Source organism: Cognataquiflexum nitidum, assembly GCF_022538055.1.
GTDB classification, from domain to species: domain Bacteria; phylum Bacteroidota; class Bacteroidia; order Cytophagales; family Cyclobacteriaceae; genus Cognataquiflexum; species Cognataquiflexum nitidum.
Genome location: NZ_JAKZAM010000016.1, coordinates 1 through 112,177, shown reverse-complemented (window position 1 = coordinate 112,177; position 112,177 = coordinate 1). Strand labels below are relative to the sequence as shown.

89 protein-coding genes, 2 tRNA genes and 1 pseudogene are annotated in these 112,177 nt (G+C 39.9%); 68 read left to right on the top strand and 24 right to left on the bottom strand.

The genetic code is table 11. The features are described 5' to 3' along the window. Nucleotides 1–94: 94 nt before the first annotated feature. The gene (locus tag MMU07_RS12510; RefSeq protein WP_336246193.1) at nt 95–1,300 is read left to right on the top strand and encodes an alpha/beta fold hydrolase; all 1,206 of its coding nucleotides are present in this window, start codon (nt 95–97) and stop codon (nt 1,298–1,300) included. Between the two features lie 5 nt (nt 1,301–1,305). On the opposite strand, the gene MMU07_RS12505 is transcribed toward MMU07_RS12510, so the two are convergent. Both MMU07_RS12505 and MMU07_RS12500 read right to left on the bottom strand, forming a co-directional pair. After that, nucleotides 1,306–1,893: a hypothetical protein gene (locus MMU07_RS12505; RefSeq protein WP_241126211.1), complete on the bottom strand. Its 588-nt coding sequence runs from the start codon at nt 1,891–1,893 to the stop codon at nt 1,306–1,308. Between the two features lie 48 nt (nt 1,894–1,941). Continuing rightward, on the bottom strand, nt 1,942–2,652 hold the full coding sequence (locus tag MMU07_RS12500; protein WP_241126210.1) for a DNA alkylation repair protein: 711 nt from the start codon (nt 2,650–2,652) through the stop codon (nt 1,942–1,944). A gap of 242 nt (nt 2,653–2,894) precedes the next feature. Here MMU07_RS12500 and MMU07_RS12495 point away from each other — a divergent pair, with 242 nt between their 5' ends. Continuing rightward, on the top strand, nt 2,895–3,479 hold the full coding sequence (locus MMU07_RS12495; protein WP_241126209.1) for a response regulator: 585 nt from the start codon (nt 2,895–2,897) through the stop codon (nt 3,477–3,479). Between the two features lie 116 nt (nt 3,480–3,595). Next, nucleotides 3,596–3,898, top strand: a complete 303-nt coding sequence (locus MMU07_RS12490; protein WP_241126208.1) for a hypothetical protein — start codon at nt 3,596–3,598, stop codon at nt 3,896–3,898. 16 nt (nt 3,899–3,914) lie between these two features. Here MMU07_RS12490 and MMU07_RS12485 read toward each other — a convergent pair whose 3' ends face one another. The 5 genes from MMU07_RS12485 to MMU07_RS12465 form a co-directional block, all read right to left on the bottom strand. Beyond that, nucleotides 3,915–4,784, bottom strand: coding sequence for a nucleoside phosphorylase (locus tag MMU07_RS12485; RefSeq protein WP_241126207.1), 870 nt, complete (start codon nt 4,782–4,784; stop codon nt 3,915–3,917). Beyond that, nucleotides 4,741–5,754 carry an oxygen-dependent tRNA uridine(34) hydroxylase TrhO gene (gene trhO / locus MMU07_RS12480; protein WP_241126206.1) on the bottom strand — a complete coding sequence of 338 codons (1,014 nt, stop codon included), beginning with the start codon at nt 5,752–5,754 and terminating at the stop codon, nt 4,741–4,743. The genes MMU07_RS12485 and trhO overlap by 44 nt, the downstream gene beginning before the upstream one ends. Nucleotides 5,755–6,103: 349 nt before the next feature. Then, complete coding sequence (locus MMU07_RS12475) at nt 6,104–6,742, bottom strand: acetyltransferase (protein ID WP_241126205.1); 639 nt, start codon at nt 6,740–6,742, stop codon at nt 6,104–6,106. Nucleotides 6,743–6,793: 51 nt separating this feature from the next. Continuing rightward, entirely contained in the window at nt 6,794–8,089 is a 1,296-nt protein-coding gene (locus MMU07_RS12470; RefSeq protein ID WP_241126204.1) for a DUF2851 family protein, read from the bottom strand. Between the two features lie 99 nt (nt 8,090–8,188). After that, nucleotides 8,189–8,917, bottom strand: a complete 729-nt coding sequence (locus MMU07_RS12465; protein ID WP_241126203.1) for a lysophospholipid acyltransferase family protein — start codon at nt 8,915–8,917, stop codon at nt 8,189–8,191. A gap of 833 nt (nt 8,918–9,750) precedes the next feature. On the opposite strand from MMU07_RS12465, the gene MMU07_RS12460 reads away from it, so the two are divergent. From MMU07_RS12460 to MMU07_RS12430, 7 genes are all read left to right on the top strand, one after another. Further along, nucleotides 9,751–10,917, top strand: a complete 1,167-nt coding sequence (locus tag MMU07_RS12460; RefSeq protein WP_241126202.1) for a DUF4221 family protein — start codon at nt 9,751–9,753, stop codon at nt 10,915–10,917. A 63-nt stretch (nt 10,918–10,980) separates the two neighbouring features. Then, nucleotides 10,981–11,634 carry a hypothetical protein gene (locus MMU07_RS12455; protein ID WP_241126201.1) on the top strand — a complete coding sequence of 218 codons (654 nt, stop codon included), beginning with the start codon at nt 10,981–10,983 and terminating at the stop codon, nt 11,632–11,634. A 183-nt stretch (nt 11,635–11,817) separates the two neighbouring features. After that, nucleotides 11,818–13,608, top strand: a complete 1,791-nt coding sequence (rpsA, locus tag MMU07_RS12450; RefSeq protein WP_241126200.1) for a 30S ribosomal protein S1 — start codon at nt 11,818–11,820, stop codon at nt 13,606–13,608. Between the two features lie 234 nt (nt 13,609–13,842). After that, nucleotides 13,843–14,445, top strand: coding sequence for a hypothetical protein (locus MMU07_RS12445; protein ID WP_241126199.1), 603 nt, complete (start codon nt 13,843–13,845; stop codon nt 14,443–14,445). Between the two features lie 158 nt (nt 14,446–14,603). After that, entirely contained in the window at nt 14,604–15,788 is a 1,185-nt protein-coding gene (locus tag MMU07_RS12440; RefSeq protein ID WP_241126198.1) for a hypothetical protein, read from the top strand. Then, nucleotides 15,785–16,918 (top strand): hypothetical protein, encoded by a 1,134-nt coding sequence (locus tag MMU07_RS12435; protein ID WP_241126197.1) that lies wholly within the window; start codon nt 15,785–15,787, stop codon nt 16,916–16,918. The genes MMU07_RS12440 and MMU07_RS12435 overlap by 4 nt, the downstream gene beginning before the upstream one ends. Further along, nucleotides 16,915–18,048: a hypothetical protein gene (locus tag MMU07_RS12430; protein ID WP_241126196.1), complete on the top strand. Its 1,134-nt coding sequence runs from the start codon at nt 16,915–16,917 to the stop codon at nt 18,046–18,048. Before MMU07_RS12435 ends, MMU07_RS12430 begins: the two co-directional genes overlap by 4 nt. 72 nt (nt 18,049–18,120) lie before the next feature. On the opposite strand, the gene MMU07_RS12425 is transcribed toward MMU07_RS12430, so the two are convergent. From MMU07_RS12425 to MMU07_RS12410, 4 genes are all read right to left on the bottom strand, one after another. Next, on the bottom strand, nt 18,121–20,358 hold the full coding sequence (locus MMU07_RS12425) for a xanthine dehydrogenase family protein molybdopterin-binding subunit (RefSeq protein WP_241126195.1): 2,238 nt from the start codon (nt 20,356–20,358) through the stop codon (nt 18,121–18,123). A gap of 2 nt (nt 20,359–20,360) precedes the next feature. Further along, the gene (locus tag MMU07_RS12420; protein WP_241126194.1) at nt 20,361–20,834 is read right to left on the bottom strand and encodes a (2Fe-2S)-binding protein; all 474 of its coding nucleotides are present in this window, start codon (nt 20,832–20,834) and stop codon (nt 20,361–20,363) included. Nucleotides 20,835–21,051: 217 nt separating this feature from the next. Further along, nucleotides 21,052–21,122: transfer RNA gene (locus MMU07_RS12415), tRNA-Cys, on the bottom strand. A gap of 519 nt (nt 21,123–21,641) precedes the next feature. Continuing rightward, nucleotides 21,642–21,711, bottom strand: a tRNA-Cys gene (locus MMU07_RS12410). A gap of 366 nt (nt 21,712–22,077) precedes the next feature. Between MMU07_RS12410 and MMU07_RS12405 the strand changes: the two genes are divergently transcribed. The 18 genes from MMU07_RS12405 to MMU07_RS12320 all read left to right on the top strand — a co-directional run bounded on the left by MMU07_RS12405 (nt 22,078) and on the right by MMU07_RS12320 (nt 45,927). Further along, nucleotides 22,078–23,340 (top strand): c-type cytochrome, encoded by a 1,263-nt coding sequence (locus MMU07_RS12405; protein WP_241126193.1) that lies wholly within the window; start codon nt 22,078–22,080, stop codon nt 23,338–23,340. Between the two features lie 40 nt (nt 23,341–23,380). Further along, entirely contained in the window at nt 23,381–26,467 is a 3,087-nt protein-coding gene (locus tag MMU07_RS12400) for a TAT-variant-translocated molybdopterin oxidoreductase (protein ID WP_241126192.1), read from the top strand. Nucleotides 26,468–26,485: 18 nt separating this feature from the next. After that, nucleotides 26,486–27,850, top strand: coding sequence for an NrfD/PsrC family molybdoenzyme membrane anchor subunit (gene nrfD, locus MMU07_RS12395; protein WP_241126191.1), 1,365 nt, complete (start codon nt 26,486–26,488; stop codon nt 27,848–27,850). Between the two features lie 3 nt (nt 27,851–27,853). Beyond that, nucleotides 27,854–28,384: a DUF3341 domain-containing protein gene (locus tag MMU07_RS12390; RefSeq protein WP_241126190.1), complete on the top strand. Its 531-nt coding sequence runs from the start codon at nt 27,854–27,856 to the stop codon at nt 28,382–28,384. A 12-nt stretch (nt 28,385–28,396) separates the two neighbouring features. After that, a complete protein-coding gene (locus MMU07_RS12385) occupies nt 28,397–29,023 on the top strand; it encodes a c-type cytochrome (protein WP_241126189.1) in 627 nt (208 codons plus the stop codon). A 2-nt stretch (nt 29,024–29,025) separates the two neighbouring features. Beyond that, a complete protein-coding gene (locus tag MMU07_RS12380; protein WP_241126188.1) occupies nt 29,026–30,318 on the top strand; it encodes a quinol:cytochrome C oxidoreductase in 1,293 nt (430 codons plus the stop codon). A 21-nt stretch (nt 30,319–30,339) separates the two neighbouring features. Continuing rightward, nucleotides 30,340–31,374 (top strand): cytochrome c oxidase subunit II, encoded by a 1,035-nt coding sequence (locus tag MMU07_RS12375; protein WP_241126187.1) that lies wholly within the window; start codon nt 30,340–30,342, stop codon nt 31,372–31,374. Between the two features lie 16 nt (nt 31,375–31,390). After that, nucleotides 31,391–33,283, top strand: a complete 1,893-nt coding sequence (locus tag MMU07_RS12370; protein ID WP_241126186.1) for a cytochrome c oxidase subunit I — start codon at nt 31,391–31,393, stop codon at nt 33,281–33,283. Then, nucleotides 33,264–34,346: a COX15/CtaA family protein gene (locus MMU07_RS12365; RefSeq protein WP_241126185.1), complete on the top strand. Its 1,083-nt coding sequence runs from the start codon at nt 33,264–33,266 to the stop codon at nt 34,344–34,346. The genes MMU07_RS12370 and MMU07_RS12365 overlap by 20 nt, the downstream gene beginning before the upstream one ends. Beyond that, complete coding sequence (cyoE, locus tag MMU07_RS12360) at nt 34,343–35,245, top strand: heme o synthase (RefSeq protein ID WP_241126184.1); 903 nt, start codon at nt 34,343–34,345, stop codon at nt 35,243–35,245. The genes MMU07_RS12365 and cyoE overlap by 4 nt, the downstream gene beginning before the upstream one ends. 3 nt (nt 35,246–35,248) lie before the next feature. Then, complete coding sequence (locus tag MMU07_RS12355; protein ID WP_241126183.1) at nt 35,249–35,830, top strand: cytochrome c oxidase subunit 3; 582 nt, start codon at nt 35,249–35,251, stop codon at nt 35,828–35,830. 19 nt (nt 35,831–35,849) lie between these two features. Next, on the top strand, nt 35,850–36,626 hold the full coding sequence (locus MMU07_RS12350) for a cytochrome c oxidase subunit 3 (protein WP_241126182.1): 777 nt from the start codon (nt 35,850–35,852) through the stop codon (nt 36,624–36,626). Nucleotides 36,627–36,644: 18 nt separating this feature from the next. Then, the gene (locus MMU07_RS12345) at nt 36,645–36,974 is read left to right on the top strand and encodes a cytochrome C oxidase subunit IV family protein (protein ID WP_241126181.1); all 330 of its coding nucleotides are present in this window, start codon (nt 36,645–36,647) and stop codon (nt 36,972–36,974) included. Nucleotides 36,975–37,052: 78 nt separating this feature from the next. Then, nucleotides 37,053–37,721 (top strand): SCO family protein, encoded by a 669-nt coding sequence (locus tag MMU07_RS12340; protein WP_241126180.1) that lies wholly within the window; start codon nt 37,053–37,055, stop codon nt 37,719–37,721. Beyond that, a complete protein-coding gene (locus tag MMU07_RS12335) occupies nt 37,708–38,256 on the top strand; it encodes a DUF420 domain-containing protein (protein WP_241126179.1) in 549 nt (182 codons plus the stop codon). Before MMU07_RS12340 ends, MMU07_RS12335 begins: the two co-directional genes overlap by 14 nt. A 32-nt stretch (nt 38,257–38,288) precedes the next feature. After that, on the top strand, nt 38,289–38,552 hold the full coding sequence (locus MMU07_RS12330) for a hypothetical protein (protein WP_241126178.1): 264 nt from the start codon (nt 38,289–38,291) through the stop codon (nt 38,550–38,552). Nucleotides 38,553–38,603: 51 nt separating this feature from the next. Further along, nucleotides 38,604–42,317: an ATP-binding protein gene (locus MMU07_RS12325; protein WP_241126177.1), complete on the top strand. Its 3,714-nt coding sequence runs from the start codon at nt 38,604–38,606 to the stop codon at nt 42,315–42,317. Between the two features lie 121 nt (nt 42,318–42,438). Further along, complete coding sequence (locus MMU07_RS12320) at nt 42,439–45,927, top strand: hypothetical protein (protein WP_241126176.1); 3,489 nt, start codon at nt 42,439–42,441, stop codon at nt 45,925–45,927. A gap of 9 nt (nt 45,928–45,936) precedes the next feature. On the opposite strand, the gene MMU07_RS12315 is transcribed toward MMU07_RS12320, so the two are convergent. Beyond that, nucleotides 45,937–46,608, bottom strand: a complete 672-nt coding sequence (locus MMU07_RS12315; protein ID WP_241126175.1) for a 3-keto-disaccharide hydrolase — start codon at nt 46,606–46,608, stop codon at nt 45,937–45,939. Nucleotides 46,609–47,198: 590 nt separating this feature from the next. Here MMU07_RS12315 and MMU07_RS12310 point away from each other — a divergent pair. From MMU07_RS12310 to MMU07_RS12270, 9 genes are all read left to right on the top strand, one after another. After that, nucleotides 47,199–47,834: a hypothetical protein gene (locus MMU07_RS12310; protein ID WP_241126174.1), complete on the top strand. Its 636-nt coding sequence runs from the start codon at nt 47,199–47,201 to the stop codon at nt 47,832–47,834. 62 nt (nt 47,835–47,896) lie between these two features. Next, on the top strand, nt 47,897–50,335 hold the full coding sequence (locus MMU07_RS12305) for a heavy metal translocating P-type ATPase (RefSeq protein ID WP_241126173.1): 2,439 nt from the start codon (nt 47,897–47,899) through the stop codon (nt 50,333–50,335). 2 nt (nt 50,336–50,337) lie between these two features. Beyond that, nucleotides 50,338–50,526, top strand: coding sequence for a cbb3-type cytochrome oxidase assembly protein CcoS (gene ccoS / locus MMU07_RS12300; protein WP_113925210.1), 189 nt, complete (start codon nt 50,338–50,340; stop codon nt 50,524–50,526). A 2-nt stretch (nt 50,527–50,528) separates the two neighbouring features. Next, nucleotides 50,529–52,661 carry a cytochrome-c oxidase, cbb3-type subunit I gene (ccoN, locus tag MMU07_RS12295; protein ID WP_241126172.1) on the top strand — a complete coding sequence of 711 codons (2,133 nt, stop codon included), beginning with the start codon at nt 50,529–50,531 and terminating at the stop codon, nt 52,659–52,661. A gap of 12 nt (nt 52,662–52,673) precedes the next feature. Further along, on the top strand, nt 52,674–52,865 hold the full coding sequence (locus tag MMU07_RS12290; protein WP_113925208.1) for a cbb3-type cytochrome c oxidase subunit 3: 192 nt from the start codon (nt 52,674–52,676) through the stop codon (nt 52,863–52,865). Next, entirely contained in the window at nt 52,852–53,796 is a 945-nt protein-coding gene (locus MMU07_RS12285) for a cbb3-type cytochrome c oxidase N-terminal domain-containing protein (RefSeq protein WP_241126171.1), read from the top strand. Before MMU07_RS12290 ends, MMU07_RS12285 begins: the two co-directional genes overlap by 14 nt. A gap of 85 nt (nt 53,797–53,881) precedes the next feature. Beyond that, nucleotides 53,882–55,303 carry a cytochrome c oxidase accessory protein CcoG gene (gene ccoG, locus MMU07_RS12280; RefSeq protein WP_241126170.1) on the top strand — a complete coding sequence of 474 codons (1,422 nt, stop codon included), beginning with the start codon at nt 53,882–53,884 and terminating at the stop codon, nt 55,301–55,303. 139 nt (nt 55,304–55,442) lie between these two features. Further along, the gene (locus MMU07_RS12275; protein WP_241126169.1) at nt 55,443–55,868 is read left to right on the top strand and encodes a FixH family protein; all 426 of its coding nucleotides are present in this window, start codon (nt 55,443–55,445) and stop codon (nt 55,866–55,868) included. Beyond that, nucleotides 55,869–56,573, top strand: coding sequence for a sulfite exporter TauE/SafE family protein (locus MMU07_RS12270; protein WP_241126168.1), 705 nt, complete (start codon nt 55,869–55,871; stop codon nt 56,571–56,573). It begins immediately after the preceding gene. Nucleotides 56,574–56,741: 168 nt separating this feature from the next. Here MMU07_RS12270 and MMU07_RS12265 read toward each other — a convergent pair whose 3' ends face one another. Next, a complete protein-coding gene (locus MMU07_RS12265; RefSeq protein WP_241126167.1) occupies nt 56,742–58,235 on the bottom strand; it encodes a trypsin-like peptidase domain-containing protein in 1,494 nt (497 codons plus the stop codon). A gap of 179 nt (nt 58,236–58,414) precedes the next feature. Then, nucleotides 58,415–58,843, bottom strand: a complete 429-nt coding sequence (locus MMU07_RS12260) for an Hsp20/alpha crystallin family protein (protein ID WP_241126166.1) — start codon at nt 58,841–58,843, stop codon at nt 58,415–58,417. A gap of 252 nt (nt 58,844–59,095) precedes the next feature. Here MMU07_RS12260 and MMU07_RS12255 point away from each other — a divergent pair, with 252 nt between their 5' ends. Beyond that, nucleotides 59,096–61,603 carry a mechanosensitive ion channel family protein gene (locus MMU07_RS12255; protein ID WP_241126165.1) on the top strand — a complete coding sequence of 836 codons (2,508 nt, stop codon included), beginning with the start codon at nt 59,096–59,098 and terminating at the stop codon, nt 61,601–61,603. 9 nt (nt 61,604–61,612) lie between these two features. Here the strand turns inward: MMU07_RS12255 and rlmB are convergent, their stop codons facing one another. Further along, entirely contained in the window at nt 61,613–62,389 is a 777-nt protein-coding gene (gene rlmB, locus MMU07_RS12250; protein WP_241126164.1) for a 23S rRNA (guanosine(2251)-2'-O)-methyltransferase RlmB, read from the bottom strand. Then, on the bottom strand, nt 62,362–63,612 hold the full coding sequence (locus tag MMU07_RS12245; RefSeq protein ID WP_241126163.1) for a GWxTD domain-containing protein: 1,251 nt from the start codon (nt 63,610–63,612) through the stop codon (nt 62,362–62,364). Before MMU07_RS12245 ends, rlmB begins: the two co-directional genes overlap by 28 nt. A gap of 49 nt (nt 63,613–63,661) precedes the next feature. On the opposite strand from MMU07_RS12245, the gene MMU07_RS12240 reads away from it, so the two are divergent. From MMU07_RS12240 to MMU07_RS12230, 3 genes are all read left to right on the top strand, one after another. Further along, nucleotides 63,662–64,438 (top strand): class I SAM-dependent methyltransferase, encoded by a 777-nt coding sequence (locus MMU07_RS12240; RefSeq protein ID WP_241126162.1) that lies wholly within the window; start codon nt 63,662–63,664, stop codon nt 64,436–64,438. Between the two features lie 97 nt (nt 64,439–64,535). Continuing rightward, a complete protein-coding gene (locus tag MMU07_RS12235; RefSeq protein WP_241126161.1) occupies nt 64,536–65,267 on the top strand; it encodes a hypothetical protein in 732 nt (243 codons plus the stop codon). A gap of 205 nt (nt 65,268–65,472) precedes the next feature. Beyond that, nucleotides 65,473–65,763 (top strand): hypothetical protein, encoded by a 291-nt coding sequence (locus tag MMU07_RS12230; RefSeq protein WP_241126160.1) that lies wholly within the window; start codon nt 65,473–65,475, stop codon nt 65,761–65,763. A gap of 2,199 nt (nt 65,764–67,962) precedes the next feature. Here MMU07_RS12230 and MMU07_RS12225 read toward each other — a convergent pair. Beyond that, complete coding sequence (locus tag MMU07_RS12225; RefSeq protein WP_241126159.1) at nt 67,963–70,950, bottom strand: glycosyltransferase family 117 protein; 2,988 nt, start codon at nt 70,948–70,950, stop codon at nt 67,963–67,965. A gap of 306 nt (nt 70,951–71,256) precedes the next feature. Here MMU07_RS12225 and trxA point away from each other — a divergent pair, with 306 nt between their 5' ends. The 12 genes from trxA to MMU07_RS12165 all read left to right on the top strand — a co-directional run bounded on the left by trxA (nt 71,257) and on the right by MMU07_RS12165 (nt 82,717). Beyond that, nucleotides 71,257–71,577: a thioredoxin gene (gene trxA / locus MMU07_RS12220; protein WP_241126158.1), complete on the top strand. Its 321-nt coding sequence runs from the start codon at nt 71,257–71,259 to the stop codon at nt 71,575–71,577. 240 nt (nt 71,578–71,817) lie between these two features. Next, nucleotides 71,818–73,239 carry an MBL fold metallo-hydrolase gene (locus MMU07_RS12215; RefSeq protein WP_241126157.1) on the top strand — a complete coding sequence of 474 codons (1,422 nt, stop codon included), beginning with the start codon at nt 71,818–71,820 and terminating at the stop codon, nt 73,237–73,239. A 129-nt stretch (nt 73,240–73,368) separates the two neighbouring features. Continuing rightward, complete coding sequence (locus MMU07_RS12210; RefSeq protein ID WP_241126156.1) at nt 73,369–74,757, top strand: hypothetical protein; 1,389 nt, start codon at nt 73,369–73,371, stop codon at nt 74,755–74,757. A 23-nt stretch (nt 74,758–74,780) separates the two neighbouring features. Beyond that, entirely contained in the window at nt 74,781–75,362 is a 582-nt protein-coding gene (locus tag MMU07_RS12205; RefSeq protein ID WP_241126155.1) for a YeeE/YedE family protein, read from the top strand. 103 nt (nt 75,363–75,465) lie between these two features. Further along, nucleotides 75,466–75,864, top strand: a complete 399-nt coding sequence (locus tag MMU07_RS12200) for a DUF6691 family protein (RefSeq protein ID WP_241126214.1) — start codon at nt 75,466–75,468, stop codon at nt 75,862–75,864. A 319-nt stretch (nt 75,865–76,183) separates the two neighbouring features. Continuing rightward, nucleotides 76,184–77,350, top strand: coding sequence for an MFS transporter (locus MMU07_RS12195; protein ID WP_241126154.1), 1,167 nt, complete (start codon nt 76,184–76,186; stop codon nt 77,348–77,350). Nucleotides 77,351–77,353: 3 nt separating this feature from the next. After that, nucleotides 77,354–78,070 carry an acyl-[acyl-carrier-protein] thioesterase gene (locus tag MMU07_RS12190; RefSeq protein WP_241126153.1) on the top strand — a complete coding sequence of 239 codons (717 nt, stop codon included), beginning with the start codon at nt 77,354–77,356 and terminating at the stop codon, nt 78,068–78,070. Nucleotides 78,071–78,159: 89 nt separating this feature from the next. Beyond that, a complete protein-coding gene (locus MMU07_RS12185; RefSeq protein WP_241126152.1) occupies nt 78,160–79,227 on the top strand; it encodes a c-type cytochrome in 1,068 nt (355 codons plus the stop codon). Continuing rightward, complete coding sequence (locus tag MMU07_RS12180; RefSeq protein WP_241126151.1) at nt 79,224–80,600, top strand: hypothetical protein; 1,377 nt, start codon at nt 79,224–79,226, stop codon at nt 80,598–80,600. The genes MMU07_RS12185 and MMU07_RS12180 overlap by 4 nt, the downstream gene beginning before the upstream one ends. Next, nucleotides 80,591–80,926, top strand: a complete 336-nt coding sequence (locus MMU07_RS12175; RefSeq protein WP_241126150.1) for a thioredoxin family protein — start codon at nt 80,591–80,593, stop codon at nt 80,924–80,926. The genes MMU07_RS12180 and MMU07_RS12175 overlap by 10 nt, the downstream gene beginning before the upstream one ends. A gap of 272 nt (nt 80,927–81,198) precedes the next feature. After that, on the top strand, nt 81,199–81,906 hold the full coding sequence (locus MMU07_RS12170) for a hypothetical protein (RefSeq protein ID WP_241126149.1): 708 nt from the start codon (nt 81,199–81,201) through the stop codon (nt 81,904–81,906). A gap of 163 nt (nt 81,907–82,069) precedes the next feature. After that, entirely contained in the window at nt 82,070–82,717 is a 648-nt protein-coding gene (locus MMU07_RS12165; RefSeq protein ID WP_241126148.1) for a peroxiredoxin, read from the top strand. Nucleotides 82,718–83,145: 428 nt separating this feature from the next. On the opposite strand, the gene MMU07_RS12160 is transcribed toward MMU07_RS12165, so the two are convergent. After that, complete coding sequence (locus MMU07_RS12160) at nt 83,146–83,844, bottom strand: LytR/AlgR family response regulator transcription factor (protein ID WP_241126147.1); 699 nt, start codon at nt 83,842–83,844, stop codon at nt 83,146–83,148. A gap of 129 nt (nt 83,845–83,973) precedes the next feature. On the opposite strand from MMU07_RS12160, the gene MMU07_RS12155 reads away from it, so the two are divergent. Beyond that, on the top strand, nt 83,974–87,282 hold the full coding sequence (locus MMU07_RS12155; protein WP_241126146.1) for a PAS domain S-box protein: 3,309 nt from the start codon (nt 83,974–83,976) through the stop codon (nt 87,280–87,282). Here the strand turns inward: MMU07_RS12155 and MMU07_RS12150 are convergent. Next, nucleotides 87,260–87,658 carry a response regulator gene (locus MMU07_RS12150; RefSeq protein ID WP_241126145.1) on the bottom strand — a complete coding sequence of 133 codons (399 nt, stop codon included), beginning with the start codon at nt 87,656–87,658 and terminating at the stop codon, nt 87,260–87,262. The genes MMU07_RS12155 and MMU07_RS12150 overlap by 23 nt on opposite strands. Before the next feature lie 1,076 nt (nt 87,659–88,734). Between MMU07_RS12150 and MMU07_RS12145 the strand changes: the two genes are divergently transcribed. From MMU07_RS12145 to MMU07_RS12115, 7 genes are all read left to right on the top strand, one after another. Then, nucleotides 88,735–92,472 (top strand): T9SS type A sorting domain-containing protein, encoded by a 3,738-nt coding sequence (locus MMU07_RS12145; protein WP_241126144.1) that lies wholly within the window; start codon nt 88,735–88,737, stop codon nt 92,470–92,472. 1 nt (nt 92,473) lies between these two features. Further along, entirely contained in the window at nt 92,474–92,983 is a 510-nt protein-coding gene (locus MMU07_RS12140) for a hypothetical protein (RefSeq protein WP_241126143.1), read from the top strand. Between the two features lies 1 nt (nt 92,984). Next, nucleotides 92,985–93,611 (top strand): hypothetical protein, encoded by a 627-nt coding sequence (locus MMU07_RS12135; RefSeq protein WP_241126142.1) that lies wholly within the window; start codon nt 92,985–92,987, stop codon nt 93,609–93,611. Further along, nucleotides 93,604–94,041, top strand: a complete 438-nt coding sequence (locus MMU07_RS12130) for a hypothetical protein (RefSeq protein ID WP_241126141.1) — start codon at nt 93,604–93,606, stop codon at nt 94,039–94,041. Before MMU07_RS12135 ends, MMU07_RS12130 begins: the two co-directional genes overlap by 8 nt. A gap of 181 nt (nt 94,042–94,222) precedes the next feature. Further along, nucleotides 94,223–94,753: a DUF4402 domain-containing protein gene (locus MMU07_RS12125; protein WP_241126140.1), complete on the top strand. Its 531-nt coding sequence runs from the start codon at nt 94,223–94,225 to the stop codon at nt 94,751–94,753. A 56-nt stretch (nt 94,754–94,809) separates the two neighbouring features. Further along, a complete protein-coding gene (locus tag MMU07_RS12120; RefSeq protein WP_241126139.1) occupies nt 94,810–95,640 on the top strand; it encodes a hypothetical protein in 831 nt (276 codons plus the stop codon). Between the two features lie 348 nt (nt 95,641–95,988). After that, nucleotides 95,989–98,664 carry a fimbria/pilus outer membrane usher protein gene (locus tag MMU07_RS12115; RefSeq protein WP_241126138.1) on the top strand — a complete coding sequence of 892 codons (2,676 nt, stop codon included), beginning with the start codon at nt 95,989–95,991 and terminating at the stop codon, nt 98,662–98,664. Between the two features lie 241 nt (nt 98,665–98,905). Here MMU07_RS12115 and MMU07_RS12110 read toward each other — a convergent pair whose 3' ends face one another. Next, nucleotides 98,906–101,041 carry a M3 family metallopeptidase gene (locus tag MMU07_RS12110; protein WP_241126137.1) on the bottom strand — a complete coding sequence of 712 codons (2,136 nt, stop codon included), beginning with the start codon at nt 101,039–101,041 and terminating at the stop codon, nt 98,906–98,908. Between the two features lie 393 nt (nt 101,042–101,434). On the opposite strand from MMU07_RS12110, the gene MMU07_RS12105 reads away from it, so the two are divergent. Together MMU07_RS12105 and MMU07_RS12100 are read left to right on the top strand one after the other, a co-directional pair. After that, nucleotides 101,435–102,283: a carbon-nitrogen hydrolase gene (locus MMU07_RS12105; RefSeq protein WP_241126213.1), complete on the top strand. Its 849-nt coding sequence runs from the start codon at nt 101,435–101,437 to the stop codon at nt 102,281–102,283. Then, complete coding sequence (locus MMU07_RS12100; protein WP_241126136.1) at nt 102,273–103,364, top strand: agmatine deiminase family protein; 1,092 nt, start codon at nt 102,273–102,275, stop codon at nt 103,362–103,364. Before MMU07_RS12105 ends, MMU07_RS12100 begins: the two co-directional genes overlap by 11 nt. A 209-nt stretch (nt 103,365–103,573) precedes the next feature. Here MMU07_RS12100 and MMU07_RS12095 read toward each other — a convergent pair. Then, nucleotides 103,574–104,197: pseudogene (locus tag MMU07_RS12095) on the bottom strand (Uma2 family endonuclease). A 168-nt stretch (nt 104,198–104,365) separates the two neighbouring features. Here MMU07_RS12095 and MMU07_RS12090 point away from each other — a divergent pair. Both MMU07_RS12090 and MMU07_RS12085 read left to right on the top strand, forming a co-directional pair. Continuing rightward, nucleotides 104,366–105,619, top strand: a complete 1,254-nt coding sequence (locus MMU07_RS12090; protein WP_241126135.1) for an alkaline phosphatase family protein — start codon at nt 104,366–104,368, stop codon at nt 105,617–105,619. Between the two features lies 1 nt (nt 105,620). Then, a complete protein-coding gene (locus MMU07_RS12085; RefSeq protein WP_241126134.1) occupies nt 105,621–106,016 on the top strand; it encodes a group III truncated hemoglobin in 396 nt (131 codons plus the stop codon). A 436-nt stretch (nt 106,017–106,452) separates the two neighbouring features. Here MMU07_RS12085 and MMU07_RS12080 read toward each other — a convergent pair whose 3' ends face one another. Then, a complete protein-coding gene (locus MMU07_RS12080; RefSeq protein ID WP_241126133.1) occupies nt 106,453–107,067 on the bottom strand; it encodes an NADPH-dependent F420 reductase in 615 nt (204 codons plus the stop codon). Between the two features lie 294 nt (nt 107,068–107,361). After that, a complete protein-coding gene (locus MMU07_RS12075; protein ID WP_241126132.1) occupies nt 107,362–107,976 on the bottom strand; it encodes an NADPH-dependent F420 reductase in 615 nt (204 codons plus the stop codon). Between the two features lie 355 nt (nt 107,977–108,331). On the opposite strand from MMU07_RS12075, the gene MMU07_RS12070 reads away from it, so the two are divergent. Both MMU07_RS12070 and MMU07_RS12065 read left to right on the top strand, forming a co-directional pair. Beyond that, nucleotides 108,332–109,186: an alpha/beta hydrolase gene (locus MMU07_RS12070; RefSeq protein ID WP_241126131.1), complete on the top strand. Its 855-nt coding sequence runs from the start codon at nt 108,332–108,334 to the stop codon at nt 109,184–109,186. A gap of 112 nt (nt 109,187–109,298) precedes the next feature. Continuing rightward, nucleotides 109,299–110,513 carry an ATP-binding protein gene (locus MMU07_RS12065; protein ID WP_255737385.1) on the top strand — a complete coding sequence of 405 codons (1,215 nt, stop codon included), beginning with the start codon at nt 109,299–109,301 and terminating at the stop codon, nt 110,511–110,513. A gap of 126 nt (nt 110,514–110,639) precedes the next feature. Here MMU07_RS12065 and MMU07_RS12060 read toward each other — a convergent pair whose 3' ends face one another. Next, nucleotides 110,640–111,248, bottom strand: coding sequence for a Uma2 family endonuclease (locus MMU07_RS12060; RefSeq protein WP_241126129.1), 609 nt, complete (start codon nt 111,246–111,248; stop codon nt 110,640–110,642). 348 nt (nt 111,249–111,596) lie between these two features. Between MMU07_RS12060 and MMU07_RS12055 the strand changes: the two genes are divergently transcribed. Further along, on the top strand, nt 111,597–111,995 hold the full coding sequence (locus tag MMU07_RS12055; RefSeq protein ID WP_241126128.1) for a hypothetical protein: 399 nt from the start codon (nt 111,597–111,599) through the stop codon (nt 111,993–111,995). Nucleotides 111,996–112,177: the final 182 nt, after the last annotated feature.

Genomic DNA, 112,177 nt, shown 5'->3' with positions numbered 1-112,177 from the left:
AGGTTTTTGGTGCAAACCCAAAATACATATTTTGGGCAAAAACGAGACCTCTCATCTTTTATTTAGGACGCTATTGATAAATTTTCAAATAATTATGAAGATGAAAATTAAGACTTACATTTTGTTTTTGTTCTTCTTTTTTTCATTTTTCAATATTTACGCTTTTTCATCCTTTGAATTAAGAGTCCCGCTAAACCATAACAATCTCTCGGAAGGATATTCTTTTATTCAATACCAGATAGTGAGTGATTTTGATCCTTCAATAGAGACAATATTAATTTATTCGGACCCTATTGATGATTATTTTCCGGAGGTTGATTGGTCTGAAATATTAAGGGGAAAATTTAACGTAGTAAAAATTATTGGAAGGCATAATTTTGATTCCTTTTTTAAAAATGTTTCAAAGGCCGGAGAAATTAACTGGTCTAGATCCTACATGATTTTCAATCAATACCAAATAGCAATGGATATTGAAACAGTAAGAGCCACTTTAATGAAGGAGAATAAAGTAAGTTTTATTACCGGTTCCTCCTCCGCAACTGCGATCTTCCAGTACCTTTCGATGTTTCCTGAAAAAGTTAAGTCTGTTATCTGTATCAATCCTTTACTTTTTGATTTACAGAAGAACCTCAGTTTTAAAAAATTTGAAATTGATGATCCTTTGTTTTATAAAAACACTTCGCCCGAATCACTTTTTAAATTTGGCTACTACGCCAATTTTATTGAAAAAAACATTAATGCTGAGGAAAAAAACAACTTCTACCATCAAAGCCTTTTCACTTTTAACTCCTATTCTTACTTATTTTTCAACAAACAGATCACAAATGAAAGGAGTAGGTCTTTAGCATTAAAAGTTAGGTTTTTTGAACACACATATAATCTTCAGGAAAATAAAACAATGCCTGAAGAGGGTAAAAACTCATTATATTCTTGGATGTATATTGAAAGCAGACCACTTTGGCTATCCCATTCTCAGATACCTTTTTCTGTTGTTGGAGTTTTTTATGATAAAGGTGAGATTTATAGTGGGAAAATCTTAATCATTGGAAGCGCCCAAAACTGGCTTATTCATCCAAAATCTTTTGAAGCATTGGCAGAGTTCTATCCTACAAGTACATTGTTTATGGTAAATGATGGTCATGCCATGTTAGCTGTCAAAGAGGGTTCTTTGTTACAAAATTTTGTTTTTGCCTACCTTTTGGATGACCAGAAAATGAAAATATCATCTTTCACGGCACTTAGAAAGGAAGGGTTGATTTTCCAGAATCAATATTCTTCGGATAAAATCCCAGAGAGGTAATAAAATCAATTCCTTGGCGGATTGATCATAATGTGAGCCCTATGCGTTCCGGGATCCATAATCCAAGGCATAGCCGGACCTGATGGCTTCAGCGGCAATCCTGTGCTTGCTTCAGTGGCCCAAGGGATATACACCACATAGCGCAGGTAGGGGTCTTTTACTTCACCTGTTTCGGGATTGTAATCCGCCGCATCGGCACTCAAGACAAATAAAGTTGCGCCATCTTTAGGCATGATCAGTTTGCCGGATTTGGCTTCTTCCTCACGGATGTCAAAAATCTCTTTGGCTGTTTTCCCCTCTTTCTTCAACTCTCGTCCTCTTTCCATAAAAGGATCCAAAGTATTGTGGTAACAGGAAGTATTGAATCCTGGGCTGTTTGGGTCATCGGCAAGGCAAATCATTTCATTGGTACCCTTTTTCAATACGGTAAACTCACCTTTTTCATCAAATCCATAAACCGTCGCTCCTTCTTTTTTGTCCTCAGGAGCGGCCATCAAAGCAGTTTTGATTTGTACTTCCTTGGAAGGAATGGATTGGGCAAAGGATGAGAAAGCGATAAGAAAAAGGATCGAAGATAGGAGGGAAGTTTTCATGGTTGATCGGGTTTGTTATAGCCCTAAGTTAGTGGATTTAGGTCTGATTTAATCCTTTTTCATAAAAAATGCTTTTGTATCCACGTCAAACTTCTCAATTGCGTACCGCAACATGGTTCGTGGCATGGATTGATAATGATTCATTAAAAACTGATTTGCAGTTTCGAAATCACGGTTGCCGACCTCACGGATCATCCAACCCACAGCCTTATGAATCAGGTCGTGGGGATGGTGGAGCAGGATTTCAGCGATTTTTAAAGTGTCGGTAAAATCTTTTTTCCTTATAAAATAAAAGGTGCTCATGATCCCGATCCTTTGGTCCCAAAGTATCCCGGATTTTGCCAAATCGTAGAGCATGCTTCTGTCTTTGTCAAAGAGGTAATCCCCGAGGATGAGATGGGCCGAACTGTCCACCAAATCCCAATTGTTGACCCAAGACCTGTTTTTGAGATAAAAATCAACCCAAGACTTCTTTTCTGCCTTGCTAGTAGCTTTTTGATATTTCAAGACCAAGATGAGGATGGATGTCAACCTGACCTCATGAAAGGGACTTTTGATCATAATTTCAAGCTCTTGGTAAGGTAAATCTTTCCAGTATTTCTTGGCGATTATTCTTTGCTCCGGAACTGTGACGCCCAAAAACCGGTCACCTTCTCCATATTCACCCTTCCCTGTTTTAAAAAACCTGGGAAAAAAAGCGGCTTTTTCAGGAATTGCCTTTTGCCGAAGTGATTCCTCGATTTGGTCTTGAACTTTCATTTTCCAGCATTGGGTTTAATAGATTCAATTTGATTTTTTTAAAATTAAGGCAAAAAATAAATCTTTTTGCGAAAACAAAGTCCAAAGTAAATTCTTCTTGAAGGGAGAACCTAAGAGAAAGGAGAAGGTGAAATGAATCCTCGATATCTGAGAATTTTACACATTTTTTTTCAAAACAGCCAAACAATCAGTTTGATCCCACTGTTTTGACTTACATTGTTAAGAGTTGGTTTTTTATTGAGATGAGACAAAAAGTTTTTATTGCCGATGACCATCCTCTTTTTCCCAAAGGACTCAAGGGTTTTTTGGAAGAGAACAATTTCGATGTCATAGGAGAGGCGCCAAACGGAGACTTGGCTCTAAAATTTATTCAGGAAATTGAACCGAATTTGGCCTTTCTCGATCTTGATATGCCTGGAATGAGTGGTTTGGAAGTGGCCAAAATGTGCTATGAAAGTGAAATCCAAACGAAGATAATCCTCCTGACATTTCATAAAAAGTCCTATATCTACCATAAGCCTAAATCTTTGAATATATCAGGGTATGTACATAAGGCTTTTGCAGTGGAAGAATTGCTTGATTGCATTGAGATGGTTTCGAAAAAGGGAACTTACCTAAGCACAAGAATTTTATCTGAAAAAACAGGGCTTAAGTTTGCCGAAAAACCTCTAAAACCTACCCCTTCAGAAATAAAAATCATAAGATTCATAGCTGATGGATTGACTACAAAGGAAATTGCCAACACACTATTTGTGGCTGAAAGAACCATTGACAAGCACAGGAGTAATATTGTAAAAAAGCTCGATTTGGATAAAAAGCACAACTAATTATTAATATGGATACAAAAAAATAAAGAATTATTATATTAAAATCAAAAATTGGTGTTTAATCCATAAAATTAAGTATTAATACGTATTGATAATGCGTTAAAATTGACTTATTTTTGGATAAATTATTTAATAACATAGAAATGAATATTCATTGTACTTTTGGAATGTTTAAAATAATTCAGTCGGTCAGTAATGAGGATGAACTTTTGGTATTATCTCAATGGGAAAGTTTGAAGAAGTTATTTGAGGCAAGCAGAATATTTTTGGTCAATAATAATGATGCTGTTTTTGGGGTGTATCTGGCCAAACAAGAATGTCTCGAAGCTGTAAATGAGATGATAAAAAACATCGATTATCGGGATTGGGATCACTTGAAACTTGAAAAGGACCATTTTTATACTAAAAACAAAGCTTGACTATCAGCTTGGCGGATTAATTGTCTACCAATTTATTTAATGTATACCGGATCAGATTATCCACAATTCCGTATGCGTCTTTTGAAAATTCTTGGGTGACTCTGTTGGCGATGATGGCATTAAGACTCAAAACTTCATGGCCCAAAAGCCGTCCCATTGCATAATACCCCGAAGTTTCCATTTCAAAGTTGGTTAGCTTAAAACCATCCAGGTCTACATTTCCTAACTTTTCGATGATATCAGGAATGGCAGGTTTGATTCTGACTTCCCTTCCCTGAGGGCCAAAAAATCCGGGGCAGGTAACTGTATTTCCTATCAAAAGTCCTTTTCCCAAATGATCCAAGAGTTTTTCCGAACCCTTTACACAATATGGAGTAAATGAAAGTCCCAGGTCTTCCTGGATTTTCCTTCCGACTTTTTGTTCCAATTGCGTGTATTCGGTTTTGTAAAAAAACATCAAGGTGTCAAGCCCGATGCCATATTCTGACGCAAGCATGGTGCCTGCGGGGATTTCCTTGCGCATGCTGCCGGAAGTTCCTACCCTGATGATATTGAGTGTGGTATGGTTTTCCTTCGGAATCCTTGTTCGTAGGTCAATATTCACCAAAGCATCCAATTCATTCATAAAGATTTCGATGTTGTCGGTACCCATGCCGGTACTCATCACGGTCAATCTTTTTCCTTTATAATACCCTGTGTGGGTTACAAACTCCCTCTTGCTTATCGAAAATTCAATTTCGTCAAAGTATTGGGAGACTTTAGAGACTCTTTCGGGATCGCCCACTGCAATAACCGTCGAAGCCAAATGCTCTGGCTTCAGGTTCAGATGATAAATGCTTCCGTCAGGATTGATGATCAGCTCTGATTCCGGGATCCTTTTGCTCATGGAGTGGTTGTTTTGCTTTGTCCTGTCTTCGTATCAGGCCTTTGTAAGGATTGTAACCGTTGGTATTTTTCTGGTAATAGCCCGTTCCGTCGTAAGGTCTCTTTTCGGGATTTTCTTTGCATTCCACAGAACAGGTACCCTCCATTTCCCATCCGCATTTTTCACAGATAGGCAGGTGGGCATTGCAGCTGGAGTTGGCGCAATTGACCATGCGGTCGCATTCCGTGCCACACACATGGCAGATAGAAATCACCTTTGGATTTACCTTATTGATATCGACGGCGATCCTGTTGTCAAACACATAGCATTTCCCTTCAAAATCTTCACCACCGGCTTCCATGCCATATTTGATGATGCCACCATGGAGTTGGTAGACATCTTGGAAGCCTTGTTCCAAAAGATAAGCAGAAGCCTTTTCGCATTTGATGCCACCGGTGCAATAAGTCAAAACCTTTTTGCCTTTGAGATGCTCAAGTTCTTTTACCTTTTCGGGAAAATCGCGGAAATTATCGATGTCCAAAGTGAGGGCACCTTTGAATCTTCCAAGCTCATGCTCATAGTTGGACCGGACATCAAGGATGACCACGTCTTCTTGGTCTTTGAGTGCTTTGAATTCTTCGGGAGCTAAGTGTTTGCCTGTTTTGACATTGGGATCAAGGTGACGAAGGCTGCTGTGAACGATCTCAGGCTTGACGCGAACATGGATTTTTGCAAAAGCATGCTTGTCAAAGGCTTCAATTTTGAATTCTGTTTTGGCAAATCTCGGATCGGCATGGATATAGGCCATGTACTTTTCACAATCTTCTTTCAATCCCGAAACGGTCCCATTCAGGCCCTCAGGAGAAATGATGATCCGGCCACGGATGTTGTTTTCAATACAAAAAAGGTGGTGTTCCTCGCGGTATGCCTCCGTGTCTTCGATGCTGGCATAGCAATAATAGAGCAGGATGCTGTAGGGTTGATTTTCCATAACTAGAGCCCTGTTTCGGCAGGGTGTTTTGGTTTATAAATAAGATTTAATAATTGCTTTTTAATGAATTCACGCTACTTTGGCTGTAACCCTATATTCTGCTTCAATCGGGACGGAAGACCGAAGTCAGAAGACCGATGTGCCGGATCTGCCAATCTTCATCATTGAATTACTTCGAATCAACGTTTTCACTGGAATCATTGCGTATATACTTTTTACTTTTTGTGTATTTACGCTTTATTGACCTATCCATTTAAAACCCGCAATGAAGTACAATTGCAGCGGCTATGGACTGTCGACTGTGGTCTATGGACTTATTGATCAAGTTGCAAATCAGCGCATAATCCTATTACTTTTTGATCGGAGCAGCAGGATTCCCGAATACGGTTTCACCGTCTTTGACATTGGAGATCACGACCGATCCAGCACCGATTCTGGCATTTTTACCAACGGTAATGCCTGATACCAAGGTAACTCCGGAACCAATAAAGGCACCTTCTTTGATCGTCACGCCTGAGTTGACAATAGAACCTGCGCCGATTTGGACAAAATCCTCTAACACTGATTCGTGGTCAATGATCGCTCCGGTATTGAATATACAGTGACTGCCGATTTTGGTTCCAGCGCCGATGTTGACTCTTCCGTTGATAAAGTTGCCGTGTCCTAATACCGCATCTGTCGAGACATAGGAAGACTCGTGGATGGCATTGATCGGCTGGACTTTCCTACGCTCATTGAGCATTTTGACCAGAAACTGACGGTATTTATTGTCATCGACCGCAACAAAAGCTTCACACTTTTGTCCGATAAGTTTTAGAAAACCGTCATCTTCAGGATTCCCCAATACGGGCACGACATTGATTTCTGTGCCGTGGAGCTTTTCATCTTCATCCAAAAAGCCATAGACGATGACTTTGTTGCTGTTGAAAATCTCTAATGCTGGATGGGCGATGCCTTTGGCTCCAAGAATGATGACTGGTTTTTCCATTTTTTTCCTGTTCGGATCGCAAAAGTACGCAAATCAGGATTTAAACAAAAATCATTTCCTATCAGGCTTGAGCAGGTTCTGCCCGATTTTGCAGTCAAGGCACTTTTTAGGCTTGCAATAATCATGGTAAAGTCCGATCATCCCTTGGCTGTCAAAAGCGGTTTTAGCCTTCCATTGGTGAGTTGCATATTTGCGGATGATGAAGTTTTCTTCGGCCTGTATTTCCTGGAGAAGGTCAAAGCATTTTTCTTTCCAGTCGCTTTCCTCAATGTACTGCCCATAGGTATACCAAAGCGGGATGATAAAGTTGATGGTAAGCAGAGATAAGGTCTTATTGCTGAGTTTTTTGGCCAATTTTTTCTGGGAAGGTATTCCGACTTTGATATGGAAAATCCAATACTCAGGAGTTTCGATTTCGAAGATTTTTTTGAACTGATCAAAATGCTCATTGTGGTGAATGACGGATGAAAACAGATTTGGGATTTTGTTGAAAACCTGTGCCAATTGGGCGATTCTCAGGGGGGGGAAGTTTTGCGGTCGGACTCCCATCATGATCCATTCGTGGTGGTGGATGGTTTTTTGGAGGCGGTACTTTTTCTGATAAAAATCATACTCTTTTTGCAGAAAAAGGCTGTAATCATCTAATGGTTCTATGGGAATCAAGTCAGCTTGTCCAAGAAGAATGGCCTCGATCACCTGAGGTTGGTTTCCGTGTTTTTGCAGAATTTTGTAAGGCACGCTTTCTGCCAATTTGAGCATGGTGTTGGCATTGGTCTTGAATCCAAAGCACTGAAAAAGCCACCGGTATGCGGTCTCCTCCCAATTGTTGTTGGTGGATTCCAATATCCTGCTAAGGACCACGGACTTATTTTCCAGCCTTTCTACAAGGGTTTTTTCCAACATAGAGAATTGGATGATAGGAGGAATCTTTTCTAAAAGATTGCCACAGAGGATTTCGTCCCGGCTACTTGTCAGCCTTTCATAATTGCGGATGACATCAAGTAGGATTTTTCCCTTCAGCTCCAAAGTGGGAATTTTGCTTCCGTCATTTCTGAGTATGGTTTTATCCTCTTCCCAGACTACATGAAGTACGACAGAATTGTACCTTAAGTCGGCATTGTGGTCGTGGGATTTCCAGTCTGAGGCTTTGCGGTGCACTTCCACATGTCCGAAAAGATCCAATTTGCCAAGTTTGATATGGGCTTCCTGAAAATCCGGACCTTCATGGAAATTGTGGTAACCGATTTTTTTGACTTCGATAGGAAGTCCTTCGGTGGTCTGCAGGGAATTTTTGTCAAAATACTGGTATTTCCACACGGTCTGCAGAAAGTCTTCCTGAAAATTCATGTCTTAAAAATTGGGTTGAAATTGGAAAAATCAATTTCAAGATTATTCCAATGATTAAAAAATCCAGCGCCCTCAGAAGGCGATTTTAGTCGACTAATTTCATTCGTGCGTCAGAATCATCGCTTCAAGCCTGTTGTAGCACTTGTCGGCCAACTTCAAAAAACCATCTTCTCCCGAGAATGAACCGGGCTGAATGGCTGCTGAAAAATAAACTTGGACTTTTCCCGGCCTCAACAAGATTGAGCCCCGCTTCATAATATGGTCTGCACCGATAACTGCCATCGGCATGATGGGTGTTCCTGTCTCGATTGCTATTCTAAATGCCCCTTTTTGAAATGGAAGCAAAACTTGCCCTGTATGGTTTCTTGTTCCTTCCGGAGCGACAACAATAGAGATGCCTTTTTTGAGAATTTCCATCAGCCTGTCCACAGATGCTTTGCGCGAAGCGGTATCCTTTCTGTCTACCCAAACCGCCACTCTTGAGACCACAAACCCGAAAACAGGGATTTTGGAAAGTTCCTTTTTGCCGATGGCCCGCACTTCCTGTCGGATAGCCATCGGAATCACCGGAGCATCGATAAAGGACCGGTGGTTGAAAATATAGATGTACGCCTGCTTCGGGTCAATGTGTTCCCGACCCCGGATTTCATAGCGGATGCCTACCAAAAAGGACCAAATTCCTGCCCAAAAGCGGATAAAAATAAAAGAAACTTTCCCGCCTCTCGGACTGACCAAGAGCGGGATGACAATAAACAATCCAAAGACCAACATCAATAGGACAAACAATGCAGCTGCATAGATGGTATAAATCCACAGAATGATTTTCATTTTAGGAAAGGTTTGGGTAATTTTATAGATCGTTAAATAAATTTACTAACTCTTTACTTGCAAACAACCCCTGAGAGCGATTTCGGGGGTTTCGTTTTTTTTATCTATTGATGAATGGAAGGACGTTAACGAAAACCTAATATATAGTTTATTATTTGGTTTTTCTTTAAATATTCGAAAGAATGGCGCTGATAAATTTTCCTTAAACTACGGATTCCGAATTTTATATCATTTTAGGTATACTGTTATTTTTAAAAACGAAAAAATTTCTTTTTATTCTTTCAAAAAATTAGTGTAAAGATTTTGCAGTTTGTTTTTTTTTTTTCATTTAAAAAACTAATTTATGTTCAACAATAAATGAAAAGATTATGAAGAAACTCTCTATCAAATTGGCTTTTTTGCTAGGGTCTGGACTGATATTGAATCTATTGCCTATTGCTAATGCAAATACAAAAGATAAGGCTTGTGTATATACAGTGGACACACCTGATTCTTATAGGTTAGATTGCTTTGGAGCAGGTTCAATGTGTTCAAATGTCTTGTCTTGTCCTGTAATCAGATTGCTTAAATTTTAATTAAATATTTTAAATCAATAAATAAAAACAAATGAAAAAGCAATTTAACATTCGGACGTTACTAGTATTATCTTTTATGATTTTACTTTCCTTTAATCTGTTTCAGCCAAAAGTTTCAGCCCAATCTGGGAATACAAAGGCTTGTAGGCTTACAATTATTTCTGATGACGACGCGATAACTCAATGTATATCAGAAGGAACGGTATGCGGTGTTGTTACAGATTGTTTTAGAATTTTCAAGCCAATTACCTAATTAGAATGAAAATTTATTGGATCAATTTTGGTGGACTAATTTCTATATTGATTTTAGTCCACTTTTCCGTTGGTTGTAATAGGAAACCATCCAATTTTGAGGAAAATTTTAATAAAAGGAATTCTGAAGATTTTTATGGAGCAAAACTAAATATTGATACATTGGTTTTAAAAGTTGATTCATTAACTGTGATCCCTCCAAATTCGCAATTAATATCAGGTGATAGTGTACTTTTTTTCTTCAATAAATCTTTAAACGCTTTAGAATTCCATCATTTGTATGGCATCAATGAATTTGAAAGAATTATTTTAGATAAAGAAGGTCCCAATGGTATAGGTTCAAATTCGAATCTCGGAATATTCTATTTTTCTAAAGACACTTTAGTGGTTTCTAGTGTCAATAACCTTATTTTAATTAATAGAAGAGGTGAAGTATACAAAAGAATGAAGATTGATTTGGAAAATTTGGGATCCTTCCCCGATTTAATGATACAAGGAACAAAGCCTGTTTGGAAACAAAACAACAAATTGATTATTTCGGTTTTTCCACACTTAAATACCCACAAAAAATCAGATTTAAAAAATTGGCAAAATTTTTTGTTAGTGGATTTGGATTCTTCTGAATTTAAAAGTTTTGGAAAATTACCACTAAAAATGCAATCGCAGATATTCGGTATTAATTTTTTGAATTTTTCCCATGCCTTTAATGATCAAAATGAAATGATCATTTCGTTTGCTCCTATTAATAATTTGTTTAGGATTCCATTAATAAGTTTAGAAAAACTCGAAGAAATTGACATCAAAGTTGAGAATCAAAAGGATGTGCCTTCTCTTGAAAATGAAAGTAATTCCGAGATGCAATATGTCCTTTCGCACTATCTGCTTAATAATAGTTTCGATGGGATTTTCTTTAACGGAAAACAATATTTAAGAATTAGCCAAAACCCTTTGTCGGAAAATGACTATGATAACAAGTCATGGGCAAAAACAAAAAATATCATGCTTTATGATGTCGATTTTAATTTGTTAAGTTTTTGGAATACTAATTCCAAGTCAGTAAGCTATAATATGATTTATCCAACACAAAGGGGGTTTTTGATGAGGATAAATTCTGTTGTTGAAAATGAATTTAGATTTATTCACATAAATAATGATTTGGATGAAAAAATATAGTTTTGTAATTGTTTTAATGATTATTTTTTGTGCCAGAATGAAAAAGATAGTAAGTATTTAAAATTGGAATCATATTTAGAAAATATTCCAAATTCTGATAATTATAAACATGTTTTGGTAATTCCTGCCACAGTTTCCTGTGAATATTGTGTCATTAAAGTATTTGAATTTATAGAAAGGTTGCATTTACCAAAAGATGTTCTGTTTGTATTAACAGCAAATTCAGAAAAAGAACTCAATAAAGTTTCTGTTGCCTACGGTTTAAAAGAAGGGCAACAAATAATATTTGATACAAAAAATTATTTTTTTTTGGAGGGATTGGTTTTTATAACTCCTGTGCTTTACAGTAAAAATAGGGTTGAATGGGATTCAAAAGAAATTGTACCGTTAAATGTAATTCAAGAATTAAAAAATTTATTTTACTTCGGAAATTGCAATGAATTAATTATTGATAAAATATGGCCAATTGAATTTAATGGTAATATTAAGAAAATGGTTCTTTCAGGCGACTCTTTAAGTTTATTGATTGATCGATTAGAAAATTCCTCAATGGATACAACAGTTTTTGTGTTTAAAGAAATTCTAGATTTTTTTAAACCTAACCTTGTCGAAGGTGCAATAATTCAAAAACAAGCATATTCGCTCGAATATTACAGAATGACCTTAATCGACAGTATGTCTGCTAATTCTAAGCGATACATTCTATTGTGTCCATAAATTTTGTTAATAGAGTTTTCCAGTTTTTTCAATTTGAAAATTCTCCTTTTCCAAAAAAACCTTACATTTGCAGTCCGTTCGGGTGAACGGGGTCTCTGCGAAGCTTCTCAGCGACTTTTCATCAACTAAAAGCCTCAATCCAATGACCCTAGGATGGAGGAATGTCAGGGTCAATCACACATTATGTCTAATCAAAAAGAGTTTAACTGGGATAATTTCTCCACCAAAGGTTTTGGTGATGGATATTCCAAAGAACAAAAGGCCGACATGGAAGCCATGTATGCCGGAACTTTGAACACGATCACAGAAAAAGAAGTCATCAAAGGTACCGTAGTTGGTATCAATGACAAGGACGTGATCATCAACATCGGTTTCAAATCTGATGGCTTGGTTCCCGTATCTGAATTCCGTGACCTTCCTAATCTTAAAATCGGTGATCAGGTAGAGCTATTCATTGAAGAGCAGGAAAATGCCTTGGGACAGCTTGTCCTTTCAAGGAAAAAAGCAAGAATGGTACGTGCATGGACTGACATCGAAGATGCCCTTACCAATGACAGCGTAATCGAAGGTCTTGTAAAAAGAAGAACAAAAGGTGGCCTTATCGTGGATATCTACGGTGTGGAGGCTTTCTTGCCAGGTTCTCAGATCGACGTGAAGCCTATCAGGGATTTTGATATCTATGTAGGTAAGAAAATGGAAGTAAAAGTGGTTAAAATCAACCATACCAACGATAACGTAGTGGTTTCGCACAAAGTCTTGATCGAAAAAGACCTTGAGAAACAAAAAGCAGAAATCCTCAACAACCTTGAGAAAGGTCAGGTATTGGAAGGTGTCATCAAGAACATGACCAACTTCGGTGTATTCATCGATTTGGGTGGTGTAGATGGCTTGCTTCACATCACTGATATCTCTTGGGGTAGAATCAACCATCCGGAAGAAGTACTTAACCTTGACGACAAAGTTCAGGTGGTGGTACTTGACTTCGATGATGACAAGAAGAGAATTTCTTTGGGTATGAAGCAATTGACTTCACATCCTTGGGATGCTTTGTCAGCTGAATTGGAAGTTGGCTCAAGAGTAAAAGGTAAAATCGTCAATGTGGCTGATTACGGTGCATTCTTGGAATTGGCTCCTGGCGTTGAAGGTTTGATCCACGTTTCTGAAATGAGCTGGTCACAGCACTTGAGAAATCCTGCTGACTTCGTAAAAGTCGGTGACGAAATCGAAGCAGTTGTGTTGACTTTGGACAAAGACGAAAGAAAAATGTCTCTTGGTATCAAGCAATTGACTGAAGATCCTTGGACAAAAGGTGACATGGCTGCCAAATATGCTGTGGGAACCAAACATAAAGGAGTGGTAAGAAACTTGACCAACTTTGGCTTGTTCCTTGAATTGGAAGAGGGAATTGACGGTTTGGTACACGTATCTGACCTTTCTTGGACCAAGAAAATCAAGCATCCATCTGAGTTTGTGAAAGTCGGTGACGAATTGGCGGTAGCTGTTTTAGAACTAGATGTTGACAACAGAAGATTGGCGCTTGGACACAAGCAATTGGAAGAAAACCCTTGGGATACTTTCGAAACAGTATTCCCTATCGGATCTGTCCATAAGTGTACTGTAAATAGCAAAAATGACAAAGGTGCAGTTCTTGAGCTTCCTTATGGTCTTGAAGGTTTTGCAACCTCCAAAAACTTGGAGAAAGAAGACGGATCTACTGTAGAAGTCGGTGAATCTTTGGATTTCAAAGTAATCGAATTCTCTAAAGATGACAAGAGGATTGTACTTTCCCATACCGCTACTTTCAAGGAAGATGCTAAATCTGCCGCAACTTCAGCAACTGCAGCTGCAAAGAAAGGCAAGAAAAAAGCTGACGAACCTAAGTCTGAAGCTCCTGCTGCTGCAGAGAAATCAACTTTCGGTGACATCGACGCTTTGGCAGAGCTGAAGGAGAAGATGGAAGGCGGAAAAAAGTAAGACTTGAGATGTGAGATATAAGACATGAGATCTTAGCTCATTCTTAAATAATAGAAAAGTGTCTGCCGAAAGGTGGACACTTTTTTTACAACTAATCCTTTCCTTTGAGGTTTTTAAAACCTCGAAGGATTAACCTTTTTTAGCTACAAATAAAAATAATTAGCATTTTACTTTAGTTGGTCACATTTCTAATTTTTTTTTCGTCCTAAATAGGTATTCCAAGTTTTAAGGCAAATGACAAAAAGATGTTTATTCATAATGGTGCTGATGGGTATAAGTTTTTCAGCCCTTTCCCAAAAAAACAATGAAATCCAGGTTTATTATGGTCTTCCTGAGGCCCGGATGCGGTGGAATGTTGAAGTATTAGGAGCTCCATCTAACCAATTGAATTCAGCTTTGGATTTTGGAATCAGGTATAGAAGGCAGATTAATGAAAGCTGGGGATTTACTACGGGACTTCAGTACTTTCAGGCGGAGAAAATCATAACTCTTATGCCAACCGGGATGCCTACTCTTGGTCCTTCTCAATTTAAAGAGCCTCTTAAACTACTCTCTATTCCTTTATTGTTAGATTTTGAGTTTCTCAAATATTTCTACCTTTCTGCAGGCCCGCAATTAGATTTTCAACTGACTGAGGACATGTTCAAATCTCAGGATCAAAGAGGAATCGGATACATTGTTGGTATCGGAGGAAGAATCCAAAAAGAAAATCTGAGCCTTTTCGTTTTTCCGAACTTCAGCAGGCATTCATGGATTCCTTTCAAAAAACAGGAATTTGATTCCCGCCAAGTGTTGGAAGTATTCAGTTTACAGGTGGGTGTTGGGTATAAGTTTTAGAAACAGAAAAGTGTCTGCCAAAAGGTGGACATTTTTTTTATGCCCATCCCAATTTCTTGCTTGGTCTGTATTGGGAGAAAATAGAGGCTAAGGTCAAATTTGAAAAAATCAACTAAGAATAAAATTGGTTTTTGAAAATTATTTTTTAAAATTGAGTTATGAAATATCTCCAACTTTATATACTCGTCCTCCTAATTTTTTGCTCATGTTCGAATCCTGAAAAAATGGTGCAGGAAATTCCTGCCATTTATTCGTTTGAGTTAATTGATTCGCTGGATTTGAAGATTTTGGGCGACCCTATGGTTACGGACGTCAGCCCAAAAGCAGACCGATTTGCTTTCTATGATTTTGCCAACAGCGAATTTATCATCACGGACAGCTCAGGATCTATTTTGAGCCGATTTTCAAAAAAAGATGATACCCCGGATTCTTATGGGTTCCTGATGGAATCCCCCGGTTTCGTCAATGAAAATCAACTCGCCCTGGCCGGGATGAGTGGGATATTTATCTATGATTTGGAAGGCAATATGATTAAAAAACTTGCGCATCCTGAGACTTTGGGAGGGGCAGGTTTTATGAGTTTTTCAGGTAAGGGAATGGAAACGGTAACACTTCAAGGAAAGCAGTATTTGCTTAGTAAATCTGTCCGTACCCGGGAGACTTTCGCCGGAGAACAAAAATTTTATGACTCCTTCAGGGCTTTGGAACTTATTGATATTGAGGAAGAAAAATTCATCGAAATTGTACCCTTTGAGCAAGGAAGTCAGTTTTTGGATGGAAACGGCTATTTTGAAAGTGATTATGCTCCGGCATTAGAGGCCGCCGGGGAGAAACTATACATCGCCTTGGGTGGGGAGCAGCGATTGAATGTGTACGACCTGAGCCCTGAGGGAGCAAAGTTGGATACGGTGGTCATGTTCGATTTGCCCGGCTTTGGCAAACTGCCTGTAACGCCAAGGGCTGAATTTGCCGAAGGTACCGTTATAATTAAAGGTGGCACTCCTGCTATTCGAAACATTCATATCCTAGATGGGAAAATTTTGATGCAGTACTATGGAGGAATTCCCGAGGAAAAAATGAAGGAATTAGAAACGCTTTATAGTTCAGGAAGTGAAGAGGAAGCTGAATTGCTCTATGAAAAAATTGAAAGTGAAGTCAATCAGGGGATTTTGATATTGGACCAAAAGACTTTGGAAGTAATTGGTAACCTTGATTTTCCCGAAGGAGTTAATGTAAGCGGTTTTGCTTCAGGCGGTGGATTTCTTTGGATGGAAAAAGCGCCAAACGAGGAAGAGGAAGAAGATTTTTTAAGGATTTACAAAGTAAAATTGGTAGGGAAATGATCAAAAACCGGATTGCAATACTGTTGATTTGGGTAGTTATCTGCAGTTGCTCAGAAAGGGAAAAAGGGGCTCACAATACGGACGATTCAAACGAATGGGAACTTGTCATCTTGGATTCTATTCAAGTCGATTATTTGGGGAATATTAGAGAGGGGATTTTTAACAATGGAATAGGACTGGTTAAAGACATGGTCAGTGGCGCTTTAATTAGGTTTGACTCTATGGGTAATATTTTGACAACGAAAGAATTTCCTCTAGAAGGCCCCGGGTCCATATCGTTTTTGGAGACTTTGGTTGAGCATAACGGTGAATTTTTTGGAACAACTTCAGCTAAAAATATTTATCATTTTGATGCTGATCTTAATTTGAAAGAAAGGTTGGAAATGCCTATTTTGGGTGAGGCAAGAGGCGGTGCCTACAATAGAAGAAACATTGCTTTTTGGGAAGAAAAAATACTGCTATGGTATCCTGGGCGCAATGGTGTCAGTCCCTATATTGACCATTTTTATAGAGATTACCCTCTTTTGGAATTGTATGATTTGAAGACAAAAACATCAAGCCCGGTGGTGAGAACCCCTTCTACTTCGAAATTCAGCGGGGATGATTTTTTCAACCGACCCGATCTCAATTTCACCATCGAAAACGACAGCCTCTACCTAACTTTTTCCAATGAGCCCATTTTGCATATATATGCTTTGGGGGATAGTATTCTTTGGAAAAGGAGTATGGATATCAATCCTATCGACTTTAAATTGATGCCTGGGCAAAAAACGCCTGTGACGTACCAAGAAATGACCAAGATGTTTGAAGCAAATATTCAGGGCATTTTTTCGGATTCGAACCATATCATCGTCACCTATCATGGAGGAATTGATAGCGATACTTTTGCAAAAAACAACTTGAAAGAAAGAGAAAATTTTTACCTGTACCCTCATTTCGTTAAGAATTATCTCAAAATCTACTGGTACGGATATGGTTGGTCAAACGAGGTAATGCTTCCTTCAAAAATTGATTTCATACTCAATATCGAATCTGTGGATAAGCCATTCTATGCCTTAAGAGATGATGATTTTCTCGGGGAAGAGCAAAACCATATCACATTCTATAAACTCAAATTGGTCAAAAAATGAATTGTAAGGTTCCTGTATTGTTGTTGCTATTCTTTTCGCTTATAGCTTGTTCCCCAAAGGAAAGTTCAGATTTGGAGACTTTTTCAAACGAATGGGAACTTGTGATCTTGGATTCCATCCATGTGGATTATTTGGGGAATGTAAGCGGAGGAGATTTCAGAAACGGGAATGGTGTTTTTTTTAATTTTCAAGAAAATAAACTGGTTGAATTTGATGCAAATGGTAAGATCACCTATGAAACGTCATACCCCAAGGATGGACCGGGAAAAGTCCAATACCCAACTCAATTGAGGTACACAGGGGATGGAAGGCTTTTTGCAGCGAGTTTTATGGGTTGGTTGTATGAATTGAATCCGGATCTGACTTTGAAACAAGAAATCAAGCTTCCATTTCCAAGTCAGGCACATGACGGGGGAGGCTTTATTAGAAATCTCGAACATTGGAATGATTCTTTAATCAGTTATTACCCGGGCAGAGACGGAGCAAATCCTTACGATCCCCATTTCTTCAGAGATCACTTTCTGTTGGAAAAAATTGACCCAAAAACAGGAGGCTCAGTGCCGATAATTAAAATCCCAACTACCTCCAGATATTCCACAGATAAATACTTCGAACGGCCTTGGTTTCAATTTGGCATCAATGGAAATATACTTCAAATGGCTCTAAGAAATGAAACAATGGTCCATGCTTTTGATCTAAGCAATGGAGGGAGTTATATAAATACCGTTGATTTTAAGCCTTCAAAATTTTTGGACAATGGCGAACATCAAGAAGAATATCAATATGTCTCTGGGACAAGAATGCTAGACGGAGATATCAGACAGTTATTTGTAACCCAGAAAGGAACGGTAATCATTTTTCTTGAAGGAATTGAGGAGGAAATTTTCATCCAAAATGAATTGAACATTCCAAAAAACTTTCCTAAGTACAAGGATTTTCAAAATCAGATCTTGAAAATTATACTGCCAGATTCCAGCCTCTCCAATGAAATCATAATCCCCTATAGAATAGGAAGATTTATGAATATTGAGGAGTTGGACAAGCCCTTCTACGCTTTAAGGGATGATGATTATCTCGGAGAAGAGCAGGATTTCATCACCTTTTATAAGCTTCAATTGGTCAAAAAATGAAAATTTTCCATTAGATTTTTTGGAGAAATGTCCAATGATTCATTTTCCATGATGCGATAACCTGGGCTGAATTCACACCTTCTTCCAATCGATTTTTTCAGGTTTTAAAGGCAATTGACGGAGTCTCTGACCCGTCCCATCAAATATAGCATTGGCTATTGCCGCAGCTACAGGGCCTTGTGCGGCTTCTCCTGCACCAAGTGGTTTCTCTTCCTGTCTATTTATAATATGGACTTCCACTTCTGGGGTATCATTGAAGCGCATGATTGGATAACTTGACCAATCCTTACTTTGCACTCCATTTTCATCGAACATCACCTCTTCTAGCAAAGTCCAACTTGCAGATTGGATCATGCCACCTTCGGTTTGGTTTATCAATCCATCTGGATTGATGACTTGCCCGGAATCTATCACTCCTGTTAGTTTTGTCAGTTTGAATGTTTCTGCTGAGCTGTCAATATTGACTTCTGCAAGTACAGCGAAATAGGAAGCTGAGTTTTTATATTTTGCAAAAGCAATTCCATATCCTATGCTTCCATTTTTGTTCCTTGACTCCCAACCTGTTTTTTCTTTCAACAAAGTTAAAACATCAATGGCTCTTTTGTCATCCAAATTTTTCAATCGGAAGTCAAAAGGATCTATTTTGGCAATTACAGCCAATTCATCAATAAAGGATTCCAAAGCAAAGATGTTTCCATAGGCTCCCAACCCCCTCAAGGCTGATGTTCTTAATGGGCCATCATAGTTGTTGATTTGAAGTCTTTTGAAAGGTATGTTATAATAAGGAGTCGCGTTTCTATAAGTTCCTTCTGAAAATCTTCCTTTTTCAAATTGGAAAGGTTGTTCCAAATGTCTCCCCGATATATAATGTCCCCCTTTTCCATTTGGGCGGGTATTATGAGTATCAGACCACAGGTGGGTATCCCAAGCCGTTATTTTTCCATAAGCATCCAAACCGGCCGCCAACTTGATTGCCATGGCTGATCCAAAGGGTTCCCATTGATGTTCGTCTTCTCGTGTCCATTGAAGCCTTACTGATTTATCAGGGAAACGCATCGCAATCAAAGCAGCCTCAGCAGAGGCATCGTCAGCTCCATTGTGTCCATAGCAACCTGAACCGGGCATTCCGATACAGCGGATTTTTTCGATATCCAATCCCAAAAGATCCGATAAAGAATTTCTGAGAGGATATACACCTTGGGTTGGGGACCAGACGGTTAATTGCCCATCCTTCCATTCTGCCAAGGCGCATGATGGACCTGCAGTCCCATGCATATGGTAAGGTCGGTGATATTCAGCCTCGAGTTTTTTAGCTGAGGCATTGATTTTTGAACCTATTCCCGGACTTTCTTTGACCATTTCCGGAGAATTGGCATTTGTTTTCATCTGCCGGTATAGATTCTCCGGTACAGTTGCTATTTTGGGGAATGTCCATTCAGTCTCTTCTTTCAATTTTCGCAAAGCAATTACAGCTTGATATTCCCTTTCAGCAATGACAGCAACAAAACTCCCGTCTACTACCAATTCCAAAATACCGGGCAAAACAAGAATTGATTGTGGATCAATTTTGCTGAGCTTTGCATTGTATGTCGGAGGGTGCATCACCCTTGCATGCAATATATTTGGCAACCTGATGTCATGGACAAAATGAGCCCCCCCCCTGACAAGTTTTTCAATGTCTGGTCTGTGTAAAGATCTCCCGACAATTCTATGAATTTTTGGGTCCTTGATGGGAGCCTGTCCGGTAACTTTACCTTCTAGGAATTTGCCGTCTAATAATTCCCAATAGCTGATGGATTCTTGGTTCTTGTTTTTTATATAACCATTTTCAACTGTTAACTCAGATACGCTCAAATTCCATTTTTGGGAGGCCAGATTTAGAAGTTGATATCTTGCTTCCGCCGCAGCTTCTCGGATTGCCCTACCGCTCCCTTCAACTGAATTGCTTCCCGCGGTGTAACCTTCATTCGGTGTCTGCCCGGTATCTCCATCGATGATTTGACAGCTAGCTATATCCACATCCAATTCCTCAGCAGCAATTTGGATCAAAGCTATTCTGATTCCCTGTCCCAATTCTTGTTTTCCAGTCATGATTGTCACTTGACCTGAGACATCTAGTCTGATCCAAGAGTCCAACATTTCATTTCCATTATTAGGCCTTAACGGGATGGTGGTCGGTGCTTGTACATTGGATTCTTCGCTTGTCGAATTACAAGAAATGAAAGGAAACAAGTTGAATCCAATTAAAAGATGGCCTGTCGTTTTAAGGAAATCTCTTCGGTCGGTTTTTGGAAGTTTGAGATTTTTCATAATTAAAAAGTTTCAGATGAATTTGCAGCTCTTTTTACTGCTTTGATAAAACGTGAGTGAGTTCCACATCGACAGATCACTGGGTTCAATGCTTCTTTTATTTCAGCTTCAGAAGGATTTGGATTTTTGCGGAGTAACGCAACTGCTGAAATCAGCATGCCATTAAGACAATAGCCGCATTGTGCAGCCTGCTCCTCAATGAATGCCTTCTGGATTGGATGGAGCTTTCCATCCTTCTCAAGCCCTTCTATAGTTTCAAGTTTTTTATTTTTGAATTCGGAAACTGGTTTGATACACGTAGGTTCAGCAATGTCGTCCACCAACACCATACAAGATCCGCACTGCTGAAGCCCACAGCCGAATCGGGGACCATTGAGTTCTAAGTCACTTCTAAGTACATATAAGAAAGGCTCATTTGGGTCGACTTCGACACTTTGGGACTTGCCATTAAGCTTTAATCGGATTTGCTCTTTCATCTCTTATTTATCTTGTCCAAGTTAAATTTAAAGAAACGGAAGACAAAATCAAAAGAGACCTTAGTAAACAGTCTTTTGTGCAGAAAAGTGGGGTAATATTTTTTGAATTGGAAAATTTGTGTAGAAGAAATACATGTAGTAGGACCTCCAATCGAATTGGGATTTAACTTGAATAGTGAAATAAAAAAAGCATCCCTTTTAAAGGATGCTTTTTTTGAGGTCGAGAGCGGATTCGAACCGCTGTACAAGGTTTTGCAGACCTCTGCCTAGCCACTCGGCCACTCGACCGTTTTTTTACGGAATGCAAATGTAGGGATTCTACTAATTAAATCAAACGGGACATGACCGAATTTTGAATCAGTAAATAATTCATTTTGGATAAAACAAAAAAGCTCCCCGTATTAGGGAAGCTTTTGAGGTCGAGGATGGATTTGAACCACCGTGGAAAGTCTTGCCGACTAACGCCTAACACTCGGCCACTCGACCTGTTGATACAAGTTGACTTTTGTAGAATACTTCCATTAGATCGAATTCTAAGTACGTATAAGCTAAAAAGCCTTTTCAAAAGATTTGGAACGGAATTTAGTTTGGACATTAAACCGTTCACTTGATGAGGTCGAGGATGGATTTGAACCACCGTGGAAAGTCTTGCCGACTAACGCCTAACACTCGGCCACTCGACCAGGTAAAAACTATCTGATATCGGACAATAATGGCAGGTTTTTTTCCCGGCCTAAATTGCCAAATGATCATTTATAAAATTTGCAGGAACGGTTTATCTTGGGTGATTAAAACGTTCTTTATTCGAGGTCGAGGATGGATTTGAACCACCGTAGAAAGTCTTGCCAACTAACGCCTAACACTCGGCCACTCGACCTTTTAGTGCAACAAATAAAATCACTAAATTCTAAATTGACAAACTTTTTTGGAATTATTTTGGAGAAAAAAAGAAATTTCCAAGATGATTGATTTTGAAATGTTCAAAAATAAACTTCAAGATTTTTGATCGCCTTTCAATAGAGCAATATTAATCCAAATATTATTTTATTTATAATGAATCTAAATTATTTGAGGTTGAATAAAAATAATTTAAATAACTGAAAAACAGTAACATACCATAAAATAAAATCTATTTTTAGGGAAATGAACTCTAATTGATTCAAGTTTGAAAAATAGAATTGCGATAGTACATTTGCAGTGTTTATCAAAAAACATGCATTAAACTGTTTAATAAGTAACAAATATGTCGATCAATCGCTCATTATTAAGTGTCCCTCTAAGGTTTAGCCTCTTGATGTTGCTATTCTTCCAGTTGTCAGGGACACAAGTCTACGCGGTAAATCCCGATGTTTCCAACAGTGAGGAGGCGATAGCAGCAGGGAAGACCGTCTTCAATGCAAACTGTAGAACCTGCCACAGATTGGACGCAAAAAATGTCGGACCAGCTTTGAGGGGAGTTACAGACCGTCATTCAATAGAGTGGACCAAAAACTTTATTAAGAATTCGCAGGCTTTGATTGCTTCAGGTGATGCTGAAGCAGTGGCGATTGCAGCCCAATTCAACAATTTGGTAATGCCTGCCCATGAATTTTTATCAGATGCAGACCTGATGAACTTATTGGCATATATTGAATATGGCGATAAGGCAGATCCTGCTGTTGCAGCTGTGGCGGCTGACGGTGCTCAAGCGGGCGCTTCAGGAGGTTCAGGAATCCCAAGCGAATACCTTACGATTATTTTAAGTGTTCTAGTTTTGGTATTGCTCTTAATATTGATTGTTTTAGGGCTCATCATATCTATTTTGACCAAGTATCTGGGAAATCAGAAGCTTGATGCTGTCGATGAAGAATATATCAATCAAAAATTTGATTTTAAGAAATTGGTCAAATCTGATGGTTTTATAATCATAATAACAACACTTGTTATTGCTTTTACGGTAAAGACTGCATTAGATGAAATATTGACAATTGGTGTTCAGCAGGGTTATGCTCCAAAGCAGCCGATTGCATTTTCCCATCAGCTTCACGCGGGGCAATATGAGATCGAATGTCAATATTGTCACACCGGCGTTGAAATTGGCAAATCTGCTAACATACCTTCGGCTAATATTTGTATGAACTGTCATACCCATATCCAAAATGTTGGAGGTAAAGAAGGTATCTCTCCGGAGATTGCCAAAATTTATGCGGCGGTAGATAATAATCAGCCTATCGAATGGGTGAGAATCCACAACCTTCCCGATCTTTCTTATTTTAACCATGCTCAGCACGTCGCTGTAGGTGGGATAGAATGTCAAACTTGTCATGGACCGATACAGGAGATGGAAGTGGTCTACCAGCACAGCTCACTTACAATGGGATGGTGTATAGACTGTCATAGACAGACAGACATCAATTCAAAAGGAAATGAATATTACGATAAATTGGTACAGTTGCACAGCAGTTCAAAAGAAGCCCTCAAGGTGAAAGACATCGGAGGATTGGAGTGTGCTAAGTGCCATTATTAATTAAATAATTAATTCAGAACTTACTTTTCTTGAATATACAATGACAGAAAATAAAAAGACCTATTGGAAAGGTTTAGAGCAATTAACAAATGATCCAGAATTTGTTAAAAATGCAGAGAGGGAATTTCCCGAGTATTTGCCGATCAACGGTGGTAATGAGGAAGGTTCTACAAGAAGGGATTTTCTAAAATTGATGGGTTTTAGTTTGGCTGCAGCCTCCTTGGCAGCTTGCGAAGCTCCTGTGAGAAAGGCAATTCCTTATGTCAATAAGCCTGTAGATATCAATCCTTCAATTCCCAATTATTACGCATCAACGTTTTCTTCGGGAGGTGATTATGCATCTATCGTGGTGAAAACCCGAGAGGGAAGACCAATCAAAATTGATGGAAATGAACTTTCTCCAATCAACAAAGGCGGCATAAGTGCTATTGTAGAAGCTTCAGTTCTTTCATTGTATGACAAGCAAAGACTTGCGGGTCCGCATATCAAAGGAGTAAAGTCTGATTGGGCAACAATTGATGCTGAGGTAAAATCAAAATTGGCATCTGCCGGTTCGGTTAAAATCGTAACCAATACAATACTTTCTCCTTCTACTGAAAAAGTATTGCAGCAGTTTGCTGAGGCTTTTGGAAGTGCTGAGGTCATTGCTTACGATCCAATTTCCAATTATGGTATCACCAAAGCTGCAGAGCTATCCTATGGTAGCTCGGTGCTTCCCACATATAACTTCGAAAAGGCAAATGTTATAGTAAGTTTCGGAGCTGACTTCTTAGGTACATGGATTTCTCCTATTGAATTTGCAAAACAATATGGACAGGGTAGAAAAATTTCGAAAGAAAAGCCTGTTATGTCCCGTCATTTTCAGTTCGAATCCAATCTTTCTTTAACGGGAGCTAATGCTGATTATAGAACTCCGATAAAACCATCTCAAAGTGGACTTGCAGTTTTGGCATTATACAACGCCATTGCAAAGCAAGCCGGAGCTGCATCCGTTGCCGGTGCTACTATCGAGATTGCACACCTTGACAAAGCAGCAAAAGAACTTTGGGCCAACAAAGGCAAATCTATCGTGGTATCGGGCTCAAATGATCCAAACGTTCAGGTAGTCGTCAACGCAATTAATGACTTACTTGGAAATAATGGGCTAACTGTTGATTTTTCTAAACCATCCTATTTCAGAAAAGGAGATGATTCAAAAATGAATCAGTTTGTGGACGACCTAAAAGCAGGCAGAGTGGGAGGAGTCGTTTTCTACAACTGTAATCCTGTTTATGATTTTGCAAAAGGGGCCGAAGTAGCAGAAGGCATTGCGAAGGCAAAAGTATCGGTATCTACCAATACAACCATGGATGAAACTGCCTCATTGGTACAATATGTTGCCCCTGATCACCATTACCTTGAATCATGGAATGATTTTTATCCAAGAAAAGGAGAATATAGCTTGAGTCAACCTGCTATTTCTCCATTATTTGATTCAAGACAAGCCCAGGATTCATTCTTGGTTTGGGCAGGATCTTCGGTAAATTATTATGATTTCTTACAGCAAAACTGGAGTTCTACTTTATTTGCCTCTCAAACAGAAACTTCAAGGTTTCAAGAGTTTTGGGATAGGTCTTTGTTCAATGGGGTGTATTCCATTCCATCTGAGCCAACATCTGTTGCGAATGTTGCTGATTTAACTGCGGCAGCTTCGTCCGTAGCAAAAGTCTACAAAGCAGAGGGAACAGGTACCGAATTGGCGATATACACCAAAGTCGGAATTGGAAATGGAACATTTTCCAATAACCCTTGGCTTCAGGAAATGTCTGATCCAATTTCCAAAGCTACTTGGGATAATTACCTGACCGTTTCCCAAAAATGGGCAAATGAGAATGGCTTAAAGATGTCTGAAGGAGAAACCAAGAAAGCAAAAATTACGGTAGGAGGTAAATCTCTTATGGTACCTGTTTTGGTTCAACCAGGACAAGCAGACGGAACAGTTGGTTTGGCTTTAGGATATGGCAGGACCAAAGCTGGTAGAGTTGCGGATGGCGTCGGAGTCAATGCTTATGAATTGGCAGACAGCTCAAAAGGCTTTACAAATTTTGATGTGACTGAAGGCATATCTATCGAATTGACTTCTGAGGTTTATAAAATTGCACAAACTCAAACCCATCAAACCTACATGGGAAGAGAGTTTGTGATTCAAGAAGCTACCTTAGGTGAGTATAAAGAAGACGCATCTGCAGGTAGATATCAACCAAAAATTTACAAAGAAGGAGAATTTGTCAAACCTTCTAAAATTTCACTTTGGAAAGGACACCAATATAGCCAACACCATTGGGGTTTAGCAATTGATATGAATTCTTGTATCGGTTGCGGTGCATGTACCATAGCATGTCAGGTTGAAAACAACGTTTCTGTAGTAGGAAAGCAAGAAGTGCTTAACCGTAGAGAAATGGCTTGGATCAGGATTGACAGGTACTATAGCTCTCCTTCCGAAGCTACATCCAATAAAGAATTGGAAGTTGCTGCGGATAACCCTGAGGTTACCTTCCAGCCGATGATGTGTCAGCACTGCAACAATGCACCTTGCGAAACTGTATGTCCTGTTGCGGCAACAACCCACTCTTCGGAAGGTCTCAATCAAATGACTTACAACAGATGTATTGGAACAAGGTATTGTGCAAACAACTGTCCATATAAGGTAAGGAGATTCAACTGGTTCAAATACCATGACAATAAAGACTTTGCTGCTGTGAACGTTGCACAAAACGATGACATGGGTAAAATGGTATTGAATCCTGATGTTACTGTCAGAGCAAGAGGTGTCATCGAAAAGTGCTCTATGTGTGTTCAAAGGATCCAAGCAGGCAAATTGACAGCTAAAAGAGAAGGACGTAAAGTAAAAGATGGCGAAATCAACGTAGCCTGTGCTTCAGCTTGCCCTACTACTGCCATTGTATTTGGAGACATGAATGATGCCAACAGTAAAATCACTCAAATGCTCAAAATTCAAGAAGATACTACATCAGCAATGAAAGAAGTAAATGAAGAAAGAGCCTACCACGTATTGGAAGAAATCAATGTGAGCCCTAACGTGTGGTATTTTACTAAAATCAGAAATAAGGATAAATCAGAAGCGTAATAAATAATTTTATAAGATATGCATGTTACTTCATCCGTACGCCAGCCTCTGATTACAGGCGGTAAAACTCTGAAAGACGTCACTCATGATATATCAAGGCAAGTGGAAGCTAGACCCAGTATGGGATGGCTTTTGGCCTTTTTATTTTCAGTCGGGGTGTTGTTGATAGGATCCATTGCATTGGTAGCAACTCTTTGGGAAGGTATCGGTATGTGGGGACTCAATAAAACTGTAGGCTGGGCTTGGGATATCACCAATTTTGTGTGGTGGGTTGGTATTGGTCACGCAGGTACATTGATCTCTGCAGTACTTTTATTGTTCAGACAAAAGTGGAGAATGGCCATTAATAGAGCCGCTGAAGCGATGACTATTTTTGCGGTAATCTGTGCAGCCATGTTCCCTATTATTCACATGGGCAGACCTTGGTTAGGGGCTTACTGGGCCTTGCCGCTTCCAAATACATTTGGTTCTCTTTGGGTTAACTTCAACTCACCCCTCCTTTGGGACGTGTTTGCGATTTCAACCTATTTCTCGGTATCCTTGGTGTTTTGGTACATAGGCTTGATACCTGACTTTGCCACAATCAGAGATAGGGCTTCAGGCATTAGAAAAAGTATATATGGTGCCCTGTCATTTGGATGGGATGGTGCAGCCAAAACTTGGAGTAGATACGAATCAGTAGCTTTGATTTTGGCTGGTTTAGCTACTCCTCTTGTACTTTCAGTTCATACTATTGTATCCTTTGACTTTGCTACCTCGGTGATTCCGGGATGGCATACGACTATTTTCCCTCCATACTTTGTGGCAGGGGCGATTTTCTCCGGATTTGCAATGGTGTTGACATTGATGATTGTGACAAGGAAAGTGTTCCATTTGGAAGATTATATTACTATCGGCCACATCGAATTGATGAACATCGTTATCATCATTACAGGATCAATTGTCGGAATTGCTTACATTACGGAATTCTTCATTGCCTGGTATTCGGGAGTTGCTGCTGAACAATATGCCTTTATGAACAGGATGTTTGGTCCCTATTGGTGGGCATATTGGTCAATGATGACATGTAACGTGATTTCTCCACAACTATTCTGGTTCAAGAAAATTAGGACATCCATTGTTGCCACTTTCTTATTATCCCTTGTAGTAAATATTGGAATGTGGTTTGAAAGATTTGTGATCATTGTGACCTCTTTGCATAGAGATTATCTTCCGTCCTCTTGGGCGATGTTCTATCCAACTATCTCAGATGTTGGGGTTTATCTGTTCACCTTCGGATTATTCTTCACTTTGTTCTTCTTGTTTGCAAAGTTTTTCCCTGTAATCAACATGGCCGAAGTGAAATCTATTGTGAAATCTTCATCAGAAAAAGTAACTAAATAAAGCATGGAAAGAGATAAAAATTTCATCCTAGGCGTATATGACGATGAGGATGTTTTATTGGATGCAATATCTAAAGTAAGGGGTAACGGTGTCAAAATCCATGAGGTGTATTCACCGTTTCCTGTTCACGGAATAGATGATGTGCTTGGATATAAAAGAAGCAAACTTCCAATCGCAGCTTTCTTGTTTGGAATGCTTGGGACCACGCTTGCGTTGACCATGCAGTTTTATATGATGAAGATAGATTGGCCAATGATTATCGGTGGTAAAGACCATGCTGCTTTTCCTGATTTTATTCCGGTCACATTCGAACTCACGGTATTATTGGCTGCATTTGGAATGGTTGGCGTATTTATGATAGCAAGCAATCTAAAACCATGGGGTCAACCTAGGATTTTTGATGTCAGAATTACTGATGACAAGCATGTAATGGCAATTGACCTTGCAGTGAATTCTTCACTAGGCGAAGGAAAATTATCTGACGTTTTGAAAAGTTCAGGAGCTTCAGAGGTAAATTTTAAAAGTTTTGAATAGGTAAATAGATATATGAAAATCACACATTCTATATACACGTTTGCATTTCTTGGGGTAGCCTTTGGCATGACTTCTTGTGGTGCCTCCGGCGAGAATCCCGGTTATGAATATGCGCCGCAAATGTATAACTCCATTGCATACGAACCTCTTTCACAAATTGTGAATGAAGAAGAAGGAGCATGGCTGTCTACAAGAGAAGACGGAAAAGGGGAGTTTTTCAATAGTAATATTAACAACCCCAACCGCATGAACATGCGAGAGCCTGTAGCCAACACAGTTCCAAGATCCAAAGATGGCTCTTTACCGTACAGGTTGAAGCAGTTCGAATTGGAAGCCGCAGCATTGAATCAAAACCCTGTTGCTTTGACACCTCAAGTATTGGCTGAAGGAAAGGTTTTGTACACACAATATTGTTCTGCCTGTCATGGACAAGGTGGTGAAGGAGACGGTAAAGCGGGTGAGGTAATCGGCGGTGTAGCCAATCTAAAGGGTGGTGCATATATTAATCTTCCTGAAGGTCACATTTTCCATGTGGTCATGAAAGGAAAAGGTAGAATGGGGGCACATGGTTCTCAGATTCCACAAGAAAGGATTTGGAAAATTGTTCACTATGTTAAACAAGAAATTCAGAAGCAATAATCATGGGTCACAGTACTACAAATTATAATTTGGATCAGAAATTTGATTTTTCAGCAGGGCTTAAAAAATCAATATTTACAGTTTTGATCATTGGTGCAGTTATCCTTACTGCAGGTATTTTGATGGCAGCCTTAGGTGGAGGCCATGATGAAGCCCATGCTGAAGGTGCTCATGCTTTTCATTGGTACAAAAGACTATATGCAAATCTTTGGATCAATAATGTCTATTTCACAGGTATTGCTGTAATTGGAGTTTTCTTTTTTGCGATCCAATATGCTGCACAAGCAGGATGGTCTGCACCATTGTTGAGGATTTTCCTCTCTTTTGGATATTGGTTGCCAATTGCAGGTGTTATCATGATTGTGAGTTATTTCATTGTAGGTCATGATATTTTCCATTGGACACACAAAACACTGTTTGATGTGAATAGTCCCGATTATGATAAAATTATAGATGGCAAAGGAGCCTTTTTCTTTTGGCCACTCGAGAAAGGGACGTTCCCGGCTTTCTTTATCATAAGAATGGTTGTTTTCTTTGGGGCTTGGGTTTTGTTTTTCAACAAATTGAAAAACTTATCCTATCAGGAAGATCTCAACCCTGGAAATCAATCTTGGTTTAAAATCAGAAAGTGGTCTGCTTTGTTCCTTGTTTTCTTTGCGGTTTCTTCTTCAATCTCAGCTTGGGACTGGGTGATGTCCATAGATACACACTGGTTTTCTACCATGTTTGGATGGTATGTTTTTGCATCATGGTTTGTAGCGGGTTTGTCCGCGATGACTCTGGTAACAGTATTCTTAAAGGAAAGAGGTTACCTTGAAATGGTTAATGCAAACCATATTCATGATCTTGGAAAGTTTGTTTTTGCATTTTCTATTTTCTGGACTTATATCTGGTTTTCGCAATTCTTATTGATCTATTACGCTAATATACCTGAGGAATCAGTTTACTTCGTAGAGAGACTTCAAAGTGATGTGTATAGCCCGTTCATTTTTGTAAATCTAGCACTAAACTTCTTCCTTCCCTTCCTTGTTCTTATGACAAGGGATGCAAAAAGGCACGGTATATTCCTGAAAGTAATTTGTTCTCTGATTATCGTAGGTCACTGGTTTGACTTCTTCTTGATGGTACAGCCTGGAACTCTTGGTCACAATGGAGGCTTTGGCTTGATGGAAGTTGGGATGCTTTTAATATTTGGTTCTTTGGTTACATATGTTGTTTTAAACAATCTATCTAAACAAAATCTTATTGCTAAAAATCATCCAATGTTGGAAGAAAGTTATCATCATCATATTTAATTATCCGAAAAGTTTACAATTATGTACGGATTTCTAATCGCAGTTGGTATTTTATTGCTTATATCCATTATCTGGATGGTATATAGAATACAGACCCTTGTCTCAGTAGTAAAGGGCAGTGACAAAAAAGTTGCTTCGGGAAGTAATAAGGTGAACGCAATGATGTTTGTTTTATTCCTTGTAGGAACAGGAGGATTGATGTTTTGGTATTCAATAAAGGAATTTGATAATTACAACCTTCCTTTAGCATCTGAACATGGTGCTGTAACTGATCAGTTGTTTTGGATAACTATGGCCGTTACAGGAGTGATATTTATCATTACCCACATCCTACTTTTCTGGTTCCCATACAAATACCAATACAAAGAGGACAGAAAAGCGTCCTTCTACCCGGATAACAATAAACTTGAAGTTATTTGGACCGTAGTTCCGGCTATAGTTTTGGCATTGTTGGTTATTGGTGGATGGAAAGCATGGTCGGACATTACAAAACCTGCTCCTGAAAACGCACATGTGGTGGAATTGTTGGGATATCAGTTTGCATGGGAAGTAAGGTATCCTGGTATGGATAATGTACTTGGAGCCAATGATTACAGGCTGACCAATGCTTCTAATGTTTCTGGAGTTGATTTCTCTGATAAAAATGCCCATGACGACTTTAATTCACCTGTAGTTGTAATTCCAAAAGGTGAACCTGTCTTATTTAAAATAAGAGCAAGAGATGTTCTTCATTCGGTTTTTGCTCCACACATGAGATTGAAAATGGACGCAGTACCTGGGATGCCAACCAAATTCTGGTTTGTAGCTACAAAGACCACAGAAGAAATGAGGGCTGAATTGAACGATCCCGAATTCGAATATGAAATTGCATGCACAGAGGTTTGCGGCAAAGGTCACTTTTCTATGAGAAGAGTAATTAATGTGGTGGAACCGGCAGAGTACCGAAAATGGCTGGCGGAACAAAAACCATACATTGTCAACAACCCTGCTCTGGTTGAAAATTTATCCCCTGAATTGAAAGAATTGGCTGAAATTACAATCAGCGAACATAAGTAATTTAATTATCATAATTATGGCAACAGCTCATACAGCTACTCACAGTGCTAGTGCACATGATCATCACGATGATCACGAGCACCACGATAATTTTATAACCAAGTATATTTTCACCACCGATCACAAGATGATCGGGAAGCAATTCTTGGTGACGGGTATATTCTGGGCAATTATCGGTGGCTTACTTTCTATTATATTCAGATTACAACTTGGTTTTCCTGATATGGAATTATATTGGTTAAAGCCAATACTTGGAGGATGGATTGATGACGCAGGAAAACTTGACCCTAACTTCTATCTTGCTTTAGTCACTATGCATGGAACCATCATGGTTTTCTTTGTACTGACAGCGGGTCTAAGTGGTACCTTCTCCAATTTCCTGATTCCTTTGCAAATTGGAGCAAGAGATATGGCCTCAGGTTTTATGAACATGCTATCATACTGGTTTTTCTTCTTATCAGGCGTGATTATGTTTATTTCTTTGTTCATTGAGACAGGACCTGCTTCAGGTGGATGGGTTGTCTACCCTCCATTATCTGCTCTCGAACAGGCCATGCCGGGATCCGGCCTTGGAATGACTTTGTGGTTGGTTGCAATGACCTTTTTTATTGCGTCTTCCTTGTTGGGAGGTATCAATTACATTACTACGGTAATCAACTTGAGAACTAAAGGAATGTCTTTTTCTAGGCTTCCTTTGACTATTTGGGCTTTCTTCCTAACAGCTGTTATCGGCTTGCTTTCATTCCCTGTTTTATTTTCAGCAGCATTGTTGTTGGTTTTTGATAGAAGTTTTGGAACAAGTTTCTATCTCTCTGATATTTATATTGGTGGTGAGGCTTTGCCAAATACGGGTGGTAGTCCTGTTCTGTACCAGCATTTATTTTGGTTTCTTGGTCACCCTGAGGTCTACATCGTATTGTTGCCTGCACTAGGTATAACCTCGGAAATCATTTCTGTAAATTCTAGAAAGCCAATCTTTGGTTACAAAGCGATGATTATTTCCATGCTTGGAATTACCATCTTGTCGTTTATAGTTTGGGCGCACCACATGTTTGTGTCGGGGATGAATCCTTTCCTAGGTTCGATTTTCATGTTTCTTACCCTAATTATTGCGATTCCGTCAGCGGTAAAAGTATTTAACTACCTTACTACATTATGGAGAGGGAACTTGATTTTTACTCCCGGGATGTTGTTTTCGATAGGTCTAGTATCTTTCTTTATTTCTGGTGGATTGACTGGTATTTTCCTTGGTAATTCGGCTATTGATATTCAGCTGCATGATACATATTTTGTAGTAGCTCACTTCCATTTGGTAATGGGTTCTGCTTCCTTCTTTGGGTTGATGGCGGGTGTTTACCATTGGTTCCCTAAAATGTTTGGTAGGATGATGGACCCAAGATTGGGATATATACACTTCTGGTTAACATTTATTGGGGTTTACATGGTGTTCTTCCCAATGCACTATATTGGTATTGCTGGTTTTCCTAGGAGATATTACAGCTGGACAAATTTTGAATTCTCAAACATGTATACGGACTTGAATATGTTTGTGTCAGTTGCTGCCATCATTACATTCGGTGCTCAGTTGATCTTCTTGTTCAATTTCTTCTATTCAATGTATAGAGGTAGAGTTGCCTCTCTTAATCCATGGAGATCCAATACCCTCGAATGGACTACTCCTTTACATCCACAGCATGGCAACTGGCCTGGTGAAATACCTACGGTATACAGATGGCCATATGACTACTCAAAGCCCGGTGCGTCTGAGGATTTTATTCCTCAAACTGTGCCGTTGTCTGCGACTCCTGAATCTAACCTTCCTCATGAACAGGAATTGGTGAAACTGGAAAAGGCGATTATTGCAGACGAAGAGGAAGTTCTTGTAGCTAATGAATCAAAAGAATCTTAATCAAATTTACAGCTTTCGCAGGATCAGTTTGGTCACTGTGATAGCTGTTTATTTCCTGATATTAGTCGGTGGGATAGTCAGAAGTACCGGATCGGGTATGGGTTGTCCTGATTGGCCAAAATGCTTTGGGAGCTGGATTCCACCTACTAGTGTGGACCAGCTCCCAGGTAATTATCAGGAAATCTACTCTGCTCAAAGAGTAGAAAAAAACAATAAATTTGTCGCCCAACTTGAGAAATTAGGGTTCAAACAAAAAGCAGATCAAATAAAAAATGACAAATCGATTTTGGTGGAACAGGAATTTAATGCTGTCAAAACCTGGATCGAATATGTGAATAGGCTGATTGGAGCAATTATTGGGTTATTTGTCCTTTTAACTGTTTTCAGGTCATTATTTCTTTGGCCCTTAAGTAAGAGAATCACCATATTGTCTGTTTTAAATCTGTTTTTAGTTTTGTTTCAGGCTTGGATTGGATCTATTGTGGTATCTACAAATTTATTGCCTTGGATGATTACATTGCACATGATATTGGCTTTGGTGATTGTTTGTGTTCTGCTTTACGTTCATTTCCAATCTTATAAATTAATCTATCCTTCAAAATCAACTACTGAAAAACCAAATACACTCTTTGGGATTTTGGTGATTGGTTTTTTATTGATGTTGGTTCAAATTGTATTTGGTACTCAGGTCAGAGAGGAGATGGATGTTGTAGCATTCGAATTTGGCAATCTTTTAAGGGGAGAATGGATAGATCATCTTGGATTGGTGTTTATTGTTCATAGGTCATATTCGATCCTCTTATTAGCAGTACACCTTTTGTTCTTTTACCAAGTATATAAAAACACATTGCGGCATGTAAGCATCTTTAAGTGGTCCCAAGGTCTTATCCTTGTGATTTTCCTTGAGATACTGACAGGTGTAGGAATGGCCTATTTTGGGGTTCCGGCTTTTTTACAGCCTGTGCATCTATTATTAGGAACAATGATAATTGGGATTCAATTTGTTATTTTACTGCAACTTGACTCTCAAAGAAAATTAAAAATAGAAAACCAGAGTTTATGAGTACTATAAATATTTCTGAAAATTCTTTATCCGATTTCCTTATTTTAAGAATTGGGGCTTATAAAGATTTGATTAAATTCAGGTTGTCTGCGCTTGTTACCTTCTCGGCAGTCTTTGGGTTTATTCTTGGAGATTCCGGTGTTGTCTTTTCATGGAGTAAATTCTTTGCACTTATGATTGGTGGTTTCCTAATCAGTGGTGCTTCCGGAGCGGCAAATGAAATATGGGAAAGAGATATTGACAAATTGATGAAAAGAACGGAAAATCGTCCGCTTCCATTGAATCTTATTTCTCTTAAAGAAGCTTATTGGTTTACTTCAATTATTGCAATAATTGGAATTTTAATACTATGGGTTTTTACAAATCCATTGACAACAATACTCGGAGTTGTGAGTATGTTTCTGTATGTATTCGTCTACACTCCTCTAAAAAAAGTTGGTCCGATTGCAGTTTTTGTAGGTGCTATACCAGGAGCTATGCCTCCATTGTTGGGTTGGACTGCAGCCACTGCAACTATTTCCCATGAAGCGCTTATCATTTTCGGGATACAGTTTATATGGCAGTTTCCTCATTTCTGGGCTATTGCTTGGGTAAGTGATGAGGATTACAAGAAAGCAGGTTTTAAACTTCTGCCAAGCGGAGGTCAAAAAGACCTGAACACTGCAATTCAAATAATGATTTACACCCTGTTTTTGTTGCCTTTAGGTCTTTTGCCAACATATTTTGGTTTGACAGGGATCAATTCTGGAATTGTTGCTACTATCTGTGGAGTTTTGTTTTTGGCTCAAACTTTCTCTTTGATGAAAGATTGTTCCAGAAAATCTGCACTCAAAATAATGTTTGGATCGTTTCTTTATTTGCCGTTAGTGCAAATAGCATACTTACTAGATAAGGTTTAATCCATGGAAGAAAAATTCGCATACGTTGAAAATGCAGAGCAACCAATTGCTATGCATCCCAAGAAGTTTGCTCTATGGCTTTTCATAGTGACGGTTGTGATGATTTTTGCTTCCCTTACTAGTGCATATATTGTCAGACAGTCAGAAGGTAATTGGTTAGAATATGACCTTCCCAGTATTTTCTGGTATACTTCTGGAATCATAGTATTGAGCAGTATTACATTGCATTGGGCATATGCATCAGCAAAGAAAGATGATCTGGCATCACTTAGAACGGGAATGATAATTACTTCTGTTCTTGGATCGGCTTTTTTAATTGGCCAATGGTACAGTTGGGTGGCTTTGGTGGATCAGGATGTGTTTTTTGTAGGTAACCCTGCTGGCTCATTTCTCTATGTTTTCACAGGATTACATGCATTACACTTAATCAGTGGTGTGATATTTCTAATTATTGTATTAATTTCGACCTTTAGGTATCAGGTACATTCCAAAAATCTCGATACCATGGAAATGTGTGTCACTTATTGGCATTTCCTTGGGGGTCTTTGGTTATATTTGTTTATGTTTTTGTTATTGAATCATTAAAAAGTAAAAAATAAAATATATGTCAACGACTGCAACTGCAATTGGGGTAAGTCCCAAAAGAGGAGTCTGGGGAGGTGGAAATGAGCCTCTAAAAGCCAGTTATGGAAAACTTATGATGTGGTTTTTCCTGCTTTCTGATATTTTTACATTTGCCGCCCTTTTGATTACATACATTTCTCTACGGGTCAGTTTCCCTTCTTATGGGGGGCCTGTAGATACTTTTGTGGGATCTAATGAATATTGGCCGGTACCCGAACTTGTATTTGATGCGATTCCATTTGTACATGGAGTTCACATTCCCCTAGCATTCGTAGGTTTGATGACCTTCATTTTGATCCTTAGTTCCGTTACAATGGTTTTGGCAGTGGAAGCCGGACATAGAAATGACAAAAAGGATGTTGTCAAATGGTTGCTTTGGACCCTTTTGGGAGGTATAACTTTCCTAAGTTGTCAAGCTTGGGAATGGTCGCACTTTATCCATGGGACCCCGAGTGGTTCTCTTATCACTTATGTCAATAATATGGGACAAACTGTGAGTGAAATAGTATTCGGAGCTAATCTCTCTGTAAATGAATATGGACCGGCAAACTTTGCACAGTTATTTTTCTTCATTACAGGCTTCCATGGATTCCACGTAACATTGGGTGTTTTGCTGTTGTTTTTGGCTTTTTATCAAGCCGCTGTGGGGATTTATGAAGAAAGGGGGCACTATGAAATGGTCGAAAAAATCGGTTTGTACTGGCACTTTGTAGACCTCGTTTGGGTATTTGTGTTTACCTTATTCTATCTGATTTAAATTTTAAATATTCACGATATGGCTACGCAACAAAATAAATCAGCGCTTGAAGTAATGCCGCGCGATGAGGCTAAGATTAAAAAAATATGGAAAACAGCAGGGATATTGCTTTTATTGACCCTTGTTGAATTCGTGTTTGCATTTACGCTTCCAAGAGGGTTTTTGCTTTATTTTATATTTATTGCCCTCACAATATGGAAGGCAAAATATATCATGATGGAGTTTATGCACCTCGGTGAAGAAGCAAAACCGCTTTTCTACTCAATTATTGTCCCTTTGATCTTCCTAGTTTGGTTGGTAATTGCCCTAGTGAAGGAAGGTTCAGATATTTTCATCATGAGGTGGTAATAATTTAAAAATTTATGAAAAAAAATAGGTTGGAGTGGAAACTTCAACCTCTTTTTTTGTTTAAGTAAAAAAACAACAATGAAAAGATTGAGGATTCTTCAGGGATTGGTTTTAGTTTGTATTCTATTGGTCCCTGTCGTGATTTTTTTGTTTTTGAAAACTTTCGGGAATAACCAATATGACATTCCTGTTTTTTTTCAAAATGGGGTAGAAGATCCATTTAGTGAATGTAATATGTCAGATTCAGGTCAACATTATATTCCTGATTTTATTTTAATGGATCAAAATGGCCAAATTCGTGGAAGGAAAGAGATGTCCGAAAAAATTACGATAGTTGATTTTTTCTTCACCTCTTGCCCCAGTATCTGTCCGATCATGTCCACCGAACTCGAAAGGGTCGATGATGCCTTTAGGAATGATGATGAAATTCAGATTTACTCTGTCTCCATAGATCCCGAATATGATACTCCGGAAGTGCTTTCTGATTATGCTGAAAGGCATATGGCCACTCCTGGAAAATGGTTTTTTCTTACCGGTGACAAAAGTTTGATTTATTACCTTGCACGTTGTGGCTTTATACTTCCTACCATAGATGGGGAAGGTCAACCTGAGGAATTTGTTCATAGTGATAAATTTGTCCTAATTGACGGACAGGGTAGGATCAGAGGTTATTACAGCGGAACAAATCGAGAAGATGTTGACAAATTAATATTAGAAACAAAAATCTTATTACATGGAACAAAGTAGTTTATTAACTTCAGACAAAGGAATTATCAGATGGATCTCGGTAATCGCTGTTATTGTGCCGGTATTGGTGGCTGTCCTTTTATTTATGCCTTCAAAAATTGATGTTGCAAGTGACTGGGTTTATTTTCTCCCGCATCTCAATGCTGTCATTAATTCTGCAGCTACTGTCGCATTAATCGCCGGTGTGGTATTTATCAAAAAAGGGAATATCCAATATCATAGGGCTGCAATGACCGCTGCATTTGGTTTGGGAGCCATTTTTTTGGTTTCTTATGTGATTTATCATGCAACAGCTGAAAGCACCACATTTGGTGGAGAAGGATGGATTAGGCCAGTTTATTATTTTATTCTTATCACTCATATCGTATTGGCTGCTGTGGCATTATTTCCTATTCTTTTGGCTTACTATTATGGCCATACAGATCAAAGGGATAAACATAAAAAAGTTGTTAAATTTGCATTCCCAATCTGGCTTTATGTCACTGTTACCGGAGTTGTTGTCTATTTAATGATCAGTCCCTATTACACTTTCTAAACTTATTAAATTGCGTTAGCGTTTGGAATACCATGAGATCTTTATATACATCGTTACTTGTCATAGTTTTCATTTTGGTTTCCGAGGTGTCAGCAATAGCACAATGTGCTATGTGCAGGGCAGGGATAGAAAATAATATCAGCAATGGAGAAACCACCATTGGGGCAGGTTTGAATATGGGCATACTCTATCTTTTGAGCATGCCTTATCTCTTGGCGGTAGTTTTGGGATACCTCTGGTACAGAAATGCTAAGAAAAGAAAAGGCAAATTCCTTTTTCATGGAGAAAAATATTAAATAATGATCGAGATCTGGGTACAGATTTTGCTTTTTGCTTAACTTATGGTTATGCGAAATACTCGGACATTTTTACTTTTTTTGGCTCTTATAAGCCTGGGGGCATTATTGGTATTCAATTTTTTTTTGGTAGATGGAAATGAAGACCAAAAACTCATTAAACACATCACTCAAGAGATCCAAAGGATCGAGAATGAATTTAACCAGGATTTTTTGCAGTTGCTGTTAAAAAACAGACCCGATGAAGAGTTTTCTTTTACCAATCTTACTATAGATTCATTTCATTCTTATTATTTGTTTACTGAATCGGGGAAATTGGTGTATTGGTCTGATTTTTCATATATGCCTGATTTTGATTGGATCAATTCCAAAACCAATCAAAGAATCATGGAAGACAAGCGTGGGATATTTTATTCAAAAGTCAGGAGATTCTCCCGCAATAATCAGGGATATTGGATTGTCCAATTATACCCTCTTTATTTCAAAAGGGATTTTCAAAACCAATACCTTGAATCGGGTTTCAACACAGAAATTTTTTCAAATATTCCCAAAAGTATTTCCTATGTACAGGAGGAGGGTTTTTTGGACGTAAAAGGATCAAAAGGTGAGTTCTTGTTTTCAGTGTACTTTGATCCCGAACAAATCCCCACCGGACCTTCAAGCCAATTGGCATTGATGATTTTCTTTTTCTCCCTTTTCTTTCTTGTCCTGTTGATGACGCGCAATCTCATTTTGAATTTGTGGCGAAAAGGAAAGCAAGTGAAAGCACTGGTTGCTGCGTCCGCCGTATTGATCACTATAAGGGCACTAATGCTTGTTTTCAGGTTTCCTAAAGACTACTTTGGCTACAGGCTTTTTGACCCATCGGGTTATGCATCTTCTTGGTTCAACCCAAGCCTCGGAGATCTCTTCTTAAATGTTATCTGTTTGGCCATCCTACTTGCATTGGTTCTCAAAATAATTGCAGGCAAAAGCTTTAAAAACCGGCTGAATAAAAGGAGGATAAAAATAGATAACCGGCTATTTTTAATAATTGCCTACTTGTTTTCTACTTTGTTTTTGGTACTTTTTTATGCATTGTACATCGATATATTAAGCAATTCGCAATGGGATCTTAATATTTTGAGTCTTCCATCCTTGGATTGGTTCAAAATCGTGAGTCTTTCAATTGTGTTTGTGGGGGGGGCTGCCTATTTTCTTTTTACTGTTTTGGCTTTGGAGTTGGTGTTTTATAATAATCCTTTAAATAAGTCTAAAGCACTTTCCATCATCATTTATTTTTCAATCCCGATTGTTGGCACATTGGCTTATTTCAACTGGATATGGATGGTAGCCTATTTTGCACATTTTATCTTTTTGGTAGCGGTCATTAACTTTAATCTGTATAGATATATTTTTACAATAGGTCTGAATACTTTCCTCACTTTTTTCTTTGGATGTCTGATTGCCGCAATAATTACAGGCGTAGCTTCACATCAGGTTTACCTTGAAAGGAATTTCAAATCCAAGGCTAGTTTTGGTACTGAAATGCTGGTGGAAAATGATATTCTCGCAGAATTTTTTCTTTCTGATATCATGGAGAGAATCAGTCAGGATTTATTTATAAAAAATTCCATGACGGATCCTTTGATGAGAAAAGAGCCCATAGAGCAGAAAATCCGCAAAATCCACATGAACAATTACTTTGATCAATATGTCCTCAAAGTGAAAGCTTTCAATTATTTCGGTGAAAATATTCTAGACCGGAACAATTCCAATACCCTTGCCGAAAATGAAAGACAATTTGTTAAAAGTGATTTTGCAACCTCAGTGAGGGACCTATACTTCATCCCAAAAGGGACAGAAGGAGACGGTAATCAGTACTTTGCTTTCATACCTATGTTTAAACAAGATGTATTTGTGGGGACGGTTTTCTTGGAATTAAGGCAATTAAGAATTGTACCTGGATCGGTATTCCCGAAGTTGCTAATCGACGAAAAATACATGGCGGGCATGAACGACAAAAAGTTTGACTATGCTGTATACGAGGAGGGGGAACTTAAGTATGGGGTGGGTCTTTTTAATTATCGTGCTGCTGGTATAGAAAACCTGTTGAATCAATCAACACTTTTCACCTCAGGAATTTATAAGGGAAAATTCCACCATGTAGGAGTCAAAGAACTCGATAAAGTGGTGGTAGTTTCATCTCCTGTTTATCCTATTTATTACATTCTTGCTGATATATCTTTGTTTTTTTTGGGTTTTATCATATTTACACTTGGCTCGTTGATTTTTGGAGCATTTTCTAAAGAAATTGGCTCACTGAGGTTCAATTATGCAACAAAACTTCAGCTGTATCTGAATTTTGCTTTCTTTTTTCCCATCCTGATTATAAGTTTGATTATCGTTGGTCTGTTTACCGGTTCTTATCAGGAAGAACTCCATCGGCAATACCTTCAAAAAACCTCCTTGGTTACTGATAACCTTTCGCCCGTAATCGAAAAGAAAAACAGCGGCATATTGGAAAAGGATGAGCTTTTGGAGACAATGAATAATCTTTCGGGGAATGCCAATACTGACATTAACTTGTATAGCAAACAAGGGGTTTTGGTCAGCACTTCTCAACCCAATATCTTTGACAAAAAGGTATTGACAAATTATATTAACCCAAACGCCATTGTTGAATTGGTTGAAGGCCAAAATAACCTTATCCTCCTGGAAGAGAAAATTGGAAATCTTACTTTCAAATCAGTATATTCTGCAATCAGGTCCAAGGATGGTCAGGAAGTACAGGCTATAGTGGCGGTACCTTTTTTCGAATCAGAAACAGAGTTGGATTTGTTGATTGCTGATGTGCTGAGCAATATCATCAACATATTCGTTTTGGTTTTCATCGTGTTTTTGTTCATCTCTTATTTTGTATCTAAAAACCTCACGTTTCCTTTTAAGCTTTTGACCCAGAAACTTAAAGTAACAGGCTTGGATAATAATGAGCCAATGTATTGGCCTACCAATGATGAGATCGGCCTACTCGTGAATGAATATAACAACATGCTCTTCAAACTAGATGCTAGTAAGAAAGACCTAGCCAATTCTGAAAAGGAGTCAGCCTGGAGAGAAATGGCCAAGCAAGTCGCTCACGAAATTAAGAATCCATTGACTCCGATGAAACTTACCTTACAGCATTTATTAAGGTTACAATCGGAAGGAAAACTTGATGACCCCAAAAAACTCAAACAACCATTGGAAACACTGATCCATCAGGTAGATACCCTGAGTGATATTGCTACATCCTTTTCGAGTTTTGCCAAGATGCCTCAACCCAAAAAGGAACTTATGGATTTCAAACAGGTGGTTTTGGGAACATTGGAGTTGTTTAAAAACAGGGAGAATGAAAAAATAATCTTTGGGGATCTCTCAGAAGAAGATAATCTTCCGGTGATGGGCGATAAGCAGCTTTTTGGAAGAATCATCGCCAACTTGATTATCAATGGTTTTCAGGCAACTGAACCCCATAAAAAATCCGTCATTCTCGTTTTTCTAAGGGTTATAGAGGAGCAGGTAGTTTTGGAAATCAAAGACAATGGCAAAGGCATACCGATGGAGTTGAGAGATAAAATATTTATGCCAAATTTTAGCACCAAGTCCGAGGGTTCAGGATTGGGTCTTGCGATCGCAAAAAGAGGGGTAGAAACAGAAGGTGGTAAAATCTGGTTTGAAACTGAAGAGGGTAAGGGGACTTCTTTTTTTCTTTCGTTTAATCTAGTGGCAGAGATCCCCGTATAACCAAAAAACCATTCCTTTCAATTTGGTTTTGCCATGATTTTTTGCTTTTGAATCTGAGAAAATGCTTTTAATCTGAGAGTTATCCATCTTTTTGATGAAAATATTACCTTAGCAAGGATATATGTATAACTGTTTAATTCGGGTGAGGTATTTTGTTTTGATCCTAATTTTGAATTTAGGATTCGGCACCATTGTTTTTGCCCAGAATTCTGCCTGTAAATGGTTGCCTTTTGAAAAGATATCACAACCTTTTTTGCTTGATTCGTTGAGTGTCCTTGAAGAAAGTATCAGTATAAGGGACATTTCTGATAGGACTTATTCTTTTGCGTATGATCTCAATTCAGGCAATTTAAATATCCGTTTGAATCTTGACGATCAAGTTGATTCGCTCCTAGTTTGTTACCAAACTTTTCCCTACGCGCTAAACCATACTTCAGCCAAAAGGACCTTATTGGCAGACTACGATTCCACGGCCATTTTTAGGAACAAAAGGTATCAAGCTGTGCCGACATTCGATTTTCGTGAGGAACTTTTCCCAAGTACAAACCTCAACAAATCGGGAAACCTCACCCGGGGAATTTCTTTTGGCAATACACAGAATCTATTTGTCAACTCCTCGCTCAATCTTCAGATGAATGGTCAACTGACCGAAAACCTGAATATCAGGGCAAGTATTACAGATCAGAACGTGCCATTTCAACCCGAAGGAAATACCCAACAGGTACAGGATTTTGACAATATTCTAGTCGAACTTTACAATGATAAATTCAATTTATCGGCGGGAGATGTGGTTCTGCAGCAGAGAAAATCCGAGTTTTTGAGGTATTACAAGAATGTGCAGGGTGCCCAGTTCACGACCAATTATAGTATGGGAGAGAAATGGCGTGCGTCAACACAAGCAGCCGCTTCCGTCGCAAAAGGGAAGTTTGCTTCCATCTTATTGGAGGTCACAGAGGGTACTCTTGGCCCATATAGAATTCCCGGCCCTCAAAATGAAAGATTTGTCATCATCATGGCCAATTCCGAAAGGGTATTTTTAGACGGTGTACAGCTTCAAAGGGGCTTCAATTATGATTATGTCATCGATTATAATCAGGGAGAAATAACCTTTACTCCAAAAATTTTGATCACCCAATACACTAGAATCAGGATAGACTTTGAATACGCTGAGCGCAATTATTCCAGATCCATCCTTACGGCAAACCATATTCAGGAATCTGACAGGGTATCATTCTACATGAATCTATATAGAGAACAAGACAACCGAAACAGGCCACTGTTTTTTGAATTGTCTGATCAGGAAAAGGTACTGCTTTCCTCTGTAGGCAATGATATTGAAGCTGCTTCCGTTCCGAGGGTGGATAGTGTGGCTTTTGATTCCAATAGGATTTTGTACAAAAAAGTACAAGGACTAGATGGGCAAGGCAATCAGTTTGAATACTTTGAATATTCAAACGATCCAAATGAAGCTTTTTTTGCAGTTTCATTTAATGAAGTAGGGCAGGGAAACGGAGATTATATAAGGCAAAGCCAATTGTCCAATGGACCTGTTTTTGCTTTCGTTCCAAAAGTTGCCGGTCAATCACAGGGAAATTACTCTATATTTTCCCCACTTCCTGCGCCCAACAAAAAGCAAATGTTCACTACCGGAACAAGGGTAAAATTAAACGCATATGAGCAGGTTTACACAGAGCTTGCCTTTTCCAATACAGACCAAAACCTATTTTCTGATATAGACAATGAGACCAATAGGGGCTTTGGGATCAAGTCTGGAATTTCTTCCGAAAACAGAAGCCTGGATTTGTTCAAAGGGTATAAATTTCGAGCTTTGGCCGAGTATGAGTACAATTCTGCTAATTTCAGTTTTATTGACAGGTTGCGTTATGTCGAATTTGACCGGGACTGGAGTTTAGATTCACAAGATGCTTTGCAAGCAGGTCATGAAAGAATTTTCAATTCCCAGATTGAGCTTAATAAGGACATCCATAATTCCTTCAGCTATAGACTCAACCTCAGAAACAGAGGGCAGGTCTTGGATGGAACCCAACATCTTGCACGTTGGGACCGGCAGATTGGAAGGCGGTTTTATGTAAAAAACAATTTCTTCCTTTTGAATTCCAATGTCAGGGACCTCAATTCGGATTGGCTTCGATATACAGGCGATTTCCAGTATAAGTCGAAAGTGTTGGTTCCGGGGTACAGGGTTATGGTGGAGAGAAATGCTGTGCGGGACATTGAAAAGGATTCGGTGGTGAGTACTGCAATGAATTTCCTGGAACACCTCCTATACCTCAAATCCAACGATACTTTGCCTTACTCATTTTTTCTCAATGCCTCTGTCAGGGAAGACAAGTTTCCGGTCAATGGCCTGATTACTCCTGATACAGAAGCATTTCAAACGATGTTTGGATTAAAAAGGAGATTTGGAAACCATGACCTGACAGCCACATTTACCTACAGGGAACTTGAATTTCTCAGGACGGACCAAGAAAAGGAAACCACTGTCCTGAGCAAAGTAGATTATTTGGGGACTATGGCAAAAGGAAATGTAAGAAATGAACTGAGTTATGCCATTGGAAATGGACGTGAGTTTAGAAGGGAATTTATCTTCCTGCCAGTACCCACAGGAGAAGGAACCCACGCATGGAGGGATGACAACAATGATGGAATCCAGCAACTGAATGAATTCTATATCGCAATCAATCCTGAGGAAAAGATTTATATCAAAGTCTTTGTGCCTACCACGGAGTTTGTACAGGCTTTTACTACTATTTTCAACTACCGGCTCAATGCGAAGTTTCCCGATACCTGGAGAACATCCGGTGGAGTCCAACAATTCCTTCATAAATTTTCAAACACAACCAGCCTCAGCGTAGAAAAGAAAATTACGTCGAATGATTTTTGGGATAGGGTCAATCCTTTCATTGGGGGATTTTCTCCCGAGGATCTGATTTCCGTCAGGCAGGTAATCCGATCTTCTTTTTTCTTCAACCGCTCCTCGGCAAAGTATGGCTTTGATTTGTCACTTTTTGACAGTCAAAACAAGCAGTTGCTTTCAGGTGGATTTGATGACCTGATCCAAAAAGACTGGAGATTAAACACCCGCTATAATTTCAGTCAGGTAATGAACCTTAGAGTTTTGGCCCAATCTGGTAAGAGAATTGCTAATTCGGATTTTTTGAGCAACCGGGATTATTTTATTGAGCAATATGGAATCGGTCCTGAACTTGCTTGGCAACCTAGTGGCCTTTTCAGATCCACCCTGATTTATCAATATTTTGACAAGCACAACATCGCCAACCAAGAAATCAACGAGCGATCCAATATCCATCAAATAGGTCTGGATTTTAGATTTGCCAAAGCAATCAAGACGACCATCAATGCCAATTTCAAGTACACCTTCATCGAATATAACGGCCAACCCAATTCGCCCGCAGGATACGAGATGCTTCAGGCCCTGACCCCCGGCAACAACCTGACCTGGACTTTCAATTGGCTACAAAAAATCGGGGAAGGGCTACAAATGAACTTGGTATATGAAGGTAGAAATTCAGAAGGACTTGATCGCCTGGTGCATATCGGCAGGATGCAGGTTACAGCTTTGTTTTGATTTAAAAAATTATTTTTTCAAAGGAGACAATTCCACTTTTTTAAACTCTACCTCTGCTCCTTCTGCCTGTAGCGCGATTTTCCCTTTGATGGCGGTAGCTTCATAGCCTTTATTGACAAGGTCTCCATTTACCCAAACTGTAATGGTGTCAGCAAGACATTCAATGACCATTTGGTTCCATTCTCCTACAGGGTTTTCAGAATTGTCGGTCAGGTTGAGAATACGTCTTCCTTTGCCTTCCGTGATTCCCCAGTTTTCCTTTGGACCCCTTCGGTTCTCCATATCAGGTACCTTGATATCTTCCACAATGCACCAAAAATCCCCCGCATTCTCATGCATCATCTGCACTTCTATGGATTTGGGAAACATCTTGTATAGATTTCTCGAACCCGATGCATGGACCAAAACCCCACAGTTTCCAGGCTCGCCTGCAAAACGGTAGGTGACTTCAAGCCTGTAATTTTCATATTCTCCGTCAGTAAGCAAGTGACCATTTGGAGTTCCCAGGCTCACGAGCAGTCCATTTCGGACCAAAAAGGGTTTTCTCAAGCTGCTGTCTTTTTCCAAGTCAGGGACATCCATATACCAACCGTCGAGGGATTTTCCATCAAACAATGGAATTGACTGAGAATATAGACTGAAAGTGAGGAACAGAAATGGGATTATCAGGAGTTGCTTCATGGTTTACATCTTTGAGATAGTAATTTGGGAAATCAATCTCAGAATACTCATTTTTTATCTAAAATATGTCTAAAATGGATTTTAAGTAATTGTTTTTCGTGGATAAACGCTTCTTTGCCAGTGACCCTACATTCTTCTTCAGTGGGGATGGAAGACGGAAGTCGGAAGACCGATGTACCGGGCATTTCAGTCCGCAGACAAGAATTTAAATGGATATCCGATCTACTGTCATAATTGCGTACATCCATATTATTTTTTATGATTATCCGCATTCTTGCCTCTATTTCTTTTAGACAAAACGGCCTCGACTTCGCTCAACCTCCTCAAGAAATAAAACTTACAGACACCGAGCCTTTCGAGGTGAATTGAAACAAAATTTTACAAGTGGCAGAATTGCGGATATACATATTGTTTTTTCAGTAAAATAAAAATTGGAGAGCATCTATCTAAAATTATTTCTATGCCAAAGCATATGAAGAGTCAAATCACTTTTTAATCAAAAACATGATATTAATCATGTTTGAACCTACTTAATGTCACCCCAAAAATTTGACCCTTACTTTAGATTTGTAGCTTAGGATTGAGGAATTATGGTTTCGAAAGTTGACTACACGGTAAATTTTGCAATTCCGGAGGAAATAATTAAGTCTCACTATTGTGAAAGGCTGCCTTCGGGATTCCCGGTTAACCTTACTAGAGGAGGTAATGGAATGATGTGCAATCCTCATCAGGGTCCGACTCTTTACACGGCACACCTACCGGAAGTATTAGACTGGCTACATGGACTAGAAAAACCGAAAGCTTTGGAGAATGAGCCTTGTGGAATCCCAGTTTTGCTCTTTGATAGAGAAATGTCCACTGAGAACCTGCTTTTTCATTATGACGGGACTCCGGCATCTGCAAGATTAATCAAAAACTTTATAGAACTTTTTCAGGATAATATCAAAAACAGTAAGGCAACTATCATTTCCCCCAGTTTCATTCCCAAGTCAAAAATGAGGGAAGAGCAGGAGATAGTGCAGCTTGTAACCGGTTCCACTGCTGAAACTTCTTTTATCAAATTTAATTTCAATAGGATCGGTGACTTTTGGTCTTATGCTGTCAAACACCATTGTACCCTTTTGGTAACTACCAAAAATTACCAGTCTGATCTAGCCAAAGTACTTTTTCATTTTTATAAAGGGGGCATGTGGTATGATCGTTTGTCGTTTTATCTAGCCTTTTAAATCATTGAATTAGATGATTTTTGTCATGTTTTTAGGGGTTTTATCTAGCTAAATTGTACCAAATGTCAAATCAGGTCAACATATCCATCAGACGGGAAACCTCCACTTGCTACCACTGCGGGGAGGAATGCAAAGATGAAATTCTCCATATCGGAGAAAAGGATTTTTGCTGTACTGGCTGTAAACTGGTTTATGAAGTCCTGAGTGAAAGTGATCTGTGTTCTTATTACAAAATAGCAGATAAGCCCGGGCTGAGTCAAAAGTCAGTTTCCAGGAGGGATAACAGGTTCGATTACCTTGATGACAAGGATATTGTCAGGAAATTGGTTGATTTCCAAAATAGTGAAGAAACCCATATTACTTTTTCCATTCCCCTGATCCATTGTGCTTCTTGTATTTGGCTTCTAGAAAACCTCCATAGACTTCACCCGGGTATTGTGTCCGGACGGGTTGATTTCATCAAAAAGAAAGTCCAGGTCAAATACCTACACGACAAAATCAGCCTTAGAGAAATCGTCAGGCTACTTTCCCGAATCGGGTATGAGCCTACTATCAATTTGGCGGATGCGGACAAAAAGACGGTGGAAGTCACCGATAAAAAACTGATTTACAAACTTGCCGTTGCCGGATTTTGCTTTGGCAATATGATGCTCTTCAGCTTGCCGGAGTATTTTGCAGAAGCTGAACTTCTTGGTGTAGGGTTCAAAAAAACCTTCAATTACCTGAATGTAATGCTTTCCTTGCCGGTGTTTTTTTATGCCGCTACGGATTACTATCGCTCTGCTTGGCTTTCCATCCGCAACAAGGCAGTCAATATGGATGTGCCGATTGCCATCGGGATAGTCACTTTATTTACCTATAGCCTTTTTGATATATTCATTTTGGGGAACGAAGGCTACATGGACACCATGGGAGGCTTGCTTTTCTTTCTTTTGATAGGCAAATATTATCAACAGAAAACTTACGATACACTTTCTTTTGACAGGGATTACAAATCTTATTTTCCTGTTGCCGTCACCAGATTGGTAAGGGATGAGGAAGAAGTGATTCCTTTGATCAAGCTGAATGTCGGCGATATCATCAAAGTCAGGAATGAAGAATTGATTCCCGCGGACAGTATCCTTTTGGAAGGAGAGGCATTTATTGATTACAGTTTTGTGACAGGAGAGGAAGTTCCCGTTGCCAAAAGAAAAGGGGAGTTGATCTATGCAGGTGGCCGACAAAAAGGAAAGGCTTTGACATTGACTGTACAGAAATCGCCTTCTCAAAGCTATTTGACAGATTTGTGGAACAATGATGCCTTCGAGAAAGAAAAAGTCAACAGCCTGGAATCTCTGGCAAACAGGATTTCTGGTAAGTTCACGTTCACAGTTTTGGCCATTGCATTTGGAGCTTTGCTGTTCTGGGGATTTTCGGGACAGCTTTCTATGGGAGTGTTGGCGTTTACCTCAGTATTGATTATCACCTGCCCTTGTGCGTTGGCCATGTCTACGCCCTTTACTCTTGGCAATACGTTGCGAGTATTTGGCCAAGGGAAATTCTTTCTCAAAAATTCCCATGTCATTGAGAAACTTGCCAAAGTTGATACAGTAGTTTTTGATAAAACAGGAACCCTGACTTCTACAGCAGAAGCCTCAGTAAAATATTTTGGCGAGCCTCTTTCAGCTGAATCCAAATCAATTATCAAATCCTTGGTTAACCAATCTACCCATGCACTAAGCAATAGGGTCAATACCTGGCTTGATGGTGTCAAAGCGATCAAACTTCAGGAAGTGGAAGAGATTTCCGGAAAAGGCCTCAGGACTATTTACAAATCACAAGAAATCAGGTTGGGCTCAGCGGCCTTTGTGGGAGCAAAAACTGAGGGGTTACCAGCAGGAGGAAACCTTGTCTTTATTTCGGTTGAGGACACGTTATTGGGCTATTTTTTCATACAGAGTGGTCTTCGCAAAGGGATAGAAAGTGTGGTTTCTGAAATCAAAGAAAAGTTTCCTGTTCACTTTCTTTCAGGAGATCAGGACCACGAGCGGGTCAATCTGACCAAAGTTTTTGGAAATCAAATATTGATGAACTTCAATCAGGGTCCAAGTGACAAACTTGCTTTTATCAAAAACCTGAACCAAAACGGCGCCCACACCCTCATGATAGGGGATGGACTTAATGACGCAGGAGCATTGAGAGAAAGTCAGGTGGGTATAGCATTGACGGACAAGATCACCAATTTTTCACCCGCTTCAGATGCCATCATGGATGCGGCGGTGATCCAAAAGCTTCCTGCCTTTTTGAATTTTACAAAAACCAGCAGAAAAATCATCAAAGCCAGTTTTGGACTGAGTTTTACTTACAATATCGTCGGGGTATATTTTGCAGTACAGGGACTTGTGAGTCCTGTGTTCTGTGCTATCCTGATGCCGATCAGCAGTATTTCGGTTGTGGTATTTACCACACTGACCACTAACTATCTCGCCTACCGAAAGGGCCTAAAAGACAAAATCTGGTAACCATGGAAGTCATTTTTGTATTGATCGCAATCAGTCTCATTCTCGCCGGATCTTTTCTTTTCCTGTTTTTTAGGGCGATGAAAGGAGGACAGTTTGATGACAACCATACCCCGGCCATTCGGATATTATTTGAAAATGAACCAAAAACCAAAGATAAAAAAGAACCATCACCATCAACAAAATCTAAGTAAGTATGCCAGGAACAACACTTGAACAGTTCAGTTACGACAATAAGATCGTAAAGTACTTCGGCGTCGCCACCATAGCTTGGGGCATTGTCGGAATGCTGGTCGGGGTCTTAGCAGCCACCCAGCTGTTTTTGCCCGAGGCCAATTTGGGAAATCCCTACACCACCTTTGGAAGAATCAGACCGCTACATACCAATGCGGTGATTTTTGCCTTTGTGGGCAATGCGATTTTCGCGGGGATTTATTACTCCATGCCAAGACTATTAAAAACACCCATGTGGAACAAAGCACTAAGTTGGTTCCACTTTTGGGGTTGGCAATTGATTATTCTTTTGGCTGCTATCACCCTTCCGCTGGGTTTGACGACCTCAAAGGAATATGCCGAATTAGAATGGCCGATTGACATTTTGATAGCCATAGTATGGGTTGCTTTTGGGGCCAATATGATCGGTGCCCTGATCAAAAGAAGAGAAAAGCATATGTATGTCGCCATTTGGTTCTATTTGGCTTCATTCGTTACAGTGGCAGTTCTCCACATCTTTAATTCCCTGGCCTTGCCTGTGTCTTTTTTCAAAAGCTACTCCGCCTATGCAGGTGTACAAGATGCTTTGGTTCAGTGGTGGTACGGTCATAATGCTGTTGCATTCTTCCTTACCACACCATTCTTGGGATTGATGTATTATTATTTGCCAAAAGCTGCAAATAGACCTGTCTATTCTTACAAGCTTTCCATCATCCACTTTTGGTCATTGATATTCCTTTACATATGGGCAGGACCTCACCATTTGTTGTATACCGCTTTGCCTGAATGGGCTCAAATCTTAGGAGTTGTTTTCTCAGTGATGTTGATTGCACCATCTTGGGGCGGTATGGTCAATGGTCTTTTGACTTTGAGAGGAGCTTGGGATAAGGTAAGGGTCGATCCAGTATTGAAATTCATGGTCGTAGCTGTGACTGCATATGGTATGGCAACATTTGAGGGACCGCTACTTTCTTTGAAAAGTGTGAATGCCATAGCCCACTATACTGATTGGATTGTCGCACACGTGCACATTGGAGGATTGGGTTGGAACGGTTTCTTCACTTTTGCCATGTTGTATTGGTTATGGCCAAAAATGTGGAAGACAAACCTTTACTCTACTAAACTTGCCACCACCCACTTCTGGATGGGTACCGTAGGGATTATTTTCTATGCACTTCCTATGTATGTCGCAGCTTTGACGCAGTCATTAATGTGGAAGGAGTTTACCGAGGCTGGTAGATTGGCTTATCCAAACTTCTTGGAGACTGTCATCCAAATCAAACCTATGTATATGTTGAGGGCCTTTGGTGGCGTATTGTATCTCGCTGGTGCATTCCTGATGGTATACAATATGGTGAAAACTGCCCAGCAGGGTAATTTCATGGCTGAGGAGGCTGATGAAGCACCGGCCTTGAGGCCGCATGTAGCCGAACCGGGAGAATACTGGCACAGGGCATGGGAGAGAAAGCCTGTTTTCTTCACCATTTTGGCAACCATCGCTATTTTGATAGGAGGAGCCATAGAGATCATTCCTACTATCTTGGTAAAATCTAATGTTCCGACGATTTCAAGTGTAACTCCTTATACCCCACTTGAACTTCAGGGAAGGGATTTGTATATCTCACATGGTTGTGTGGGTTGTCACTCACAAATGATCAGGCCATTCCGTTCTGAAACCGAGCGGTATGGAGAATATTCCAAAGCTGGAGAATTTGTATATGACAGGCCATTCCTTTGGGGTTCCAAGCGTACCGGTCCGGATTTGCATAGGGAGGGAGGAAAATATCCTGATAGCTGGCATTATCACCACATGGTAGATCCTACATCCATGTCGCCTGGGTCTTTGATGCCGCCTTACCCATGGTTGGCTACTAACATCATGGAGCATGCTGATCTTCCTGCAAAAATCCGAACCCTTCAAAAATTGGGGGTGCCCTATCCTGAAGGTTATGATACACAGGCAAATGCAGACCTAACTTTGCAGGCAAATAAGATAGCCGCCAATCTAAAGACAGCCGGAGTCGAAGTCATGCCAGAATCTGAAATGGTCGCATTGATTGCTTATCTGCAGAGATTGGGAACAGATATCAAAAAAACTACAGCCTCTAACCCATAAATATCAGGAACTATGAAAAAGGACATATTAAGTTCCATCGAGAACATAGAAATCTACCCCATCATCTCCTTGTTGATCTTCGTGATTTTCTTTATTGGGATGTTTATCTGGGTGATCAGTGTGGACAAAAAATACATCAACCACATGAAGGAAATGCCTTTCAATGACGAACCACAAAATATCGAAGGCTATGAAAAAGTTTAAATCCTTATTTCTACTATTGGCAGGGATGTTTTCAGCACTTCCTACTTTCGCACAGACTAGTGAATCTGAGTGGTTTGCAAATCTTCAAAATATGGACAGTACCCAACTGACACTTCTGGTGATTCTGGGAGTTGTACTCGGTGTCATCGTCTTGCTGTTGGTTTTGATGATTTATCTGATGACGTTTATGACTGCGGTATTCAGAAAAGAGAATCCTGAAATGGCAAATCAGCCTTCATGGTGGGATGAGTTTAAGATAAAATATGTCACAGGAAAAATGAAGCCTGTGGGAAGTAAAGAAGAGAAAGCACTCATGAAGGAACACAGTTTTGACGGTATTGTGGAACTTGATAACCACATGCCGCCCTGGCTGGTCAACGTCTTCTACCTCACCATAGGCTTTGCTGTGGTTTATTTCACCTACTTTACTGTTTTGGGCTTGGGCAAAACCCAACTCGAAGAATATGCAGAAGAGCAACGAATTGCAGCTATACAGATAGAAGAATATAAAGCACTTGCAGTCTCCAGCATAGATGAAACTTCAGTGGTGTTTGATGAAACCCCTATGGCTATTGCCGCCGGTCAGAGTATCTACAGTGCAAACTGCGTGGCTTGTCATGCACAAGATGGTGGAGGAGGAGTAGGTTCCAACCTTACAGATGAATATTGGAAGCATGGTGGATCGATCAATGACATCTTCAAAGTGATCAAATATGGTGTACCCGAAAAAGGAATGATTCCGTGGCAAGACCAGTTAAGTCCTGAACAAATGCAGCAAGTTGCTAGCTTTATCTTGACGCTCCAAGGAACCACGCCTGCCAATCCCAAGGCAGCAGAGGGAGAAAGATATGTACCTGCAGGCGCTGAGCCTGCCAAAGCTGACTCTGTGGCTGTTCCGGTGACTGCAGAAGCTATTGCTGAAGCCAAATAAAAAAATACCCCTGAGTAGATTCCTGCTCAGGGGTTAAAATTACCAAACCACAGCTACGGTAATTTAAATTTTCAACTCGAAGATTATGAGTAAGCTCAATCCAAATTTAGATCCGGAAAATTTTCGTGATTCACTTGCTTCGGTAAGTTCGGAAGGAAAACGGAACTGGATTTATCCTAAAAAGGTATCTGGCAAATTTTACAAGTGGAGGACTTATCTTTCTTGGGTTCTTTTGGCCATTTTATTTGCAGGTCCCTTTATCCAAGTGGGCGGAAGGCCATACATGCTCTTTAACATCTTCGAGAGAAAGTTTATCATCTTTGGGGCAGCATTTTGGCCTCAGGATACCCATTTGCTGATTTTCCTGTTATTGATCTTTTTTGTTTTCATCATTCTTTTTACCGCAGTATTTGGAAGGATATTTTGTGGGTGGGCATGTCCCCAGACTTTGTTTTTGGAAATGGTTTTTCGAAAAATAGAGTACGCCATTGAGGGAGATGCCAACCAACAAAGGAAGCTCAATGACATGCCTTGGAACAGTGAGAAAATCTGGAAGAAAGGTGTGAAGATGACCATCTTTGTGGTGATATCTCTTTTGATTTCACATTTGGTGATGGCCTACCTGATTGGAGTGGACCAAGTAATGGAAATCGTCAGTCAACCACCTTCTGCCCATATGGCAGGATTTATTGGATTGATGGCATTTACCGGGATTTTCCTTTTTGTGTTTTCATGGTTTCGGGAGCAGGCATGTATTGTGGTTTGCCCTTACGGCAGACTGCAGGGGGTTTTACTTGATGCAAACTCCATCAATGTCACCTATGACCATGTCAGGGGAGAGCCTCGCGTGCCGATCCGCAAAAACAAAATGGAAGAAGAACCAAAAGGTGATTGTATCGACTGCGGACTCTGTGTTCAGGTTTGTCCTACGGGGATTGATATTCGTAATGGCGTGCAAATGGAATGCGTCAACTGTACAGCCTGCATCGATGTCTGTGATGAAGTGATGGTCAAGGTGGATAGGCCGGAGGGTTTGATCAGGTATGCTTCAGACAACAGCGTGATGCACCGGACGCAAAAGCTGATTACCCCTAGGGTGAAAGCCTATTCAGCCATGTTGGTCATTTTGATGGGGGCATTTATCACATTGATAGCCACTAGGGAAGACTTGGCTGCTACTGTTACGAGGTTTAGGGGGATGACTTATCAGGCTAGGGATACCGGTCAGATAAGTAACCTTTATGAAGTAAGTTTTATCAATAAGACATTTGATGCCCAAAAAGTAGCTCTAGTGGCAGAAAATGAAAAATACACAGTAGAAGTCGTCGGTGACCAAAACTGGACCTTGAATGGTCAGGCAAAATTTGACGGAAGGTTCTTCCTTGTAAAAGACCAAAAAGACATGCTTGTCAATCAGGAAGATGTTACCTTACTGCTGATGCAAAACGGTGAAGTCATCGATCGGATCAGTACAAGCTTTGTCGGACCGGTTTTCAGTGGGAAGTGATCACTTTATAGTAGTCAGTAATTAGTATTCGGTTTCAGTTAATCAATTAAACAAATAACCACAAACCAATAACCTTCCAACTTTGCAACCTTTCAACTTTAAAACTGAATAACCAAATAACAATTAACTAAATCAAAATATGGACTGGGGAAAAGGAATAGTAATCACATTGATTGTCTTCATCAGCTTGATGGTAGGATTAGTGACAATTTGCGTGAAGCAGGATGATATCCATCTTGTGACCCAAAATTATTATGAAGAAGAGATCAGATACCAAGATCAGATAGAAAAAATGATCAATGCTAATTCACTTGACTATAAGGTTTTGAATTATGATATCCAACTCAAAAAAGTGGACCTGCATCTTCCTGTAGGTTCCAAAGGTACGATGCATCTTTTCAGGCCATCAGATGCAAGATTAGATCAGGAGATTGATTTTGATGTGATTAACCCGAATGCCAATGCTTTTGACTTGAAGAGTCTGATGCCGGGCTACTGGAAGTTAAAATTAACATGGTCAGAAAATGGGGTGGATTATTTTTATGAAGAAAAAATCAATATTTAAATGATCTGGACGGCGTTTTTGTTGGGGTTTTTAGGTTCTTTTCACTGCCTGGGCATGTGTGGACCTATTGCATTGGCGGTATCTACCAAGGACAACTCCCGATTTCTCCGCAATAAAATCATCTATAATTTAGGCCGGACGGTCACCTATTCCATGTTAGGCGCCTTGATTGGATTAGTGGGTTTTTCACTCGCTTTGGCGGGCATTCAGCAATGGATTTCCATAGGAATGGGAGTGCTGATTTTATTAATGGCATTTTTTTACAAAAGTTCCGAGAGACTAATCACCCAATCCGGATTATATGGTGGGGTAAACAAATTGAAATCCTCCTTGGGATATTTTCTTAAAAAAGGCGGTACTCCGGCTTTTTTCGCATCCGGACTACTCAATGGACTGCTTCCCTGCGGCATGGTATACATTGCCTTGATTGCCTCACTCGCTCTCCAAAGCCCCCTTGATGGGGCGATGTACATGTTCTTTTTTGGATTGGGAACTACCCCAATGCTGGTCATGGCCATGATTTCAGGAAAAATCCTTTCGCTTTCTATCCGAACCAAATTGACCAATGCCCTTCCTTATTTTGCGATGTTTATCGGCATATTATTTATCGTAAGAGGGATGGGTTTGGGGATCAATTACATCAGTCCAAAGCTTCCTGTATACAGTGAAGGAAACCTGACCACCGAAATCACCGTTTGTCATTGATTTTTTTCCCTTAGATAGTTGGCCTTTTATTTGGCCAAGCTTTGCACTTCATTTTTTTGGTTTCAAGATTTAGCCATGCTTCGTGTAGGGGTGTTTTGGCACCTTTAGGCAAAATAAAAGCCGATCTGAATTTCAGACCGGCTTTGGTAATCAAATCGACATTTAACCTTACTCTATTTTAATTTCAAAATAGTATTCCTGACCATTTGGATACAATCCTAAGATTACAACTTCTTCGCCAATGTTGTCTTTAAGTATTTCTACTAGTTGTTCTGAATTGTTGATCTTATTTCTGCCTCCCGAACCTATCACTGAGGTGATGATGAAGCCCGGCTTGGCACCTGATTTTTTCCAGTTGTTGTCTTCCACAGAAGTGATACCTGCCCCTCCCTCTAAGCCAAGTCTTTCTTTCATAGCAGGCTTGATGTCTTCAAAAGTCACCCCGTCGAAGCTTACGATTTTTGGAGGAATTACTTTCACAATATTGGTGTCACCAGAGATGTTTTTAAGCATGGCTGTTGCTTTGGATTCCTTTCCATTTCTTAGGTATTTGATTTCAACTTTATCTCCAGGACGCTTTCTTGCGACCATCTCTTGGAGTTTTGCAACGTTGTTTGTCTCTATCCCATCTATCCCGATGATGACATCACCTGATTTTAATCCGGCTTCTTCACCGCCGCTGCCTTTGTTGACATCGATTACATACACACCTCTGGAAGTGGTCAGTCCTCCTGAAAGACTTTCGTCTAATCTAGAAATGTCCTGAATCTGTACCCCAAGTAATCCCCGCTGAACTGTTCCATATTCCAAGAGGTCATCCATCACCTTTTTAACAATTGAGCTCGGAACTGCAAATGCATAACCGTTAAATGTTCCTGTTCTAGACGCTATTGCAGTATTGATACCTATAAGTTCACCGGCAAGGTTAACCAAAGCGCCACCAGAGTTGCCGGGATTGACCACTGCATCCGTCTGAAGGAAGGATTCGATCTGAAGGTTGTTTTCCAAATCTCTCAGGATACCAATATTTCTAGCTTTGGCACTGATAATACCCGCAGTCACAGTCGAAGTAAGGTCAAAAGGGTTGCCTACTGCCAATACCCATTCCCCGACTTTCATTTTATCCGAATCACCAAACTTCACAAAACGTAAACCTTTGGCTTCGATTTTTAATAAAGCCAAATCTGTGGTAGGGTCTGTGCCGATAACTCGGGCGGTATATCTTGTATTGTCTTCCAAGGAGATATCGATCTTGGTTGCATTTTCGATGACGTGGTTGTTGGTCACGATATATCCATCTTCCGATATGATTACGCCGGAACCTGAGCTCATCCCTTCTCTTGGCTTCATTTCTCTTTCAGGATTGCGAAAGCCAAAAAACTCCTCAAACGGGTCTGAACCTCTTTGACTTTGGGAGATGGTGACACTGCTTTTTACGTGGACAACAGCCGGAGTCACCGCTGCTGCGGAAGCCACGAAATTGATTCCGTCAGGCACTATGAATTTATCGTCAGACAGCCAATTAACTAAACTTGTATCTTGTTTGTCGGTAAAGTTAGAGGCTGAATTCTGCCTGGTGAGGTAGCTTGCCCCTGCAAGAGCAATTACTCCACCTATGAGGGAAGCAAGGATGATTCCCAGGAAAAACTGCTTTTTATTCATTTTGATAGTGGTTTAAGTTCTGGTTTGTACACGAAATTTACAGAGTCCTGTTATCAATTACCAAGCTTATTTTTGGAATTGGCGTAAGTTTTTAACAAGGATTAACAGTAAATTTTATTGGGTGGATCGAATCCACATCTTTACAACAAAAAAACAGGAAGTGGGTTTCCCCACTTGCCTTATTTTACTTCGATTTTTGCTTTGTTTACTTTTTTCTCCGCTTTTGGCAAGTTGATTTTAAGCAGTCCATCTTCATAAATAGCCTCAATACTGTCAGAATTGACATCATCCGGCAAATAGAATGACCTGCTAAAAGAGCCATAATGTGTTTCAAGAGAATGGAAGTTTTTCCCTTCTTTCTTTTCTTCCATCTTTCTCTCTCCGGATACAGTAAGTCTTCCCTCGGTCAAGTCCAGGTTGAAGTCTGTTTTTTTCATTCCGGGGACGGAAACATGGAGCTCATATTTGCTTTCATCTTCAGAGATGTCTACAGCGGGTGTAAACTGCTTGAGATTTTGTCCGATAGAGTCATTGAAGAATCTATCCAAAAGGGTGCTGAAGGTAGCCGGATAAGCCGGGTCAAGTTGGTTGTATTTTACAAGTTTCATGGTTAGATATTTTTAGGTTATATCAATTTTATTTTCATGGATACATTTATTAAATTTTGTACCAACCAAAAAATCAAGCCATTTTGACATTAATCTTTCATTTTTTCCTTAATATTCGGTCAAAATGGCGTGATAAGTTGTTTTCGAGATTTCTTTTTGTGAGATGAAATAGGGAAATAGAAGGATTGAAAAAGTACAGCATGTTGGCTGAATTCCTTAATCTCCTTACATTTAGGATGTAAAAATTTACCCATGGGCTATAAAACCATTTTTCTTTTTGCTTTAGTTTTTCTGACCTCCCATTTTGGATTTGCTCAGGAAATACCTGTAATTAACTCTATCGACAGTCTTCTTGAGCTGAATTTAGAGGAACAAATGAGGGAGATTGTAGTGGACAATAAGCCTTCTTTGGAAGGAAGTATCAAAAAGGCCCAGCAATTTTCCACGACGCTAAATGGCATGAATCAGGTTTTGAAAAAAGAACTTGATACGACAGAAATCATGCAGATTGTCCCTGATGCCCAACGAGTTTTGGACAGGATTACAGAGACACTTTCCCCTGAGAATACCAAGATCAACCTGAGATACCTCACAGCCCTTGAAAACCTTCTGGCTTATACTAAAAGAAGAATAAAGGATAAGGATGAGGTGATTTTTTTTAGGATTGAGGAACTTGTGGGACTCAAAGAAAAACTTGACAGTATTCAGAATGACGACCTGCTTAAGTACAGTTTTAGAGATACCACCATGCTGGTCGAATACCAGATTTCTATCAAGTCATTAAAGACCAAAGTTCATGAGACAGACAGCATTCTTAATTCTCAGAGGATTTTGACCGCGGTCATTCAATCTAGGGTTTCCAATATTTTGAATAACATTGACTTGAGGGTGGATGATTTGAGACTGGCCCGTACCCAATTGGAAAGAACCTTGTTTGACAAAGAAAACAATTATATCTGGGAGCCAAGAGATTTTCCAAATACGGACAGGCTTATTAACATTTTTTTTGACGCATTCAGAATCAACAAGTGGATAGTTGGGAATTACTTGTCAAGGAATATCCCTCTTACCTTTTTTCTATTGGGTCTGGTTTTTTTACTTTATTTCTACATCAATTCTAACATCAAAAAGATAAGGCTCGAAAAAGAGTTTTCGGGAATCATATTTGGGAGGTTAAAATACCTGCATAAGCATCCTTTTCTTTCAGCCTTTGTGGTCATTTTGGCTATTTCTCCATTTTTTTATCCTTATCCACCGGCAGTGTTTTTCGCCTTGCTTATGTTTATTTTAGTAACTACCTCTACCATTCTGCTGAGAAGCCGGTTGTCTCCCAAGGCATTCAGACTCTGGCTATTGGTTTATTCCCTGTTTTTCATCAGCGTGATCAGCAACCTTTATTGGGAGGTGGCTTATCAGGAAAGATGGCATCTGATAGTATTCAATTTTTTAGGAATTTTTCTTGGTTGGAAAATGATCAAACTTCAGCAGAAGAAGGAAGAAAACCTGCCTTCTTATTTAAAAACCATAGTGATCATTTATATCATTTTCGAATCAGTCTCCTTTTTGACAAACATCTTTGGGAGGTTTAGCCTTTCAAAAATGATTGGAATCGTAGGTTCTATCAGTTTGTTGCATGCTGTTAGTTTGATAATTTTTGTGATCATACTCAAGGAAATTATTTATATCCAAATAGAGGTAAGCAAAAAAAGCGGAGATGGTTTTACTTCGGCTGTTGCATTTTATGATATTCAAAAAAGGGTAAACAAGTTTTTCACATACCTTGCCATTATCATTTGGGGGTATTATTTTCTGGAAAGCCTGCATTTGTTGGATTCTTTCTTGGAAATGGTTTTTAATTTTTTTGATAAGCCACGACAAATCCTCAATGCTTCTTTTACCTATTCTCAGATTGCCGTCTTTATTCTGATCATTTACTTATCCTCTTTTCTGGCAAATACCATAGGTTATTTCGCATCCATAAAAGATGAGCAGCATGGGAATGAGAGAAACAAAAGATTGGGTTCTTCCATTCTATTGATCAAATTGGCGGTATTTACTTTGGGGTTTTTAATTGCGATTGCAGCCTCAGGCATTCCAATTGATAAAATCACCATTATACTCGGTGCTTTGTCTGTAGGTATCGGTTTTGGATTGCAGACGATTGTCAACAACCTTGTTTCAGGGATTATCTTGGCATTTGAAAGGCCCATTCAGATCGGAGATACCATACAGGTAGGCACTGTGGAGGGCGTTGTAAAAGATATTGGGATTCGGGCTAGCAAAATTAAAAATTGGGACGGAGCTGAAGTGATTATTCCAAATGGCGATCTTTTGGCACATCACTTGACCAATTGGACGCTTTCTGATAAATCCCGAAGGGTAGAATTGATCATTGGGGTTGCTTATGATTCTGACATGGATTTGGTGACAGAACTGATTCAAAAGCAATTGGGAGGGGAGGAAATCATGAACCTGCCTGCTCCGAAGGTTTTTTTACAGAATTTTGAGGACAGTTCAGTTAATTTCCGGGTGCTCTTTTGGGTCAATGATGTGGATATCTGGATTTTGATAAGAGATCAGGTGATGCGTGGGATATTCAAATCATTTAAAGAAAATGGTATTGAGATTCCATTCCCACAAAGAGATCTTCATATCAAAAATTTTCCTGGGCTGATAGGAGAGAAAGTCATAAAACCGGGGGAAATCAAACAAGAAGAAAATCCGAAACCAAAAACTCCAACTGACCCAGACAAAAAATAGGCTGCAGGCCTATTTTGATCGCTGACGAATAGCTTCATAAATCACCACTCCTGCAGATACGGAGACATTAAGACTTCCGATATTGCCTGACATGGGGATTTTGACGAATTCATCGCTCAGTCCTATGAGCTCAGGCGAGATCCCGTCTTCTTCAGAACCCAAGATCAAAGCAGTAGGAATAGAAAAATCAGCTTCATACATCAGTCTCTCAGTTTTTTCACTGACACTGATGACATTGAGTCCCATTTTTTTGAGATCCTTGACGGTATAATACAAATTTTTGACCCTGCAGATGGGGAGGTGATTCAATGCTCCTGCAGAGGTTTTGACAGCATCTGAGTTGATTTGGGCTGCGCCTTTTTCTGGAATAACGATCGCATGGACGCCTGCACAATCGGCAGTCCGGGCTATGGCACCGAAGTTTCTCACATCGGTGATTCTATCCAAAACCAAAATCAACGGGGAAATTCCTTTTGAAAAACATTCTTCAATGACATTGTCCAAGGAAGCATATTCAATGGAAGACATATGGGCTACTACACCCTGATGGTTTTTTCTGGTGATCCTGTTCAGCTTGGCATCAGGGACACGGACAACGGGGATTTTCTCATCTTTTGCCAGTTTGAGGAGTTCTTTGACAAGTTCATTGTTGACTTCTTTGTCAATTAAAATCTTATCTATTTCCTTATCAGCAAGGATTGCTTCCATGACTGCCCTTGTACCGAATATGAAATCCTTGTCCTGTTCGCCTTTGTTGATCAGAAATCCATCTGCGCGTTTCTCCATAATGTGATACTTTTAAACCATTCGGGCTGCAAAGCCCTTGACCTGTTGAGTGTATAAAAACTTGGTGTCAGAATATTTTTGACCCGCGCAAAGGTAAAGGTTATTTTTGAAATTGAGTCAGGTGTTCCATAAGACCAACTTTCACTGTCCATCCTGAAGTACACTTCGTTTGGTGGCCCCATGACAGTGTAGACCATCCCCCGGTCAGTTTTCCATCCTTCTTTGAAATCCGTAAATAGGATATTGGCAAATTCAATCTGCTTGAAATATTCTTTGATGAGTTTTTTGGCAGAAACAGTGTCTTTGGTCAAGGTGTACCAATATTGGTCCAAAGCGATTTTTTTATCAGCAGCTTCTTTGAGGAGTTCATGCTCCCTTCTTGTGGAAATGTAAGTGACCATATCCACCATTTCCTCATAATCCTTGACCCTTGGGAAAATGTCATGCACAGTCTTTAACATTACTCCCTGCGTAGAATTGGTGTCAGACTGTATAAAGTAATATCCTTCGCCTGCAAATGCCTTTGGTAGATTTGCCAAAAAACTGCCCTGATATTCTACTTTTACCTCTCTTGGGACAGGTGCAGGCCGGATTTCCATCGGCGGCATCGGGACATCAAAGGTGTTGGGATAAAAGAACGTATGGAGGTTGACAATGCCTCTGCCTTTAAGTTCCACCGGTTCATTTTGAATCAAAAAGTTTTGATCAAAAGGAATCTTGTCTTCATAATAAACCCCAAAATTGGAATGGCCGAATATAAAGGGGCTGATGAGGTCCATGTGGTAAAAATATTCATCGCCCTGTCTAGTATCCACAGCTTTTATCAGGGCAATCGCCATTTGCTGGCCTTCAGGTACAGTCACTCTTTTCTCAAAGAAATAGTGGTAATCGGTTTCACGGATAATGTCTTGAACGTTGAGCCTGATAAGATTTTGGTCAGTCAAAGGTTCCTGAAAACTTGAAACTACACCATAATAAAATTCATAGCTGCCAAACTCAATGTCTTCTTCGATTTTTTCGACAGGCATCTGTAGGAGGAAGGTCCTGTTTGGTTCTTCGATTGGGATGATTTTTAGAGATATCCTGGAGTAACGGGAATACCTCAATGCCTGATTGACCGTTTCGAGATTTTGTTGTGCTAAAATGATTGAGGGAATGCAAAAGAGAAATAATGCCAAGCCAGTAATTGGCTTTATTTTGTTGCTGATTTTTTGTCCTATCATCTTGTATTAAAAATTAACCTTAATTTTGCACAAATTAATGAAAATTTGAATGGCTACCTATACAACGGAAATCGCTTCGGATAAGTTGGTGAGTGACAATCCCATCCATCAGCGTCTGCTCAAAGCGTACATTGCTGCCAAACCTTTGGTCAGTGGAAAGCTCCTCGAAGTAGGTTGCGGTGAGGGAAGAGGGGTGGAGGTTTTGTTGGAAAATGTAGACAGCTACCTCGGGATCGACAAAATCCATGAGGTGATAGATAACCTGAAGGTCAAATTTCCCGGTATCCAATTTGAACAGGCCGTGATTCCTCCATTTTCCGGATTGAAGGACAATACCTATGATACCGTGGTCAGCTTTCAGGTCATCGAGCATATCCAAAATGACAAGCTTTTTTTGCAGGAAATATACCGTGTGCTGAAGCCCAGCGGCAAAGCGATCATCTCCACGCCCAATATCAAGCATACCCTTTCCCGCAATCCATGGCATATCAGGGAATACACAGGTACGCAACTGACAGATCTGTGCAAGGGGATTTTTGATAAAGTGGAATCTCTGGGAATTGGGGGTAATGAAAAAGTATGGAATTACCATGAAGCCAACAGGGCCTCAGTCCGCAAAATCATGCGATTTGATATTTTGGATCTGCAATACAGGCTTCCGGCTTTTGTGCTGAGGTGGCCATATGAAATCCTGAACAGGATGAATCGCAACAAACTCCACCAACAGCAAGGCTCCTCTGTCACCGACATCAGCCATGAAGACTATATTTTGGTCGACCACACTGATAAAGGTTTGGATTTGTTTTATGTGTTGTATAAGAAGTAATGGGAGTATTTAATTGCCTATTTCTAGCTCAAGGGAAATTTTCAATGATTCTCGCATTTTTATCTTCCCTATTTTAGGATTATAAAAATAGATTTAAATGAAGGACATATTTATTGAAATTAAAAATAGAATAGATAAATATGGCTATCATAGATATCTTATAAAACCGCATAAAACACCTAGATATTCATACACTATTGGATTGTTAAATAGTCTTGGATTTGAGCTTTTATTAGGTGGTGCTATTTTTTATGAAAATACTGATGACTTAGAATTGATTTTTAAAGGAATTATTAACGTTCTATTGAAAGATAAAAAGGCAAGGAAAATTCATTTAAAAGATTTAGGCAATTTTGAAATAAGGGAAGTTGATTCATCATGGAGTTCACTAATGATGTTAGGAGCACTTGATTATTATAATCTCGAAAGAATAAACACATTCCAAATTTTTCCTATTGACAACGAGAAATCCACACTTGATACACCTGATATGACCAAACCTTGGGGTCAAGATAACAAGACTTGGAAATACCTTGATGATACAATATCTTGGAATTATGATGTTCCGGAAAGTTCTCTGGTGTTTACTAATTTAGATGCATTAAGAGGATGTCGGTTAACAGAGTATTTTCGTTTTGAACTTAATGAATGGGAAATTTTTTCAGGGAATGGTGCTAAGGAACCTAAAAAATCCATAAGAATAGTTCCTTTATCTGTACTAATTGGTATTGATTCATCAATTGAAAATATTATAAATGACCCGGTAGGCAAAGGAAAATTTAGAGATTCTTCTAATGAAAATAATATGATTTGGTACAATTGGGAATAGTTAAATTATTCCCCAGATTCGGGATATGAAGTTAATAGATTAATTAAGCTCGAGCCAAGTACAAATCATTTCAATAGCTATGGTTTTAAATAAGTATTTATTTTAATTTATCTTATTGGCTTTCTTACAGTTCTGTATAGGAACTATCGATTATTGTATTGAAGATATTTCTATAAAGAGATATGACACACCGAATCCGGACGGAGTGGAACTAACTTTTTTTATTTCAAATAAAGAATTATTGGAAAAAGTAATAAATGGAGATTTCAAATTGCTTAAAGTAAGCAAACTTTATGATGGAAACTTAAAATATTTGTTTCCAATTAGAGAAGAGGATGTTTATCATGGATCAACATTTAAATTATTTTTTGAAACATCCTATTTCTATTCAAATAGAGGAGAGTTTAAAAATATGGTTGATGAATACCTAGAAAATGCAGAGGTTTTAATCATTTTAGATAATGGAGATATATTAAAATTTACAAAGTGCAAATAATTTCTCATTACTATGAAATTAATTTGTAATTCAAATTATCAACAATTTTCGTCCGTTGAGATAGGGGCTAAATATAGATTTAAAGACTATTTGTTTATTTTGGTCTTCCGGGATAGGGCTGAAGCTTCGCCTAGAAGTAGTGCTTAACCGCTAGGCGTAATTTTAAATTACGCCTTCATATTTTTCGGAATTTGTAATTCCATTACGATCAGTCTTTATTTTGTAATACTTGGCACCCGGTTGGTAGAAATCTAAATTAAAGAATCAGCCTTCCCTGTTTTTTGTGTAAACCTAATTCCTTTCTTTACCCTTTTGCTCCCAAAAACCGGCAACATCGCATTTCCATAACCCCGAGCGACGGTGCTTGGAGATTGGTGAAAGTATATTAGGATCTGAGAAGCACCTTGCACGGGGCTATTAATATTCAGCCCACTTTGGGGCTGTTGGTCGAAGAAGATCCGAAAATAAATGTTTTAATGGCTTACTATTTAGGAATTTTATACTTCACCAGAAATTCTATTTTGGAACACCTGTGGGGAGGAAGAAATTTTACCGGGCCGGCGTGGTAATGAGCGGGGGAGGATTAAAATTTCTTGAATTTTTTGGTTAATTTTTGTTTCAAGACAAAAAGTGACACGAGGAAGAGACGTAAAGAAAATACTTTAGGAAAGAATAGAAATGTATTGATCAATCAACCTTCCCTGTTTTTGGTGTAAACCCAATTCCTTTCTTTACCCTTTTGCTCCCAAAAACCTGAGTATTCACATTTTCCAATACCCCGAGCTGCGGTGTTTGGAGATTGGTGAAAGTATGAGAATCAGAGAAGCACCTTGCAGGGGGCTACTATTATTTCGCTCCGCCGTGGCGGACTGTTAGTTGGAGTTGGTTTTGGTTGAAAATTTATACTTCAGGGAAATTCTATTTTGGAACGCCTTTGGGGAGGAAGTCGGCGGACCGGGCCGGCGGTTGGATAGAGGGTGGATAGTATTCCGCCGACTTGAACTTTTTGGTTACTTTTTGTTTCAAGACAAAAAGTGACACTAGGAAGAGACGTAAAGAAAATACTTTAGAAAAGAATAGAAATATATTGATCAATCAATCTTACCTGTTTTTGGTGTAAAATCAATTCCACACTTTACCTTTTTGCTTCCAAAAACCGGCAACATCGCATTTCCAATACCCCGAGCTGCGGTGCTTGGAGATTGGTGAAAGTATGAGAATCAGAGAAGCACCTTGCACGGGGCTAATAATATTTTGCCCCGATGGGGCGGCCTGATAGTCGAAGTGGATCTGGGAATAATAATATAAAAGGGCATTAAATCAGAATCTTATGCCTAAGAAAAATTTTATATTGGAAACGCCGTGGGGAGGAATCCGCCGCGGCGGACCGGGCCGGCGTGGCTCTGTGCGAGGGAGGATTAAAATTTCTTGCCTTTTTTGGTTACTTTTTGTGGTAAGACAAAAAGTGACACAAGAAAAGATCGTCAAAGTGTGATCTAATAATTGAAAAAAATAATTGATCAATCAAAGCTCCCTGTTTTTGGGGAAAACCCTATTCCTTACTTTACCTTTTTGCTTCCAAAAACCGGCAACATCGCATTTCCAACACCCTGAGCTGCGGTGCTTGGAGATTAGTGTAAGTATAAGTAATCAGAGAAGCACCTTGCAGGGGGCTACTATTATTTCGCTCCGCCGTGGCGGACTGTTAGTTTGAGTTGGTTTTGGTTGAAAACTTATACTTCAGGGAAATTCTATTTTGGAACGCCTGTGTGGAGGAAGTCGGCGGACCGGGCCGGCGGTGGGATAGAGCGTGGATAGGATTCCGCCGACTTGAACTTTTTGGTTACTTTTTGTTTCAAGACAAAAAGTGACACGAGAAAATATCATTAAAATGTGGTTTAATGATTGAGATATAGAATTGAACAAATAACCTTCCCTGTTTTGGTGTAAACCCAATTCCACACTTTACCTCCTTGCCACCAAAAACTGACGATATCGCATATTCATTGCCCCGAGCGGCGGTGCAATGGGATTGGTGAGAGTATGAGAATCAGAAAAGCACCTTGCACGGGGCTATTGTTATTTAGCCCGCTTCGGGGCTGTTGGTCTAAGTGGGTTTATGTTTTGAAATCAGGAAAAACCAAAAAAAATCCGAGTCCTTAGCAGGACCCGGATTTTGGATTCAAAAAACCAAACAAATTATCTTCTATCCAAAAGGCTGCCTCCGGCTGAACCGGGCCCAAGGATTTTTTCCAATTCTGCTTTGAGATTTTCAGCAATTTCAGAATACCCTCTTTCATCCAACAGCGGAATAAAAAACTTCAACATTTCGATCGAAATAAGGGCTTCACGGTCATAATCCCGACCTGTCTTTTGGTAAAACTCCAACATCTGAATAGACTTATAGGAAATTTTATCCACCACATCCAAAGCAAGGTCATCTTCCCCAACCTCAAACAACAAAGGCACCGACTGTCCGCTAGCCAAATCATAGGCAACAGCCTCATGCGGCATTACCTTCATGCTGAATTTCAGAATTTCTGCCGCCCTGTCCATATCATTTTCGTCTAACAGCGCAATTGCAATACTGTTTACCGCAGAGCGGTGATTTGAGGTAAATCTTCTGAATTCATCATCGAAATAGTTATCCGGATTGTCCATTCCCCTGAAGGCAAACTTCTCCATCATATTGGTGTATGCCAGGTCGGTATTCACCAATTCTGTTCTCATTCCTTCAGGCTTTCTGACAGGAAGAAGTCTATATGTCATGCCTTCCATCACCACATAGTCTTCGATATCGAGTGTGATGGTAGCCAATGAAGTATTATTAAAGTAAATAGGCCTTTCCCAATTGTTGCTTGTAATCAGGTCGATGAGCATCAGGTTACCTTTTGTAAGGTAATTCCCTTTGATCCTGAGGTTGATTTGCTCGGTCATCAGACCTTCCATGGATTCGGGAATCAGACCTTGGTTATAGACATTTTCCAGGTCTACATCTAGGATCAAGTTTCTTGAAGGTACCATGTTGTAAGTGTTTTTGCTTCCCGATGCTGCCAATTTCAAAAGCTCACTTCCGTTGTTGAGGAGTTTGAGGTATTCTGAAGCTGAGATGGCTTGAAGGTTCTCTCTTTCCATTACATAAAGGACATCATTGGTGCCTTTTTTATAATTTTTTGGATCCAAAGAAAATGGCAAAGCAGCCGATTCATTGACTGGACGGGCCATTTGCTCCACATACCAATCCGTATCAAAGTAACTCAATACCACCACCCTCACGTCTGTCCTGAAGCCTTCGACCTCCTGTACATACCACAGCGGGAAAGTGTCATTGTCACCACCGGTAAATAAAATCGCATTTGGCGCACAGGAAGCAAGGAAGTTTCTGGCAGAATCAACAGAGAAAAACCTTCCCTGTCTGTTGTGGTCATCCCAGTTTTGGCTTGCCATCAATACCGCCACCGGCACAGTCGCGAGTGTGGCGATGATACCTGCCACGACGAGATTCTTGTTTAATCTTTCAATATAGTATGCCAGGGCTATCACGCCCATTCCTATCCAAATCGCAAATGCATAAAAAGAACCCACATAGATATAATCCCTTTCGCGGGGCTCAACGGGCGGAGAATTGAGATACAAGACCAACACAACACCCATCATCAGAAACAGCATGGCTGAGATAAAGAAAGACTTGTTGTCTTTTTTTGCCTGAAAGGCCAAACCGATTAAACCCAAAATCAAAGGCAGCATCAGGTAGTTGTTATGCGCTTTGTTTTCTTTGATATAATCGGGATAGATGTCAGAAAAATAATCTGAAATCCCTATCCAAGGTGCGTCGGAAAAATCACTTTCCCTTCCTGAAAAATTCCACATAAAATACCTCCAATACATGTGCCCAAGCTGATGGGTAAACATAAAATAGAGGTTGTCCCCGAAGGTTGGTTTTTGCCCTTCTCTCAATCCAAGTTTGGATCGGTAGATCTGTTTGTGACGGTCTTGGGTGGAATAAATCCTTGGCAAGATGGTCGTTCTTGCAGGATCATATTCATTGACAGTTGAATAATCCACGATTTCGTACCTGTCTTTTCCCTTCATATATATCGGGTCACCTTCTTTTTGGTCAACCAATTCGGCATCAAAATATTGACCATGGATCAAAGGACGGTAACCGTACTGCTCTCTTTTCAGATAAGAAACATAGCTGATGATGTCCTTTGGTGCATTTTCATTGATGACAGGGTCTTGGTTGGCACGGATGACGATGAGTGCGTAGGATCCATATCCTATCAAAATAAATACGAGCGATACTAACACCGTATTGAGGATGACTTTTCCTTTCTTGATGGAATAGAGAATCCCATAAATCAGGGAACCCAAAAACAAAGCGGAAAAGACAACTATTCCAGATCCAAATGGCAATCCAATGCTGTTGACGAAGAAAATCTCCATGGAACCTGCCAGACTTGGAAGTCCGGGGATGATCAAATTGTTAATGATAATCAATGCAACGCCTCCCAAGATCAGGGCAATGATGCCTCCTTTGAGATTTGGATTGGGGTATTTTTTGAAATACACCACCAAAGCCAAAGCCGGCAAAGTAACAAGGTTGAGCAAGTGGACACCTATCGATAATCCCACCAAATAGGCGATAAAAATCATCCATCTGTTTTCTTCTCTTTGGTCTTCGATCACATCCCATTTCAGAAATGCCCAAATGACTATCGCAGTAAAGAAAGAAGACATGGCATATACTTCCGCTTCCACAGCAGAGAACCAAAAACTATCTGTAAATGTGTAGATAAGTGAACCCACCAATCCTGCTCCCATTAGGGTGATGATTTGGCCTTTTGTTTCTGTTCCTTTTTGGATCTGGAAAAGTCTACGACCGAATAAGGTAATGGTCCAAAACAGGAAAAGCACTGTAAATCCTGAGAAAACGGCACTTCCGACATTCATCCAATAGGCTACAGCCAATCCGTCTCCGAATGCCAGAAATCCGAACATCCTATAAATCAATAGGAAAAACGGCGCTCCTGGAGGATGAGGCACCTGCAGTTTGTAGGATACAGCGATGAATTCTCCCGGATCCCAAAAACTGGCGGTCTGTTCTACTGTCAATATAAAGACGGTAGTTGATAGGAGAAAAACCAGCCATCCTGTGAGGTTATTGGCCTTTTGATAGTCAAGCATTGTTTTTGAAATAATAGTTTCGGGCGAAAATAATCAATAAATCCTAATCCATCTGTTTTTTAACAGCATTTAAGGTATTGTGATAAAAATTACTGTTCAACAGATGACACGGTAGTAGTTTTGTGAAGTCTTAAAAGTTAAAATTCATTTACTCAATGGTGCCTGTAAAAATTGAAGCTCAATAAAAGTCCAGGTATAAAACTGAAAAGTCCGAAACCTCGGTTTTCCGACTTCGGTCTTCCGTCCTGTTTGAATTTTAAATTGGGTTAATGGCAAAATTGAGGATAACCACTAATAATAATAACCATGAGTGCACAACCAAAAACATTCAGCGAATTGATTTCAGGCGACCAGCCTGTATTGGTGGATTTCTTTGCCACCTGGTGCGGTCCCTGCAAAATGATGCAACCTATATTAGAAGATACAGCCCGTCAGGTGGGTGATAAAGTCAAAATCATCAAAGTGGATGTGGACAAAAATCCTTATGCCGCCAGTGCATATCAGGTGAGAGGCGTTCCGACTTTGATTTTGTTCCAAAACGGCAAACCGCTTTGGAGACAATCTGGCGTTGTTCCTGCTAATCATTTGGTTCAAGTAATAGAAGACAACCTGAGCCTGAAAGTGTAAATTGAAAATGTGACAAAAGTCATTTTAAAGAAAAGGACGGAAAGATAATTTTACATATCAATAACCCGAAAAAATAACATGTATGTACACAGAGAGCCAATAGATAAAATATCTACTCTCATTCTGGTCTGCAAACATAATTTCCGGCACATCGGTCTTCCGACTTCGGTCTTCCGTCCCGCTTGAAGAATAATACGAGGTTATTGGCAAAGAAGCGGACAAACATAAAAAAAATACCATATGACAATTGAACAGATCTATACCGGATGTTTGGCTCAGGGAGCCTACTATATCGAGTCTGACGGCGAAGCAGCTGTCATTGACCCTTTGAGAGAAGTACAGCCATACCTAGAAAAAGCAGAAAGAAGGGGAGATACTATCAAGTATGTGTTTGAAACCCACTTTCACGCTGATTTTGTTTCTGGTCACAAGGATTTATCTATCAAAACCGGCGCTCCGATTGTATTTGGACCTACCGGGATGAAGATGGGATTTGATGCTATCGTAGCCAAAGACGGGCAGGAATTTCCGCTTGGCAAAGCAAAAATCAGGGTAATCCATACCCCAGGCCATACCATGGAAAGTACCTGCTACCTTTTGATCAATGAAGAAGGAAAAGAGGAGGCTTTGTTTACCGGGGACACGTTGTTTATCGGTGATGTGGGAAGACCTGACCTTGCGCAGAAAGTCATTGCCGACTTGACTCAAGACAAACTTGCAGCCCATCTCTATGATTCTTTAAGAGACAAAATCATGCCTTTGGCTGATGATATCATCGTCTATCCGGCACACGGTGCGGGAAGTGCCTGTGGCAAAAACATGAGCAAGGAGACTACCGATACTTTGGGCAATCAGAAGAAGACCAATTATGCACTTCAGAAAATGACCAAAGAGGAATTTATCAAGGAAGTGACTACAGGTCTTACTCCTCCACCGGCTTATTTCCCTCAAAATGTCATGATGAATATCCAAGGATATGAGTCTATTGATACAGTATTGAATAGAGGATTCAATCCATTGAGTCCTGCCGCTTTTGAGGCTGCAGCCAACGAAACAGGCGCGGTAGTTATCGATACAAGAGACGCACAAGTTTTTGCAAAAGGTTTTATTCCTAATTCCATCAACATCGGTATCGACGGAAGTTTTGCGGTATGGGTAGGAGCATTGGTTCCGGACCTCAAGCAGGAAATCCTGATCTTGGCAGACGAGGGAAGAGAAGAGGAAGTCATTACAAGATTGGCTAGAGTAGGATATGACTTCTGTATCGGATACCTCAAGGGTGGATTTGAAGCCTGGAAAGCAGATAAAAGAGAAGTGGACAGCATCAAATCTGTCACCACTGAGGAACTTGCACACCTGATCGAAAAAGAAGGCGGAGTCAACATCCTGGATGTCAGAAAAAACAGTGAATACCTCAGCGAACATGTGATCGATGCAGAAAATGCACCATTGGATTATATTAACGACAGCATGGCCCAGATCAATAAAGACAAAACCTATTATGTGCATTGTGCAGGTGGATACAGATCCATGGTATTCAATTCCATCTTAAAAGCAAGAGGATTTGATAATCTTGTCGATGTAAAAGGAGGATTTGATGCGATCAAGGATTCGGCTTTGTTCAAAGTAAGTGATTATGTATGTCCTACTACTTTGTTATAAAAAGTAATTACAGAAGAGTTGTGTTATACCCAACATGGCAAGACTTCGGTCTTGCCATTTTTATTTCGAATCAGGCAAAGTGATAAATGTCACTGTATTCAGGCTAAAGTCTGGACAATTTTGAATACAATGCGAATAGTGAGTTTGATGCTGTTTTTGGGGTTAGTTACCCCTGGGATAGCGCAGGAAAATCGTTTAGATTCACTTTCGGGCCACGAAGAATCCGGCAGGAAGTTGGGATATGATCTTGAAAAAGGAAAATTTGATTTCCACGTAAGGTCATTTCTGATGTCGACCCACAACAGGGGGGACTTGCTTGACTATTCAGCGCTGGGTGTTGGAGCGGGATTGGGTTACCTCAGTCCCGAATACAGAGGGTTTCAGGTAGGGTTTAGTGGCTTCTTTGTCTTTCAGTTGTTTGAAAACAATATTGCTGTAGCTGACCCAACTACCGGTGCGGGCAATAGGTATGAGATTCTGCTGTTTGACATGCACGATCCTGAAAATATGACCGATCTTGACAGATTGGAAGAGTTCTTTATTTCTTACAAAAATGGTAATTTCAGGACGGTCTTTGGAAGGCAAAAAATCAATTCACCTTTTCTCAATGAACAGGATAATAGGATGAGGCCAAATATATTCAGTGGCCTTACTGTCAATTATCAAAAGTCCAATTGGGAAACTACCGCTTCATGGTTGAGCGCAGTGACCATAAGGGGGACTGTGGACTGGTTTAGCATGGAAGAGTCGTTTGGGGTGTATCCTTTCGGGAGAAATCCATTTGGAGAACCTTCCAATTATTCACACAACATTTCTTCAAAAGGAATGGGAATGTTTGGACTCAAGTATCGAAACGAAGATTTTTCCGCTCAGGGATGGAATTATTTTGCGGAAAATGTCTTTAACATGAGTTTTTTGCAGGGAGATTATGTTCTCCATCTAGGGCATGCATCGGTCGACTTGGGTGGTCAGGGTTTCTTTCAGACGGCAGTCAATGACGGAGGAAATTCCGAAATAGAAAAGACCTATATGCTACCGGATGAAAAGTCATTTGGATTTGGCGGAAAAATCGGACTGAACTCCGGGAGGCATCATATCTCAGCTAATTTCCTCGGGATAAATGACAGAGGTAGATTTCTCTTTCCACGAGAATGGGGCAGGGAAAACTTCTACGCAAGTATGTCCCGGGAGAGGTATGAGGGAAGTGGAGATATGGATGCATTGGTTTTCAAATATTCCTATGATACGCCTTTTAAAGGTTTGAATGCCCAGCTTGGGGCAGGCAAAGTCAATCATGGTGGATTGGATTCATTCAAAACAAACAAATACGGAATCCCATCTTATTATCACTTTACAGGTCTATTCGACTACAGATTCAGCAATTACCTCGAAGGATTAGATATTCAGTTTATGGTAGCCCAAAAAACTGCCCAAAAACCATCTGAAGTACCTGACATGTTTAGGATCAATAGGGTAGATATGTGGAACTTGAATTTTATTATTGATTATAGATTTTAAAACTAAACAAACAAAAAAATACAATGGAACAGTTTATTGAATGGATCAAGCAGCCTTGGCCTTGGTGGATAGCAGGTCCGATGATCGGGCTTATCGTCCCTACTTTGTTGATCGTCGGAGGAAAAGCCTTCGGTATATCTTCCTCATTGAGGCACGTCTGCGCCATGTGTGTGCCGGCCAATATTCCTTTCTTTACTTATGATTGGAAAAAGGAATTATGGAATATCGCGTTTGTAATAGGTGTCGCTATCGGTGGCTTTATTGGCCATTATTTACTGGCCAATCCGGAAATGATAGAAGTTGCCGAGTCCACACAGCGCGATTTGGCTGCACTTGGGATCACAGATTATAGGAGCATCATGCCTCACGAGATTTTCAATTGGGAAAACTTATTTACCGCGAAAGGTTTGTTATTCTTCGTCATAGGCGGATTCTTGGTGGGATTTGGTACCAGATATGCAGGCGGATGTACTTCAGGACACGCTATTATGGGTATCAGTTCACTACAGTGGCCGTCGGTCGTCGCCACGATCTTCTTCATGGCAGGAGGATTCTTGATGACGCATGTATTTCTTGGTCCTTTGATGAAATTAGTAGGCTTTTAATCTTTAGAAAAAAATGGGAACAGCAGTGAAAAAAGGAGATAAACCGAATGTCGGAGCAACTCCAAATAAAGAACAAAAAGGCGAAAGTCCACTGGAGTTATTGATGTATCTGATCATCGGTGTGGGTTTCGGTATTATTTTCATTAAGGCCGAAATTGTATCCTGGTTTAGAATTCAAGAGATGTTTAGGTTACAGTCATTCTTTATGTATGGCGTAATAGGTTCAGCTATTGTAGTAGGTGCACTTTCGATTCAGGTCATCAAATGGTTCAATATCAAAACGATCAAAGGCGATAAAATCATCATCTCAGATAAGGAATTCCGTAAGGGTCAGATTATTGGGGGTTTTATCTTCGGATTGGGTTGGGCGCTGACCGGTGCATGTCCGGGACCATTGTTTGCTCAGATAGGAAGTGGATTCACGGTGATCTTGGTGACATTGATCAGCGCAGTGGCCGGAACGTGGGTTTATGGTAGGTTTTCCCATAAATTGCCAAATTAAAAATATTCTAAACCTTTATTGGTATAGTATTTGAATACTGAAAACCCATAAATTGAACTTAAACACTTGGCCGCTTCCGAAAGGAAGTGGCTTTTTTTACGCCTTTTCGTCAAAGACTCTTTTGATTATAAATCGGATCATGATGATGATTACCGCAATTATTGAACCCACTATTATAAATTCCATAGCTTAAGATTTTTTGTTTAACCTTCATTTTTTATGATGGTTTATAGAAATGCCATTTAATTTCTCCAAAACCAAAATTAATTTTCACAAAGTCCTTTACTTTGCAGCCAAGAACCTAATCCTATTGAAATTCATGACCTTACTTCAAAAAAGAAGGATTGCCCTCGGAAGTTTATTTTTTATTGCAGGACTTTGTTTTTCTTCTTGGGCTGCGAGGATTCCTGATATCCAAATGAAATTTTCACTTTCAGAATCCCAATTGGGAACGCTCCTTTTGGGATTGCCGCTAGGTTCCTTGGTGGCCTTGCCGGTTGCAGGCTGGGCGGTACACCATTTTGGAAGCAGAATCGTGATTTTGATCAGCGTGACAGGGTATATGACTTTCCTTCCATTGATCGGATTCAGCAATTCTCTGTGGATGTTGGTACCGGTGGTGGTGGTTTTTGGGATGATCGGAAATATGATGAATATTTCATTGAACACCCAAGCATTGGCTTTGGAGGATAATTACGGGCGGAGTATTTTAGCTTCTTTTCATGGTTTGTGGAGTTTGGCGGGATTTACGGGTGCGGGTATTGGAGCTGTTATGATTTACCTTGATATCCTTCCCCAAACTCACTATTTGATAGTGTCTTCGGTGGTATTGCTAGCTTTATTGATAGCACAGGGATATTTGGTCAGTGAAAAAAAACCTGCAGATGGTGGCGGTGGATTGGTAATCCGAAAGCCAGATGACCTACTTTTGAGAATTGCGGGAATTGCTTTTTTAGGCATGCTGTGTGAAGGCTGTATGTTTGATTGGAGCGGGGTATATTTCAAAAAAGTGATCCAAATCGAACCGGGATTTGTTGCCTTGGGTTATGTTTCGTTTATGGGGGCGATGGCTTCAGGAAGGTTTATTTCTGACAGGATGAATAATAAGTTTGGTCGGGTACTGATCTTGAGGATGAGTGGTGTATTGATTTTCAGCGGATTGTTGCTATCAGTAATTTTTCCTGTGCCTGTGGTTGCTACGCTAGGATTCCTTTTGGTAGGATTGGGAGTAGCAGCAATAATTCCCATATCCTACAGCATTGCGGGTAGGTCCAAGCTATATTCCCCTGGAGTGGCTTTGGCGATGGTTTCCACGATTTCATTTTTCGGATTTTTGATCGGCCCGCCAATGATCGGATTTATTGCAGACCTGCTGAGTTTGAAGGCCTCTTTTGCTCTTGTTGCTGTTGCGGGTTTGGGAATAGCTGTTTTGAGTTCAATCAGGTTAGAGGTTTTTGAATCGGTCGATGTTGTTAACAAAAAATAATCTATGACAAGCAAGGAACCATTTCAATTTGAAAAAAGCTTTGAGGTGCTTTCTTTTCAGATCGACCCTTTTGGCAAATTGAGGTGGTCGGCATTGGGAGACCTCATGCAGGAAGTGGCTTGGAAGCATGCTGACAGCCGGGATTTTGGTCAGTCGCTTTTTGATAAGGGATATATGTGGGTCCTTTCAAGGATGCACATTAAAGTACAGAGGATGCCTTCATGGGGAGATCAGATTACGGTCAAAACCGCCGGGAGGGGTATCAGTAAGATTTTTGCATTGAGAGAATTTTTGGTGGAGGATGCCGAAGGCAATCCTATTGCTGAATCCATGTCAGCATGGCTATTGTTAGACGTCAGGTCAAAAAGGCCTCAAAGACCAAATCAAGTGCTTCCACCTGAGTTATTTTCGGAAAATGTGGATCAGGGACTTTTGCCCGAAAAATTAGATACATCTGACCTACCGGAAAAATATGCTGAACTTACGGTGAGGCCATTTGACCTTGATATGAATAACCATGTCAATAACGTCAGCTATATCCGATGGGTGGAGGATTTTTGTATTTCTGAGGGAATAAACTTCTCTGAATTTCTGATAAATTATATTTCAGAGGCAATGCTTGATGACAGGATTTTGCTTTCTGCTGCAAGACAGAATCAAGGATTTTTACTTTCAGGGTCAAGTGACCATAAATCTGTTTTTCTTGTTTCTGTCAAATAGTTACTTGCTAAATTTTTAGAATGTGATGTATATCACATTTTTTAAGGATGAAATATTGACAAATTTGTAATTGCTATATTTATCATCCTATGAAAGATTCATTCCAGCCGATTCTCAAAATGCTGACCATGATGGTCGGTTTGTTATTGAGTATTACCCTGCTTACTGCTGTCCTGATAGGAGCGATTGTGATGGTGTTTAGCGGAGGGAGCCTTCCACCCATAAAGACTAACTCTGATGAAGTGCAGACCTCTGCAACTGCCGTGACAGAGACTTACAGGGGGGTGGTCCCCAAAGAAGGACTTTGGATCGCTCCCGATTGGAGTGCTGTCGATAAGGAACCCAATGCCGAGGATATCAAATATGGAAAAGAGCTTGTCTCAAATACATCAACCTATCTTGGGCCCAATGGAAAAGTGAAGAAAATCTCTAATGGGATGAATTGCCAGAATTGCCATCTCAATGCGGGAACTGCGCCTTTGGGGAATAATTATAGTGCAGTGGCCTCTACTTATCCAAAAGTCCGTGCAAGATCCGGGCAAATGGAAGACATCGAAAAAAGAATCAATGACTGTTTTGAAAGGAGTCTAAATGGCAAAGCCTTAGCTAACAACAGCAAGGAAATGGTGGCGATGGTGGCTTACATGACTTGGCTTGGCAAGGATGTGCCAAAAGGCGAATCTCCAAAAGGCTCAGGAATTTATGAAGTTCCGTTTTTGGACAGGGCAGCTGATCCTGTCAAGGGTAAGGCTGTATATGCCCAACAGTGCCAAAGCTGTCACATGGAAGATGGTCAGGGTATGCCAAAACCCGATAAATCAGGTCATATCTACCCGCCTCTTTGGGGAGACAACAGCTATAACGATGGGGCAGGTTTATATAGAATGTCCCGTTTTGCGGGATACGTCAAAACCAACATGCCTCTTGGAGCGACGTTTGAAAGACCCTTGCTCACAGATGAAGAAGCATGGGATGTGGCCGCATACGTCAATTCACTGCCTAGACCCAAAAAAGACATCAGACAAGATTGGCCTGACATTTCCAAAAAACCAATTGACCATCCTTTTGGTCCTTTCTCTGATGATTTTACAGAAGAGCAGCACAAATTCGGTCCTTTCAAACCTATCAAAGAGGCTAGAGCAAGCGTATCTAAATGAAAGCTTTCATCTTACTGATTTTTTTATCCTCATTTAGTCAGGTCAATTTCGCCCAAGAGCAGGATTCTCTCAAGTCCAAAAAGCCCGCCCTCATTCAGGGAACGGTTGGTTTGCGTGCATTTTGGATGTCCACGAGCTATTGGGAGGAATTCAAGGATGACCATGCATTGGGTCAAAGCGCATTTATTCAGCTGAAGACCAAAGACTATAAAGGCTTTTCCCTGCTTGGAAGATATACCGTTTTTGGCAATATCACGAGTTCGGATCTGACCGGCCGAGATCCGGTGACAGGCAATTTCAACAGGTATGAAGTTGGTCTTTTTGATGTCAATGACCCTTCTGATAAGTTTTTTGGAAAGCTTGAAGAACTCCAATTGCGTTACAATTCAAAAAAATTTTCTGCCGTTTTGGGAAGAATGAGTATCAATATGCCATTTATCAATCCCCAAGACGGTAGATTATCCCCGACATTTGTAGAGGGATTCAGTCTGAATTATAGACCTGATTCGAAAAATCAGTTTTCTGCGGATTTAATCTCGAAAATAAGTCCAAGGTCTACTTCAGGATGGTATAGCGTGGGAGAATCTATAGGAGTTTATCCTGAAGGACAATCCGTCTTGGGAAAACCCTCAGGCTATACCGGCAATACCCAAAGTGACTTTGTGACAGTTTTGGACTGGAAGCATAAGATGACAAAGGACATGACCATACAGGTCAACCATACATTTGTTGACAATATTTCATCTACCTTATTTTCCCAGGTCAATACTGATTGGGAATTATCTGGGAATTCTACCAAGTTGCTTACCGGCCTGCAGTTTATCCTGCAACACGGATTAGGTGATGGAGGCAATCCTGATATTTTAAAGCAATATAAAAATCCCGATGACGTCAATTATGTTTTCAGCGGAAGAATAGGTCTTAAAAATCCCAAAATGATCTGGTGGGCAAATTACACGCGCATTGACGGCAAAGGGAGGTTTCTCAGTCCAAGAGAATGGGGTAGGGACCCATTTTTTACTTTTATCCCCAGAGAAAGAAATGAAGGCTATAATCAGGTCGATGCACTGACTACTTATTACCAAAGGAATCTTCTTAAGTACGGAATTCAGGTTTATGGCTATGCCGGACTCCATTTTCTTCCAGAACCGTCGAGGGTCGAAATCAATAAATATGGCTTTCCATCCTATGCCCAACTTAATTTTGGGGGAAAATATGCTCCTTCCGATTGGGGAAAGGGACTGGATTTTCACCTGATCCTGATGAGTAAAATCAACATGCTATCCGGAGAATTAAAGCCTCAGTGGATTTATAACAAAGTGAATATGGTCCACATCAATTTTATAGTAAACTACACGATCCAATGGAAATAAGTGAAAAAGTTGATGCAGTACAGTTTGAATCATTGCTGAAAGCCAAACCCGCTTTGATGGTATATTTTTTCCAAGAAAAGTGCGGGGTATGTACCGGTCTTTTTCCCAAAGTGAAGGAAATGGTTGACAAGGAATTTCCCGAAATGGAACTGCTCGTCTTAGAAGCTGTTCAACACACAGAACTGGCTGCACAGCTTAGGATGATGTCCGTGCCGGGAATCTTGGTTTATTTTGATGGAAAAGAGTTTTTCAGAGCCAATGGATTGGTTGGTTTGGGGGAGTTAAGGAATAAAATCGATAGGTATTACAATCTGATGTTCGGTTGATTAGGGGACTTTCCCAAATGGATTTGATTTGAGAATATAGTGGAATCAGGCAGGTCCAAAAATAAATTTTCTTTTACGCATATTTGGTTTACTTTTTTTATCACTTGGTTAGAATAGGGGTTTTTAGAGTTTTTTATCAGGTGTTTTTTTTTGATAATTAGCTATACGAAACAGCATTAGTTGTTTGGTCACCCGCCTTTCTATCTCGTTATAATTACCCTTTCAAATAGGGAATTTAATATCTTTTGGTATCATTCCCGTCATAAGTTGTTATGGCCATTTTATTCCTTTTTCTCGCAATATTGTTACCTTCTCCTAAGGTAGTTGAACTCAAAGAATCTACATCTATCCAAAATTTTGATCTGGAAATCCCGCAGCCGGGAATTGTGCTCTATTTCAAGTTTGTGGAGGAAAAAGCTGACTATATTTCCAAAGAGGGTAAAGTTGAGATCTCTTGGTCAAGTAGTGGAAATCCGCTCATCAGCCATTTCGAAATAGAACGCTCAGAAGACAAAAACCTCGATTTCAAAACCATCGGTACCTTGCCCCTCCAAAATTGGGATGAGGAGATGGCTGACTACCGATTTGAAGATAGTAGGTTGCCATTATCAGGCGGTCGGATATATTACAGGATCAAACAAATAGGGTCAAATGGTAATTTCCAATATGGCAAAACATTATCTGTAGAAGTACTGCCCACTTTGCGAAATAATGAAGAGGTATGGCGTTCTTTTCCCAATCCTGTCAAAAACGGTAACTTACAAGTGGATTTACTTGACAATACAGGTTATAGAGGTGAGCAAATATCTATCCGTGTGATTCAGTCAGGCAATGTTTTAATGTCTCGAAATTGTGCTGATGTGAAGGAACTGAATGATTTTTTGGCAAATAGTTTCAATAATGTTTCTTCAGGACTGATTTTGGTCGAATTGAAATGGGGCATGCAGGCCCAATATTTAAAAGTTTGGAATCTCCGGTAGCAGCTTTGCCTTATAAGTCCTCATCAGATTGAGGAACTCATTTGTTTAAAATAGGTCATAGATTTTTTCTATCAAAAGTACAGCTCCATAGTAACATTCATCACAAGGATAGCTGACGGTAATCCCGAAATTTGGTATATCAAAAACCAAAAACAATAAAGTTATGAGCGAGCAAGAAATATATTCCATGCCGAGGATAGGGGACATGGCCCCTGATTTTTCGGCGATGACTACCACAGGTCCGATGAGATTTTCTGACTATATCAAAGGAAAATGGACCATTTTGTTTTCACATCCTGCCGACTTCACACCTGTGTGTACCACCGAGATGTCAGGATTTGCTTTGGAAAAAAACTTCTTTGAAGAAAATGACACGAAGCTTGTTGGCCTGAGTATAGACTCTATCCACTCACATATTGCTTGGGTCAATAATGTTAGGAAAAATACAGGGGTGCTTTTTGAGTTTCCGATCATTGCCGACATCGACATGAAGGTTTCCAAATTATATGGTATGCTTCAGCCTGGAGAAAGCGAAACTGCTGCAGTAAGGGCGGTATTCTTCATTGATCCTAATGGAAAAATACGTCTGATAATGTATTATCCTTTGAATGTGGGTAGAAACATGGACGAGATCAAAAGAGCATTGATAGCATTACAAACTGCCGACAAACATAAAGTGGCTATGCCTTTGGATTGGAGACCTGGACAAAAAGTGATTGTGCCACCACCAAAAACAGTTTCTGAAATGCAGGAACGGGAAGCGAGTGATTATGAAATGATTGATTTTTATCTTGCCAAAAAAAGTATTTAAAATGGTAAGGGTATCCGCAATGTCACCCCTTGGGCTTTAGGAGACTATATCGGAGGCGGTTAATCTTCAAGTTTAGATGGTCCACTATCCACAGAAATGCCAACTTTTTCCTGATCATTTAGGTGGATACGAGTACCAAAGCGGATACCCGTATAAATTTGTCTATAGAGAAAGCTACCCGATGTGGGTAGCTTTTCTATTTTTATGTTCAAATATTGAGACCTTCAAAACAGGGATTCTTTGGGAGGAATATTAAAAATGTGTATCCGTTTTCTTGCACTTAGTCAAACAATAATTTGTTGGAGGAGCCATTAAACACCCGGTGGACAGATGACTGTCGTCTGTGTACGAGTATCCACATTAGATACAACCTCCCGTATCCCAAGGTGTAACATTGCGTATGCTCATAATACACAATATCAAAAACTTTAAAACTCAATCAGGTTTTTGATTTCCTTCAAAGAACCTCTTCTGAGCGGAATTGTATATTCTCCTATGTGGATTTCCTTGGCATTGAAAGAGGTGACTTCTTTGTAATTGATAGTGTAGGATTTGTGCACGCGGACGAAAGTATCTTCGGGTAGATCCTGAATCATATCTTTGAGGATATTTCTGGCCACATAAGTTTTTGTCTTTGTTTGGATTTTGGTATAAAGTCCGTCTGCTTTGAAAAATAGAATTTCATCAAACTGAAGAGGAATGGTGTTGCCTTTGTCTCTGACGATAAAGACATTCTTTTTAATGTTGGTAACCGGTTTTTCTGATTGATTTTTCAACGCGAGGTAAGCGGCGGATTGAAGTTCCTGTAGGGTAAAAGGTTTTAGAATATATCCCTCATAGTCCGTGGTAGCGATTTTATCTAAAATGAATTTATCCGAGAATGCCGTCAGATAGACAATGGGAATATTTTTTAACAATTTGATCTTTTTACACAGTTCTACCCCATCAATATCCCCCTTAATTTGTATGTCCATGAAAATTAAATCCACGTGGTGGTGGTTCAAAAAATCAATGACCTCTACACCATTGTCCAGAACTCCAACCACATCATATCCGATGAAACCAAGGATATCTTTAATATTAAGAGCTAATTCTTGTTCGTCTTCAACAATCAATATTTTTTCCATAGTGACCAAGATATTATGCCAAATCCTTTTGTTATAGTAAATCTAAACAAAAGGATCATTTTTGTTAATTAAATGAACTGAATTTAAAATATATTGAATTTTATTTACACTCTCACAATCATTTGGTTTATGAATCGAAGTGCAAGAATCCTTGGGGCAATAGGTGAATCATATTATTTGTTGCAGTCCAACTCCAGTTTAAAGGAAGCTATCCCCTATATCCTCTATTTTTTAGGAAGCTCCTCGGAGGTGGATAGGATTTATATTTTTAAAAACCATTTTGCAGAAGATGGGGAGTCATTGTTTTCTTACAAATTTGAATGGTGTGCTGAAGGAGTGGTGCCTCAGATCGACTTCGAGGTACTCCAAAATGCCCCGTGGTCCATATACCCTGAAATCCATGCCAAACTTTGTAAAAATGAGGTTATCAATGAGCGTGTAAAAGATACAGTTAACAAGGATTTTTATGAAGCTATGAGTGAGCAGGGGATTTTATCCTACATGTTTGTTCCGATTTTTTCAGGAGAATTTTTTTGGGGTTTTATCGGATTTGACAATTGCAAATCTGAAGACCTCTTTACCAATGAACAGGCCTCTGCACTTCATGCTTTTGCCTCTACATTAGGAAACACCTTTCTGGTCAGAAAGCAGCAAAAGAGGTTGTTGAAAAGCCAAAAGCATTATCGTTTTTTGGTGAACAATATCAATGATGTTGTTTTTAGGTATGATTTGATTGGAAAACTTCACTTCCTCAACAGTACCTGGGAAAGAACCACTGGATTTACCATTTCTGAATCTATTGGAAAATCATTTTTTGATTTTGTGGAAGATCCCTGTTCGGTGGCTTTGGAAAACAAGATGGAGCATATTATTTCCAAAAAAATAACCAGGTTTGAAAAAGAACTTCAATTGAAAACTTCAAATAAGCGCTCAATTTGGGTCAAAATGGAGGGTATTTTGATGTTGGATAGGAAAGGAAATGCTTCCGGGGTATTTGGCACCCTGATAGACATTGATAAAGAAAAAGTCACTTTAGAAGCTTTAAAGGAAAGTGACAAAAGGAATCAGGCCATCATCAATACTGTAAAAGACGCACTTTATACTTTTGATGCTTTGACTGGGGAATGTATTTTTCTTTCTGATAATATATCACTGCTGGGATTTGAAAAATCCCAGTTTTGTAATGACAAGGATTTCCGCCGAAAGGCTATTCATCCCGGTGACAAATCTTTATTGGAAAAAGCAGATCTTAAGCTTTTTGAAACAGGATCCCTCGATCTCAGCTACCGTGTCATCAATAATAAGGGTGAACTCAAATGGATTCAGGAAAAGTCCTGGATGGAAAAAGACGACCAAGGCAATAACCTGAGAGTTCACGGAAGATTTACTGATGTAACTGAGCTCAAGACAAAAGAAATAAACCTTCAGAAGAGTGAGGAAAGATTCAGAACCATTACAGAAAATATACCCTTTCCATTGATTATCAGCTCTATAAGTAATGGAAATATTTTTTACCTGAATAAGGATTTTAGAGATATTTTGAGGGTAAATTCAATTGAGGCACTTTTTGATCTCAACCTTGATGAGATTTTTACTTTGAAGAATCAGAAGATGCTATTGTCAGAGTATTTTTTGGAACATGGTGATGTCAAAAGCCTCGAGGTGATGCTTCAGGTCCAAGAAAGTAAGGAGGAATTATGGTACAGCCTTTCCTCCCATAAGATCCCATTTATGGGTGAAGAAGCATTGGTCGTCGTGTTATTTGATATCAATGATAGGAAAAAGGCCGAAGAAAGGGCTTACAAACTAAATGAATTATTACAGGCAGTCAATGAAACTCAGATCAGCTTCTTCCTTCAGGAAGATTTTATCACACCTTTAGAAACCTTACTGGCCAAAATTCTAAACCTCACTGAAAGTAAGTTTGGGTTTATTGGAGAAGTGCTTTACGATGAGAAGGGGCAAGCTTACTTGAAAACTCACACTCTTTCCAACATTGCATGGTCTGAAGAAACACAACATTTCTACAATCAGAATTATAGGACAGGATTAGAATTTAGAAATCTGGACACCCTTTTCGGTGAATCTCTAAGGACTGGACGAATTGTAATTGCCAATCAAGCTTACGCAGATCCGAGAGGAGGAGGGACGCCTCATGGGCACCCTAGATTGGAAAGATACCTTGGTATTCCTGTTTATAAAGGTGAAGAGTTCGTTGGCTTGATGGGTCTTGCCAATAAATCTCATGATTATTCGATGGCTGATGTTGAATTTCTTGAACCTTTGGTTTCAAGTTATGCCAACTTGATTCAGGCCATCAGGATCAATAGGAAGAAAAAGGAATCCGACAAGATGAGAAAGCGGGCAGATGAAATGTACCGATTGCTTTCCGAAAATACGGGTGATATCATCGCACTGCATGATCCGGATATGGCGTTTCAATATGTCTCCCCATCCGTAGAAAAAGTGTTAGGATATACCCCTGCTGAGTTGGTAGGCAGGAGACCTTCAGCGGTATTCAATGTTCCTGAAGTCTCGACACAGATTGAAAACCTATTCAAAGTAGTATTTCCGCATAAACACAAAACAAGTGGGAATACAATATTTTTGGAGGTATTGCTCAAGCCTTTGAAAGACCAGGAAGGAAAGCTGTTTTCCATTTTGGCAACATCAAGGGATGTGACTGAGAGGGAATTGGGGATCGAGGAATTGAAAAAGGCACTTTTAAAGGAAAAAGAATTGAACCAGTTGAAATCAAGATTTATTTCTATGACATCCCATGAGTTCCGTACGCCTTTGTCCACTATTCTTAGTAGCACGGACCTGCTTTTGGCCATGTCCCAACAAGAAAAAATGGAAATCTCTAAAGATCAGCTAGCTACGCACCTCAACCGTATCTACAATCAAATCAAGAGACTTAACAATGTGGTCAATGATGTTTTGATATTGGAAAAAAATGAACATGATAAGTTAAAGGCTGTTTCACAGCCCCTATACATCATTAATTTTATCTCCAATTTGATTTCAGAATTCAACGACCATAAGCCACCCGCAAGCAAGATAAGTACACATTTTCCGGATAAGGAAAGGTTGATATATTCAGACCCTGTATGGCTGACCCATGTTTTTAAAAACATTGTCGAAAATGCATTGAAGTATTCATTACCCGAGGATAAAGCTCCCGACCTGACGCTCACCTACCTGCCTAAGACATTTGAGATTAGAATAAAGGATTACGGAGTAGGGATTCCCAAAGAAGACCAAAAATATATCTTCGATTCGTTTTTCAGGTCCAAAAACGTCTCAAATATAAAAGGTACAGGCCTCGGCCTAAGCATAGTGAATGAATTTGTCAAAAAGCTGAGGGGTAATGTCAAATTCAAAAGCGAACTCGGCGAAGGATCTGAATTTATAGTCAAGCTTCCCTATAAAGCATAGGTGAACGAGATTTCTTTGCCATCAAAAGACAAAAGTCAAGAAGTTTTGAATTGCTCAGGTCTTTCGGAAGGATTAGATTGAAAGGAGAGTCATTATTCACCTTGTAATCATTTTCAAAATCAGAGGTAATGGCCAATATTGGTATTTGGCTTCCTAAATAACTATTTTTTATCCGGCTGGCCATGTCTTTGCCCGAGAGAGTTGGGAGTACCATGTCAGTGACTATCACATCGAAATAGGTCGAACCTATGGTATAGAATTTTACCAGACCTTCCCTTCCATTTTCTGCCTCTACTACTTCGTGGCCGCATTCAGTAAAAAACCTGTACAATTCAGACCTTACTGAGCAGTCTTCATCAACAAGAAGTATATTCATGTCATCAAAATTTTAAAAAATTTACCTTGAAAACAGCCAATTTGGTACTTCAGTGATGTTTTTTGTAAATAAAAAGCCAATAAAGAAATGGCATTCAAAGGGAAAAAATCGGGTTTAACTCTCAATTAACAAAAGAATGTTCTTTGGCCTTAGCTTTTTTCATCTTTCAATTTCAGGTGGTATCTAGACCTTTATCAAAATTAGCCTTCCCTTCGTCGGGTATTAATCAAAAATAATTTACAGGATATTTAATTGGTAAAATTTTAATATTATAATAATTAATTAGATAAAAACACTTCAATTCTCTTTTTTGAGGCTGCTTTTACAAATACTCATTTTAAATTTTATAAAAATCAGATAGTTATTTTTTTTGTTCCTTTCATTATCATTTTTGATCAAAAAAGACCGGTTTTTTTTAAGCCATCAAGAAGAAATTTATGCCATTTTAAGGTCGAAATACTATAAATCGAAAAAAAAATACGCGTTTTCGGTAATTTTTTTTTTCCGATATGTTCTTGTCAAAAAACCGCTTTAAAATGCAGATATGTAATTTGATAATGCAAAATTTCAGACATATAAAAAATAATGTTTTCTGTGAAATCACCTATAAAATCATTGGCGATCTATTTATTTTATTATAAAATGTTTTGTTTTTAATATTTGTATTTATATTGCATCACATTTATAGCCAAAATTAATCTCGCAAGAACCTCTTTTTGGTATAAAAAAACTCTTCGATTAAGGAATATTGAAACATGAATTTTACCCTTTGGAGGAACAGGAAACAAAAAGCTCCTCCTGAGAAAATGAAACAAAAAATAAATCAGTAATACGCCCTAGTTTCCTTGTTACTTCTCTGAATATAAATCACCTAATTTTTATTTGGGAAGGAGCAACAAAATTCAACCTGACATTAATTCATTTTATCCCAAAGCTCTGCCTTCAAGACAGTAGCCCGATTCAAGAAAATACTCTTGGTTTCCTTTGGTGTTTTGCCAATAGATGGAAAAGGTATGTTTTGGAATGAAATGAAACTTAACAATAAAAAAAAACAGACTCTAGACATTGTTTAATAAATGCAAACTGATAGTAACATATCGTTTTTTGAAAGCGTACCGGCAGCAAAAATTTGCTGCTTGGTACTGCTTGCATTTATGCCCATGGTATCTCTTGGACAGACCACATACACTTGGATTGGAGCCGATAATGGGGCTTGGACAAATAGGTTTAACTGGTCACCTACCCGCACTACCCCTGCGACTACAGATATACTTCAATTTAATTCTGGTGAGACTCTCACTGTTACAGCTGTTCCTTCACAGACCATCAGAGGATTGATTGTTGCCAATAATTCAAATATTACTTTGGCTTCCACTGTCAGTAATCAGAATTTAAATATCAACAATGGAACGGATACTGACTGGAATGTTGATTCCGGATCTACCCTTACTATAAGAGGGACAAGTAGATTCAGGATTACCTTGGCTATAAATGCCTCCGCTGTGATAGACGGGGAATTGATTTTGGGGACAAATGGGAATATTAACACCGGCAATGCAGGAACATTGATTACTGTCAATGGTAAAATCACCAACACTGGTGGGAGTTTCACTAGTTCTGGTACTGCTAAAATTATATTTGGACCAAATTCTGAATACACACATGCAAGGAATGGCACTTCTCTTCCATTGGCCACCTGGAACCCGACTTCGACTGTAAGATTGACAGGGGTCACAGGTACAACGGTAGGAAGTACAAACCAAAATTTTGGAAACTTTATTTTTCAATCCCCAGCCATGACAGTAAACATGACTTTTTCACCTTTGGGGATTGCTGGGAATTTGATCATTCAAAATGGAACAGCAACTGGCGAAATCAGACAGGGGAGTGCAGCCTACACTGTTGGAGGAGATTTCCAAATCTCCGGAGGAAGGTATGCAATAGTCAATGCCACAGGTGCGCAAAGGAGCATTACCGTGCTTGGTAATGCTACTATCACTGGCGGATTGCTAAACATGAGTATCAGCAATACCGCCATCGGCACTTTAAATATTGCCGGGGACTTCACCCATACAGGCGGCACCATCAACGAAACAGCTACAGGTTCAGGAAGAATTATTTTTAATGGGAATACCACAAATCACCAGACTTATACATCTGGCGGGACCGTCACCAATGTGATCAACTATATAGTATCGACCGGGGCACACGTGAGACCGGCCGATTCCAATACAGTTTTCCTTGGTGGCGGTACTTTTACCCTTCAAACTGGCGCAACACTTGGAATCAAATCAGCACAGGGAATCACCACCACGGGTGCCACCGGAATGGTGAGGGTGACCGGAGCGAGATCTTACAATACCGGTGCAAATTACATTTATAGCGGTCAGACAAACCAAAGTTCCGGTAACGGGCTGCCCACTACGGTCAATAGCCTGACTGTAGAAAACTCCGGCCCAATAGGTAATCAGACAGTCAGCCTGTCTCAAAATGTGGCCATTGTCACCGACCTCTCAGTTATAGATGGAGGACTTGATATGTCGACTTTTACTGCTGACCGAACTGCAACAGGTGGCACATTGACTTTAGCAGATGGGGCAATGCTCCGAATCGGTGGAACCAACACACTTCCGTCTAATTATACATCCCACGTGATTGGCTGTAACAGTACTATACAATATTACGGGACCAACCAAAGTGTCGCTAACATCAATAGCCCTTCTACTTATGGGGAATTGATACTTAGCGGTACCGGGATCAAAACCTTGCAGCTAGGGACAAATACGATCTGTGATGATTTTACCATGTCAGGAACTGTTTCGGTGACAGCAGTTGAAGGAATCAATTTCGGTGCCAATGTCCAAATCGGTACAGGTACCACCTTTTTGGGATCCGGATTTACGCATCAGGTTGCCGGAAACTGGAATGTTGAAGGTGTATTTATTCCTGGAAATGGATTGGTTGTCTTTGATCAAAATGTGGATGTAAATATTACTGGAGGTACTTTCAATGGCCTCAGAATATCAGGAGCTGGACTGAAAACAGTTACTGGAGACATAGAAATTAACGGTAATTTTTTGGTAGAAGGTTTGGTGGATATTTCATCGCCTTCTACTGTAACCGTTAGGCCTTCTGCCCAGATGACAATAGAGAATTCGGCTACTTTGACTACGTCAGGTTCAGCCAAAATTGTTTTGAATCCCACGGCTATTTACCTCAATCTCAGCACCCAAAACCCAACCTTAGAAGTTCAGCAGGAATTGACAGGAAATAAAGGATGGAGAATGGCAGGTTCTCCCGTGGGAACTACTTATGCCGATATGCTTGCAAATGCTGAAACCCAAGGTTTTCCGGGTGCAAACAGTCCCGATCTCCAACCAAACATATTATGGGTAGATGAAACCGATCAGGGTACTAGCCTTCAGACTTGGAGAAAGCCTGCCCAAATCACAGACGTCATACCTTCAGGTAGGGGACATTACTTATTCGTTTTCAATGGAGCAGAAAAACCGTCAGGTGGAGGGAATTATTCGGATGCGCTTCCCTTGACCCTCTCCGCTACCGGCACAGAACCAAATCTTGCAAATAGCACATTTGACTTTGGGGTGACATATACGCCGAGGGATACGAGCCTGATTGTCAATGGGGGACAGCTCACAGAAGTGAATGTCGCCGATGCGGGATTTAACCTGATCGCAAATCCAACCGCCAGCATGATAGATTTTTTTTCAGAAAGTGGCTGGAACAAAACCAATATTGACAATACAATCTATGTATGGGATCCGGCTTCGGGATCTTTTCTTACCCATAACGGCACCCTTGGCACCCTTGGTGATGGCCGTATAGCACCATATCAGGCTTTTTGGATTCGGACCAATGCTCCAAATCCCCTTCTTCAGCTTACCGGTAATGAGGTAAAAACCATCGTTTCCAAAGATTTCTTTGGCAGAAAAGCAGAAGAGGAGCCATTTGCCATTCAGCTTGCTGTGGCCGGGGAAGGTATGGAGGCAGAGTCATTTATCAGCTTTGGTAGAGAAGGAAGAGAGTCAAATGATCCTAAGGATGCCTATCAACTGGAATCCCTTGCTGACGATTGGCTTTTCCTCTACACTTATGGCTCATTACGTTCAAGTAATCCTTTAGTCATCAATAGCCTTCCATTGTTGGATGAACGCGAAAGAATCATCCCTTTGCATCTGGCAGCTTCCAAAAATGGGAAAGCATTTCAAGGTTCCTTCCTTATGAACTGGACCCTTCCAAGTGAGTGGCCCGCGGATAAAAGCATCATTCTGATGGACCATCTGAATAAAAAAGCCATCAACATGCAGGAACAATCTGCATATACCTTTAGTTTTCAAGCGCCGGAGGTCCCTAAAAAACGGGCAAGATTGTCTTCCAATGAATTTGAATTGCCAAATGCAATAGTGTTTAGATCACCCTATAAAACAGGAGAAAGCAATGCTAAAATCAACTCTAGATCACCTGAAAGGCCATTTACCATCTATATCGGTGGTGCATTCCAGGAGGATAAAATTGAATACCTACCGGATTTTCCGAAGCTATTTCCGGTAAGTCCAAATCCATTCAGGGATTCAGCCAAGATCAGGTTTTTTTTACCTGAATCGGACAAGGCAGAAATACTTATCTATGACCTGATGGGTCAAATAGTAGCAGGATTTCCTGCTGCTGAGTATGGAACTGGGATCCATGAATTGGAGTGGATGCCGAATTTGACCAATCTGGCTACAGGTCTGTATATAGTCCAATTGGCAACTAAAAACTATCGATTTACCCAAAAACTTATTAAAAATTGAAATGATTAGATTCTTCACATTACTTCTGGTCTTCAATTGTTTTTTGGTAAAAGTATCCTTTGGACAAGCCAATGGAAGAGGTACATCACTGAATGTAAGGGCAACTGCCACGGTAACTGACAACCTAAATATGCTCACTATACGGAATATCGACCTAATCAATCCTCCGGTCATGAGTGGGACTTTGGAGGTATCTCCGATAACAAGTGAATTTGCGGGCATGTTCAAAATCATGGGAAGCCCCGGGGCTAGAGTAAGGATTACCTACCTTCAAAATGAAGTGATCAGAGAATACGAGGAAGGTATAGGCGAAGTTTCTGCAGTGTACATCCTAAGTGCGGCTTTCAATGACTTGCAATACCAAAGTGCATTGTTGGACATTGGAGAGGGTGTTTTTCCAATTGGTCCAGATGGTGAATTGTACGTATGGCTTGGTGCCAATCTGGATTTGACCAAAGCGACGCCGGGAGTTTACCTTTCTGAATTTATCATTGAATTGGAATATATATAAAGTGATAAAAGTTCTTTCACATATTGTAGAATTCAGGATGCTCTTGGGCATAAGCCTCTTCCTTTTGTCAGGGACAGGTTTTGCCCAGAGGATCAGTTTCAATACCTGGACAGGGAGTGATGACATTACTATACTTTCTCCCCAAGGTGCGATGCCGACTTTGGATTTTAACCAAAAGCAACGCGCCTTGGTACCCGGAACTGAAGCAATAACCATTGGACTTGTGGATAATCAGGCCGTAATCTACGAGATAGAGGCACCAGAAGGATTTGACCTGACAATAGATGTCAGTGCCCCTTCAGCCTTTGTTCTCGCAGACAATCCCACCGAGTCTATTCCTTTTCTACTCAAAGTAGCTTACAATAATTTGGCCCCTACGGACGAATTGAGTGGGAAACTGAGTGCAGTGGAGCTTCCGGCAGGTTTTTACAGCATTACCTTTCCCGTAAGCAGGAGGGCTTCTGGGGCACCGATGGCGCCGCCCTCCCCCGAGGATGGGGCCTTTACCAGGCCAAAAGCAAAAGCCTACCTGTATTTATATGGTACTTTGGGTCCGGTAGGGATGGTACCTGCAGGGATTTATGAAGGGGAAATAAACATCAACGTATCCTTCACTAGCTATGATTAGGTATTGTTTGATCATAATCGTGTCGGTACTGTTTTTTGGAAAAATCAGTACTGTGGAGGCCCAGATGGTCAATGTACGCCTGGTGCTTCCTGCCGGCGTCAACTTTAATCCAAGAATCATTGAAGCCAAACCCAAAGGAGGTGAAACAGGACTCAGATGGGTGGAGATGGTAGTACAGGAAAATATCCATTTGACAGTAAGTCTGAAATCAGATTACACAGGCAAAGACATAACAGAAACACTTTATGTGCTCAATAATGGAACGGTAGATTTTAGAACTGCTACAAAACATGAAGCCGGAGAAGCAAGCTTCCAATTTGATAACAGAGGAATGCTGATCCGAAATACCAAACCCAAAGTCCAACAAATCAGGGCATGGCTAGGAATACCGATTTTACCAGGAATCATTACTGCAATAGAATATCATTAAAACTTAAAATATATCATAAACCACTTAATTGAATCGCTTATGAAACATCCCTCTTAATCCCCCAATCCATGACACATGGATACATTTGAAAAGCAAAAAAAAGTAAAAACAAATAGTAAAAACAAAAACAAAAAGTAAAACAAACTCTAACAAATTTTTAATTTTTAAAAACAACAACAAAATGAAAACAATTCTTAAATCACTCGTAATTGCAATTTTCTTCGTAGGTCTAGTATCTACATCTTATGCACAAAAAGCTGCTACAGCTCCAGCTACTGCCGAAATCCTTCAGGATTTGACCATCGTTTTGGATGGGACATTGAATGCCATCAACTTTGGTAGAGTATCGTCTACTACTCCGGGACCTGTTGTTTTGGACGCCAACTTGGCAGCAGATAACGTAAACACCGGTTCTATCACCAACGTAGCTCAATTCAACCTTGGAGGTGCAAATGGTCCTGTAACCGTATTTTATGATCCTACTGTAACTTTAAGTGACGGTGGAGGAAATTCTATTTTGATGAATACAGAAGTAGTCGGTAATCCTATAGTTACCAACAGGGCTACTGCTATCCCTGTAGCTAGTGGATCTACAGTGACTTTGGCATCTAACGTGTTTTTCTTATGGATAGGTGGTTCATTTGCGGCCTTGACAAACCAAGTTACCGGTGTTTATTCAGGTACTTTCAATATCAGTGCAGAATACAACTAGGATTCAACAATTCAAGTCGGCGGTTACCCCGCCGACTTTTATAACTCTTCAATTTTATGAAAAAGATAATCAAAGCTTTATCAATAAGCTTATTCCTGTTTTTATCTGTGCCTACCATGGCTCAGATATCCATTGCACCGACATCGGTTTTTATGGATGAGAATGGTATTGCTTCCCTGTATATTACAAATCCTTCTGAGGTTACCCAAGAAATCAGCGTAAGCTTTGTATTCGGTTACCCTGGCAGCGATGATCTTGGCAACTTGGTCATGGTCTATGGAGACAGCATCAAGGACAAACAATATGGGTTGGGTGACAGGTTAAGGGCATTTCCCCGCACTTTCGTCTTGGCACCGCAGCAGCAGCAGACTGTAAGACTTCAGCTGAGACCTGACCGTTCTTTGTCTGCAGGTACCTATTTTACCCGAGTCAAAGTAACATCAAACAATCAGGCACAGGATGTGGATCAGGTTGTTGAATCCGAGGTTTCCACCCAGGTCAATTTTAAATTTGACCAAGTGATTGCAGCATTTTACAAAAACGGACAGACCACGACAGGACTTGAAATCGGGAACGTGTCTACAGCTAAGGAGGATGGGAAGATCAGGGCTATTGCCGAATTTGTTACCACTGGCAATTCACCGTTTCTTGGAAGCATATCCGCTACTTTGAGAGATGCTTCAGACAAGGTTGTTTCCCAAAAGGAAGAAACAGTAGCCATGTATTTTTCAGGTAAAAAAGGAATCGATGTCAATATTCCGGAAGGTTTGGCCTCAGGAGAATACCAGCTTGAGCTTCAGTTTGAAACCAAAAGGTCAGATATATCTTCCTCTGATTTGGTTCAAAGCAGTCCTATTTCCAAAAGGGTTTTGGTAAGGATTCCCTGAGAATAGGAAAGGAAATGTGGTTATATGCTACCTAGCAGTCCATAGACCACAGTCGATAGTCCATAGCCGCTCCAATTGAAATTCAATCCGGGTTTTATTTGGCCAACGGTAAGAGGGTGTATATCCAAGAAGAACCATTATGATTTTGAATCACAAATTTCCGGGTTTGCCACACTGAGCCGCTGCGGCGGAGAATTGTCTCAATGAATTAAAGAGATTCTTCTGCATTACAGCTGTTTGGATGCGCAGCCCCCGGCACATCCCTGCCCGACGACAGGCGGGGGTTTTCCGACTTCTGTCTTCCGTCCTTACTTTAAATTATTTATCTCGCTTTTTTAAAATATTACCTTGATTCACCCATTTAATTTTGCCCATGTCAGGAAACTAGCAGGGGTTCTTTATATGCTTTTGACTGTTTTTTTGATGCTTGCATCCAAAACCGCAGAAGCAAAGCCAGAACCTGATGGCGAAGCCATGCTAATTTTTTCCTATCCTTCATTGGGACAGGCCTATTTGAATGTGGCATTTTTTGATGATGTTCCGTTTTTGCCTTTAGGCGAGGTGCTCAGTTTGTTATATATCGGCAATGAAAGGACAAGTAATGGAAAGGGGCTTCAAGGGACTTTTCCAAGCAAAAGTGACAATTGGCTTATTGATCCCCTCTTGGGCTTGGTGACGATCAAGGGCAGTAGAGAAAGCCTTCCGGCCGATAAATTTTATATGGGGGGAATGGACATTTACCTTCACCCTGATTATTATTCTAGGATTTTTGGCCTGAATTTCCTGGTAAATTTCAATGCGCTTTCACTAAGCCTCACTGCAGAATATCCGCTTCCTATCGATGAGAGGCAGAAAAGGGAAACTTTGAGAAGGAAGCTTCAGCAATCAGCTGCGAATAAGGATCAATCAGATGCTCCACTCCTTTACGGGAGAGACCGAAAACTCTTTGCTCCCGGTATGTTGGATTATAACCTAAATTACAATTTGAGTAGTGAGAATAGAAATCTTGGTATTCTTATGAACGCCGGAATGGAATTTTTAGGGGGTGATCTTCAGGGATTGTATTCGGGAACAGTTCTAGATGGCAAACTTTTTTCTTCTTTTTCAGGTGCCCGATGGCGCTATGTTTTACCGGGAGGCCTATTGCCAGATAAGAATGCCGGTATGACGGGTATTTCGGTAGGACAGATCAATACCACAGGACTTAACAATTCCGTAGGTATTCTGGGTGTTGGCATTACCAACAATCCGGTCATCCCGCGGATGAAGCTTGATGTTTTTGTCATCGATGGCTACACCGAGCCGGATTCTGAAGTTGAGCTCTTGATTGGAGGACAGTTGGTGGATTTTCTCAGGGCTGATGATGTAGGATATTACCGATTCAATGCACCCATTACCTTTGGTGTTGTCCGTCTTGCCATCAGAATATACACCCCACAGGGTGAGGTCAAAATAGAAGAAAGGCAACTGCAGATTCCTTTCACTTTTTTACCGAAAGGTTTTGTAACTTACAATCTACAGGCAGGAATAGCCCAAACAGGGATAGACAGTCTCGACCAAGACCTTGTCGGACATGCAGACATTGCATATGGTGTGACTAATGCGCTTACTGTACGGGCAGGGGTGGACAACGGTGCTGTATTCGGAAAGAATATGACTTATGGTGTTTTTGGACTTTCCGCAAGGATTTTACAGCAATACCTTCTCAATGTCGATGTTTTGCCTGACAGGTATTACCAGGCTTCTGCTTCGGTTTTTTATGCCAACAACACAAGCATCAATGCCCAGTTTACAGAATTTGTTCCTGAATCAGAGTTCAATCTTATGGGTCAGATCAGAGAGGCAAATATTAATGCGTTTTTTCCTTTCAAAACCTTTGGGAAATTTTCAGGATTCAGAATCACCGGCGAAAGGCAATGGTACGAAAGCGGTTTCAGGACCAATTACCAAACAGATTTCAATACCCAAATAGGAAGGATTGTAGCTAGGGTCAATTACCGCGCCCGCATCAGTGGAGTCAGGGATACAGGAACCGGCATAGAGCCGCCAAATATTTACAATGCCATAGGCCAATTTACAGCCTCAATGACATATACCCTCAAGAGGGATCCTAGTGTACCTGTTTTTGTAAGGGGTATGTTTTTTAGGGGACAATACAGGTATGATACTTATAACAAAACTCCTGTATCTTACAATTTAATGATGTCCCAGACCCTCTTCAAAATGGGAAGGCTTACCATGGGCTATGAAGTGGATGCGATCAGGAAAAAGGGACAGTTTCAGTTGGGTTTCCTATATGATTTCAGTGGATTAAGGACATCAACACAGTTTTCGGCAAGTAGAAATACCTATTCAGCCCAACAGGCGATCACAGGATCTCTTGGCATTGACCCTTCGGGATATATTCTACCGGACAATAGAGACCAAGTCACCCGTTCAGGAGTCGCAGTACGTCTGTTTATTGACGCCAATGAAAACGGGGTCTTCGATCAGGGAGAGGTGGTAGTTCCTGCAAAAGCGGTGCGCTTGGACCGATCTGCTAACATGCTTCTAGGTTCAGACGGTATCCTCAGGATCACCCAATTGCAAGCATATTGGAAATACCAGATGGAAGTAGATATCCATGCCCTTCCTAACCCCAATCTGGCCCCAAAAGTCAAGCGGTTTACCTTTGTCGCCGAGCCAAATAGGTACAGAAGCATTGACATCCCACTTTATCAGACAGGAATCATAGAGGGATTTGTAGTAGTGGACCACAATGGCAAAGAAGAAGGATTGGGTGGATTGAGATTGATCCTCGAAAAGCTGAATGACAACGAACCACTGCAGCTATTGAGAACCTTTACCGACGGAGGTTTCTATGTCTTTGGAATGATGCCGGGCAAATACAGACTTTATGCCGATCCTAAGCAGCTGGAGTTTATGAATGTCACATCAGATCCAGGAATACTCGAATTTGAAATAAAGGCCTTGGCTGATGGAGATTACTTGGAGAATTTGAATATTAAGCTGAGGTATAAGTAGGAGCGAAGTGGAGTGGTCACTATTTAGATTCATATGGTTTCCCAGGAAATTGTCAGATGACCGATGTACCGATAATTCAAATGGTTTTTTTGATTTATAAGGAGTACAATTCAAACGAAAAAACCATCCCGCTTTTGAGCTAGGATGGTTTTCATTTCTTATTCCAAAACGAGGAAAAGGTACAGGATACTAAGCTAAGTTTAATCTAAAGTGACCTATAACATCCGTCATCGGTCATTTTTTATTTATTTCTATCCACACTTACCTGATCCAAACCTCTTTTTTTCAAAAGTGCATCGATCTTTGGTTCAGCACCACGGAAGTTGACATACATTTTCATCGGCTCGTCTGTTCCGCCTCTTTCTAGGATTTCTTTTCTGAAAGCCAAGGCTTTTTCCTGATTGAAGAGATCGGTTTCCTTAAATGCCTGAAAAGCATCTGTATCCAATACGCCCGACCATATATAGCTGTAATAGCCTGAAGAATAGCCACCTGCAAATATATGCTGGAAGTAAGTACTGCGGTATCTTGGGATGATTTCACCCATCAAGCCGATTTTTTCCAAAGATGCTTTTTCAAAATCATTGGCACTTCCTACGATTTCCTTTTCTTGAGTATGGTAATCCAAATCTAAAAGCGAGGCTGCCAAATATTCCGTGGTGGCAAATCCCTGTCCGAATGTTCCTGAGTTTTTCAATTTTTCTATCAGTTCATCAGGGATAGGTTCGCCTGTTTTGTAGTGGATGGCATATTGCTTCAAGACTGTAGGTTCGGTTGCCCAGTTTTCCATAATCTGTGAAGGTAGCTCGACAAAATCCCTTGGAACGGAAGTGCCTGCAAGACTTCTGTACTGCACATTGGACAGTAATCCGTGAAGTGCATGCCCAAACTCATGGAAGAATGTAGTCACTTCATCAAAAGTCAACAATGCCGGAGCATCGCCTGTTGGCTTTGAAAAATTGCAGACTATGGAAATAACTGGTGCTTTTCTGACGCCATCGATGGTTTGCTGTGGACGGTAAGAAGTCATCCAGGCTCCACCTCTTTTGGAAGCCCTTGGATGGAAATCCATATACAAAACTCCCACATGGGTTCCATCTGCTTCTTTGACTTCGTAGGCTTTGGCATCGGGATGGTAGGTTGGGATATCTTTGATTTCTTCGAAAGTCAATCCAAACAGGTTTTTGACAACCATAAAGACACCTGTCTGCACTTTGTCCAAAGCGAAATAAGGTTTCACTTCCTGTTCGTCAAGGTTGAATTTCTGCTGACGGAGTTTCTCTTCATAATATCTCCAGTCCCAAGGTTCTATGTTGAAGTCCTTTCCATCTGCTACAACGATCGCCTGCATTTCATCTTTTTCTTGTTTGGCTTTTGCCAAAGCTGGAGTCCAAAGTTGATTCAATAGGTTATAAACCTGGTCTGAGGTTTTGGCCATTGACTCTTCGAGTACATAATCGGCATGTGTTTTATAACCTAGAAGCTGTGCTTTTTCCCTTCGCAGGTTTGCCATTTCTACCAAGATAGCTTTGTTGTCTTTGTCGTTGTCATGGTTGGCGCGACTTTGGTAAGCTTCCCAGATCTGCTTCCTCAGTTCCCTATTTTCGGCATATTGTAAGAAAGGCATGATGCTTGGATTCTGAAGGGTAAAAAGCCACTTATTTTCTTCGCCGGCGGCTTCAGCATCTTGGAATGCAGCATCTTTCAATTCCTGGGGGAGTCCCGCAAGGTCAGCTTCAGTATCGACAAACATTTTGAAGGCATTCGTTTCTGCCAATAGGTTTTGGCCGAAAGTCAAACTCCACACAGAAAGTTTTGAATTGATATTTCTCAGTTTTTCTTTGTCGGCTTCATTGAGATTGGCGCCGTTGCGCACAAAAGACTTGTAGGTTTTTTCCAATAGCTTTTGCTCTTCGGCATTCAGGCCAAGGTTGTCTTTCTTTTCCCAAATCTTGTTAACTCTTGCAAAGAGTTTTTCATTGAGGCTGATGTTATCAGAGTGTTTTGATATCTCAGGAGCCAATTCCTTAGCAATTGCCTGTATGGTATCGTTGGTATTGGCAGAATTGAAATTGTAAAATACCGTGGAGACCTTGGCCAGTAATTCTCCGGACTTTTCCATTGCTTCAATGGTATTGGCAAAGGTCGGGTCTTCAGGATTGTTGAGGATATCGTCGATTTCTGCCTGTTGTTGTTTGATTCCCTCCAAGATGGCAGGAGAAAAGTGCTCGTTTTGGATTTTATCAAAAGGCGGAACTTCAAAAGGCGTATCGTACGCTTCAAAGAATGGATTCATATTTTCAGGATTTTCTTCTTTGGTACCACAGGCATAGAGCAAAGCTCCAGAAGCTGCCATTGCGATAATTGTTTTTTTCATAAGAACATACATTTGGGTTTGCCCGCAAATATATACAAAAATTGAGGAGGCGTGCAGTAGGGTTTTCTTCAAATAGCTGTCATAGAATTTATTTTAGCCAATAGTTGACAGACCATAGAACAAAACTTCGCCTGTAAAAAAATTGGTTTTAAATCTTTTATTTTCTAGCAAAAGGGTCTTTTGAGACAAATGGAAAGTGGATCTATAAGAATGTCAAACAGATTGATTTAAAGTTTTGCTCAAGTCAAGTTTCCCTCAATAACAAGTATCTCTTAATATCAATTTTGAAATGGGTTTAATTTTTTGAATATATAAAGTAATTTTGGAGCCTATAAGAATCAAGTCAGAAACCAAAATTTCTTCGAAGTGTCAAAAAGAACCATCAAAGTAGGCATGGTGCAAACATCTTGTTCCAGTGACCTCTCAGACAATATGGCCAAAGCAATTGCGGGAATCCGTGAAGCTGCCGCCAAAGGTGCGCAGATCGTATGCTTGCAGGAGCTCTTCGGTTCCCTGTATTTCTGCGAAGTGGAGGATCATGACAATTTCAAATTGGCTGAGTCGATTCCCGGTCCTTCGACGCAGACGATGTCTTCTCTTGCCAAAGAATTGGGAGTAGTCATTGTGGCTTCTTTGTTTGAAAAACGAGCAGAAGGTCTTTATCATAACACCACCGCGGTCTTAGATTCCGATGGGTCTTACTTGGGGAAATACCGCAAAATGCATATTCCAGATGATCCGGGGTATTATGAGAAGTTCTATTTTACTCCAGGAGATATGGGGTACAAAGTCTTCAAAACCAAAGTCGGAACCATCGGAGTGTTGATCTGTTGGGACCAATGGTATCCTGAGGCAGCGAGAATCACTTCCCTGATGGGCGCAGAAATTCTGTTTTATCCAACTGCAATCGGTTGGCACAAAGAAGCAACCAAAGAAACCAACGACGAACAATACCAAGCTTGGCAGACCATACAGCGCTCTCATGCCGTGGCAAACGGCGTTCCGGTAGTTTCTGTCAACAGAGTCGGAACAGAAGGGAACCAGCAGTTTTGGGGTGGATCTTTTGCGACCAATGCTTTTGGAAGGATTTTGTACCAAGCTGACCACGTAGCTGAAGAAGTCCATGTGCAGGAACTCGACATGGAAAATTCCGATCGCTACCGAACCCATTGGCCGTTTTTGAGAGACAGACGCATAGATTCCTATTCCCCGATCCTTAAGAGATTTATTGATGAAGACTAATTACAGTGCTGCAGATATATTTGAAATGGCCAAATCAGGGAAAATGACACCTGCTGAATTGGGGTATTATTTCCCTGCTGAATTTGCGCCTCATCAGGCGACTTGGCTGAGTTGGCCGCACAAAGAAGAATCTTGGCCGGGAAAAATCCATACCATTTTCCCCGCCTATGCGGAGTTTATCAAATATGTGGCATTGGGGGAAGAAGTCCATATCAATGTAAAAGATGAGGCGATGAAGACATTTGCTTTGGGACATTTGCAGGCTGCAGGTGTGGACCTTAGCAAGATTTTCTTCCACTTTTTCCCCACCAACGATGCCTGGTGCAGAGACCACGGTCCTGCTTTTTTGATCAATCCTGAGGCCGAGCAAAAGAAAATTTTGGTCAAATGGAATTACAATGCTTGGGGAGATAAATACCCTCCCTATGACTTGGACAATCAGATTCCGATCAAAATCGCTGATTTTAGAAATATTCCCTGCTTCCGACCGGGCATTGTCATGGAAGGCGGTTCGGTCGAGTTTAATGGAAAAGGTACACTGTTGACTTCTGAGGCTTGTTTGCTGAACCCAAACAGAAATCCGAGCTTATCCAAAAAGCAGATTGAAGAATACCTCAGAGGATATTATGGGGTAGAAAATATCTTATGGCTCAAGGATGGCATTATCGGCGATGATACGGACGGGCACATCGATGACTTGACCCGTTTTGTCAATAAAGACACTGTCGTGACAGTGGTCGAGCAAAATAAATCAGATGAAAATTACGCTCCTTTGAAGGAAAATCTGGAATTGCTTCACAAGTTAAGATTGGAAGACGGCAAGCAGATGAATATCATTGAGCTTCCGATGCCTTCTGCTAAATACTACGAAGATCAGAGGCTACCTGCTTCTTATGCCAATTTCTATATTGCCAACCACGCAGTGATCGTGCCGACTTTTCAGGACAAGAATGACGATAAAGCGTTGGAGATCCTGACTTCCTGTTTTCCGGAAAGGAAAGTCATTGGCGTTAATTCCTTGGATCTGATTTGGGGTTTGGGTTCCTTCCATTGCCTGAGTCAGCAGGAACCACTCGTTTAAGGCAATAGAAATTGGTGACCTACTTTTTTGCAAGAAACCAAATATTCTTCTCTTGACAGGACGGAAGACCGAAGTCGGAAGACCGATGTGCCGGGCATTTTAGGGTCATGCCAAGAATTTAATTGAATTACCATTTTTAGTAATCATTGCGTCTATACATAAAAAAAATCCCAAGTGTCAGCAACTTGGGATTTTTTTGATTGATAATTCTAGTCCAAATCGTCGAAAACTTCGTCGAGATCAAGTTTGAATCCGGAGATACATTTCGATTCGACAATATCGCCCATCGTAAAAAGTTTGGAGGGAACATATTTCCCATCGATCAAAGTGTATACTTAAAGGGTCCATTCGTAGGGTGAGACAATCCAATATTCTTTCACACCGCTTTCTTCATAGACCTCATATTTATCTCTGAGTTCTTTTGAATTGTTTCCCAGAGACAAAATCTCCACAATCAGGTCAGGTGCACCGATACATCCCAAGTCATCCAATTTGCATTTGTCACAGATCACTGATATATCAGGCTGCACAACAGTGAAGATATCTTCATTCTTTTTCGACTTGACAGGAAGTCTCACATCAAAAGGCGCAGAGAAGACCTGACATGGATTATCTTTCAAATAAATGTGGAGGCTTGAAAAAATATTTCCTGAGATTTTCTGGTGAATTCTTCGGGGAGCGGCAGCTGCTGATTTGAAGATTTTTCCTTTGATAAGTTTCACCATTTCATCAAACTCCCAAGTCAAATAATCCGCATAGGTATACAAGCCATATTCTGTGGATGGTTCCTCGACTTTGTTTTGATTTTCGGGATTTGAATCAAAGGTTTTCATTCAATCAAGTTAAGAAAATCATTGTAGTTGAAAAAGTCTGTCCATGAAGTTTCTTTTGACAAGGACCAGTAACCTGAGATTATTGGATTAAATTTTCCGAAGGTAAAATACCTATTGGCTACCAAATTTTCTTCTGCTACTTTTGTCTGCAAATCAAACCTACAGTAGATGTCTCTAATGAAATTCACTTTGGCATTATTTCTTTTCCTTACTTTTTTTATCAATTCGGCTTTTTCCCAGGAAAGAGACCAATATGTGATTCTGATTTCCCTTGACGGATTCAGACATGATTATGTCCAAAGATTCAAACCTGAAAATATTTCCCGATTTATCCAAAACGGAACAGCAGCAGAAGCACTGATCCCTTCATTTCCGAGCAAGACTTTTCCAAACCATTATACCATTGCAACAGGACTGAAACCTGAAAATCATGGATTGGTTGACAACTCTTTCTATGAACCTGAAAAGGACCTGATTTATAGTATGGGCAATAGGGACATTGTCGAGGATAGATATTGGTATGGAGGAACGCCCATTTGGGTATTGGCAGAGCAAAACGGCATGAAGGCCGCTAGCTACTTTTTCGTTGGTTCGGAAGCTCCGGTGCAGGGAATCCGGCCGAGTTATTATTTCAGCTATGATGGTGCCGTTTCTAATCTTACCAGGATTTCCAAGGTTTTTGAGTGGCTGCAGCTTCCTGAGGAGGAAAGACCGAGGATGATTACACTTTATTTTTCTGATATGGACGACATCGGGCATCGATATGGTCCTGATAATGACAAGGAAATCAGCGGAAGACTGGAAAAATTAGACCGGGAACTTGGTGCTTTATTTGAAGGATTGAAGAGTTTTGACCTCGATATCAATATTTTTATCGTCTCTGACCATGGGATGACCAATATTCCCAAAGGAAATCTTATGAATTTGGATCAAATCACCGAAGGCATTGAGGGGAGGGTAGTCAATAACGGCGCTTTGGCACATTTGCATTTGGAAAATAGGGATGAGCTTGAAAAAGTATATAAGGAACTCAATGATAAAGCTAAGCATTATAAAGTAGTCAGGGTGGAGGATAGGGAGTATTATAAAAATATCGAAAAATATAAAAACCGCTTTGGTGACCTGATCATTATCCCTGATTTGGGACATTACCTGACTACATCTAAAGGAATGGTTTCTTACCAAAATAGGGCTGCAATGTTCAAAACAGAAGTATTTGGAGAGCATGGGTTTAGTCCGGAGTATAAGGATATGCATGGGATTTTCTATGCCAATGGACCGATGGTAAAGGAAGGACTTTTGATCCCTTCATTCGAAAACATTCATGTTTATCCCATATTGGCAAAGATTTTAGGATTGCCTATTCCTGCAGCAATTGATGGGAAATTGGAAGTGTTAGTCCCGATTTTGAAGGAAAAATAAAATGAAGGAAATCGAAAATAGGGAAGACGTGTCGCTTTTGGTTCGGAGTTTTTATGCGAGAATCAGAAAGCACGAATCTCTTGGCCCGATTTTCAATAATGTTATACATGACTGGGAATCGCATTTGGAGCGGTTGACGGATTTTTGGGAGATGATTTTGCTACAGTCCGGGCCGGGGGCAGGCAAATTTAGTCCGGTTCCTGTCCACAAAGAAGTGGATGCAAAAACCGGAAATGCAATCACACAATTACATTTTGGCAATTGGTTGGAGCTTTGGTTTTCAACTTTGGATACTTACTTTGAAGGTAAGCACGCCGATTATGCCAAAGAACATGCGAGGAATATGGCGCATATCCTGTTTTTTCGGATTATGGAAGCAAGGGGTATCAAAATGTGACTTTGGAAAGAGTGACGTTTACCCAATATTTTCAATTCCTATTTTTCTAAGTTTAATGTCCCCGTCCGTATTCTATAGCTTGGTGTTGGGCTAATTGAAGGCCTTTCCAAAAATTTGGAGAGGCCAGTTAAGGCCTATTCCTACCTCAGCTTTATAGCAAAATCATAGAGTTGTATCGGAAAAGCAATGATAAAGCTAATTACAAACAATGTTTACCTTAGACATACGGCTATTATCCTAAAGATTTTTAAGCCATGATAATTCCTCCAAAATGTCCTTGTAATTATTCTTGTCCTTTATTTCCATTGAAAAATCAGATTGGTTTTCAAATATATGATACTCCTAAAAATAGTTTAAAAATTGCAACATTGGAATAAAGCATTGTAAAACAAATTATTATAATTACGATAGGTATAATTTCATAGCAAATATTTATCTAAACAGCGATCAATTTAAAGTGATAATCCATTTTCTCAGGTCTTTGAAATGAGATGGTTTTCCTTAAGTGATAGAATGCTTCGAGCAGCATGGCATTTTCGATTTCTCCCGCATCTACAGGTCTGAAACCTACCCATTCAATGATTTTTTTGACACTTAGTTTCTCGGCTGAATCAGGTCCGCAGAAGTAAGTTTCTTTCACCAAACCCATAGGATCCGATTTTGGGTAGTCGATCCCAAGGTTGTTGAATGCTTTGAAAAGCTTTTGGTCACCGATACTTTTTTTGATCAAAGTGGTATTGCAGGAAAACTCAGCTGTATAGGCACCATTGGTACAGTCAATGATAATCTTGTTTTTCAATTCCGACACGGCCAGGCTTTCGCAAACCTTTGGGAGGTGCTCGTTTTCGCAGCAGATCAAAAGGATGTCCGACATTTCTATAGCCGTATCATAGCTAAAGATTTTATCGAGATACATATTAAGTATTTTCCATTCGATTTCTTTGGTTACGAAGTCTTCTCGGACTCCAAAAACCACTGTTTGGTTCATGGCCAACATTTTGTTGCCAAGGGTGGAAGCAAGTTTTGTTCCTCCTAAGATTCCTATTTTCATATCCTTTTAAAATGCTTGACTTTTGGGTGGAAAAGCCAATAGATGGATTATAATTTATACCTCCTGAGCTGCGAGTAGAGTCTATTTTTATTCGGAAGGGATTGAAATATAGATAATTAGGATTCTAACTCAAAATTATTTTTTCAATAAATTTTAAGGAAAAAATGAAATGCAAATTAGTAATCATGACTGCCAAATAACAAAATGAAAAGGGCTTTTTGGGCAGAAAAAAAATTTTCATTTTTTGAGGAAAAACCAAACAATTCCTAGAAAATTGGAGTCGGTGACTGAAATTTAGACCGTGATCAGTTTAAAATGGTACTCCGTTTTTTCTTTTTTATTTGCTGCTATTTTTTTGCTCAAATGGAAGAAAGCCTCCAATAAAAATGCACTTTCGGAAGTCCCCGTATCTATGGCCCGAAACCCGGATTTTTCTATCAATTTTTTGACTTTCAGTTTTTCAGTCCCTTCCTCCCCGCAATAGTACGTTTCCTTGATCAGCCCAAGAACGTCAGATATCGGATAATCTATGCCAAGATTATTGAATGCTTTGAAGATATTTTTACCCCCCAAAAAATGCCGGATCAAAAAGTAATTGCAATCATACTCATTGCCAAAAGAAGCATTGGTACAGTCAATAACTGTTTTGTTCTCCAAGTCCGACTCTGAAAGACATTCACAAAGTTGGGTCAGGTGTTCATTGTCACAGCAGATCAAGATATAGTCTGAGCGGAGAATTGCTTCCTTGAAGCCAAAAACCTTGTCAGAATGTTTGCTGAGAATTTTCCATTCGATATCCTTGGCTACAAAATTTTCCCTAACACCGAATATGACACTCGTATCCGAAGATAGAAATTTATTGCCCAATGCGGCGGCCAATTTGGTGGCGCCTAATATGCCTATTTTCATTTTGCTGTATTATCAAACTTTGCGAAGTGAAGATGAATACACCATATCCTTTCTAGGGCTTGATCGATATGGTCCGAATTATTGACTTAGATTAGGGGAGAAAGGTGATCAAAACTTGGTATTGTTTCCCGAATCAAGTGAAAATTAACATTTGAAAAAGAAATAACAAAATATAATATTGAAAAATAATATTTTATTCAAACAAAAGGGTTTAGAATTAATGTTGAGGTCATATGATTCCAAATTAATTTCGGTATCTATTCAAAGTAAAGATTGTGGAAACATCTTCTTCCAAAATTTTAAACCCTGCACTCCTTTGTTTGTTATCTTTCGTGAATCAACCCATTTGCGTTTTATGAATTTCTTTAAAAAGTGTCTTCTTTTCACTACTCTTGGTTTTGTCTCTTTTTCCTGTTCTTTCAGGGCCGTGCAGCGCAGCAAGGATATCAGTTACATGGAAAAGGGATTTTTGGGAAATCTTCCAGAAAAGCAATTGAATATATTTGCTCCCAAAAATGCAGATGGGAGCAACGATGTGATGCTTTTTATACATGGTGGGAGTTGGGACTCGGGTAACAAAGACATCTATAATTTCCTTGGATCAAGATTGGCTAGAAAAGGAATTGTGGCAGTGACCTTCGATTATCCACTTAGCCCGGACTATCAGGTGCATGACATGGCCAAAGCCGCAGCACAGGCAGTCAGTTGGACGGCTCAGAATATCAAAACCTATGGAGGAAGTCCCGACAAGATTTACGTCTCAGGGCATTCTGCGGGAGGACACTTGGCGAGTCTGATTTCTGTCCGGGATGAATATTTTGACACCTTGGGAGTAAAGAATCCGATCAAGGGAACAATTCTAATAGATGCAGCAGGATTGGATATGTATTGGTTTTTAAAAGAAATGAATTATGCTCCGGGGACTCAATATCTTCGGGCTTTTACTGACAATCCGCAGGTATGGAAAGATACCTCACCGATTTATTATTTGGATGAAAAAGATCCTCCTATGCTGATCATGATGGGTGGCAAAACCCTACCGGGAATAGAAAAGACCACAGAGAGATTTTTGGAAGAATATAAAAAGATAAACCCTGAGCCTAATTTTCACCTGCAGAAAGGCAAAAAACACAAGCCTATGATCGTGCAGTTTATCTATACTCCAAGTAAAGTATACAAATGGATTGAAGAATTTATGGAGGACCAGTGAGGTGGGTAAAGTTGTAAGTATGATTACAACATCTTAATCTTTTTAATAAAGTTGTAAGTATGGTTACAATAAATTATATATTTGCTTATTATTGTAATCGTAATTACATAAAATGTTCCAAATCCCAAATAATTTAAATCTCCGTCAATCATATCTTGAAAAGATAAAACCTTTTGTTGGAAAGGGTCTTATTAAAGTTATAACAGGACAAAGAAGGGTTGGGAAAAGTTATTTATTGTTTCAGTTAATTCAAGAACTTCAAATAAAAAATATCCAAACTCCGGTCATTTATATTAATAAGGAAGACCTGGATTTTTCATGGATGAAGGAAGCCAAAGACCTTCACCAATATATCAGGGACAATAAAACTCCGGGAAGGATGAATTATGTATTTATTGATGAAATACAGGACATCACGGATTTTGGAGATGCATTGAGATCACTTCTGCTAGACGAGGAACTTGACATTTATTGTACAGGAAGTAATGCCAATCTTCTTTCTGGAGATATTGCGGGGAATTTGAGTGGCAGATATATTGAAATCACAGTTTACAGCCTTTCATATCTAGAATTTTTGGATTTTCATCAATTGGAGGATGGACAAGAAAGCCTTGAGAAATACCTGAAATATGGAGGATTGCCTTATTTGAAGCATTTGGAATTGAAGGATGCCATTGTATTTGAATACCTGAAAAACATCTATTCAACGATTGTCTATCGGGATATCATCAACAGATATGGGGTCAGGAATACGACATTCCTAGAACAGCTTGTTCTTTTTTTGGCAAGCAATACAGGGAGTTTGTTTTCAGCTAAGAAGATTTCGGATTTTTTGAAATCCCAAAAAATCAATATGGCACACAATCAGGTACAGACTTATATAGAATACCTCTGTAGTGCATTTTTAATCCATAAAGTACCGCGCTATGACATAGTAGGCAAGAGGTTATTTGAAATAGGGGACAAGTATTATTTCGAAAACCTTGGGGTCCGTCATGGGATTTGGGGTTATCGCCCGGAAGACAGGGGCAAGATATTGGAAAATGTAGTTTACAACCATTTACTCTTCAGAGGATACGAAGTAAAAGTCGGGGTTTTGGGAAATGAGGAGATTGATTTTGTCTGTCAAAAGGAAGGAGAAACAACCTATTTTCAAGTTGCCCTCAGTATCAACGAAGCCAAAACCATGGAAAGGGAATTTGGTAACCTCCAAAAAATCAAAGACAACTACCCCAAGACCGTCATTACCATGGACAGGTTTGAAGGAAATACTTTTGAAGGTATTCAGCAGATGGATTTGAGGAGTTTTTTGCGGACAAATGATTAATAAAAGAGCGTTTACTGGGTTAATAGGGGAACAGTATTTGAAAAAAGTTGCGCATAACCTCTGACATCTTTGTATGATTTTAGGATAATACCGAATTAAAGGATGTCTTAAAGTTTGAACCTAAGATTACATCATTCCTTCAAAAACTTCTTCAAGATCCAAAACAAATCCTTCAACTGCCAATGACACTACCTTATCTCCATGAGTAAAAATCCTTGATGCATGGTATTTTCCTTTTTTCAGCGAATTGACAATTAAAGTACATTCATTAGGGTGAATTACCCAATATTCCTTCACGCCTGATTCTTCATACACTTCATATTTGTTTTGAAGTTCCTTTTTGTTGTTTCCGGGAGAAAGGATTTCTACGATCAAATCCGGAGCACCCACACATCCAAGTTCATCCAATTTCCCGGGATCACAGATCACACAGATATCCGGTTGAACAACTGTGTCAATGTCTTCATGTTTTTTGGATCTGACCGGCAAGCGTACATCAAATGGAGCTACATAAACCTTACAAGGATGCTTTTCCAAAAAGTTATAAAGCTTATTGAAAATTCTCCCCGACACCTCTTGATGAATTCTTCTCGGTGCTACTGCTTGCTTGAAAATTTTACCTTTGATCAACTCCACCATTTCGTCTATCTGCCAGGTCAAATAGTCTGCATAGGTATACTTTCCATACTCTGCCGATTGTTCTTCAACTTTGCTTTTCACCTCTCCCTTTTCCATAAAGTAAAAATATTGATTTTAAGGGAGATTTTTACTTTTCGGTGCTGTCTGTTTTAGACCGAATGGTTCAATTCTTCAGACTTGGACCATGTAAACCCAATTGGTTCAAGTCTTCAGACTTGTGGTTCAAGTCTTCAGACTTGGACCATGTCAATAAAGTCTTCAGACGGCTTTTACCCAAAGACAATTATTAACATGGACAAATTTGAAGGAATTCAGCAGATGGACTTGGGGAGTTTTTTGAGGGGTTTCTAGCTATTCTATCCATATAGCTGTTTTTGTAAATTGATATGAATAAACTACTTTTAAAACATCAGTAGATATTATAGGTTCCAAAACTCTCTCACAGTGAACTTAACTTACTCAAAACAGATAACCCTGACCTATTTGATATTTTCATTGGGTACTGCCATTCTATTTAGCATAGGTAAAATTTCACTGATGCCTATAGCAATGGGGGTTACTTTATACATGTTGTTTTTTGGCTTTAAAACTGTCATGGGGTTTTTTGAAAAAAATGGGACGGATAAAATAGATCTTTTTATCTATTGGGGGATGACCATACAGTTGTCACTCCAAATTGCTTTGCTTTTCCTTAAAGTCAATAGGTATGAATTGCTTACTTTCTGTACCATTCTATTCATTGCTATCATCATTCTATGCAGTCGGTACAAAAAGAAAATGGAATTGATTCTACTCAATTTCCTGATCATGATGTTTAGCTGTACTATTTACATTAACTTCTAAAATTGATATTATTTTACTAGAAGTTCCAAAATCAAGAAGGCCTGAATCAATTAGGGCCTTCAGTGATTTTTGGACTACACTGGTTCAAGTCTTCAGACTTGGACCCTCAAGTTTGGCTAATTTCTGGCTTGAAACAATGCAGCTAGGATAGGATTATCTGTTTTTTTGAGGGTTTGCAGTTT

Excerpts from the sequence above, each read along its gene's own strand:
- MMU07_RS12510 (WP_336246193.1), top strand. The coding sequence starts at position 95 with ATGAAGATGAAAATTAAGACTTACATTTTGTTTTTGTTCTTCTTTTTT.
- MMU07_RS12505 (WP_241126211.1), bottom strand. The coding sequence starts at position 1,893 with ATGAAAACTTCCCTCCTATCTTCGATCCTTTTTCTTATCGCTTTCTCA.
- MMU07_RS12500 (WP_241126210.1), bottom strand. The coding sequence starts at position 2,652 with ATGAAAGTTCAAGACCAAATCGAGGAATCACTTCGGCAAAAGGCAATT.
- MMU07_RS12495 (WP_241126209.1), top strand. The coding sequence starts at position 2,895 with ATGAGACAAAAAGTTTTTATTGCCGATGACCATCCTCTTTTTCCCAAA.
- MMU07_RS12485 (WP_241126207.1), bottom strand. The coding sequence starts at position 4,784 with ATGAGCAAAAGGATCCCGGAATCAGAGCTGATCATCAATCCTGACGGA.
- trhO (WP_241126206.1), bottom strand. The coding sequence starts at position 5,754 with ATGGAAAATCAACCCTACAGCATCCTGCTCTATTATTGCTATGCCAGC.
- MMU07_RS12475 (WP_241126205.1), bottom strand. The coding sequence starts at position 6,742 with ATGGAAAAACCAGTCATCATTCTTGGAGCCAAAGGCATCGCCCATCCA.
- MMU07_RS12470 (WP_241126204.1), bottom strand. The coding sequence starts at position 8,089 with ATGAATTTTCAGGAAGACTTTCTGCAGACCGTGTGGAAATACCAGTAT.
- MMU07_RS12465 (WP_241126203.1), bottom strand. The coding sequence starts at position 8,917 with ATGAAAATCATTCTGTGGATTTATACCATCTATGCAGCTGCATTGTTT.
- MMU07_RS12460 (WP_241126202.1), top strand. The coding sequence starts at position 9,751 with ATGAAAATTTATTGGATCAATTTTGGTGGACTAATTTCTATATTGATT.
- rpsA (WP_241126200.1), top strand. The coding sequence starts at position 11,818 with ATGTCTAATCAAAAAGAGTTTAACTGGGATAATTTCTCCACCAAAGGT.
- MMU07_RS12445 (WP_241126199.1), top strand. The coding sequence starts at position 13,843 with ATGACAAAAAGATGTTTATTCATAATGGTGCTGATGGGTATAAGTTTT.
- MMU07_RS12440 (WP_241126198.1), top strand. The coding sequence starts at position 14,604 with ATGAAATATCTCCAACTTTATATACTCGTCCTCCTAATTTTTTGCTCA.
- MMU07_RS12435 (WP_241126197.1), top strand. The coding sequence starts at position 15,785 with ATGATCAAAAACCGGATTGCAATACTGTTGATTTGGGTAGTTATCTGC.
- MMU07_RS12430 (WP_241126196.1), top strand. The coding sequence starts at position 16,915 with ATGAATTGTAAGGTTCCTGTATTGTTGTTGCTATTCTTTTCGCTTATA.
- MMU07_RS12425 (WP_241126195.1), bottom strand. The coding sequence starts at position 20,358 with ATGAAAAATCTCAAACTTCCAAAAACCGACCGAAGAGATTTCCTTAAA.
- MMU07_RS12420 (WP_241126194.1), bottom strand. The coding sequence starts at position 20,834 with ATGAAAGAGCAAATCCGATTAAAGCTTAATGGCAAGTCCCAAAGTGTC.
- MMU07_RS12405 (WP_241126193.1), top strand. The coding sequence starts at position 22,078 with ATGTCGATCAATCGCTCATTATTAAGTGTCCCTCTAAGGTTTAGCCTC.
- MMU07_RS12400 (WP_241126192.1), top strand. The coding sequence starts at position 23,381 with ATGACAGAAAATAAAAAGACCTATTGGAAAGGTTTAGAGCAATTAACA.
- nrfD (WP_241126191.1), top strand. The coding sequence starts at position 26,486 with ATGCATGTTACTTCATCCGTACGCCAGCCTCTGATTACAGGCGGTAAA.
- MMU07_RS12390 (WP_241126190.1), top strand. The coding sequence starts at position 27,854 with ATGGAAAGAGATAAAAATTTCATCCTAGGCGTATATGACGATGAGGAT.
- MMU07_RS12385 (WP_241126189.1), top strand. The coding sequence starts at position 28,397 with ATGAAAATCACACATTCTATATACACGTTTGCATTTCTTGGGGTAGCC.
- MMU07_RS12380 (WP_241126188.1), top strand. The coding sequence starts at position 29,026 with ATGGGTCACAGTACTACAAATTATAATTTGGATCAGAAATTTGATTTT.
- MMU07_RS12375 (WP_241126187.1), top strand. The coding sequence starts at position 30,340 with ATGTACGGATTTCTAATCGCAGTTGGTATTTTATTGCTTATATCCATT.
- MMU07_RS12370 (WP_241126186.1), top strand. The coding sequence starts at position 31,391 with ATGGCAACAGCTCATACAGCTACTCACAGTGCTAGTGCACATGATCAT.
- MMU07_RS12365 (WP_241126185.1), top strand. The coding sequence starts at position 33,264 with ATGAATCAAAAGAATCTTAATCAAATTTACAGCTTTCGCAGGATCAGT.
- cyoE (WP_241126184.1), top strand. The coding sequence starts at position 34,343 with ATGAGTACTATAAATATTTCTGAAAATTCTTTATCCGATTTCCTTATT.
- MMU07_RS12355 (WP_241126183.1), top strand. The coding sequence starts at position 35,249 with ATGGAAGAAAAATTCGCATACGTTGAAAATGCAGAGCAACCAATTGCT.
- MMU07_RS12350 (WP_241126182.1), top strand. The coding sequence starts at position 35,850 with ATGTCAACGACTGCAACTGCAATTGGGGTAAGTCCCAAAAGAGGAGTC.
- MMU07_RS12345 (WP_241126181.1), top strand. The coding sequence starts at position 36,645 with ATGGCTACGCAACAAAATAAATCAGCGCTTGAAGTAATGCCGCGCGAT.
- MMU07_RS12340 (WP_241126180.1), top strand. The coding sequence starts at position 37,053 with ATGAAAAGATTGAGGATTCTTCAGGGATTGGTTTTAGTTTGTATTCTA.
- MMU07_RS12335 (WP_241126179.1), top strand. The coding sequence starts at position 37,708 with ATGGAACAAAGTAGTTTATTAACTTCAGACAAAGGAATTATCAGATGG.
- MMU07_RS12330 (WP_241126178.1), top strand. The coding sequence starts at position 38,289 with ATGAGATCTTTATATACATCGTTACTTGTCATAGTTTTCATTTTGGTT.
- MMU07_RS12325 (WP_241126177.1), top strand. The coding sequence starts at position 38,604 with ATGCGAAATACTCGGACATTTTTACTTTTTTTGGCTCTTATAAGCCTG.
- MMU07_RS12320 (WP_241126176.1), top strand. The coding sequence starts at position 42,439 with ATGTATAACTGTTTAATTCGGGTGAGGTATTTTGTTTTGATCCTAATT.
- MMU07_RS12315 (WP_241126175.1), bottom strand. The coding sequence starts at position 46,608 with ATGAAGCAACTCCTGATAATCCCATTTCTGTTCCTCACTTTCAGTCTA.
- MMU07_RS12310 (WP_241126174.1), top strand. The coding sequence starts at position 47,199 with ATGGTTTCGAAAGTTGACTACACGGTAAATTTTGCAATTCCGGAGGAA.
- MMU07_RS12305 (WP_241126173.1), top strand. The coding sequence starts at position 47,897 with ATGTCAAATCAGGTCAACATATCCATCAGACGGGAAACCTCCACTTGC.
- ccoS (WP_113925210.1), top strand. The coding sequence starts at position 50,338 with ATGGAAGTCATTTTTGTATTGATCGCAATCAGTCTCATTCTCGCCGGA.
- ccoN (WP_241126172.1), top strand. The coding sequence starts at position 50,529 with ATGCCAGGAACAACACTTGAACAGTTCAGTTACGACAATAAGATCGTA.
- MMU07_RS12290 (WP_113925208.1), top strand. The coding sequence starts at position 52,674 with ATGAAAAAGGACATATTAAGTTCCATCGAGAACATAGAAATCTACCCC.
- MMU07_RS12285 (WP_241126171.1), top strand. The coding sequence starts at position 52,852 with ATGAAAAAGTTTAAATCCTTATTTCTACTATTGGCAGGGATGTTTTCA.
- ccoG (WP_241126170.1), top strand. The coding sequence starts at position 53,882 with ATGAGTAAGCTCAATCCAAATTTAGATCCGGAAAATTTTCGTGATTCA.
- MMU07_RS12275 (WP_241126169.1), top strand. The coding sequence starts at position 55,443 with ATGGACTGGGGAAAAGGAATAGTAATCACATTGATTGTCTTCATCAGC.
- MMU07_RS12270 (WP_241126168.1), top strand. The coding sequence starts at position 55,869 with ATGATCTGGACGGCGTTTTTGTTGGGGTTTTTAGGTTCTTTTCACTGC.
- MMU07_RS12265 (WP_241126167.1), bottom strand. The coding sequence starts at position 58,235 with ATGAATAAAAAGCAGTTTTTCCTGGGAATCATCCTTGCTTCCCTCATA.
- MMU07_RS12260 (WP_241126166.1), bottom strand. The coding sequence starts at position 58,843 with ATGAAACTTGTAAAATACAACCAACTTGACCCGGCTTATCCGGCTACC.
- MMU07_RS12255 (WP_241126165.1), top strand. The coding sequence starts at position 59,096 with ATGGGCTATAAAACCATTTTTCTTTTTGCTTTAGTTTTTCTGACCTCC.
- rlmB (WP_241126164.1), bottom strand. The coding sequence starts at position 62,389 with ATGGAGAAACGCGCAGATGGATTTCTGATCAACAAAGGCGAACAGGAC.
- MMU07_RS12245 (WP_241126163.1), bottom strand. The coding sequence starts at position 63,612 with ATGATAGGACAAAAAATCAGCAACAAAATAAAGCCAATTACTGGCTTG.
- MMU07_RS12240 (WP_241126162.1), top strand. The coding sequence starts at position 63,662 with ATGGCTACCTATACAACGGAAATCGCTTCGGATAAGTTGGTGAGTGAC.
- MMU07_RS12235 (WP_241126161.1), top strand. The coding sequence starts at position 64,536 with ATGAAGGACATATTTATTGAAATTAAAAATAGAATAGATAAATATGGC.
- MMU07_RS12225 (WP_241126159.1), bottom strand. The coding sequence starts at position 70,950 with ATGCTTGACTATCAAAAGGCCAATAACCTCACAGGATGGCTGGTTTTT.
- trxA (WP_241126158.1), top strand. The coding sequence starts at position 71,257 with ATGAGTGCACAACCAAAAACATTCAGCGAATTGATTTCAGGCGACCAG.
- MMU07_RS12215 (WP_241126157.1), top strand. The coding sequence starts at position 71,818 with ATGACAATTGAACAGATCTATACCGGATGTTTGGCTCAGGGAGCCTAC.
- MMU07_RS12210 (WP_241126156.1), top strand. The coding sequence starts at position 73,369 with ATGCGAATAGTGAGTTTGATGCTGTTTTTGGGGTTAGTTACCCCTGGG.
- MMU07_RS12205 (WP_241126155.1), top strand. The coding sequence starts at position 74,781 with ATGGAACAGTTTATTGAATGGATCAAGCAGCCTTGGCCTTGGTGGATA.
- MMU07_RS12200 (WP_241126214.1), top strand. The coding sequence starts at position 75,466 with ATGTATCTGATCATCGGTGTGGGTTTCGGTATTATTTTCATTAAGGCC.
- MMU07_RS12195 (WP_241126154.1), top strand. The coding sequence starts at position 76,184 with ATGACCTTACTTCAAAAAAGAAGGATTGCCCTCGGAAGTTTATTTTTT.
- MMU07_RS12190 (WP_241126153.1), top strand. The coding sequence starts at position 77,354 with ATGACAAGCAAGGAACCATTTCAATTTGAAAAAAGCTTTGAGGTGCTT.
- MMU07_RS12185 (WP_241126152.1), top strand. The coding sequence starts at position 78,160 with ATGAAAGATTCATTCCAGCCGATTCTCAAAATGCTGACCATGATGGTC.
- MMU07_RS12180 (WP_241126151.1), top strand. The coding sequence starts at position 79,224 with ATGAAAGCTTTCATCTTACTGATTTTTTTATCCTCATTTAGTCAGGTC.
- MMU07_RS12175 (WP_241126150.1), top strand. The coding sequence starts at position 80,591 with ATGGAAATAAGTGAAAAAGTTGATGCAGTACAGTTTGAATCATTGCTG.
- MMU07_RS12170 (WP_241126149.1), top strand. The coding sequence starts at position 81,199 with ATGGCCATTTTATTCCTTTTTCTCGCAATATTGTTACCTTCTCCTAAG.
- MMU07_RS12165 (WP_241126148.1), top strand. The coding sequence starts at position 82,070 with ATGAGCGAGCAAGAAATATATTCCATGCCGAGGATAGGGGACATGGCC.
- MMU07_RS12160 (WP_241126147.1), bottom strand. The coding sequence starts at position 83,844 with ATGGAAAAAATATTGATTGTTGAAGACGAACAAGAATTAGCTCTTAAT.
- MMU07_RS12155 (WP_241126146.1), top strand. The coding sequence starts at position 83,974 with ATGAATCGAAGTGCAAGAATCCTTGGGGCAATAGGTGAATCATATTAT.
- MMU07_RS12150 (WP_241126145.1), bottom strand. The coding sequence starts at position 87,658 with ATGAATATACTTCTTGTTGATGAAGACTGCTCAGTAAGGTCTGAATTG.
- MMU07_RS12145 (WP_241126144.1), top strand. The coding sequence starts at position 88,735 with ATGCAAACTGATAGTAACATATCGTTTTTTGAAAGCGTACCGGCAGCA.
- MMU07_RS12140 (WP_241126143.1), top strand. The coding sequence starts at position 92,474 with ATGATTAGATTCTTCACATTACTTCTGGTCTTCAATTGTTTTTTGGTA.
- MMU07_RS12130 (WP_241126141.1), top strand. The coding sequence starts at position 93,604 with ATGATTAGGTATTGTTTGATCATAATCGTGTCGGTACTGTTTTTTGGA.
- MMU07_RS12125 (WP_241126140.1), top strand. The coding sequence starts at position 94,223 with ATGAAAACAATTCTTAAATCACTCGTAATTGCAATTTTCTTCGTAGGT.
- MMU07_RS12120 (WP_241126139.1), top strand. The coding sequence starts at position 94,810 with ATGAAAAAGATAATCAAAGCTTTATCAATAAGCTTATTCCTGTTTTTA.
- MMU07_RS12110 (WP_241126137.1), bottom strand. The coding sequence starts at position 101,041 with ATGAAAAAAACAATTATCGCAATGGCAGCTTCTGGAGCTTTGCTCTAT.
- MMU07_RS12105 (WP_241126213.1), top strand. The coding sequence starts at position 101,435 with ATGGTGCAAACATCTTGTTCCAGTGACCTCTCAGACAATATGGCCAAA.
- MMU07_RS12100 (WP_241126136.1), top strand. The coding sequence starts at position 102,273 with ATGAAGACTAATTACAGTGCTGCAGATATATTTGAAATGGCCAAATCA.
- MMU07_RS12090 (WP_241126135.1), top strand. The coding sequence starts at position 104,366 with ATGTCTCTAATGAAATTCACTTTGGCATTATTTCTTTTCCTTACTTTT.
- MMU07_RS12085 (WP_241126134.1), top strand. The coding sequence starts at position 105,621 with ATGAAGGAAATCGAAAATAGGGAAGACGTGTCGCTTTTGGTTCGGAGT.
- MMU07_RS12080 (WP_241126133.1), bottom strand. The coding sequence starts at position 107,067 with ATGAAAATAGGAATCTTAGGAGGAACAAAACTTGCTTCCACCCTTGGC.
- MMU07_RS12075 (WP_241126132.1), bottom strand. The coding sequence starts at position 107,976 with ATGAAAATAGGCATATTAGGCGCCACCAAATTGGCCGCCGCATTGGGC.
- MMU07_RS12070 (WP_241126131.1), top strand. The coding sequence starts at position 108,332 with ATGAATTTCTTTAAAAAGTGTCTTCTTTTCACTACTCTTGGTTTTGTC.
- MMU07_RS12065 (WP_255737385.1), top strand. The coding sequence starts at position 109,299 with ATGTTCCAAATCCCAAATAATTTAAATCTCCGTCAATCATATCTTGAA.
- MMU07_RS12060 (WP_241126129.1), bottom strand. The coding sequence starts at position 111,248 with ATGGAAAAGGGAGAGGTGAAAAGCAAAGTTGAAGAACAATCGGCAGAG.